This window comes from Collinsella aerofaciens (genome assembly GCF_027679495.1).
Classification (GTDB): Bacteria; Actinomycetota; Coriobacteriia; order Coriobacteriales; family Coriobacteriaceae; genus Collinsella; species Collinsella aerofaciens_AK.
This window is the reverse complement of the sequence record NZ_JAQEKC010000003.1, coordinates 1-90,520: the sequence shown is the minus strand read 5'-3', so window position 1 is coordinate 90,520 and position 90,520 is coordinate 1. Positions and strand designations below refer to the sequence as shown.

Here is a 90,520-nt window from a genome sequence, read left to right as displayed (position 1 = left end):
CCCCAAGGCCGCTGCCGTCGAGGCCCCCAAGGCCGCTGCCGTCGAGGCCCCCAAGGCCGCTGCCGTCGAGGCCCCCAAGGCCGAGGCTGCTGACTTCGTGAAGGTCGAGAACGTCTTTGTCGCCGAGGACTTCGCTTCTCGTGACGAGGCTCTGAGCTTCGTTTCCAACCAGGCTGTCAAGGCCGGTATCGCCAGCGACGCCGACGCCGTGATGAACGCCTTCCTGGCCCGCGAGGCCGAGGGCACCACGGGCATGATGGAGGGCTTCGCCATCCCGCATGCCAAGTCCGACGCCATTACCGAGGCTGCCGTCATCGTCGTCAAGGACGAGTCCGGCGTGACCGGTTGGGACACCATGGACGGCGCTCCCGTCAACGTGGCTATCGCTCTGCTCATCCCGGGTGCACAGGCCGGCACCACGCACCTCAAGATCCTGTCCAAGGTTGCCGAGGCGCTCATGGACGAGGACTTCCGTGCCACCGTCAAGGGTTCCACCGACGCCGCCGAGATCGCCAAGACGATCAACGCCCGTCTGGTCTAACCCCACGACTAGCGATTAACATCGCCCCCTGTACAAAAGGCGAGGACTCCACCAGGAGCCCCCGCCTTTTTTCATCCCACCACCCGAAGTTGCGGTGAAATAGGGACTGTTTAACCGTTTCAACCCCAAATTCAGCCCCTATTTCACCGCAACTTACAGAGATGGGCATAGACGGTCCTGCTTGCCGAGTCTTTAGTGCGGACAGACTATCAGCCAGAATTCCGTTTGGTCGATATTACTCTGGACCGACTGAGTTTCCCCGGCTTGCTCGCCCACGGAGGCCCGGACGCGGCCTGTGAGATTTATCGCGAGTTCCGCACGAGCCGAAGAGCACTTAATGTGCTCTTCGTGCGAGCAGGACTGTAGAGCAGGAAATCTCACAGGCCGCGCCCGGCCCTCTGTGGGCGAGCAAGCGGACGACAAACACATCTGTCCAATAATTCGTCTGAAACATAATGAAAAACCGTTTGATGTGAGTTAATATAAACAACGTCGTGAATCTGACTCCTGCCACATGCATGACAGGGGTTAAACACAAAAAAGGAGTCAACTATGGTTTCTGAGAAGGCTACCCTCGTTAATCCTCAGGGTCTGCACATGCGTCCGGCTGGTCTGTTCGCCTCCACCATGGGCAAGTACGCCTGTGACGTGACGGTCGTCACCCCCGAGAAGGAGGTCAACGGCAAGTCCCCGATGGCCCTCATGGCTGCTGGTATCCCCTGCGGTACCGAGGTCGAGGTCAAGTGCGACGGCGCCGACGAGGCCGAGGCTCTGGCTGCTGCCATCGAGCTCATCAAGAGCGGTCTTGGCGAGTAGAACTCAAACGGGTCGCATGTTGAACAACTAAGTTCATATTTGGGGGCGCAGTGACCTGTTGTAAGGTAACTGCGCTCTTTTGTCATGGATATGGCAAAACGCTTTATCACATGACACGGAGAGAGGAATGGGAATGTATCAGGGAGTCAACGCTTCCGAGGGCATCGGTATCGGCACCGTCATGGTCGCCGTCGATCCCGACTTGACGTTTGAGCCGCATGAGGTTGCTGATTCGGCAGCAGAGAAGGAGCGCTATCAGTCCGCTCTTTCGGTCTTCTGCGAGAAGACCCAGGCTCAGGCCGACCACATGAAGGAGACGGTGGGCGAGGCCGAGGCCGAGATCATGAGCGGACACATTGTCCTGGCTCAGGACCCGGGCATGACCGACGCCATCAACGCCGCCATTGACGGCGGTACCTGCGCCGAGCAGGCGCTCATGGACACCTCGACCATGTTCGAGAACATGTTCCTGTCCATGGACGACGAGATGTTCCGTCTGCGCGCGGCCGACATCGCCGACATCCGCACCGGTATTCTGGCCGAGCTGCTGGGCAAGGAGGTCGTCGACCTCTCCGTCCTGCCCGAGAACACCGTCGTTGTCGTGCACGACCTCACGCCGTCCATGACCGCCACGATCGATAAGGCCCACGTTGCCGGTATCGTCACCGAGACCGGTGGCCGCACGTCGCACTCCGCGATCATTGCGCGTGCCCTCGAGATCCCGGCTGTCCTTTCGGTTTCCAACAGCTGCACCGCGCTGCGCAACGGTATGACCGTCGTCGTCGACGGTGGCAAGGGTATCGTCGAGGCCGATCCCGACGAGGAGACGCTCGCTGCCTACACCGCCAAGGCCGAGGCCTTCGCTGCCGAGAAGGCAGCCCTCGAGGCCTTCCGTGGCAAGCCGTCCGTGACTGCCGATGGCATCAAGAAGATCATCGCCTGCAACATCGGTAACCCCGATGACGTGCCCAACGCGCTCGATCACGACGCCGAGGCCATCGGTCTGTTCCGCTCCGAGTTCCTGTTCATGGACTCTGCCGAGCTTCCTTCCGAGGAGGAGCAGTTCAACGCCTACCGTAAGGTCGCCAGCGCGCTCAAGGGTGCTCCGGTCATCATCCGTACGCTCGATGTGGGTGGCGACAAGGAGATTCCGTATCTGCATATGGTCAAGGAAGACAACCCCTTCATGGGCTTCCGCGCCGTGCGTTACTGCCTGGCCAATCCCGACCAGTATAAGGTCCAGCTCCGCGCTCTGCTGCGCGCTAGCGCCTTCGGTGACGTCAAGATTATGATCCCGCTCGTCACCTGCGTCGAGGAGGTCTTGGCTGTCAAGGAGCTCGTCGAGCAGTGCAAGGCCGAGCTGACCGAAGAGGGTCGCAAGTTCAACGAGAACATCGAGGTCGGCATCATGGTCGAGACGCCTGCCGCTTCGCTGCTCGCAGACCGTCTTGCCGAGGTTGCCGACTTCTTCTCCATCGGCACCAACGACCTGATCGGCTACACCATGTGCGCCGACCGTGGCAACGACACCATCTCCAACCTGTACCAGGTGTACTATCCCGCCGTGCTCCGCTCGCTCAAGAACATCATCGAGAGCGGCGTGAAGGCCGGCATCATGGTCGGTATGTGCGGCGAGGCCGCTGCCGATCCGCTGCTCGAGCCGCTGCTGATCAGCTGGGGCCTGGAGGAGTTCTCGATGAGCGCTCCGTCGATCCTGCGCGCCCGCAAGACCATCAGCCAGTGGACCAAGGCCGAGTGCGACGAGCTCGCCGAGAAGGCGCTCGCCTGCAACACCGCCGCCGAGGTCAAGGCACTGCTCGAGTCCGCAGCTCGCTAATTTGGTATCAGAGGTAACCGCGTGGTTGGAATGGGCCGGCCACGCGGCCCTCACATATACAGGGGGTACTGTAAATGTTCTACACGCTAACCGCTAACCCGGCTGTCGACATGACGGTTTCGAGCTCTCCGCTCGAGCCCGACGAGAACGTCCGCACCGGCTCGGCCAGCTACACGGCTAACGGCAAGGGCCTCGACGTGTCCTTCGCCTTTAAGAAGATGGGCGTCGACACCGTCGCGCTCGGCTTCTTCGCCGGCTTCACGGGCAAGTTCATCGTCGAGGAGGTCATGAACCTGGGTTGCCTCTGCCGCCCGGTCTGGACCGACGGTATCACGCGCATTAACACCTACGTCAACGATGGCCAGCACGAGTACGGCATCCTGAACCCGGGTGCTCCGATCACGCCGCAGCACCAGGAGGAGCTCTACAACATCCTGGACACCGCGGGCGATCTCGAGTGTCTGATCGTTTCCGGCTCCGTTCCTCCCAAAGCTACGCCCGACTTCCTGGCTCAGGTCATGGAGCACGCTCAGGCTCGTGGCGCCGACGTCGTCCTGGACCTGTCCTCCGACAAGCTCAAGGAGCTCGCTCACAAGAAGCCGCTGCTCATCAAGCCGAACCATCACGAGATGAAGGCCATCTTCGGCGTGCCGGTCGACACCGACGACGAGGTCCGCGTTGCCATGAAGATGGCTCACGACGCTGGCGTTCAGAACGTGCTGCTCACCCGTGGTAGCCGCGGCGACGCTTACTTCTCCAACGGCGAGGACATCTGGTACGCCAAGCGTGAGTTCAACATCAAGCTGGTTTCTTCCGTCTGCGCCGGCGACTGCACCCTCGCTGCGTTCCTGCACAAGTGGTACAGGGATCGCGACAACGTCGAGGAGGCCATGAAGCTCGCTATGGCCACCGGCGCCAACGTTGCTGAGTCCGTCGGCATCGGCGACTTCGGTCACGTCGACGAGTACAGCAAGCGCGTTGCTGTCCGCAAGCTCGATCGTCAGTAATCGAAACGCGACATATTCGTGCGCATGTGGCGCCCCGGTTTCGGCTGGGGCGCCTTTTTTGTTCCGTCATTGGAGAGAGGTGTTCCGCCGTACTTCATCGCTTCCACACCGTTCACCGAGTTGTCCTAGCCTTTTACCGATGCGTGGAATATACTTTCATTAACACGTTGCTTCGTGAAAGGAACATTCATGATTTACACGCTCACTGCAAATCCCGCCATTGACTACAACATCGCCTGCGACGGTCTTGCTGCCAACACCGTCACGCGTACCCGCAACGCCGTCTACACGCCCAACGGCAAGGGCCTCAACGTCTCGTTTACGCTTGACCACTACGGCGTCGACACCACGATCCTGGGCTTTTTCGCCGGTTTCTCGGGCGAGTTTATCGTTAAGGGCGCCGAGGCCCTGGGCGTGCCCGTCAAGCCCGTGTGGACCGACGGCATTACGCGCGTCAATGTGTTCCTCAACGCCGGCCCCGACACCGAGTACAACATGGTCAACGCCGGTGCCGCCATCAACGAGGCCAACGAGCAGGAGATGTTTGAGCTCATCGATTCGCTCGATGACATGACCTGCCTGGTCATCAGCGGCTCGCTGCCTCCCAACACTTCCGAGGGCTTCTTGGCCGAGGTCCTGCGCCGCGTCAAGGCCAAGGGGGCCGAGTTCGTCCTCGATATCTCGAGCCATCAGCTGGCAGACCTCATTGCCATGGAGCCGCTGCTGATTAAGCCCAACGACGACGAGCTGCTCGATATCTTTGGCATTAAGGTGAGCGGTGGCGACGACGAGTCCGTCAAGGGCGCGATGGCCGAGCTGCACGCCAAGGGCGCCAAGAATGTGCTGCTGACTCTTGGCGGCGCTGGTGCGTACTTCTCTAACGGCGAGCACATCTGGTTTGCCAACCGCACCTTCGACGTCAAGCTGCTGTCGACGGTGTGCGCCGGCGATTCCTCGCTCGCTGCCTTCCTGTCCGTGTGGCACGACGCTCCCGAGCGCGTCGAGGACGCCCTGCGCCTTTCGATGGCCACTGGCGCCAACGTGGTCGAGTGCCCCGGTCTTGGGGATTTTGCCAAGGTGGACGAATATAAGAAGCACATCGAGGTTCGCCAGGTCTGCTAGTTCCGGCACCTTGTCTGAATAGTTTGATTATTTCGCATCCGTCTTAGACTAGGACGGATGCGTTTTTGTTTATCGGACTTGCGTGTGCAGTGGAGGCTGTTTCTTGCTAGACTTCTTGCAGACGCAATCGATAGCCAATTTGATAGTCGCAGGAGGCCATAGGCATGTGCAATGTTTCGCTCAACGGTACTCAACCGTCCGATGCGTCCCTGCGCGTCCTGCGCGCGCTTGAAGCGGCTGGTCTTGAGGCTTGGTACGTGGGCGGTTGGGTGCGCGACGCCCTTATGGGGTACCCCAGCCACGATGTTGATATGTGCTGTAGCGGCCTGTGGCAGGAGTCCAAAGCGGCGCTCGAGGCCGCCGGCATCGCGGTTGTGGAATCGGGCATTAAATTTGGCGGAATCACGGCTATTTCCGATGGCGAGCGTATCGAGGTCACCACGTACCGTCTGGATGGCTTTTACACCGATGGTCGTCATCCCCAGAGTGTGGAGCGTGCCGCCTCGCTCGAGGACGATCTGGCGCGCCGCGACTTTACCGTCAATGCCATGGCCTGGCATCCCGAGCGCGGGCTTGTCGACCGCTACGACGGCCAGGGTGACTTGGAGCGCAAGCTGATTCGCGCTGTCGGCGATCCCAAGCGTCGCTTTAACGAGGACGCCCTGCGCATGCTGCGCGCGGTGCGCTTTGCCTGCCGTCTGGACTTTATGATTGAGCCCGAGACCAAGCGTGCGCTTGCCGAGTGCGCGCCGCTGCTCGATGCCGTGGCGCGTGAGCGTGTGGGTATTGAGCTCGAGGGCATTCTTTCGACCGGTCATGGGGGAGACGCGATGCTCCGCTATCCCGAGCTCATCTGCGCCGCCGTGCCCGAGTTGGCAGCGGGTCGCGGGTTTGATCAGCGCAGTGTCTATCATGCGTTTAACGTCTACGAGCATATCGCCCGTGTGCTGACGGTGGCGGGGGAGCTCGCGCTGTGTGACGGCGTCGCGCCCTCGTCGAGCCTTATGTGGGCGGCGTTTTTGCACGATGTGTCCAAGCCCGAGTGCTTCACGGTCGATCACGCCGGCAGCGGACACTTCTACGGTCATCCCGAGCTCGGCGCCAAGAAGGCGCGCGTCATTATGGATCGCCTGGCGCTCTCGCGCGACTTGGTGCGCGACGTGTGCCTGCTCATCAAATATCACGACAAGCCGCTGCGCCCCGAGCGCTCCTGCCTGCTCAATATGATGCGCGCGCTTTCGGGCGAGGGCGTCGACACGCCGCGTCTGATGGACGAGCTCATGGATCTTAAGCGTGCCGATACACTTGGCAAAGCCCCGTCGTGCTTCTATTACGTTGAGACGATTGAGGAGATGCGCGCGATGGCGCACGAGCTGCTGAAGGCGGGGGAGCCCTATACGCTCAAGATGCTCGCCATCAACGGCGGCGACCTGATCCGTGCCGGAGTCAAGCCCGGGCCGGAACTGGGTCAGCTTCTCAACTCCGCCCTCGACGTCGTGATCGAAGACAACATTCCCAACGAGCGCGAAGCTCTTTTGGTCCATCTCAACTTGAATTAGCTACCCAGTTTACCTGCGTGTTCCATAACCTGCCGACAATTTTTCGGCAATTTGGAATTTCTTCTTGCGCTGACGTTTTTTGTCTCGTAATATATTTCATTGCACAGCAGTGCAGATGTCATGTGGCCCGTTCGTCTAGCGGTTTAGGACGCCGCCCTCTCAAGGCGGAGATCACCAGTTCGAATCTGGTACGGGCTACCACTTCTTTTCTGTTGAGGCATTTGGCCCGTTCGTCTAGCGGTTTAGGACGCCGCCCTCTCAAGGCGGAGATCACCAGTTCGAATCTGGTACGGGCTACCACGCATCTGATACCCGGACTTCCCTTGGAAGCTCGGGTTTTTTATTATCAAACAACTGTCTGTCATTCCCGTTTGAACAAGAGCTTTGCGTTCTGCTTATGGCCCTTACGGGTACAATAACCAAGATATTTTGACTGTTAGAAGGAGTCTCATGACGGAGTCCTCTCAGCATACGTCCAAGCCCCAGGTCGAGGTTGAGGCCTCGGGCGGCGATGACAATAAGAGCGCACGCCGCGGCGCAATCTTTATCGGCGTTGTGCTGGTGGGTTATATCGTCTATCTGGTGGTAACCGGGCAGATGGGGCAGTTCTGGGCTGCTATGTCGAGCGTCCAGGCGCCCTGGCTCGTTGTCGCGTGTCTTTGCATGTTCATGTATCTGTTCTTTGGCATTGTGGCCTATGCGATCGCCGTCTGGCTCGACCCCAATTCACCCGTCGGCATTCGCGACCTGATCTCGGTCGAGGCGAGTGGCATCTTCTTTGGCAACCTGACGCCCATGATGATGGGCTCTACGCCTGCCCAGATCTACCGCCTGACCAAGGCGGGCCAAAATGTCGGCGAGGCCGGAGCCACGCAATTCACGCGCTTTATCGTGTATCAGTTTGGCCTCGTTGCCTGGGGCGCTATCCTACTGCTTGCTCGCATGCCGTTTTTTGCCGAGCGCTATGGCGACATGACGCTGCTGTGTGTCTTTAGCTTTGGTGGGCACTGCTGCATCTTGCTTGGCATCTTCGCCGTCGCGCTCATGCCTAAGACCGTCACGCGCGTCGCCCATTGCATCATCAATTGGCTTGAGCGCATTGGTGTCTCGGCCACTAAGATCGAGGGATGGCGCACGTTTGTCGATGGCGAGATCTACTCCTTCTCCGAGAAGTTCAAGCTTTCAGCCGGACATTTTTCTTCCATGCTGCTCACGGTGGTCATCACCATGTTGCAACTCGCGTTTTTCTACCTCGTGCCGTATTTCCTGATGCTTGCCTTTGGCCACCACGAAGTCGACTTTTTCTCGGTCATGGCCGCGAGCGCCTTTGTTCAGCTCCTGAGCTCTGCGGTCCCCTTGCCCGGTGGAACTGGTGGCGCTGAGGGCGGCTTTGCATTGTTCTTGGGTCATTTCTTTGGGTCGGCTTCGACCGCCGGCTATCTGCTGTGGCGTCTCATTACGTTTATTGCGCCAACCATTTTGGCTGCGCCCCTGCTGGGAATTAAGAGCGCCCACAACGAGAGCATCCATGCGCGCTGGGATCGCGTGATGCGCAAGCTCGGCCGCACGCCTCAGACGCCCTCTGCGCCCACTAAGCCGCACCCCACGAATGCTGTTACCGTTGATCCCAATAAGCACGCTCAGAAGGCTTCTGGGATCGCTAAGCCGGCTCATAAGGCCTATGTGCGCCAGACAGGCGATGGTATTCGCGTATCTCCGTCGGCACTCAATAAGAAGAAGCACCCTAAGTTGCAGTAGGGCAGTCGTGCGTTCTTCATGACGCGGGGCACTTTTGTGCTGTATGGGGGATAATCCTCTTACGTAGATTATCTCTCATCTGTTGATGAATGCTCGCATATCGAAGGGACACGCCCATGGCAACCAGCAAACCGCGTCTTGACCGCCGCATCGTTCGCAGCCGCAATGCCATCCTTTCCGCTTTCGAGCGCCTGCTCATGGAAAAGCCGCTGGCAGACATTACGGTGAGTGCCATCGCGCGCGAGGCCAATGTCGACCGCAAGACCTTTTACGTTCACTTTGGTACGGTTGATGGCTTGCTCGATGCCATTGCCGTCGATGTGGTGGAGATGATTGTCGACTCGGTCGAGAAAACGCTTGCCTCCATGGACGGTGACACCAACGAACGCGCCCTGGGCGCGGCGGCGACCTTCTTTAAAACCGTTAACGAGGCGCTGTGCAACAACCTCGTGCTCAATCGTCAGCTGATCGAGAACATTCCGCTCGATGATTTTATGGCTCGTCTTCGTGCACCGCTCGAGCACGAGATTGCCGAGCGCGATCTGCTGCCCCAAGGTCTCAAGGACGAGATGTTCGATTACTATCTGGCGTTTTTGCTGTCAGGCATTATCGGTATCTATCGCACGTGGGCACTGTCTGACGGATCGGTTCCTATCGAGCGTGTGTCGGAGGTCGCCAACGATCTGACTCTCAATGGTCTGTCGAGTCTGGAATCTCGCTTGGATTAGGCCTAGTTGGGCTCGTCGGCGTGGAAATTCCTGTTCACGAGGTTCTCCGGCGCCTTGGAGACCTCGCCGGCGTAGGAGCTGTAGCCTGAGGATCCTTAAAAAAAGTCCAGTTTATCCTTCCCACTCCAATTGGGAATCCTCCGATGCGCCTTCGCACGCTCGCATGACCTCGATACCATGCGAGCGTGCGAACTCGACGAGCTCTGCGTTGCGGGCGTTTATGGTGCCGAAGGCGGCGGGGCACACGATAAGGCGCGTGCAGTGGACGAGGAGCTCTTTGGCGCGGGCTATGGTTTTATCCCCGATCGGCTCGAAGGCGCGCTCGGCCACGCATTCCGTCGCCAGGTCGCGCGCGAGCTCGCAGTCGATGTCCCCTTCGTGCAGAACGCCCGCGTAGAACGCCTTGCCCTGCCGGATGAGCTGGCGAAACACAGCCGACCCCGTACCTGCGCCGGCGATGACGAACGTGTGCGCATCGCCGTGCGGGCGCCCAATTTCCACGCTGCCGAAGCGCTCGTTGAAGGTGCCATGTTGCAGGCCGTAGAGCTCGCCAATCGTCTCGCGCGTGAATATGTCCTCGGGTGCGCCGGCGCGGAAGACCCGGCCGTCCTTCACGCAAATCACCTTGTCGGCGCTTTTCTGCGCGAGCTCGAGTTCGTGGATGGACATGATGACAGCAACATTCCGCGATTTCGCAAGGTGGCGAAGTATTCGCAGCAGGTCGATCTGGTAGCGGATATCGAGATACGACGTGGGCTCGTCGAGCACGAGCACGCGCGGATCCTGCGCGATGGCGCGTGCGAGCATGACGCGCTGGCGTTGCCCGTCGCTTATCTGCATGAAGTCGCGCTCGGCAAGCTTTTCCACATGTGCGGTTTTCATGGCCTCGTCGACCCGATTATGGTCGTCGGGCGTGAGTGTGCCCATTCGCCCGGTGTAGGGATGCCTTCCCGCCTCTACGATATCGCGGCAGGTGAGGAGCTCGGTCCGGGGGCGATCTGTCAGCATAACGGCAAGGTTCCTTGCGAACTCCGCCGTCTTCCATCGGGAAATCTCCTGCCCGTCGAGCTCGACCGCGCCGGCAAGCGGTGCCAGATGGCGTGTGATGGTTTTCAAGATGGTCGACTTGCCCGAGCCGTTCGGCCCGATGAGTGCCACGACGTCGCCCGCGCGAACCTCCAGATCGACGCCTTCGACTACGACCTTCTTGTCGTAGCCCGCCGACAGGTCGCTTATGCGGAAAAGCGGCGCTCCGTCAGCCTGCGTTTCGACCGGGGTTTCGAGGTTCGACTCCGCTCGAAGGAGGCGTTCCGCGCGCAGTTCCGCACGAGCCGAAAGTGCCTTCTGGCGCTTTCGTGCGAGCTCAGGACTGGCCAAGCATGGAATGTTCCCTCCGAGTGTTTTGGTCCGCGGCACGAATTCCCCCATCTACCTCACCCGCTTCTTCAACATGAGTGCAATAACCACCGGCGCGCCGAAGATGGCGGTGACGGCGCTGATGGAAAGCTCGACGGGAGAGAACAGCGTGCGCGCGATCAAATCGCAGCCCGCGCAGAAGATGGCGCCTCCCAAGAAGCACGCAGGAATCACGCGGATGGGCTTCGACGACTTCAGCGCCGACTTCACGAGATGTGGAACCGCGATGCCTACGAACGATACCGGACCAGCGAACGCGGTCACGCAGGCGGAGAGCATGCTCGCTAGTAGGACGAGCACCACGCGGAAGCGTGCGACGTTCACTCCGACGCTTTTCGCGTAGGCTTCTCCCAGCTGGAAGGCGGAAAGGGGCTTCGATATCGCGAATACGCATGCGCTCACGGTGATCACCACGACCGCGATGACCGCGATGTCGTCCCAGCTCGAACCCGAGAAGCTACCCAAAGACCAGTTGTGCAGGTTCACGATGGACTGGTCGTCGGCGAAGGCGATGAGGAAGTTCGTCGCCGCCGAGCAGATGTATCCCACCATGACGCCCGCCACGATGAGCATGGCCATGGAACTTACGCGCCGTGCGATGAGGAGCACGAAGCCGATGGTGATAAGCGAGCCCAGAAACGCTGCGGCCACCATGGCCGGCGAGGACATGGCCTGGTTCGCGCCCAGAAGTACGATCATCGTAAGCGCGACGACGAACTTTGCGCCCGAGGAGACGCCCAAGATGAACGGGTCGGCGATGGGGTTGTTGAAAAACGTCTGCAGTAGGAACCCGGAAAGCGAAAGTGCCCCGCCGAGAAGCACGGCTGAAAGCACGCGCGGCAGGCGAATCTCCCAGATGACCTGGCTTTCCATGGAATTGGCCGCGCCGCCCGAAAGGATGTCGGGGATGTGGTCTGCGGGCACGAGCACGCTCCCGATGCACAGGTTGGCCCCGACGAGCACGATGAGGACAACGGCGAGCAGCGCCGTCACGACGCGACACCGCGCGGCGCGCCCCGATTCGTCGTATGCCATGGAAAGCCGGCTCCTCATGGCGCTAGCCAAGCTTCCTCAGATAATGGAAGTCACTCGCGTCATCGCCGGTGAACGCCCCGTGCAGCTCGTCGATAATGTCGGCGGTAGAAGTCATCTGCTGGTACATGTCGGCGCTTGTGACCCAGACGTTGCCGTTCTTCACGGCTTTGAACTGCGACAATAGCGCGTTTTTGCCTACGAAGTCGTTCAAGGTGGCAACCGATTCGTCGATGGTGCCGTTGTAGACGATGATGTCGGCATCCTTCGCCGTCGCGTAGAAGCGCTCCATTTCGAGCGTTACTGACGAACCTGACGTCGACGCCGTCTGCGCGTCATCGAGCGCGTAGCTGCCGCCTGCAAGCTCGATCATCTGCGCCACGTAGTCGCCCGCCCGCCGCGTGACGGCGGCCCCGTTCGAGTTAATGTAGAAATACGCCACGGTTTTACCTGACGACGCGAGCCCCGACGTTTGCTCGACGCGGGCCTTCTGCTCGTTGAACAGGTGCGTGGCCTCGTCTTCCTTGTCGAACAGGACGCCGAAAAGCTTAATCCACTCGACGCGCCCGAGTGCTTCGGGCTCGCTCGACGACTGTTCGGTGAGCACGACGAGCCCGAGCTTCTGCAGCTTTTCCTTCACATCGGGCGTGTGGTTGATCATGGTGTTCTCGATGGCGAGCGTGCAGCCCGAGGCCGATATTCGCTCGTAGTCGGGCGCGCTGTACTTGCCGCCGTAGGCGATCGCCCCACTTTCGAGCGCGCTTTTGAAGCCCGCGACCGAGCAATCGTCGGCCTTCGTGCCCGACATTAAGATATTGTCGTTCGCATCGAGCGCGTCGACCAGGCACATCGTTGCCGACGACACGAGGTACACCTTGTCGGCGGGGCGCCTTATGACCGCGATGTCAGAGCTCAACCCATCAGGTACCTTCGCATCTTGCGGTACCACGAGGAAGCGCTCCCCGTTCGAAACGCAGATAAGCCGCAGGCCGCCTTCGAACTCGTCGACAGTGAAGTGCTTGGCGTATTCAAGCTGAAGCGTCCCCGTCGGCTCCCAGCCGCAGCCCAAATCTGGGTTGTGGAAGTCGGCCGCGGCGCTTGAAGCCGTTCCCGCGGGGGAGTCGCCGCTTGCATCGTCGCCCGATTTCTCCTTCATGGTGGATGAGTCGAAGTGGAGCGTGTAGTCGATGGTGTGCGGCGTCGACATGGCGACGGTCTCGGCCGACACCGCGATGTCCTCGTCGAGCGTGACGGGTATCTCGAACGTGGAGTTGCCGCCGTCGTTTATGGGCGCGTAGTCCACGCCGTCGATGGTCATCTTGTCGTAGTTCGAACTCGACCAGGTGACCGTCGCGGTGTAGGTGTCGCCATCCTTCACAATTGTGGTGGGTGAGGCGATGCTTGCGCGCCCTGACCCGCCGGAAAGCGAGACGCTCACAGTGTATTCCTGAGAGCCCGTCGTGGCACCGGTCGCGTTCGGGCTCGCACTGCACCCCGCGAAGGGAAGCGCGAGCAGGGCGACGAGAACGCAGGCGATCGCGCGCGCCGCGATGCTGTGGCGCTTCCTGTTTTCCCCCTTGGGAAGAATCGACCGCATGGCGTTACTTCAGTGCGTCGGCGCGCAGATCGACGCCGGCGGATTCGAACACGAGCGTGCGGTCGTACCACTGCTCTTTTCTAATACTCCACGCGGCGCAGGCGGTGTCCTCGTCGAGCGCTTCAACGGGCACGTCGTAGGTGTACTTGCCTTCCGCGTTTTCCACATAGGGGATGAAGTCGGCCTCGCTCGCGGCGGCAGCCTCGTCACCCGTGCCCATGAAGAGCTTGCCGTAGCCCGTGCCGGAAAGTGTCATCACGCAGTGCATGGAGCCGTTTTCCACGATGAGCTGGGCGTCCACAATCCTGAACATGTTCGAGCTGGAATCTACGGTGATCGGATAGGTGCCGTCGGCCACCTTGTCGGCGGTGATGGGGGCAGCGCTTGCGCCCTCGGGCGCATCGGCCGCCTGTTCGGTCTTTTCCTGGGAATCGGCATCGCTTGCCTTTGCGCTGTCGATTGAATTTCCGCCGCAGCCGGCGAGCGAGAACGCGAAAAGCGCCGCCGACAGGGCGAAGGCGAGGGTTTTCTTCAACATGGAGGGGTTCCTTTCAATCGCTTCGACCGCCCGCGCCGTGCTGTGGGTGGGCGGGATGCGAATGCAACGGGCATGCGCCGTCAGTCGGGGAAGGCGCATGCCCGTTGCACGGGGACGCGACCGGCGCCCCCGTGCGCGGCGAGTTTACAGCTTGGCGATGGCGTCGTCCACGTGTGAGACGTAGATGTCGTCGACCGCGACGTTCTGTCCCAGACCCTGGAGCAGGCACGTCACTTCGAAGCCGGCGGCCACGAACTTCGCAGCCCAGCTGTCGGGGTCGGTCTCGTCTGCCATGTCGTTGTTCGCGTGGTCGCCCGCGACCACCATGAACGGCGCGAGCACGGCCTTCTTGTAGCCTGCGGCGCTCGCGGCGGCGATAACATCCTCGCAGGTCGGTTCAGCCTCGACGGTGCCGACGAAGAACTGCGTCAAGCCCTCGTTCTTGAACACTTCCTGCATCTTGGCATAGTCGGCGTTGGAATCGGCTTCGGTGCCGTGGCCCATGAGGCACAGCGCCGTCTTGCCGTCGTCGAAGGACGCCATGTTCTCCTTAATGGCTGCGGCCACCTTCTTGTAGTCGTCGTCGGAGGTGAGCAGCGGGTCGCCGAGCGAGATTTTGTCGAACTTGTCGGCGTACTTGTCGAGCTCGTCTTTCACGTCGGTGTATTCCAGGCCACCCATGAGATGCGTCGGCTGCACGACGATTTCCTTCACGCCGTCTTCCACGCAGCGGTCGAGCGCCTCGGTCATGTTGTCGATCGTGATGCCGTCGCGCTTCTTCAGCTTATCGATGATGATCTGCGCGGTGAAGGCGCGGCGGATGTCGTAGTCCTGCCAGTACTTCTCGCGGATAGCGTCTTCGATGGCGCCGATGGTGATGTGGCGCGAGTCGTTGTAGCTCGTGCCGAAGCTCGTGACGAGGATGACCGGCTTCACGGCCTTCTCCTTTTCACTCGATTTTTCGGAACTTGCGGAGGTGTTGGAGCAGCCCGCGAGCGCGACTCCGGCGAGCGCGACGGCTCCGGTTGCTGCGGCGCTCATGAAGCCGCGGCGTGACATCTGGTCGGACATGGTTTTTCCTTTCCTCGGTTTGCCGGTCCCCCGGCGACAGTTGCTTGTCGGCACAAGCGAAAGAAAAGCGCACCCCTCGGGGTTCACAAGGAGCTAACGCCACGGCGATGCCGTGAGGAAAAGGCGAAGCAGTCTGGCTTGGGGCGCGAGGCGGTTCGCCCGCGCGACCTATACAGTAATGTCCCTTGCCCAGGATTCCCACCTGGTTCCCTCCGCAAGCCAGCGCGGGCTGTGCGGGCGCCGCGCCGGTCATTTCCTTTTATCCGATTGTCATATGCTCGTTGCCGAAACTTTTACTATGATAGTGGGCACTTGTGAACGTGTCAAAGCCCAGGGCGGGCGGCATTGCGCCTCCTGCCTGCGTATTTGCGCCCATTGCTGCCGCAGGCGCCGTGTTTTGCCCGCTGCGCGAATGGCGGCGTAAACGGTTGCGATGAGAAACGGGAAGGAAGGCTCGGATGATTCATATCGTTGGCGCAGGCTCGGGCGCCGCCGACCTTATCACGCTGCGCGGGGCGCGCCTTCTGCGCGCGGCCGACGTGGTCGTTTGGGCGGGGAGCCTTGTGAACCCCGAGCTGCTCGCTGAGTGCAAGGAATCCTGCGTCGTCTACGACAGCGCGCACATGACCTTGGAGGAAGTGCTCGACGTGATGTGCGCGGCGGATGCACGGGGCGAGGAAGTGGTGCGCCTGCACACGGGCGACCCGTGCCTGTACGGCGCCATCCAGGAGCAGATGGACGCGCTCGACGCGCGCGGCGTGGACTACGAGGTGGTGCCCGGCGTGTCGAGCTTTTGCGGTGCCGCGGCGGCGCTTCGCCAGGAATACACGCTGCCGGGAATCAGCCAGTCGGTCGTGATCACGCGGCTTTCCGGGCGCACCCCCATGCCCGCGGGCGAGGGCATGCGCACCATGGCGGAAAGCGGCTCGACTATGGTCATCTTCCTGAGCTCGGGTATGCTCGCCGCGCTTTCCGCCGAGCTTTTGGCCGCGGGCCGCAGCTCCGATGAGCCGGCGGCGCTCGTGTACAAGGCGACCTGGCCTGAGGAGCGCGTGGTGCGCTGCACAGTGGGCACGCTCGCCGATGCGGGCGCGCGAGAGGGCATCGACCGCACGGCGCTCGTGGTGGTGGGCCGCGTGCTCGGAGCTCGCGGCGGGCTTGCTCACGACGGCGTGCAAGCGGAGTCGTACGAACGCAGCAAGCTTTACGACCCTTCGTTTGCCACGGGGTATCGGAAGGCGAGCAGCTAGCGTGGCCTTCGAGCACTACATATATACCGGGACGACCCGCCTGCGCTGCGGCTACACCACGGGGAGCTGCGCCGCGCTCGCGGCGAAGGCGGCCTGCGAGATGCTCTTGTCACGAAAGCCCGTCGGCCGCGTGTCGGTCGCCACCCCCGGCGGGCTGCCCGTCGAGACGGATGTGGTCGACGCATGCATCGGCGAGGGGAGCGCCCAGTGCGCCGTGCGAAAGGACGCAGGCGACGATGCCGATGTGACCGACGGCGTGCTCGTGTACGCGCGCGTGGAACATGCGGGGTCGGGCACGGGTGCTGCGGGCAGCAAGGACGTGCCCGCGCACGACTCGGAAGTTTCCGTCGATGGCGGCGTGGGCGTGGGGCGCGTGACGTTGCCCGGGCTCGAGCAGCCGGTGGGGGCGGCCGCCATCAACGCGACGCCGCGCGCGATGATTACTTCGGCGGTGCGTGAGGTGTGCGCCGCGCACGGCTTTTCTGGAAACATTGCTGTGACGATTTCGGTACCCGAGGGTGTTGCCCTTGCCGAAAAGACCTTCAACCCGCACCTGGGGATAGAGGACGGCATCTCCATCCTGGGTACGACGGGCATCGTCGAGCCGCGCAGCCTCGCTGCCTTGCGCGACAGCATCGAGCTCGAGATCCGGCAGCATGCGGCTATGGGGCGGCGCGGAGTCGTGCTCACGCCCGGCAACTACGGCGCGCAGTTCATCTCGGGGCATTTCCACCTAAACGGTGCGCCGGTGGTCTTCATCTCCAACTTTGTGGGCGATGCGATTGATTGCTGCGTTCGCGAGGGATTTACCAATGTCCTTCTTGTGGGACACATCGGCAAGCTGGTGAAGGTCGCGGGCGGCATCATGGACACCCATTCGCGTACCGCCGACTGCCGCGCGGAGATTCTGGCCGCCCACGCGGCCTTGGCCGGCGCGGGCGCGAAGACCGTGTGCGAGATCATGTCGTCGGTCACGACCACGGCGGCGCTCGAGGTAATCGAGGCCGCCGGCGTGGGGGACGCTGCGCGCGCCTCGCTCGCTGCGGCAATCGAGGACAGGTTGCGCCGCCGCGCGGCGGGCGCATGCGACATCGCCGCGGTCGTGTTCGACGCCGAGCGCCGCGAGCTTTTCCGCACGTCGGGCGCCGATGCGGTTATCGGGGAATTGGGGGCGACGTATGAGTAAAGGCGTGCTGTACGGGGTGCGCCGCGCAATCGGCTGGCCGGGGACGAAGGTGGTCATGAAGGCGCGCCGCTCGCTTGCGGACACGAAGCGCATCCTTCGCGAGGAGGGCGCCTTCGACGGTGCCGAGCTCGTAGAGGACTGTGGCCTTCCGGGCGAGCGCGTGTACCGCTCGCTCGACGATGTGCCCGATCGGGGCAGCTACTTCTCGACGATGGTGGTGCGCTAGATGAGGGTTTCCTGCATAGCGTTCACTGAGAGGGGGTATGTGTTGGCGGAGCGCACCGCACGCGCGCTTTCCGATTGCGCGCAGACAGGTGAAGATGACCCTGGCTGGGACGTTTCCGTTTCGCGCGGGTTCGGCGAGGGGAAGGCCGACCTGCGCGCATGGACGGCGCTCGCGTGGGAAGCGTCGGACGCGCTTCTGTTCGTGGGCGCGGCGGGCATCGCCGTGCGGGCGATCGCGCCGCATGTCGCCTCGAAGGCAACCGATTCCGCGGTTGTGGTGATTGACGAGGCGGGGCGCTTTGCCGTCCCGCTTTTGTCGGGGCATTTGGGCGGTGCGAACGAGCTTGCGCAAACTGTGGCACGCGCGGCAGGGGCCATCCCCGTCATCACCACGGCGACCGACGTCCGCGGCGTGTGGGCGGTGGATACGTGGGCGCGCTGTGCGGGGCTCGCCGTTTCGAATCCCGAGGCCATCAAGCGAGTGTCGGCGCGGCTGCTTTCGGGCGGGCGCGTGGCGCTCTATTCCGACATGCCGATTTCGGGACAGCCACCTGAGGGGGTTGACATTGCGTCCGACCGCGCTCGGGCCGATATCGTCGTGTCGCCGTTCGCTGGCGCGAATGCAGGTGCGTCCGTTCGCGCGTCGGAGGCAACGGGCGAGGTCGTGCCCGCCGGTGAGACGTGGAAGCCGGCGGGCGTGCGGGCGCAGGCGCCTGCGCCCGAGCCGCTTCGCCTTGTCGTGCCCTGCATCGTTGCGGGCATAGGGTGCCGTCGCGGTGCGTGCGCCGAAGCCATCGGGGAGGCGTTTCTTCTCGCGTGCGGGCAGGCGGGCATCTCGCCTTCGGCCGTGCGCGAGGCGGCGACGATCGACGTGAAGGCGCACGAGGAGGGTCTGCTCGCCTTCTGCCGCGCGCGCAATATCCCGCTTGCGACGTATTCCGCAGAGGAGTTGTCGCAGGTCGAAGGCAGCGTTTCGCCATCTGATTTCGTGCGTGCGACGGTGGGGGTCGACAACGTGTGCGAGCGCGCGGCGCTCGCGGACGGGGGCAAACTTATCTTCCCGAAGCTCGCTCACGGCGGCGTGACCGTCGCGTTTTCCAAGGTAACTATCGAACTTTCGTTTAAGGAGCGGTGATGGGAAAGCTCTTCGTGGTGGGGATCGGCCCGGGCGGCCCCGACGGCATGACGATTGCGGCCCGGCGCGCGCTCGAGGCGGCCGACATCGTTGTGGGGTACACGAAATACGTGGAGCTCGCGCTCGCCGCCGTGCCCGACGCGGCGCATCTCGCGACGCCGATGATGCACGAGGTCGAACGATGCCGCCTGGCGCTTTCGCGCGCGCAGAGCGGAGAAGCCGTGGCGCTCGTGTGCAGCGGTGACGCGGGCGTGTACGGCATGGCGAGCCCCGTGCTGGAGCTTGCGGAGGACTACCCCGATGTAGACGTGGAAGTTATCGCCGGGGCCACCGCGGCTCAGAGCGGGTCGGCGGTGCTCGGCGCCCCGCTTGCCCACGACTTCGCGGTCGTGTCGCTCTCCGACCTGCTCACGCCATGGGAGGTCATCGAGCGCAGGCTCGCCGCCGTGGCGAGCGCCGACTTCTGCATCTGTTTGTACAACCCGCGCAGCAGAAAGCGCGCCGACAGGCTCTCACGCGCGGCGAAGATTATGCTCGAATGGAAGGCCCCCGACACGCTCTGCGGCTGGGTACGCAACATCGGGCGCGAGGGGCAGCAGTCGGGCATGTGTAGGCTCTCTGAGCTGGGGGAGATCGACGCCGACATGTTCACCACCGTGTTCGTCGGCAACGCGAACACGAAGCTCGTAGGCGGCCGTATGGTCACGCCGCGCGGGTATCGGGAGATCCCATGCGAAAGGTAACGATCATCGGGGCGGGGCCCGGAAACCCCGACTTGCTCTCGCGCGCGGCGCTCGACGCTATCGACTTCGCCGACGTGGTCATCGGCGCTCATCGCGCGCTTGCCGGCATCGACGTGCCGCCCGACGTGGTGAGATGCGAGCTCGTGAAGACGGCGGACATCGTCGCCGCGCTCACCGATGCGGCGTCGTGGCGGCGCGCCGTGGTCGTGATGACGGGCGATGTGGGGCTGTTCAGCGGCGCGCGCCGCCTGGTGGAGGCGCTCTCCGGCGACGCGCAGGTGGACGTGCGCGTCGTTCCCGGCATAAGCTCAGCGTCTTATCTCGCCGCGCGCCTCGCGCGTCCATGGCAGGATTGGCGCTTCGCGAGCGCTCACGGCGTGGCGTGCGATATCGTGGCCGAGGCCGAGCGCGCAGGTGAGCTCTTTCTCGTCACGTCGGGCGGGGAAGACCCCTCGCGGCTTTCGGGCGAGCTTGTGCAGGCGGGCTTCGGGGACGCGCGCGTGACGGTGGCCGAGCGCCTGTCGTACCCCGACGAGCGCATCACCTGCGCGACCGCAAGTGAAATCGCAGGTCAGACGTTCGACGACTTGAACGTGATGCTTATCGAGCCCGCAGGCGGCGCCGGGTCGCCTGCGGGCTCTAGCGCAGCCTCCGAGGCGCCGGCCGGCGCGTCATCGCCCGCGGCGGCTTCTTCCGCGGCGGACCCTGCGGGCGCATCCCGCGCCGCGAGCTCCCGCTGGCCGTACGCTTCCTCGGGCATTCCCGACGAGCTCTTCATCCGCGGCGACGTTCCCATGACCAAGCAGGAGGTGCGCGCCGTCGCGCTCGCGAAGCTGCGCCTTACCGCGACCGACACCGTGTGGGACGTCGGAGCCGGCACGGGGAGCGTGTCGATCGAGGCGGCGCTCGTCGCGCGAGCGGGGTCGGTATGGGCGGTCGAGCGCAACGCGGCCGGCGTGCGGCTCATCCGAGAGAACGCGGATGCATTCGGGTGCGGCAACGTACATGCGGTCCCCGGTGTCGCCCCCGAAGCGCTCGCGAAACTGCCCGTCCCCGACGCCGTGTTCGTCGGCGGGAGCGCGGGCGAGCTTCCCTCTATCGTGGAGGCGGCGCTCGAGAAGAACTCGCAGGTTCGCCTGTGCGTGCCATGCGTCACCGTTGAGACGCTCACCGAGGCGTGCGCGCTTCTCTCGGGTTCGCGCTTTAAGGGGTTCGAGGCGTGCCAGGTGTCGGCCGCCCGCGCCGAGGCTGTAGGCTCGCACCATCTTATGAAGGCGCAAAACCCCGTGTTCCTCGTCAGCGCGCGTGGTGCGGGTGGGGAAGGCGGCGCCCGGTGAGCACGACCATCCCGCGTTTCATGGTCGCTGCGCCCTCGAGCGGGAGCGGCAAGACGGTCGTTACGTGCGCGCTCCTGCGCGCGCTTGCGCGCCGCGGCCTCGCATGCGCGGCCTTCAAATGCGGCCCCGACTACATTGACCCGCTCTTTCATCGCCGCGTCGTGGGTGCGTGCTCGGGCAACTTAGACGGTTTCTTCACCGACGCCCCGACGCTGCGCGCCCTACTCGCACGCGGCGCCGCGGGCGCGGATGTCGCGGTGCTCGAGGGGGTCATGGGCTTCTACGACGGCATGGCGCCCGGCGTGGCCGACGCGAGCAGCTACCAGGTTGCGCGTGACACGGAAACGCCGGTCGTTTTAGTGGTGAACGGGCGCGGGGCGTCTTTATCGCTCGCCGCCGTAATTCGCGGCATCGCCGAGTTCCTGCCTTGTGCGAACGTGCGCGGCGTCGTGCTGAACAAGACGAGCACCGCTGCCTGCGCCTACGCGGCGCCTGCGATCGAGAAGCACACGGGCGTCGCGGTTTTGGGTAATATTCCCGCCGACGAGGCGTTCTCGCTCGAAAGCCGTCATCTGGGACTTGTGACCGCCGACGAGGTCGAGCAGCTCTCCGCGCGCATCGACAAGATGGCCGAGCTGGTGGAAAAGAGCGTCGACGTCGACCGCTTGCTCGGAATAGCGGCGACGGCACCCGATATCCGCGAGGAACCTTACCGGTTGGAGCCGATCGCGGGAGCGCGGCCCATCGTCGCCGTCGCGCGTGACGAGGCGTTCTCGTTCTACTACGAGGAGAACCTGCGCGCGCTCGAGGACCTGGGTTGCGAGCTGGCCTTTTTCAGCCCCCTGTGTGATAGCGAGTTGCCCCGGGGGACAAGCGCCCTCTATCTGGGAGGCGGCTACCCGGAGCTCCATGCGCGACAGCTCTCCGAGAACGCGCCGATGCGCGAGGCGGTGCGGCGCGCGGTGGAATCCGGCATGCCGACGGTCGCCGAATGCGGTGGGTTTCTGTACCTGCAGCGCGAAATCGCCGATAGCGAGGGGCGGCGCTGGCCTGTTGCGGGCGCCCTTGAGGGCGCAAGCGAGAACGGGGGAAGGCTGTCCCATTTCGGGTACGTGGAGCTCACTTCTCAACGCGACGGGCTCTACGGGCCGCGCGGCACACGCATCCGCGCGCACGAGTTCCACTACTGGCAGTCCACCTGCCCGGGCGGCGACTTCTGGGCGCAGAAGCCCCGGCGCGACAAGGGCTGGCCGTGCATGACGACCACCCCGTCCCTGGTTGCGGGCTTCCCGCATGTGTACTATCCTGCGAACCCCGACGTTGCGCGCGCGTTCGCGTCTGCCGCAGCGTCGTTCGCAGAGAGGAGACGGCATGGCTGAAGCAACCGAAACCGCGCTTGCCAGCATCCGCGAGGAAGTCGAGCGCGCGTTCTCGTCGGCGCCGGGCGCCGTGCTCGAAGCCGCGCTCTCCCGCATCGCGCCCGCAGACGAGTGTGCCCGCGCCGCCGCGTACGCCGCGTGGGACTCCATCGCGCACCCTTTGGGGGGATTGGGCGACTTTGAAGACGCCGTCGCGTGTATCGCCGCAGCTCAGGGGAGCGCCGAGGTGGCCGAGTTTCCCCGTGCGCTCGCGGTATTCTTCTCCGACAACGGGGTCGTTGCCGAAGGCGTGTCGCAAAGCGGGCAAGACGTGACGCGAGCCGTCGCGCGCAACATGTGCGAGGGGGCCACGAGCGCCTGCCGCATGGCGGCGTTCGCGGGTGCCGAGGTCGTGCCCGTCGACGTGGGTATGGCCCGGGGCATAGAAGACGCGCGCATGGTGCGCGCGAACGTGCGGCGGGGGAGCGGCAACATCGCGCACGGCTCCGCCATGTCTCGCGATGGGGCCATGCGCGCGATCGAGGTCGGAATCGCCGTCGCGTGCGGGCTTGCCCGCGCCGGCGTGCGCCTTCTCGCTGCGGGCGAGATGGGCATCGGCAACACGACCACCTCGGCGGCGGTGGCCGCAGTGCTCATCCGGGCGGACGCGCGGAGCCTCGTCGGGCGCGGCGCGGGGCTCTCGGACGCCTCGCTCGCGCGCAAGCGCGACGTGGTCGAGCGCGCTATCGACGCGAACTCGCCCGATCCCGCCGACCCGATCGACGTGCTCTCGAAGGTGGGCGGCTTCGACATCGCGGCGATGTGCGGCTTCTACCTGGGGGCCGCGGCCTCGAAGGTGCCGGCGCTCCTCGACGGGGTCATATCCTGCACGGCGGCCCTGTGCGCGGTGCGCCTGTGCCCCAACGCCTTGGGCTACCTCGTGGGCACCCACGCATCTAGCGAACCCGCAAGCCAGGAGCTCCTTCGCGAGCTCGGCATAAAGGCACCCCTCGTCGCAGGCATGCACTTGGGCGAGGGCGCGGGCGCCATGGCGTATCTGCCCCTTCTGGATTCGGCGCTGCGCGTGTACCGGGATGGGAAGACGTTCACGGCGACTGGCATGGCTGCTTACGAGCATTTCGAGGCCGGGAAATGGCGGTGACGCTCGTCATCGGCGCCGCCGCGAGCGGTAAGAGCGCCTACGCCGAGTCCCTGTGCCTCGGGCACGACGGCCCCCGCGTGTACCTGGCAACGATGGAGCCCTTCGGGGAAGAGGGAGCCCGCCGCATCGCGCGCCATCGGTCGCTGCGCGAGGGCAAGGGGTTTTCCACCCTCGAGCGCACGCGTGACGTGGGCGCCGCAGTGCCCGGGCTTCCGCGCGGCTGCACGCTTCTTTTGGAGGACGTGGGCAACCTGGTTGCGAACGAGCTTTTCGCGGAAGGCGGCTTGTCCCCACGTGACCCCGACGCCGCGGCGCGCGAGGTGCTCGGAGGCATCGAACGGCTCGCTCAAGCCGCTGCGTATACGGTGGTGGTCACCGTCGACGTATTCGCCGATGGGATGCGCTACGATGAGGGGACCGAGGCATGGAGGCGCGCGCTCGCGCGCGTGAACGCGGGCGTGGCGGCGCTGGCCGACCGCGCAGTCGAAGTGGTATGCGGGATTCCCGTGTGGATGAAAGGCGAAGGACCTACAAGGTGAAGATAGCAGAGGCAATCGGCGCGGCGTTCGGAACGTTCTCGCGCATCCCCGTCCCGAAATCGGCCTGGACCGATTTCGGATCAACCCATGCGCTTGCTGCGTTTCCCCTGGTGGGCGTTGCGGAAGGCTTCCTCATGACGACGTGGGGGCACGTGGCGAACCTGCTCGGCGTGCCCGCGACCATCGTCGCGGCTGTGCTCGTGGCGCTGCCTGTGGCGGTGACGGGAGGCATCCACCTAGACGGGCTCTGCGACACCTCCGATGCGCTTGCAAGTTGGGCCCCGCGCGAACGAAAGCTCGAGATCATGCACGACCCGCGGGCGGGCGCCTTCGGGGTCATCGGTGTTGTCGTGTACCTTATTCTGCAGTTTTCCCTGTTCACCGCGCTGCCGCTTACGGCGGGGACGTTCCTCGCGCTTCTGTGCTCGCTTGTGTTCTCCCGCGCGCTTTCGGGGCTCGCCGTTGAATGCTGGCCTGCCGCGCGGGCGGACGGCATGGCCGCGGGGCTCTCGCCTTCGAAGAAGCGCGCGGCGATCGTTGTGCCGCTTTGCGCTTTCGCTGCGGCTTCGGCTGCAGAGATGGTCGCGTGCGCTCAGGCCGTCGGCGCCCTTATGGCGGTGGCGGGGCTTTTGGCGCTCGCGTGGTACCGCCATGTTGCCCTGTCCCGCTTCGGCGGGGTGACGGGGGATTTGGCCGGATGGTTTCTGCAATGGGCCGAGCTCGCGATGCTTGCCATGCTGGTGGCGGGGGGCATGCTCCTATGATGCTCGTGGTAGGTGGCGCGCATTCGGGGAAGAGGACCTTCGTGCGCGAAAAGCTCGGGTTCGCGGCGGACGATTTCGTCGACGCGGCGCAGTTTGCGGAGGGCGGCGTGCCTGCGGCTTTTGCCGGCCGTGTCGCGTACCGTGTTGAGGATCTCGTACGCGCGCTCGACGCTGACCGGGCCCTCGAGCGGCTGATCGGCTTCGACGTAGTGATTCTGCCCTTGGTCGGCTCGGGGGTCGTCCCTATGCGTGCGGAAGACGCCCAATGGCGCGAGCGCGCGGGGCGCCTGGGATGCGCGCTCGCTGCGCGCGCCGACGTCGTCGTGCGCATGACGTGCGGGATACCCCAGGTCATCAAAGGAAACCTTGCCGATGCGCCTCGAGGGACGCAGGGCGCGGGCGCGCCTTTGGAAGTCGTCTTCGTGCGCCATGGTGCCACGGCGGGCACGGAAGACCATCGCTACAGCGGGGCGGGCACCGACGAGCCCCTGTCGAGCGCGGGCGAGCGCGCTTTGCGCGACCTCGCGTGCTATCGTGACGTGTTCCGTGTTATCACGAGCGGCATGGCCCGCACCGACCAGACGGCGCGCATCCTCTTCCCGAACGCGGAGCTTATGGCGTGCCCCGGTCTGCGCGAGATGGATTTCGGCGACTTCGAGGGGCGAAGCGCCGCCGAGCTTAAAGAGGATGCGCGCTACCGCGCCTGGGTAGACTCCTGGTGCGAGTCGCGCTGCCCGCATGGCGAGGGCAAGAGCGATTTCACCCGCCGCGTCGTCGCGGCGTTTAAGGAGGCGTGCGAATCGGAGCGCGCCCAGGGGAGTGGGCGCGCCGTCTTCGTCGTTCACGCGGGTACCGTGAAAGCGCTGCTCTCCGAGCTAGCTGTCCCGAAAATGGGATACTTCGACGTGCATACCGAGCCGGGCGGCGCATGGGCCGCCACCTGGGATGGGCACTGCCTTCGCGACGTTCGCCCCGCTTCGGGGGGCGATGCCCGGTGATGACGATTCTTGCCGTCGCCGTCGGGTTCGCGGCCGACCTTGCCTTCGGCGACCCGCGCTGGCTTCCCCATCCCGTCGTTGCCATGGGGCGCGCGATCACGTGGGCCGAAGGCCGCCTGCGGGGCGCATTCCCGCAAACGTCCGCGGGCACGCGCGCCGCAGGGCTTGTGCTCGCTGTGGCGCTTCCGCTTGCGTGTGGGCTTTTGACCTGGGGAATCCTGCATCTTTGCGGCATGGTTCACTCCGGCTTGCGCTTCGTGGTCGAGGCATGGGCGAGCTATCAGATTCTCGCGGCATGCGAGCTACGCCGCCAGAGCCTGACCGTGGCCCGCGCGTTCTCGAAGGGCGGCCTTGTCGCGGCGCGCGAAGCCGTCGGGCTCATCGTGGGACGCGACACGTCTGTTCTCGACGAGCAGGGCGTCGCGCGCGCCGCCGTGGAAACGGTGGCGGAGAACGCGAGCGACGGCGTCATCGCGCCGCTTTTCTACCTTATGATCGGGGGTGCGCCCTTGGGTATGGCGTACAAGGCGGTGAACACGCTCGACAGCATGGTGGGCTACAAAAACGAGCGCTACATCGACTTCGGCTGCGCCTCGGCGCGCCTCGACGATGCGGCGAACTGGATTCCCTCGCGCTTATCGGCCTTGCTCATGATCGCCGTGTGCCCGATCGTCGGTCTCGACGCGCGCGGGGCGGCGCGCATCTGGCGCCGCGACAGGCGTCGCCATGCGAGCCCGAACGCGGCGCAGACCGAGTCAGCGTGCGCGGGCGCGCTCGGGCTGCGTCTGGCAGGACCCGCGGTGTATTTCGGCAAGCTCGTTGAGAAACCGACGATAGGCGACGCGTCCCGCGAAATCGAGTGGGGCGACATCGCCCGGGCGACAAGGCTCATGCTCGCCGCGTCCGTATGCGCGCTCGTCGTCTTCGGTGCCGCGCGTGCGGCGGTCGTGCTCGCCGTGGGGGCGATGGCATGAGGGAAGACCACGCCGCGCCCCGGGTTGCCGGGGGAATCCTGCGCGCCCGTGCGCATGGGGGTAGCACGCAATCGCTCGGCATCGCTTGCGAAGGGGGCGCCTCCGACCTCATTGACTTCTCGGTGAACGTGAATCCGGCAGGGCCCTCGCCGCGCGCCCTCGCCGCAGCTTGCAAGGCGCTTTCTCGAATCGACGCCTACCCCGATAGGGAAAGCCTCGCCCTCGTTCGCGCCCTAGCGCGCGCCCAGGGCATACCCGAAGATACTATCGTCTGCGGCGCGGGCGCGTCCGACATCATCTGGCGGCTCGCCGCGGCGGTGCGCCCGAAACGCATCGTCGTGTGCGCGCCGACGTTTTCTGAATATGCGGAGGCGGCATCGTACTACGGTGCATGCGTGCAGGAGTTCCCGCTCTCCGAAGCGGACGACTTCGACGTGCCCGCCTCCTTCGCCCGCGCGATTGGGGGGCCGGGAGACGTGGCGTACCTCTGCAATCCGAACAACCCGACGGGGCGCCTCGTCGACCCCAGCGTGATCGATGCCGCGGCTTGCCGCTGCGAGCAGGTGGGCGCGCTGCTCGTCGTGGACGAGTGCTTCCTCGGATTTGCGCCCGACGCCCGCGAAAGGAGCGTGGCTGCACGCGCCGCGTGTTCGCGCCATGTGGCCGTGCTCTCCGCGTTCACCAAGCTCTACGGAATGGCGGGGTTGCGGTTGGGATATCTGATCAGCGGAAACGCCCAACTCATCGAGGGGATTCGCCGGGCTGGGCAGGCGTGGCCCGTCTCCTCGGTCGCCGAGGCCGCGGGCATCGCCGCCCTGGAAGACGTTGAATACGTCTCGCGCACGCGCGATGTATTGGCAGGCGAGCGAGCGTGGCTTTCCCACGAGCTCTCCTCGCTCGGGCTTTCCGTCGTGCCGTCGGATGCGAACTTCCTTTTAGTCCGCACGCCGGCGAAAGACATCCCCGAGCGCCTGTATAAACAGGGGGTTTTGGTCCGCACGTGCGACTCGTTTTCGGTACTGTCCCGTTTCTGGTGCCGCGTCGCGGTGCGCACGCGCAAGGAGAATGCCCGGCTTGCGATGGCGTTCAGCCGCGTGCTTCGGGCGGAAGGCGCATCGGGCGAAGGCGAACCCGACGAACGGGGCGGTGCTTCTTGCGGCGGCGCTATGGCGGGCGCGGATGGCCGAGGCTCGGCGAAGGAGGTCGATACCCGTGGGTAGGGCGAAGCCCATCATGATCCAGGGCACCATGTCGAACGCGGGGAAGAGCCTGCTTGCGGCGGGACTGTGCCGTGTGCTTTCGCAGGACGGCCTGCGCGTGGCTCCCTTCAAGAGCCAGAACATGGCGCTCAACAGCGGTGTCACGGCCGACGGGCTAGAGATGGGGCGCGCCCAGATCATGCAGGCCGAGGCGTGCGGCATCGCGCCCGACGTGCGCATGAACCCCATTCTGCTCAAGCCCGAAAGCGACCACCGAAGCCAGCTCATCGTGGCCGGCAAGGCGCAGGGAGCCTTCGCTGCGAGGGACTACTTCGCGCGAAAGAAGGCGCTCATGCCGCAGATTTTGGAGGCGTTCGATTCGCTCGCGGAGGATAACGACGTCATCGTTATCGAGGGCGCCGGCAGCCCCGCCGAAATCAACCTTTCCGAAAACGACATCGTCAACATGGGGCTCGCGCGCGCCGTGTCCTCCCCCGTGTTGCTCGCGGGCGACATCGACCCAGGCGGGGTGTTTGCCCAGCTCTACGGTACGGTCGCGCTCTTTGCGCCCGAGGATCGCGCGCTTTTGCGGGGACTTGTGGTGAACAAGTTCCGCGGCGATGTGGAAATCCTGCGCCCGGGTTTGGCCCCGCTCGAGAAGATGTGCGGGGTTCCCGTCGTGGGTGTCGTGCCGTATCTTACGCTCGACCTGGACGACGAGGACTCGCTCGCGCCGCGCCTATCTGCCCGCGAGGCGCGCGGTGTCATCGACGTCGCCGTCGTGCGTCTTCCGCATCTGTCGAACTTCACCGACTTCGACCCGCTTTCGCGCGTGCCCGGCGTGGGCGTGCGCTATGTTTCCTCGACGACCGATCTGGGCCGACCCGACCTGGTGGTGCTTCCCGGCTCAAAGACCACGCTCGACGACGCGCGCTGGCTTGCGGCTAGCGGCATCGGAGCCTGTGTACGCGCGCTTTCGGGCGCGGGCACACCGGTGCTCGGCATATGCGGAGGCTACCAGCTCTTGGGAGACGAGCTTTCCGATCCGCACGGCAGGGAAGGCGCTGGCACCGCGCGCGGGCTCGGGCTCATCCCTGCAAGTACGGTGTTCAAGGAGGAAAAGCGCCTCGCCCAGTCGGAGCTGCGCATCACGGGCGCCCAAGGCGCGTTCTCGGTGTGGAACGGCATGACGGCGCGCGGGTACGAGATTCACGACGGCGAAACGACCGTCTCCTGCGCCCCTGCGGGCACGATTGGCGGCAAACCAGAAGGCGCGGCCTGCGGAAACGTGTTCGGAACCTATCTCCACGGCCTGTTCGACGAACCGGGGGTGGCGCTCGCCCTCGCGCGCTCGCTTGCGCGTATACGCGGCCTGCCCGAGAGCGTCGTGGGTGCTGCGGGCGCGGCGTCCGCGGCCGATCACCGTGCGCGCGAGTTCGACCGCCTGGCCGACGGCGTGCGCGGGGCGCTCGACATGGAGTATGTCTACCGCATTATCGAGGAGGGCGTATGATCCACGTGTATCATGGCGACGGCAAAGGCAAGACCACGGCGGCGATGGGCCTCGCCCTTCGCATGCTCGCCGCAGGCCGCCGCGTCGTCGTCGTGCAGTTCCTGAAAGACGGCGAAAGCGGGGAGGCGCGACTGCTCGCCGAGCATTTCGGCGTGCCCGTGTTCGCGGGGAAGGTGTCGGAAAAGTTTACCTGGTCCATGACGTCGGAAGAACTTGCCGCGACGTGCGAGCTGCACGATGGGAACCTTGCTTCCGCGCTCGCCGAGCTCAAGGGCGCGCAGGAGGGGCTGCTCGTGCTCGACGAGGCGCTCGACGCGCTTTCGAAGGGGCTTGTCGACGAGGAGCTCGTGGACCGCGCGCTCGATATGTCCGCGCGCGGCGTCGAAGTAGCGCTCACCGGGCGCGCGCCTTCCCGCAAGATCGTGGAGAAGGCCGACTACATAACCGAGATGCAGTGCGAGAAACACCCCTACGCTCAGGGGATATGTGCAAGGGAAGGAGTGGAGTACTAGATGGATTCCAAGGAGATGGCGCCTGGCGACATCGAGCGGCGCAGCTTCGAGATCATCACCGAAGAGCTCGGCGGCCGCTCGTTCCCGCCGCTCGAAGAGCCCGTCGTGAAGCGCGTCATCCATACCACTGCCGACTTCTCGTACGCCGATTCCCTCGTGTTCACCCATGACGCCGCGCACTGTGCGCTCGACGCACTGCGCGCAGGGGCCACGGTGCTCACCGACACGAACATGGCGCTCGCAGGCATAAGCAAGCCCGCACTCGCGAAGATCGGCTGCAAGGCCGTGTGCTACATGGCCGACCCTGATGTCGCCGCGGCTGCGCGCGCCGCGGGTACGACTCGCGCCGTTGCGAGCATGGACAAAGCTTGCGACATCGAGGGTCCGCTCATCGTGGCCGTCGGCAACGCTCCCACAGCACTTCTGCGCCTCGCCGAGCTCATGGACGCGGGGAAGATCGCGCCCGCGCTCGTCGTTGGGGTGCCGGTCGGGTTTGTGAACGTGGTCGAGCCGAAAGAGGAGCTACTCGCGCGACGCGTGCCGGCCATCGTCGCGAGGGGTCGCAAGGGCGGCTCTACCGTGGCGGCCGCCATTATGAACGCGCTGCTCTACCAGATCACGCGCCCAGGCGGCCCGAAGTGACGGCGCCCGCATCCGCGCCGGCGCTGCGCATCTTCGCCGGCACCACCGAGGGCCGCCTTCTGTGCGAATGGGCGAGCGGGTCGGGCATCCCCGCCCTTGCCTACGCGGCAACCGAGTACGGAGGCGAGCTTTTGGGCGAACTTCCGGGCATCGAGGTGCATGCGGGCAGGCTCGACGAGGCCGACATGGAGCGCGAGCTTTCCGGCGCGCGCATCGTCGTCGACGCCACGCACCCCTTCGCTACGCTCGCAAGCGGCAACATCCGGGCCGCTTCGCTCGCCGTGGGTGCACGATGCCTGCGCCTTGCGCGCCCGGCTGAGGCGCTACCCAAAGGCGTCGTGTCGGTCGCGTCGATCGCCTGCGCGGCGCGCTTTCTCTCCGAGAACCCGGGTCGTGCGCTTCTCACGACGGGGAGCAAGGAGCTTGCTCCCTACACGCGCGTCGCCGATTTCACGGAGCGCTTCTTCGTGCGTGTGCTCCCGCTGCCCGGTGCTATAACGAAGTGCATCGACGCGGGGTTTTCGCCGTCGCACGTCATCGGTATGCAGGGGCCCTTCACCCGCGAGCTCAACGAGGCGATGCTTCGGCAGGTGAGCGCCCAGTGGCTTGTGACCAAGGACTCGGGTACCGTAGGCGGCACGGCCGAGAAGCTCGCCGCCGCGCGCGACGCGGGGGCGAGCTGCATCGTGGTCACCCGTCCCGCCGAGGGAGGCGGGGCCCTTTCGCTTCGGGAAGTGGAAGACGCGCTTTTACGGGAGTTCGTGCGCTAGGAGCTCGTCGCGCCTGCGCGCCCTCCCGCCCGCGAGGAGGATCGCCCCGAGCAAGCTCGACCTGTACAATCCAGTCATCCGCCAATAGCTCGAGGACGACGCCCGGAACTGGCGCAAGTGGCCCTTCAATAAGTTGCGGTGAAATAGTGTCTGTTTTTGCTGCTAGATAGCATATTCGGTCCCTAATTCACCGCAACTTGTTGGTGGTGACTTACTGGTAGCGTAGGCACTCCACCGGGTTGAGCTTTGCCGCGCGGCGAGCGGGGTAGAAGCCAAAGATTACGCCGATGCCGACGGAGACGCCGAAGGCCAGCAGTACCGTGGCGATTGAAAAGCTCGGCGTGATTTGCCCGCTGGCACCGAGTTCGCTGAGAACCCCTGATCCTGCGGCAAACATCGCGAGGCCCCAGGCCAGCAGATAGCCAATCAGGACACCCAGCAGGCCACCGGTGACGCACAGTGCCGAGGACTCGGCCAAAAACTGCGCGGTGATATCGCGACGACTGGCGCCGAGGGCACGGCGAATACCGATCTCGCGGATGCGCTCAGTCACGTTGGTGAGCATCATATTCATAATGCCGATACCGCCGACAAGCAGCGAGATGCTGGCGACAGCACCCATGATGAGCGAGAACGCACCCATAAAGGAGTTGAGCGCATCGATGGCGCTTTTCATGGAGGTCGCCGATACACTGTTGTACTCATCCTCCTCGATGCCCTTCATCGCGCGCACCTTGGACTCGATGGTCTTGCAGAGCTCATCCATGTCCGTGTCCTCGGCGGCAAGTGCCGTCACGCTGGGGAATGAAGGATTCTCGTCGCCGAACAGCCCGGAGATGGTTTCGCGTGGCATATACAGCGTGAGCGAGCCCATGGAGTCGCTGCCGCCATCAATCACGCCGACAATCTGCACCTCGCCGTTGGACACCTTGATGGTTTTCCCCAGCGCATCCTGTTCGTTGCCGTAAAGCTGATCAGCGCCGCCGCGGCTGATGAGCGCCACGCGTGAGCCCGATTGGGACTCGGCCTGGGAATAGGTGCGCCCCGCAACGAGCTTGCTGGCCCCCACGGCGTCGAGCATGTTGCTATCGACACCCTGTGCCATGACGGTATAGCTTTTATCGCCGGTCTTGTACTCGGTATACGCGCTGTCGACAATGCCGATCTGCTCAATCTGCGGCACCAGTTTTTGAAGCTTCTCGATGTCCGACTCGGTGAGTTCTTGCGACGAATAGATTTGCACCATACGAGCTGCGTTGAGGCCCAGGCTGTTGACCAGGCTGTTTTGGATGCCGCCGATGAGCGAAGTCATGGCGATAACCGAGGCGATGCCGATGACAATGCCCAGGATGGTGAGCAGGCTGCGCCCCTTGTTGGCCTCGAGCGAGTGAAGGGCTTCCTGGATGAGATCGCGGGCGCTCATGCCACCACTCCTTTCGGCGGGTTGGCGGAGGCGGAAATCATGGGCAGGCTATCTACGGCGCTGCGCAGGGTCCGCGGTGCATGTGGAATATACGCGCCGTCGTGAATGCGACCGTCGCGGATGGTCACGGCACGGTCTGCCTCAGCGGCGATGCCGGGGTCGTGTGTGATAAGCACGATGGTTTTGCCGCGCTCCTGAAGTCTATGGAAGGTCTCCATCACAAGCGCTCCGGTAGCGGAGTCCAGGTTTCCCGTTGGCTCATCGGCCAGGATGATGGGCGGGTCATTAACGAGGGCGCGTGCGATTGCGACGCGCTGCATCTGGCCGCCCGAGAGCTCGGATATGCGGTGGTCCCAGTGGTCAACGGGCAGCGTGACAGCCTGCAGCGCGTGCACGGCGCGCAGTTCGCGCTGGCTACGGGGCACATTGGTGTAGGCCAGCGGCAGCATGACGTTTTCGATAACCGATAGGCGCGGCAGCAGATTGAAGCTCTGAAAGACAAAGCCAATGCTCAGGGCGCGAACTTCGGTGAGCTCGTCATCATCGAGCTCGGCCACGTTGATCCCTTGCAGGTAGTAGTCGCCCGCCGTCGGTTTATCCAGGCAGCCCAGGATGTTCATGAGCGTTGACTTACCCGAGCCCGAAGGGCCGGTAATAGCGACGAATTCGCCGGGATTTACTGCCAGGCTCACGTTGTGCAGGATGTGGGCGCACCCCGCCTCGCTCTCAAAGATGCGGTGCACGTTGCGGATGTCGATAACGGGACGCATTACATGCCCTCGTCGGCAGACATACTGCCCGAATCCGCGCCGTAGCCGCCGTCAGCCGTTGCGTCCGCTCCGGTGTCCATGACGAGGGTGTCGCCATCGCGCAGCTTGGTAACCGGCACGTTGGGGTTGATCTCGTTGCCCTGGTCGTCGCGCTTAACTTGCGTCTTGCCGACCACAGCTTCGTTGTCGTTTTGCGTCACGACAGTCACCTTCACGCGACGGGTTTGCTTGCCCTCGTCATCGGTCGCCACGTTGACGTAATAATGTTCGCCGTCTTCGGTCATGAGCGCCATCGTCGGCACCATCACCACGTCGTCGAGCTGCTCGGTCACCACCGATACCTCGGCCGTCATGCCCGGCTTCAGGCGCGCGTCGGGCGCCTCGATGAGGATGTCGACGTTAAAGGTTACGCTGCCGCCGCCACCGTTGGCGGCGTCGGAGTTTGCCACCGATGCGATAGCCGTGACGGTGCCCTGGCTCACGATATCGGGAAACGCAGGATACGTGACGTTGGCGCTCTGCCCAACGGCGATCTTGGCGATGTCCTTTTCGCCTACCTGCACGGTCACCTTCATCTTGGATAGGTCGGCGATTTGCATGCACTGCTTGCCGCCGCTCGTATCGCTTTCGCCCATGATCATGCCGCCTGTTACCGTGGCGCCCACCTTGGCGTTGAGCTCCACGATGCTACCCGAGCTCGGGGCCGTGACCGTACGGCTGGCTGCCTTGGCGTTCGCCTGATCGAGGTTTGCCTGGGCCGATGCGAGGCTGCGCTGTGCGGCCGATACGGCGTTTGTGTCCGCTGATGCGGCGGTGATGCCAGCTGCTGCGGAAGCTCCATCATCGTCCGTCGTTGGGGTGGCCTGCGCAGCGGCTGCGGCTTTCTGTGCGTTGGCGAGGTCTTCTTGAGCGGCTGCAACTGCACGCTGCGCCTCGGCAACGTTGCGATCGAGCTCGTCGTTTTTAATGGTCATAAGCACGTCGCCCTCGTTGACGGATTGGCCTGCCTGCACGTTGATTGAATCGACCGTTCCGTCGACAGAAGGGGAGACCACTGAGGACGAAATGGGTTTGAGCTGGCCTTTCGCCTCGACCGTTGTGGTAAACGTGCCCTCGGTCGCCATGTCGGTCACAGGATCGCTAGCGCCCTGTGGCTGCGCATTGATAACCAGGGTTGCGACAATGGCAATGAGCGCGATGGCACCTATGACGCCGGCGGCAATACCGCGACGAATCAGCTTTTTGCGTCGACGTTCGGCACGCTTTGCCTTGAGCTTGGCATATGCCTCTTCATCGGAAATCTCGGCCGTATCGTTCGTGCGTCCGCTCTGCTTGTCGGCATGTACGTTTGTAATCAGAGGAATCGTTTCGGTGGCACCTTCGGGCGTGTTCTCGGTATCATCTGGGCCCGGGGTGATCGTGGGGACATTCGGCATAGCGTCTCCTTTATAGAAAGAACCTTGATAAGTATATGCGCCCACCGGTTGGGGTGGGCGCATGGAACGGTTTCTTTCGGAACTGTTAGATTGGTCGCAGCGGTTCCACGTTGTAGGAATGCGCGCGTTGCGCTATGAGTGGACAACCACGCACAGGCCGACTTTTATGCAATCGTGCAGTGCCTTGGCGTCGGCCAGGCGCAGATTGATGCAACCGTGGCTGCCGCACCACTTGTACGACTCGGCATTATCGAAGCTCTTGTCGTTTTGCCAGGTGGCGTCGTGGAATCCGACCATATTGCCCTCGAACGGCATCCAATAGCTGACCGGGCTCTCGTATTTGGGCTTGCCGGTCTCGGGGTCCTTGGCACCGATAAGCTTGCTGGCGCCATTGTTGCTGTTGATCTGCCATACGCCCTCGGGGGTGGCGTCCTCTCCCGGCTTGCCAGAAATAAAGTTGGCCTCCCAAACGATATTACCGTTCTCGTCATAGTAGCGCGCGTGCTGCTCGGACAGATCGACGTCGATATACGCCTTCCAGTCGGGCTCTCCCTTTGCGGTAAAGGTGTCGGCCTTCTGGGAGTACTTGATCTCGATTTCGCCGGTCTGCTTGTTGTTAATGGCGTCCTCGACCTGCTTGGCGAGCGAGCTGCTGTCGATGGACCAACCAAAGTCACCGCCTTCGACGGCACACTGCTTGCCATCGGCGCGCGTCCACCAGCGAGTGGAGCCCACGGTATTAAAGCCGTTGGCGAGCTCGGCTGCCCAGCTGCTGATCTGCGACGTATCGAGCGTGGGGTTGGCCGGATCGGCAAAGCTGATCCACTGCAATACGGAGCCGCCATCAACCTTGCCGGCATCTTCGCCGTTAAGCTTGAGGGTCACGTTGACGCCCAAGAAGTTATTGGCGGCATCGCATGCGGCCTGAATCTGATCATCGGTCAGCGTTCCATTGAGCGGCTCATAGGCATCGTTGCCGAGCTTGGAAAGATCTACGGTCTCGGCCAGCGAGGCAAGCTCGAGCTCGGCATACTTAATGACATGCTCGCGGTTGAGTTTTTCGTTGGAGCGCGCCTTCTCGACGGTAAACTTGCCGGCCTGCTCGTCATAGGAGCTATTGGCCTCGAACGCGCCCGAACGCCCCTCGTTAAACTCGTCGATGGCGGCGCCCAGATCCTTCTCAAACTGCTTTTGGTCAAAGGTGTCGGAGAGCATGGACAGGTCGACGTCTTGATCAAGATCGACTTCGTTGGAGCTAGCGGTTGTTTTGGTCTTGCCGCTCAAGGATTCTACAAGGCGAACCGGCCATACAAAGGCTTCGTTGCAGCTGATAATCTCTTTTGCGGCAGCTTCGCCGTCGACAATGGGCTCATCGGACTCGGGCTGATAGGTCCAGCTAAAGTCATCGCCTGTCACGGTGAGCTTATAGTGCTTCCAAGCCGAGTTGACCTTGGTGGCGGCAGACGAAGCGTTGGAGAACGAGACATCGACGCCGGCGATAGTGGTGTTGGGGTAGGCTACCTGCGAAAACGCTACGACGCCTACGATATAGACAATGACGATAAGACCCAGGACGACAAAGAGCGTCGTCTTTTTGCCCGACTTATTGTTCTCGGTGGGTTTGCGCGCGGGGCCGCGATCGCCTCGACCGTGCGTGGGGGGCTGCTTGGGCGTATTGCCGTTTGCCTGGCGCTGCTGACGTTGCTGGCGCTGCTGTCGCTGTTGGTTCGGGCGTTGGGAAGCGTTTGCTGCACTACGCTGCTGACGGTGGCTCGGCGCGATAGGACGCGGTGACTGAACGCCGCCGGTGTGCCTGTTCGGCTGCTGCGGATCGGGAATCAGTTGAGTTCGATCGTTTTGCGACATCGTATGCATATCCTTCGATTTTCGCCTTGCGGTTCATCGTGTTTTTACTGGGCTTGCATTATAGCGATTGCCCTGCTGTTTGTGGTACGGAAACGGTGGCATTCGAAAGAGCTGGGACAAATGTCCCACCTTTGAGTCGTTCTTAGTCGCTATCCGCACACACCGCATTTTGCACAGGCCGAAAGTGCGGCCGGAGCCTGCGCGATGCCGCCCTTTGCCGTCTCGCGCAGCGTGGCTGGCAACGCGTGGCCCACCGAGAGCATTACATGTGCCATCTGGTCAAACGGCACCAAGCTCTTAATGCCTGCGAGGGCGAGTTGTGCCGAGCTAAAGGCCGCGGCCGCGCCTATGGCGTTGCGGTTTTGGCAGGGCACCTCCACGAGGCCACCGACGGGGTCACAAACGAGGCCCAGCAGGTTACTCAGCGCGATGGAACTGGCGTCGAGCGCCTGCTCGGGCGTGCCGCCGAGCATCTGCACCAGCGCGGCGGCTGCCATGGCGGCGGCGCTTCCCACCTCGGCCTGGCATCCGCCCTCGGCGCCGGCGACGCAGGCGCTCGTGGTGAGGTTGAGGCCGATGGCGGCTGCGCAGTAGAGCGCGTCCATGACCTGCTCGTCGTCGAGCTGCAGGCGATCGGCGAGCGCAAGCACGCAGCCGGGCACAACACCCGCTGAGCCTGCCGTGGGGGCGGCGACGATCACGCCCATGGTGGCGGAGCGTTCGAGCACGGCCATCGCGCGGGCCACGGCATCGGTCTGAACGGGGCCCATCAGGCTTGCGCTCAAATCGTTGCGGCCGGTGGCTTCGACAAGCTTGGCCTCGCCGCCGATAAGCCCGCCGAGCGAACGCTGCGGATTGGCGATGGGGGCCGTGGTCTCCTCGCGCATGACGTCGAGCACGCGGCGCATGGCAGCGACGGCGTGGGCCTCGCCGGTCAGACGCGCCTCGCGAACGGCCATGACGGCGCCGATGCTGAGCCCCAGTTCCTCGCACGCATCGAGCAGCTGCTCGCCGTCGTCGAAGATTTCCTTGGCCGAGACGCCGGGGGAGAGCGACGAGGCAGAACCGGGGAGCTCGATAAACGTTGCGTAATCGACATTGTCGAGCTTGCGCAGCATGGGGACGACGGTGTCGTCGGGCGCGCCGTCGGTCTCAAAGACGGAGTAGGCCTGGCCGCCCACTTCGGTGCGGTAGGTGCGGCAGAAGGCGATGTTCACGTGTGCGTAGGCGAGCAGGTTGGTGAGCGCAGCGAGTACACCGGGGACGTCCTTGTGCGCCACGAAGAGCGTGGAATACATGCCCGAGATGTCGACGCCGACGCCGTTAATGCGGCTGATACGCATCTTGCCGCCGCCCAGGCTCTCGCCGCGGACCTGTGCCGTGGCGCCCGTGTCGTCGACCATGTCGATGTCGACGGTGTTGGGGTGGATGGAGGCGTCGTCGCCCTTGATGTCAAAGTGATATTCGAGGCCCTGCTCGTGCGCGAGGTCGAAGGCCTGCTTGATGTTCTCGTCATCGGTATCAAGGCCCAGGATGCCCGCGACGAGCGCACGATCGGTGCCGTGGCCGCGGTAGGTGTGGGCGAAGGAGTTCCACAGGCCAAAGGTGACTTTGGCGATGCGGCCTTCTAGCAGGCTGGCGGCAACTTGGGCGCACCGCAAGGCGCCGGCGGTGTGCGATGAGCTGGGGCCGACCATGACGGGCCCCAAGATTTCGAATGCCGAGGTCGTAGCTAGTGTTTGCGGCTTGCCTGCCATATGCGCTCCTGTTCTATCCCGTCGTCCCGAGGGGCGGGGCATAAGGTCGCCTGCTCGGACAGTCCTGCTCGCACGGAGAGCACATTAAGTGCTCTCCGGCTCGTGCGGAACTCGCGATCGACCTTATGCCCCGCCCCTCGGGACTAAGGATACATGGTTGGGATTGCTAGATGGCAAAATTCATTAGCTAGGGACGCAGCGTAGGCTCATATCGAAGCATCTTCACCACCGGATTAATAAAAAAGAAGCACCGCTTGGGGGCGGTACTTCTTTTGAAAGCGCATGCGTGTTGTGACCTTAGCGGCTCTTAATTACAGGCCGCAGGATGCTTTGAGTTCTTCGACTCGGTCGGTCTTCTCCCAGGTGAAGTCGGCGTCTTCTCGGCCGAAGTGACCGTAGGCTGCCGTCTTTTCGTAGATGGGGCGACGCAGGTCTAGGTCGCGGATGATTGCGCCCGGGCGCAGGTCGAAGGTCTTCTCTACGGCCTCGACGATCTTGTCCTCGGCAACATGTGCGGTGCCGAAGGTGTCGACCATGATTGAGAGGGGCTTGGAAACGCCGATGGCGTAGGCAAGCTCGACTTCGCAGCGGTCGGCCAGACCGGCGGCGACCACGTTCTTGGCTACCCAGCGCGCGGCATACGCGGCGGAGCGGTCGACCTTGGTGCAGTCCTTGCCGCTAAAGGCACCGCCGCCGTGACGGCCATAGCCGCCGTAGGTGTCGACGATGATCTTACGGCCAGTCAGTCCCGTGTCACCCATAGGTCCGCCCACGACAAAGCGACCGGTGGGGTTCACGTAGATGTCGGCGTTGTCCCACGGCATGTTCTCGGCGGCCATGACCGGGGTGATGACGTGCTCGATGAGGTCGGCCTTGATCTTGCCCATGTCCTCGATCTCGGCGGCGTGCTGCGTGGAGATGACGATGGTCGTGACCTCGACGGGCTTGCCGTCCTCGTAGCGCACGGTGACCTGGGTCTTGCCATCGGGACGCAGGTAGGGCAGGGTGCCGTCGTGGCGCACGGCAGCCAGGCGCTCGGCCAGGCGGCTTGCCAGGTAGTGAGGCATGGGCATGAGGGTCTTGGTCTCGTTGGAGGCGTAACCGAACATCATGCCCTGGTCGCCGGCACCGATCAGGTCGATCGGGTCGGTGGTAGCGCCGGTCTGGGTCTCGAAGGACTCGTCAACGCCCTGAGCGATATCGGGTGACTGCTCATGGATGAGGCTCATAACGCCGCAGGTATCGCAGTCAAAACCGAATTTGGCACGGTTGTAGCCAATGCGGCGGATAACGCCGCGGGCGATTTCCTGAACGTCGACGTAGGCCTGGGTGCGAATCTCGCCGGCGACGATGACGGTGCCGGTGGTCACGAGGGTCTCGCAGGCGCAGCGGACGTTCTCCACGTTGGCGGGCACGCCGTTGGGGGCGATGTAGCCCTGCTCCTGCAGCTCTATTTCTTTGGCGAGGATTGCGTCGAGGACGGCATCGCTGATCTGGTCAGCGATCTTATCGGGATGACCTTCGGTCACCGACTCCGACGTAAAAACAAAGGACCCGTGTTGGGGTGGGATGGAACGAAGTTCTTCTGACATGATTGTCCTTTCAAAAACGTGTCCCGGCGACCGTTACCATTCCGCCGGGCTCTCTATGCAAGGGCACATCATAACGCGTAAATCAAACATTCACACCCTTTCCGCACCTACTCATTGGGGACAGACTTAAATGACCAGCCTTACCTAAGTGCCGACAGGTTGCCCAAAGACTGGTCATTTAAGTCTGTCCCCAATGAGTAGGTCGGTGCCCTTTGTGCGGAGGTTGCTTTGATGCTTTATACTGGTGCGGTTAGACATCCATCCTGCAATCGAGGAGATTTCCATGGCATCAGACGTTCGCGTCCGCTTTGCACCCTCACCGACGGGCAAGCTGCACATCGGCGGCGCCCGCACCGCTATCTATAACTGGGCTTTCGCCCGTGCTAACGGCGGCACGTTCATCCTGCGCATCGACGACACCGACCCCACCCGCTCCACCGACGAGAACACGCAGATCATCCTGCGCGCCATGCGTTGGCTGGGCCTGGACTGGGACGAGGGTCCCGAGGTGGGCGGCGATTTTGGCCCCTACGCCCAGACTGAGCGCTTGGACCTGTACAAGCAGGCCGCCCAGAAGCTTTGGGACGAGGGCAAGGCCTATCCCTGCTTCTGCACCAAGGAGCAGCTCGACGCCGACCGCAAGGCCGCGCAGGAGCGCAAGGACCCCTTCCAGGGCTATCAGCGCCGTTGCCGCGATCTTGATCCCGAGGAGGCCCGCCGTCGCATCGAGGCCGGCGAGTCCTACGTCCTGCGTATTAAGGTGCCCGAGGACCGCGGCGACGTCGTCATCCACGACGCCGTCCACGGCGAGGTGACCTTCGACGCCAAGGAGCTCGACGACTTTGTCATCTTCCGCTCCGATGGCACGCCCACGTATAACTTCGCGACCGTCGTCGACGACGCCATGATGAAGATCACCCATGTCATCCGCGGCGACGACCACCTGTCCAACACCCCGCGTCAGGTCATGGTCTACGAGGCCCTCGGCGCTCCCGTGCCCACGTTCGCTCACATCTCCATGATCCTGGGCGCCGACGGCAAGAAGCTCTCCAAGCGCCACGGCGCCACCTCGGTGGAGGAGTACCGCGATGCCGGTTACCTGTCCGACGCCTTCGTCAACTATCTGGCGCTGCTCGGCTGGTCGCTCGACGGCGAGACCACGATCATCCCGCGCGAAGTCCTTGCCAGCAAGTTCTCGCTCGACCGCATCTCCAAGAACCCGGCTACCTTCGACCCCAAGAAGCTCGACTGGGTCAATGCCGAGTACATCAACGGCATGTCCGATGCTCAGTTTGCCGACGAGATCATGGTCCCCGAGCTGCACGAGGCGGGTCTCATCGAGGGCAATGTCGAGTACGGCGAGGATTGGATCGACGCGCTTGCCGCCATCGTCAAGCCGCGCACCAAGATGCCGGCCGACGCCGTGACCGTCGCTGCTCCCATCTTCGCTACGGCCGAGACGCTTGAGTATGACGAGAAGTCCGTCAACAAGGGACTGGCCAAGGAGGGCATGGGTGCCATTCTGGACGCCGCCAAGGCCGCACTCGAGGGTGTTACCGAGTGGACCGCCGCCAATATTGACGCTGCGCTTGAGCCGCTGCCCGAGCAGATGGACCTCAAGAAGCGCGTGGTGTTCCAAGCCGTGCGCGTCGCCGTCTGCGGCAACATGGTGAGCCCTCCGTTGGGCGAGACCATGGCGCTCGTCGGCCGCGACGACTGCCTGGCGCGCATCGACCGCGCCCGCACGATGGCGCTGTAGCAGCTGCGTAAACGCATGCATCCGAGCCCCGTTCACTCAGAGCGGGGCTCTTGTTTCTGTAGACGTATGGGATAGGAGGTGCTGGGGCCATGGCCGAGCAACTTTCGCTGTTTGGTTCGCCGGAACCGGAGGAGACTCCGGCGGCACCGGCATCCGCTGCTGCCTCGGCCAAGTCCGAGCCTGCGCCTGAGCCCATCGCCGCCTACACGAGCGTGGTTCTCGACATCCCGACGCGCGCGCTGTCCGAGCCGTTTGCTTACGGCATTCCTCGGTCCCTTGCCGACGAGGCGCAGATCGGATCCACAGTCCTGGTCCACTTTGGTAACCGTGCTGCCGCAGGCTATATCGTCGATATCGCGCCCGAGCTGGGCGACCTGCAGGGCAACAACACCCTCGATCCTGCGCGCATCAAGCCTATCGAGGCTATCCTCAGCAAGCCGCTCTTTACCGCCGAAGCCGCCCGTATCGCACGCTGGATGAGCCGCGAGTACGTCGCAACGCTTTCCGAGTGCCTGCGCCTGTTCTTGCCTCCGGGCGGCAGCCCGCGCGTGGTCAAGGGTGACGACGGCGTGTGGACGGTTGAACGTCCCGCCGTCAAGCCAATCCAAAACCGCTGGGTCATGCTCACGCCCGAGGGTTTCGACTATACGCCGCCCAAGACTGCAGTTCGTCAGCGTCAGCTCATTGAGGCGCTCCAGTGCGGCCCGGTCACGACGCGCGACCTCAACCTTCTCTATAACAGCATGTCGGCGACCATCAAGGCGCTCGAAAAACGCGGCGTCGTGGTTGTGGAGGAGCGCCGCGCCTGGCGTGGATGCAGCGAGCAGACCACGCTGTCCTCGGCAAGCGGCAAGGCGCCGGTCGCACTTACCAACGGCCAGCAGCAGGCGCTCGCGCAGATTGAGCGCGCCCGTCTTGACGCCCACGGAGACGTGGTCCTTGTCGACGGCGTCACCGGCTCCGGCAAAACCGAGGTCTACCTCTCAGCTATCGAGCGCGTGCTCGCGGCCGGTCGCTCGGCCTGCGTGCTCGTGCCCGAGATCTCGCTGACGGCCCAAACCGTCGGCCGCTTCCGCTCGCGCTTTGGCGAGACGGTCGCCGTGTTCCATTCGCGCCTTTCGGCCGGCGAGCGTCTGGACCAGTGGGATATGGTCGCCAGCGGTGCCGCGCGCGTGGTCGTGGGCGCCCGCTCGGCGCTCTTTTGCCCGCTTGACGACTTGGGCCTTATCATCATTGACGAGGAACATGAGACCAGCTACAAGCAGGGCTCCAGCCCGCGCTACCACGCGCGCGAGGTAGCGGCCGAGATGGCGCGTCGCTATCGCTGCCCACTCGTGTTGGGCTCGGCCACGCCTTCTGCTGAGGCCCTCGACCGCTGCCGCCGCGGCACGTATAACGGTGCCACCTGGACGCGCGTCGAGATGCCCGAGCGCCCGGGACACGCCGTGCTGCCGACTGTCCGCATTGCCGACCTGCGCCGCGAGTTCGCGCACGGTAGCCGCTCCATGTTCTCTAAACCTCTGATGGAAGGCCTGGAGCGTGTGGTCGAGCGCCGCGAAAAGGCCGTGTTGCTGCACAACCGGCGTGGCTTTGCGCCCTTCCTGATGTGCCGCGAGTGCGGATGTGTCCCCACGTGCAACCACTGCTCCACCGCGCTCACGTACCACGAGCGCACGCACACGCTGCAGTGTCACACCTGCGGTTCGTCCTGGCGCGTGCAGCCGTATCCCGCGCCCACGAGCCGTTGCCCCAAATGTGGCAGTCGCTACCTGGCAAAAATGGGTATGGGCACTCAGCAGATCGAGGACGCACTGCACCAGATGCTTCCCGAGGACGTCGCCATTATTCGCATGGATGCCGATTCCACGCGCGGCAAGGATGCGCACAAAAAGCTGCTCGAGCAGTTCGATGCCGCCGATTGTGCGGTGCTGCTGGGCACCCAGATGATCGCCAAGGGCCTCGACTTTCCCGAGGTCACGCTCGTGGGCGTGGTCAATGCCGATTTTGCCCTCAAGCTGCCGGACTTCCGCGCAGGGGAGCGCGCCTACGATCTGCTGGAGCAAGTCGCCGGCCGTGCCGGTCGTGGTGATCGCCCCGGCGAGGTCATCATCCAGACCTACCTGCCCGATGACCCGGTCATTCGCGCCGTCGCTGAGCACGACCGCTCGATCTTTACCGACTACGACCTGGACCAGCGCCGCGACGCTCTGTACCCGCCGTTTGTTCGCTTGGCCAACATTTTGGTGTGGTCGGCGAATCGAGACGATGCGCAGGACTACATCGGGCGCATCGCGAAGCTCCTTAAGCGCCGCTGGCATGCCGCCGCGCCCGACTTTTTGCGAGCGGGGAGTGCCGTACCGCAGGTGCTGGGCCCTGCTTCGTGTGTAATCGAGAGAGCCAAGGACCGTTACCGCTTCCATCTGCTTGTAAAGTCGCCGGTAGGGTACCATGTCTCTGATGATATCGACGCCTGCCTCAAAGAGGTGGGCTCTGTGCGCGGCGTGAGCGTGAGCGTTGACGTCGACGCCTATGATTTGATGTAATAACCCGAAAGGATGGCCATGGAAGCCAACGGAATCGTACTGTCGCCCGACCCTCGTCTGCGCCAGGAGTGCGCCGTCATCGAGGAGATCACCCCGGCGATCGAGGCGCTTGCCGAGAAGATGAAGAAGATGATGTTCGAGAACGGCGGTTGCGGCCTGGCTGCCCCGCAGATCGGCGAGCTCATTCAGCTCGTCACTATCGACTGCGACTACAGCGACAAGAACGACTACGACCCGTACGTGCTCATCAACCCTGTCATTGTTGAGCAGAGTGACCATCTGGTGCCCTTTAGCGAGGGCTGCCTTTCCATCCCGGGCATTAGCTGCGAGATCGAGCGTCCCGACCATGTCGTCGTCGAGGCGTACGACTTGGATGCCAACCTGATTCGCTATGAGGCCTCGGGCGACCTGTTCTGTGTGTGCCTGCAGCACGAGATCGATCATCTGCATGGCAATACCATGTTCGAGCGCCTTAAGCCCATGCAGAGGCTCAAGGCCGTCAAGGAGTACCAGGACGCCCTGGCCCGCGGCGCTCGACCGGGCGAGACGGAGTAGGTTTGTCCGTCCCCGGGGTGCCCGCCTATATCATCCCGTGCTCAAACATTCTCGCTGCGCTGCGAAACTGCGCGCGGGACGATATAGGCGGGCACCCCGGGGACTACGTTGACGCTGCTTGTCTCGCCCGGGTGCCGTCGGGCCAGGGAAGGGCGTCTTTGCTGATAGGTGCTTTGCTGAAAGAGCTGCTTTTATTGCGGCTCTTTCTTTGGTTTTGGGTATATTTGTTCTTGTTGAATTGTTCTTGCGACTGGGTGCGTTTGCGACCCGGAACGCTTTTGTTTTGTAGCCGTCTCGGCTCGTTATTGAGAGGAGACTAACTTTTATGCGTATTGTGTTTATGGGTACGCCCGATTTTGCTGTGCCTTCTTTAACTTCGCTTGTTGCGGCTGGCAACGAGATTGCGCTTGTTGTTACTCGTCCTGATGCTGTTCGTGGGCGCGGTAAGAAGCTTGAGCCTTCTCCTGTTAAGGCCAAGGCGCTTGAGCTGGGGTTGCCGGTTATTGAGGCTAATCGTATGACGCCTGAGGTTGTTGAGGCGCTTCAGGCTGCCCAGACTGACATTTTCTGTGTGGCTGCCTATGGCTGCATTTTGCCCGATGAGGTGCTGCATATGGCGCCGCTCGGTATCGTGAATGTTCATGCGTCCTTGCTGCCTCGTTGGCGTGGGGCTGCTCCTATTCAGCGTGCGATTCTCGCTGGTGATGAGGTTGCTGGCGTTTCCATTATGCGTATTGGACATGGCGTGGATACTGGTGCTTATTGTGCTCAGGCTTCTACGTCGGTTGCCGGTAAGCATGCTGAGGCGCTGACCATGGAGCTTGGCGAGCTGGGCGGTAAGCTGCTGGCCGATACACTGCCTTCGCTTGCTGATGACACGGCCGTGTGGACCGAGCAGGATGAGGCGCTCGTTACCCATGCTGCTAAGATTTCCAAGCTGGAGATGCGTCTGGATCCGCAAATGGCGGCGCTTGATTGCGTGCGCCATGTGCTTGCATCTTCCGATACCGCGCCTGCTCGTTGCGTGATTGCCGGCAAGACCGTGCGCGTGCTCGATGCTGCGCCGGCTGATGAGTCGCTTGGCGAGGGCGCCGTTGCCGTTAAGAACAAGCGTGTTTTCCTTGGCCTTTCCGATGGTGCGGTTGAATTGCTTGAGGTTAAGCCCGATGGTAAGCGTGCCATGGCTGCTTCTGCCTGGGCTGCCGGCCTGCAGGGTGCCGATCTTGCGTGGGGTGTACTGTCATGAGCAAGTTGTCTCCCGCGCGCAAGCTTGCGCTCGATGTGTTGATGGAGGCCGATCGCCGCGGTATGTACGCACGCGACGTGTTGTCTTCCCGTGCTTCCGCCAAGGCCATTGACCAGCGCGATTCCGCTTTTGCCGCGCGTTTGGCGCTCGGTGTTGCCGCCACGCAGGGCATTTTGGATGAGTTGCTCAATCAGTTTTTGGATAAGCCCAAAAAGGTCGCGCCGCGCGTGCGCATGGCGCTTCGCATCTCGGCCTTCGAGATGCTCTATCTGCATACGCCGGGCCGCGTTGCCGTGAGTCAGGGTGTTGAGCTGGTGCGCAGCGGTGCTAAGTCTGCCGCGGGCCTGGCTAATGCGGTGCTGCACAAGGTTGCGGACAACGTTGAGGACTTTGCCACGGCATCCGACGTGGATGAGTCTGAGCGACGCTTGGTCCGCCTGTCGCGCCTGATGGGTCTTCCTCGCTGGCTGTGCGCTCGCATTATGGCTTCGTTCGATACGCCCGAGGGCGCGCTCAACTTTGCAGGCAATCTGGCGCCTGCGCCGCTTGCACTGCACGAGAATGCGTTTGCGACCAAGGACGACCCGTTTATCTCCCAGCTTGTGGCACCCGTGTTCCCGGGCTGCCATGCTCCGGTCGATGCGCAGGTCACGGTTGCATCGGGCGTGTTTGAGCGTGCTGCCGCGGTTGCCTCGGACCTCAACGCCCAGCTTATTGCGACTTCCGCGACCCGTCCCGGTCGTTGCCTTGAGATTGGCGCGGGCCGCGGCACCAAGACCTATGTGATGATGTGCCAGGCCAAGCGCGCCGGGTACGAGCGTCAGCATACCGCGCTCGATCTGCACGATCGTAAGTGCGATCAGAATCTCGCGCGCCTGCATAAGGCGGGCATCTCGGGCGTTCGTACGGTGTCGGGCGATGCCTGCGAGCTCAATGAGGTGCTCACGTCGTTTGATGCCATGCTCGGCGAGCCTGCCCTGTTCGACACGGTGTTTATCGATGCGCCGTGCTCTGGCACCGGCACCATGCGTCGCCACCCCGAGATTCCATGGCGCCTGACCGAGAATGACGTTACGACTGAGCTGCCCAAGCTGCAGCTGACGATGCTCAAGGAAGCAGCCGCGCGCATGGCTGCCGGCGGAGAGCTCATCTATGCCACCTGCTCGGTCTTCGACGAGGAGAACACGCAGGTCGTGGACGCGTTCCTTGCTTCTCCCGAGGGTGCCGGCTTTAGCGTGGCACCGCTTTCCGAGGCACAGATTCTGCAACTCCCCGAGTTCGATCAGGCTAAGAAGCTCGTATCCGTACGCCAGAACGATCGAGGCCTCTTCCAAAGCGTGCCTGTAAACGCCGACTCCTACGACGGCCACTTCTGCGCCCGCCTGGTCCACAAGTAGCTACTAAGTTGCGGTGAATTAGGGATTGAATATAGGCTTCTAGCCGCCAAACAGTCCTTATTTCACCGCAACTCATAAGGAAACCTGGGTAGCTAAAGAAACGGCCCCGCGATCGATGTTGATCGCGGGGCCGTGTTGTTTCTAGTGGTTATGCGGGCAGTTGGCGCAGCAGCCGCTCGTGGCGTTGGTGCTGGAGCCGCCGCTTCGCTGGTCGGTGTTGTAGAAACCGCTACCCTCAAATTTAATGCCGCTGGCCGAGAACGTCTTGGCCGCCGGGGCACCGCAGCTCGGGCACACGACCTCGGGAGTCTCGGACATGGGATGCTCAACCTCAAACACGTTGCCGCAGCTCGAGCACTTGTAATCGTAGCGCGCCATAATACTTCCTTTTCAGCACAAAGCGGGCAGATTACTCTGCCCGCAAAAATTCAAACGTCTGTAACTGTACCCTATATCGGGGGTTTTATCACGCTTCGCCCCAGAATCTATGGTTGTTGCGCAGGAGCTGTGCGGTTTTGTCCTCAGCGGCTGCAATGTCCGCCTCGTCAGCCTGCCAGGTCCAGTTGCCCGTGGCCACGCCCGGAACGTTCATGCGCGCGTCGTCGCCAAGCCCCAGGATATCCTGTAGCGGCATCATCACTAGGGGAGCGTCGCTTGCCAGCGCGTCGCCCATCAGCTTGCCCGCAAATTCCTTACCGCTCGGCTCATCGCCGCCCGTAAAGGAGCGCGTGCACCAACCGGCGAGCGTCGAGGTGTCGTGCGTCGAGGTATACAGGATCTTGCCGGGCGTGGGGGTAATCCCGTTGCGGACGTCGTAATCGCTAAACTCCAGCACGTCCATGCCGGGGAAGCCGCAGGTCGAAGCCATGGCGCGAACGCCGGGCGTCAGGTAGCCCAGGTCCTCGGCAATAAAGTTGAGCGGGCCCAGCTCGTCGTAGGCGGTCTGGAACAGGTCTTTGCCCGGGCCTGCCAGCCAACGCCCGTCGGCACAGGCCTTGCCCGCGGGAATGCTGAAGTAGCTGTGGAAGCCCAGGAAGTGGTCCAGGCGTACACGGTCGTACAGTGAGAACGCACGGCGCAGGCGATCCATCCACCAGCGGTAGCCAGTCTCCCTCATATGGTCCCAGCGGAACGTCGGGTTGCCCCACACCTGGCCCTCGGGCGCAAAGTTGTCGGGCGGCGCGCCGGAAATCTCAATCGCCTTGCCGGTATCGGACAGCCAGAAGTTCTCGGGCTCGCTCCACGCGTCGGCCGAATCGTCCGAGACATACATCGGGATGTCGCCGATAACCTCGATGCCCTTCTTGTGCGCATAGTTCATAAGCTCGCACCAGGCCAGGTCAAAGCGGTACTGCATATATGCATGCAGCTCGGCCTCGTCACAGAAGCGCTTGTCATCGATCAGATGCTCGTTGTAGCGTGCAACATCGGTCGGCCAATCGTGGCGCGACTCGCCCTCAAAGTACTTCTTGACGGCCATATAGACGCAGTACTTCTCGAGCCAATCGGCATTGCGATGTTTAAACGCGGTGTAGAGCGGATCGGCATCCTCGCCGCCGCAAGCCTTCCAGGTCTCAAAGTCGGCGGCCAGTTTCTCGTGGCTTTCGGGCAGCAGGTCGATATTGCCCGCAAAGGCCGAAGGGCCAGCGTAGGGGGAGCGGAAGAAGTCCGTCGGGTTGACGGGCAGGACCTGCCAGTAGCGCATGCCCATGGCGGCCAGGTGGTCGATAAAGCGACGCGTGGGCGCGCCGATCGTGCCGGGCTTGCCGTCGTCGGTCGGCACCGAGGTGATGTGGCACACGACGCCCGCGCCGTGGTCGAGCGGCTCCTGTAGACGCTGCTCGGCGTGGTGGTAGATGATCGACGAACCCAGCGGATACAGGTCGAGCGTGACCGTGCCGTTGTGAATCTCGCACTCGTGACCGCTAATCACATCGCTCGCGCATTCGCCGAGCGCCGGAATCGTCACGCGGTGTGAATTGCGCAGGCTGCGGTTGATGATGACGGTCGCGGACTCACCGTCTTTACCGGTACGGTTGTAGGCCAGCACCTCGTCATTGAGCGCGAAGGCTTTGATTTCACCGTCGATCATAAACGGCAGCGCGCGGCGCACAGCAGATGCGTTCTTGACGATCGCGAACGTATCGAAGTCGTGCAGGTCTTCCTTGGTCGGCATGGTGCGACGATTACCCGGATCGGTGAGACCCTCCAAGCCGTACTCGTCACCGTAATAGATTGAAGGAACGCCCGGGAACGTCATCTGCATGAGCGTCGCGAGCCAAAAACGGCTCTTGGCCAAGCCCATCGCGTTCTCGTCCAGACGCCATTTGCTCCGCTCGCACTCGGGCAGCTGCGACTCGTCGGGGCCGCCGCCGAGCACCGAGATGATGCGCGGACGGTCGTGGCTCGACAGCAGGTTGAGCGCGCAAGACAGGGCCTCACGCGGATAGTTCTCGCGCAGGGTCTCGATATCCTCGGCAGCTTGGTAGGCGTTTTTGTATCCCATCAAAAAGCCAATGACCATGTCTCGGAAGGGGTAATCCATGGCCGAGTCGAGCTCGGAGCCTTGCAGATAGCGACGCAGATGACCGTAGCTGATCTTGTTGGAGGCGTCTTCCCAGACTTCGCCGAGCAGCAGCGCGTCGGGCTTCTCGGCGAGCACGGCCTTTTTGATCTCGGCCAGGAAATCGTCCGAAAGCTCGTCGGCCACGTCTAGGCGCCAGCCATGAGCGCCGGCACGTAGCCATTTACGAATGACGCCGTCCTTGCCCAGGAGCCGCTCGCGTACCAGTTCGGAGCTCTCATTGATGGCGGGCATATTGCCCACGCCCCACCAGCAGTCGTACGAGCCGTCCTCGTGGAAATAAAACGCATCGCGCCACGGCGAATCCTCGCTCTGCCAAGCGCCCACGCCGGGGTAGTTGCCGTAGCGGTTGAAGTAGATCGAATCGTCGCCCGTGTGGTTGAACACACCGTCCAGGATGATGGAAATGCCCAGCTTTTCGGCCGCCTGGCACAGCTCGGTAAAGTCCTGCTCGGTGCCCAGGATCGGGTCGATCTTGGTGTAATCGGCCGTGTCGTAGCGGTGGTTGCTCGCGGCTTCAAAGATGGGGTTGAGGTAGATGGCCGTAAAGCCCAGCTCGGCGATGCGAGGGAGGTCTTCTTGGATGCCCTTGAGCGAACCGCCGTAGAAGTCCCAGGTCTTGATGGAGCCGTCCTCGGCGCGCTCGTATTCGGGCGGCTCGTTCCAGTCCTCGACCATCCGGCGCTGGATTCCGTTGCGCGGTTTTTCGACCTCGGCCAGCGTGCGCTCGCGCCAGTGCTCGTCGCGGGCATAGCGATCGGGGAAGATCTGGTAGACCATACCGCGCTCGTACCACTCGGGTCGAACTTCGCGGTGCTTGTAGACGGTAATCTGGAAGGATGGAACCTCGGCGTAGTCGTAGGTTACGCCTTCGCCGCCGGTGCGGCCCTGTGGTGCGCCCAGGCGAACCTCGGGCTGGCCCTCGATATTGCAGATGAAGCTGTACCAGATAAGACAGGGCTCGGTGCACTCAAGCTCTACGGTGAATATGCCGTCGCCCTCGTGCGTCATGGGATACCGAGACTCACCGATCTCATCGACCCAGGTGCGCAGCGTAAGCGTTGCCTGCGCGGGATCGGCATCCTCCAGAATCACGGAGAGCGAAAGGGTAGTTCCTGTGGTCACAGCGCCAAACGGAGTGCGAAACTGCGGCAGACGGCTGTTGTGTATCAATCTCATAGTACGGTCCAGTTCAATAGAATCATGGCATGCTGGCCATGGGCTTTACGCACAGGATGTAAGTATATCTGTTGTACACAGGCTGTATAAACAACATCCGTTTACCATCGGCGAACGGTTGTCCTAGAAAATCGTTTTACCAACTACCTACAGAGAAGGGGCGCCCGGTTGGAGCGCCCCTTACTTAGGGTTTGATGAGGTTTTGGATCGCCTGCGGGCTAGCGGCGCTTGCGGGTGGCCGTTGCCTTGCGGACGGAGGTCTTCTTGGTCGGAGCCTTTTCCTCGGCCTGAGCGGCGGGGGAGACCGGGGCCTCCTTGGCGGGCTCGGGCTTGGCCTTTACCTCGGTCTTGGGCTCAACTTTGACAGCAGCGGGCTTAGCCTCTGCCTTGGGAGCGGCAGCTTTGGTCGTGGTCTTTTTGGCCGTCGTCGTGGTGCGCTTGCGTGTAGTGGTCTTGGCGGTTGGCTTGGCCTCGACGGTTACCTCGGCCTTGGACTCGGCGGGCGTCTCCTCGACTTTGGCGGCCGGCTTTGCGGCTGCCTTGGTCGTGGCGGTCTTCGTCGTGGCGGTCTTCGTGGTCGTCGACTTCGTAGCCGTGGTCTTCTTGGCTGCCGTTACCTTCTTGGCGGTCGTGGTCTTGGACGCCGTCGACTTCTTGGCAGTGGTCTTGGCCGGAGCCTTAGCGGCCGGCTTGGTCTCAGCGACCTCAGCCATTACCTCGGGAGCAGCCTCGGCCTCGACGGCCTTCTTGGCAGCTGCGGTGGTGCGCTTGCGCGTGGTCGTTGCCTTGGCGGCCGTTGTTTTTGTCGTGGCAACCTTGGTCGTCGTAACCTTCTTAGCGGTCGTCTTGCGGGTCGTGGTCTTCTTAGCTGCGGGCTTTGCAGCGGGCTTGGCCTCGGCCTCTGCCTCAGGAGCAACCTCAGCCTTCACCTCAGGCTCGGCCTTTGCGGGCTTAGCCTCAACCGGCTTCTCCTCGGCCTTGGGCTCCTCAGCGGCCACCGGCTCAGCTGCAGCCTCAGGCTCGTCGACAACGGCCACCGGCCTCTCAATCTCCGGATGCATAAAGAAGTACAGGTCCAGATACTTGTCGGCCGAACGCGTCCAGCTAAAGTCCTGGCTCATGGCCTGCGTGACCAGCTGGTTCCAGGCGTCGCGGTTATCCCAGAACAGACGCGCCGCGCGGAATACCGCATCGCCCATCTCGTCGCCGTTAAAGTTGGTAAACGAGAAGCCCGTGCCCTCGCCGGTAAACTCGTTGTACGGCTGCACGGTGTCCTTCAAGCCACCGGTCTCGCGCACGATGGGCAGGGTGCCGTAGCGCATGGCGATGATCTGCGAAAGGCCGCAGGGCTCAAACTTCGAAGGCATTAGGAACATGTCGGCGGCAGCATACATGCGCTGTGACAGCGCCGGATCGAACTCGATGCGTGCGGCCATGGTGCCGGGGTACTTGTCTTGGAAGTAGCGCAGGCCGTCCTCGTAGTCGCGGTCGCCGGTGCCCAGCACCGCCACCTGCACGCCGCCGGACAGGATGCGGTCGAGCGCGTACATGACCAGGTCCATGCCCTTTTGGCGCGTCAGGCGCGTGACCATCACCATGAGCGGGCGGTCGTCGCGAACCTCGAGGCCCAGCTCCTCCTGCAGCTTGGCCTTGCACACGGCCTTGCCGGAACGGTCCTCCACGGTGTAGTTGGCGGCAATGCGCTTGTCGGTCGCCGGGTCAAAGCCCGCAACGTCGATGCCATTCAAAATGCCCTGCAGCGCGTACGAACGCTCGCGCAGCACGCCGTCCAGGCCCTCTCCAAATTCGGGCGTCTGGATCTCGTTGGCATAGGTAGGGCTCACCGTAGTGATGGCGTCGGCATAGCGCAGGGCGCCCAGCATGTAGTTAATGCTGCAGGCGTCGCAACGCAGCTGCGAGGCGGCCGCCGGAATATGCGCCACACCCAGGATGTCCTCCATCACGGTGTCGCTAAACTGGCCCTGGAACGCCACGTTGTGGATCGAGAACACGGTCTTGACGCGGTCATACAGCGGCAGACCCTGGTAGAACTCGCGCAAAAACACGGGCGCCAGTGCGGTCTGCCAGTCGTTGCAGTGCAGGATGTCGCACTCAAAGCCGGCCGGCAGGTGCTGCAGGCTCTCGGTGATGGCCTTGGAGAAGAACGCAAAACGCTCGCCGTCGTCAAAGAAGCCGTACGGATAGTCGCGCGCAAAGTAGCGCTCGTTGTCGATGAACATATAGGTGACGCCGTCGTGCTCGAGCTTCTCGAGTCCGCAGTACTCATTGCGCCAGCCCAGGCTCACGTAAAAGTCGGAGAAGTGCTCCATCTGCGCCTTGTACTCGTCCTTGATGGTGGCGTACTTGGGCACCATCACGATGACTTCGGCGCCGGCGCGCACAAGCGCCGCAGGCAGCGAGCCCGCTACGTCGCCCAGGCCACCGGTCTTCACAAACGGCGCGCACTCGGCCGAGGCAAACACGATCTGCATCTTTTTGCTGGAATCAGCCATATTGTCTCCCATGTTGTAATTCGAGAATAGCCGCCAGGCGCGAACCGGGCGGCTATTCTACTTGTTACGAGCGATGTTGCGGTGCCAACGTTAACGTACGATGGTGGTGTCGGAAGTTAACGGAGCCTTGCCCAGCACCAGGATGTTCTCGGGCGTGCCGCGAAGCTCGGTGTTGGTGGGAACCACGTTGTTCTTGTCCAGAATGGCATTCTCGACACGGGCGCCGCTCTTGATGATGCAGCTCTGGTTGATGATCGAGTTGGTCACCGAGGCGCCTTCCTCGACCACAACGCCGCGCGACAGGATCGAGTTGCGCACGGTGCCCTTGATGATGCAGCCGGCCGAGATGATCGAGTTGCAGGCGTGGCTGCCGGTCGCATAGCGCGAAGGCGGCACGTCGTGAGCCTTGGTCAGGATCGGACGCTCGGGGTCAAAGAGCTGGTCGGCTACGGTCTGGTCGAGCAGGTCCATGCTGCGGCGATACAGCGACTTCTCGCTAAACACGCCCACGACCTCGCCCTTGTACTCGTAGCTGCACACGTCGATGTTGCCAAAGTCGCCCTGGAGCGCCTCGAGTAGGTCCAGATAGTCGGCAGCCTGGTAGTGGTCGATGATCTCGAGCAGCGTCTCGCGGTTGACTATGCAGCAGTCCATAGAGGCATTGTCGCCGTACACGACGCCGGCGCTCACGCCCGTCAGGCGGCCGTTCTCGTTGATCTGCAGCTTGGTCTCGTCATCGACGTTACGCGTGGCCTTGCAGTACACCACGGTCATCTGGGCACCGGAATTCTCGTGCGCCTCGATGATGGTGTTGAGGTCCATGTTAAAGATGATGTTGGTGCCCATCATCACAACGTAGGGCTTGTCCGAGCGCTGGAACAGCGTCTTGTTGGAGATGATGTCGCGCAGCAGGAAGCGCATGCCGCCCTTGGTGGTGCCATACGCGTTGCCGGGCACCATGAACAGGCCGCCCTTCTTGCGGTCCAGGCCCCAGTCCTTGCCCGAGCCCACGTGGTCGATCAGCGAGCGGTAGTTGCCCGGCATGACGACTCCGACGGTCTTAATGCCGGCATTCATCATGTTGGACAGCGGGAAGTCGATCAGGCGGTAGCGGCCCAAAAACGGAACGGACGCGATGGGGCGGTCCTTGAGCAGCACGCTGCCGTAGGTCGAAGAGTAGTTAGCGGTGATATAACCGATGGCCTTGCGATTGATCATCGGATCATTCCCCCTTCCCGATAACGACGTCATTTCCAACGACGGCCGTATCCTTGGTGGTATCGACAGAGCCGAGCTTCACGCCCTCTTCGACCGTGGAGTTCTCGCCCAAAATAGCGCGGCAGATGTGCGCGCCGCTCTTAACGTGCGCACCCGGCAGCAGCACGGAGTCCTCAACCACGGCGCGCTCCTCGATGATGACATCGGTCGAAAGGATCGAGTGGCGAGCGGTACCGTAGATCTTGCATCCGTTGGAGACCAGGCAGTCGTCCAGGCGACCATCCGGACCAATGTAGTGCGGCGGTCGCGTGGTGATGTTGGACATGATGGGGAAGTGCTTGTCGAACAGATCGAACTCGGGGTTGTTGCCCAGCAGGTCCATCGAGGTCTCGTGGAAGCTGGCGATGGTGCCGACATCCTTCCAAAAGCCGTGGAACTCGTAGCTGTACAGACGCTTGTCCTCACCGAGCAGCTTGGGGATGATGTCCTTGCCAAAGTCGTGGCTCGAGCGCTGGTCCAGGGCATCCTCCTCGAGCGCGTTGATCAGCACGTCGGCCGAGAAGATGTAGATGCCCATGGACGCGAGGTTCGAATCGGGCTTATTGGGCTTCTCGGTGAACTTGGTGATGCGGCCGTCCTCGGGGTCGGTCGTCAGGATGCCAAAGCGGCTGGCCTCCTCCCACGGCACGGGCATAACGCTCACCGTAAGATCGGCGTTGTTCTCAATGTGCGTCTTGAGCATCTTGCGGTAGTCCATGCGATACAGGTGATCGCCCGAAAGAATCAGGACGTACTTGGGGTCGTTGGCCTTGATGTAGTCGAGGTTTTGCGTGATGGCATCGGCCGTGCCCGCATACCAGGCGCCGCCGGTCTGCGTTTCGTACGGCGGCAGGATCGACACGCCGCCGTCGCGGCTGTCCAGATCCCACGCTTCGCCGGAGCCCACATAGGCATGCAGCAGGTAGGGGCGATACTGCGTCAGAACGCCCACCGTGTCGATGCCCGAGTTGGAGCAGTTGGACAGCGAAAAGTCGATAATGCGGAACTTGCCACCAAAGCTAACCGCCGGCTTGGCGATCTTTTGGGTGAGTGCCCCCAATCGGCTGCCCTGTCCTCCTGCGAGGAGCATCGCGATGCATTCTTTCTTACTCATCGATTTCTCCTTCTGTCATCGATGTTCCTAAACCCATTAGCGACGGGCGTGGCGCAACGTCGCGCCCGTCGAGTAATGCCGTGCTGGCATAGGGGAGCTCGCGGCCTTTACGCGTGCCAGATCTCGTCGCGGTACTCGCGAATGGTGCGGTCGCTCGAGAACCAGCCCGAGGAGGCGGTGTTGAGCAGCGCCTTGCGGTTCCAGGTCTCCTGGTCGCCGTAGCTGTTCGTGAGCTTTTCCCATGCATCCACGTAGCTGCGGAAGTCGGCCATGACCAGGTCGGGGTCGTTGTTGTTCATGAGCTCGTTGTAGATGCTCTCGAAGTTGCCCGAAAGACCCGCAAAGGTGTTGTCCTTGAGCTCGTCCATCACGCGGCCCAGACGCTCGCGGTCGCCGTTGAGGGTATCCCACGCAAAGTAGCTGTTGGATGCCCAGAGCTGCTCGACCTCGGGAGCGGTCAGGCCAAAGATGGCCTCGTTCTCGCGGCCGGCCAGGTCGGCGATCTCGATGTTGGCGCCGTCGAGGGTGCCCAGCGTAATGGCGCCGTTCATCATGAGCTTCATGTTGGACGTGCCCGAGGCCTCCTTGCCAGCCGTTGAGATCTGCTCCGAGATCTCGGCGGCGGGGTAGATGAGCTGGGCGTTGCTCACACGGAAGTTGGGGATAAAGCAAACCTTCATGACCTCGTTCACGCGGGCGTCGTTGTTGATGACGTCGGCAACGGAGTTGATCAGGCGGATGGTCTCCTTGGCAAAGGTGTAGCTCGAGGCAGCCTTGCCGCTAAAGATGAAGGTCGTCGGCGTCACGTGGAAGTTGGGATCGGCGATGCGACGGTTGTAGATGTCCATCACCTTCATGATGTTCATGAGCTGGCGCTTGTAGGCATGGAAACGCTTTACCTGGACATCGAAGACGGTGTTGGGGTCAATGACCAGACCGGTCTCGGCCTTAACGTAGGCAGCCAGACGCTCCTTGTTGGCGCGCTTGGAGGCGCCCACGGCCTTCAGGAACTCGGTGTCGTTCTGGAGCTCCTTGAGTTTCTCCAGCTCAAAGGCGTCCTTGAGCCAGCCGTCGCCAATGGCCTCGGTCACGAGCTTGGCGTAGGTGGGGTTGGCCTCGGCAAAGAAGCGACGGTGCGAGATGCCGTTGGTCTTGTTGTTGAACTTCTCGGGCGTCAGGGCATAGAAGTCCTTGAGCACGATGTTCTTGATGATGTCGGAGTGGATCTTTGCCACGCCGTTGACGCTGTGGCTGCAGATCACGGACAGGTTGGCCATGCGAATCTCGCCGTCCCACAGGATGGCGGTTTGGCGCAGACGCTCCTGCCAGCCCTCCTGCGTGGTGTCGAACGACTCGTGCCAACGACGGCTGATCTCGTCGATGATCTGGTACACGCGGGGGAGGAGCTTGGAGAACGTGCCGATGGGCCACTTCTCCAGAGCCTCGGGCAGGATGGTGTGGTTGGTGTAGCTCACGACCTGCGTCACGATGTTCCAGGCGTCGTCCCACTCGAGCTTCTTCTCGTCGATGAGGATGCGCATGAGCTCGGGGCCGCACATGGCAGGGTGCGTGTCGTTGGTGTGGATGGCCACAAACTGCGGCAGCAGCTCCCAGTTCGCGCCGTGCTCCTTCTCAAAGGTGTCGAGCAGGCTGTAGATGCCGGCCGATACAAACAGGTACTCCTGCTTCAGGCGCAGCAGACGCCCGTGCTCGCCGGCGTCGTTGGGGTAGAGGATGGCGCTGATGGCCTCGGCCTCGGCGCGCTCGGCGTCGGCCAGGGCGTAGTCGCCGCGATTGAAGGCCTCCAGATCGAAGTGCTCCTCGACCGGCTCGGCGGCCCAGACGCGCAGCTTGTTGACGGTCTCGCCGGCATAGCCCACGACGGGGATGTCATAAGGGACGGCCAGAATGTCCTGCGTGTCCACCGTGCGGTAGAACGTTCGGCCATTCTCCTCAAAACCCTCAACATGGCCACCAAACTTGATGGTCACGGCCTTGTCCTGACGACGGACCTCCCAGGGATAGCCGTGGGTTAGCCACTCGTCGGTGGCCTCGACCTGACTGCCGTTGACGATCTCCTGCTTAAACAGGCCGTAGCGGTAGCGCATGCCGTTGCCGTAGCCTGCAATGCCCTCGGCTGCCATGGAATCCAGGAAGCATGCGGCCAGACGGCCCAGGCCACCGTTGCCCAGCGCCGGATCGGGCTCCTGGTTCTCGATGACGGACAGGTCAAAGCCCATGTCGTCGAGCGCCTCGGCGACCATGTCGCGCACGCCAAAGTTGAGTAGGTAGTTGTCGAGCAGGCGGCCGATCAAAAACTCGATCGAGAAGTAGTACACGCGCTTCTTGCCCTCGGACGCCGCGCGGGCGTCGCTCTTGGTGGCAACGGTGCGGGCCTTCTCGGCCACGAGCTTGGCCAGGGCGTTAAAGCGGTCGAGATCGCTGGCGGCCTCAACGCTCTTGCCGCTGATGCTCATGACGGCATCGCGATAGAGCTCGGTAAACTCCTGCTTGTTGTCGAAGATCTTATTCATACGTTCCTTTCCCCCGGGGATGTTTCTCCCGGAACGGTTATGACTTGTATCCTACGCCCCCGCGGGGCGGGTAATTACAGTGGTAACGCCTTTGTTACGCTTTCTTGGCATGAGCCTTAACAGCAGCTGCCTTGGCCTTGGGAGCAGTCTTTTTGGTGGCTGCCTTCTTGGCCGTGGCGGACTTGGCCGATGCCTTGGCAGAGGGCTTGGCAGCCTTCGCCTTAACCGGAGCCTTCTTAGCAGCCGCGGTCTTGGGCTTCACCGAGGACGCACGTTTGCGCGTCGCCTTTTTGGGCTCCTCGACCACGGGCGGCTTGTAGCTGCTGGGACCGCGGCGCTTAAGTACCACGCCTGCCAGACCGGGCACCTTAATCTCGATGGAGTCCATCTGCCCGTTCCAGGGATAGGGCTCGCTCGAGCAGGTGTAGGGCTCCTCACCGGCGTATCCGCTGCCACCGAACTCGGGACGGTCGGAATCAAAGATGACCTCCCAGTCACCCTCGCGCGGCACGCCCACACGGAAGCTCTCGTAACTTGCCGGATCAAAGTTGATCAGAATCACTAGGTCGTCATTGACGTCCTCGCCCTGACGCACGAAGCTCACGATGGACTGCTTGGAGTTATCCGCGTCGATCCAGGTAAAGCCGTCGTCGGTGTAGCCGCGCTCGTACAGGGCGGGCTCGGCGGTGTAAAGGTGGTTGAGCGCCTTGATAAACGCCTGATGATGACGGTGAGTCTCATACTCCTCGGTCAGGAACCACTGGATGGACTCGTAGTAGCGCCACTCAATAAACTGGCCGATCTCGTTGCCCATAAAGTTGAGCTTTGCACCGGGGTGCGTCATCTGGTAGAAGGCCAGCGTGCGCAGGCCGGCAAACTGGCGCCACCAGTCGCCCGGCATGCGGCCGATGAGCGAGCACTTGCCGTGCACGACCTCGTCATGGCTGAGCGGGCAAATGAAGTTCTCGGTAAAGGCGTACATGATGGAGAACGTGAGCAGCCCGTGGTTGCCAGGGCGCCACGGAAAATCGGTCTGCATGTAGTGCAGGGTGTCGTTCATCCAGCCCATGTCCCACTTGTAATGGAAGCCCAGGCCGCCGTCCTGCGGCGGGTAGGTTACGAGCGGCCACGCAGTAGACTCCTCGGCCATCATCATCACGTCGGGGTAGTGAGCCTCCACGGCGCAGTTGACCTGACGGATAAACGCGCTGGCGTCCAGGTCCTCCTCGGTACCGTACTTGTTGAACTTCTTTTGCCCCGGATCGTCGATGCCAAAGTTGAGGTACAGCATGCTGGACACGCCGTCCATGCGAATGCCGTCAACGTGGAAGTTCTCGAGCCAGTACAGCACGTTGGAGACCAGGAAGGAGCGGACCTCGCCGCGGGCGAAGTCAAACTTATGCGTGCCCCAGTTGGGGTGAATCTCGTGCTCAAACAGCATATGGCCGTTAAAGGTGGCAAGGCCGTGGGAGTCGGCGCAAAAACCGCCGGGCACCCAGTCCATGATCACGCCGATGCCCGCCTCGTGGCACGCATCGATAAAGTGCATGAGCTGCTGCGGGTTGCCGTAGCGCGACGTGGCGGCGTAGTAGCCGGTCGTCTGGTAGCCCCAGGAGCCGTCGAAGGGGTGTTCCATGAGCGGCATGACCTCGATATGCGTATAGCCCATGTCGCGCACATAGTCCACGAGCTCCACCGACAGGTCGTCGTAGGTGTAGAACTCGCCGCGCTGGGCGGGGAAGGGATCCATGGGGCCGGGGTAGTTGCCGTACTCGTCCGGCTCGCCCTGCGGCGCGTCGCCGTGGCGCTTCCACGAGCCAATATGCACCTCGTAGATGTTAAGCGGCTGCGACATGTGGTTGTGGCCGGCGCGGCGCTTGAGCCACGCGGCGTCATTCCACTTGTAGCCATCGAGGGTCCACAGCACGCTCGCGGTACCCGGAGGGCACTCGGCCTTAAAGGCATACGGATCGGCCTTGTAGAGCTTCTCGCCCTCGTTGGTCTCGATGAGATATTTATAGAGCTGGCCCTGCTCGGCGCCAGGAATAAAGCCTTCCCAAATAGCGCTCGTATGCACGGGCACCAGCGGGTTGGCTTGCTCATCCCAGTCGTTAAATTCGCCAATGACATGGACACTCTTTACGTCAGGCGCCCAAACGCAAAAGCGCCAGCCACGCGTACGGTTCTGCGTATCGGGATGCGCGCCCATCTTTTCCCAGCTGCGCTCCCACGTGCCAATGCCAAACAAATAGACATCGTCTTTGGTGAGCTCCGGTGCGTGCGGGGCGGCTTTACGGGTTGCGGGCTTTTTAGCCGTTGGCTTTAGCTTTGTATCGCTCACGTTTGATCCCATCATGACGCGGCAGCGTGTTGCCTTGGTGACTAGATGCGAAAGGTCCAAGGCTGCACGAATCGAAGGGACGGCGAAGTTTCTGTGATTCGTTCCACCTCGCGTGCTCGGTGGAACTTTCGGCAGAAACTACGATAACACCTGTGCGTTAGTTTTATGGACGAAAGCGGATTTGCGGGGGCGTTTAATCGGTAAGCGACATGTTTATACCACTGGCAGAATTGCCGTGGTAAAACTCTTGACAGTTTTACCAATTAGGGTTTCAAAAATGTTAGGCTGACGTTTGGTAAAACGTTTTTAGCAGGTTGTTTACCATTTGACATCGAAAGGTTCGTTTATGTCCCATACCGCCGCTCCCAAGGTTGCTTTTATTTTCGATTGCGACGGCACGCTGGTTAATAGCACCCCCGTTTGGGCTTATGCCCAGCCCGAGTTATTGCACCGCCACGGAGTTGACGTGACGGTCGATGATTTTGCTCAGTTTGAGCATTTGTCGCTCGAGGATGAGTGCCAGGCCTACCACGACATCTGGGGTATTGGCGAAAATGGCGAAGAGCTCTACCACGAGCTGAGCGACATCCTGATCGATGGCTACTCCAAGGTGCCGCCGCGTGAGGGCCTGCTTGCATTTTTGAAGCAGGCGCAGGAGGCCGGTATTGCCATGTGCGTTGCCACGTCCACGCCCGCCGAGTTGGTTAAGTCTGCACTTGCGGGCGCCGGCCTTGATCGCTATATGGAGTTTATTACCACGACGGGCGAGGCGGGCCGCTCCAAGCAGTTCCCCGATGTGTATGAGCTGGCGCTGCGCCGCCTTGAGGAGCGCCACGGCTGCAAGTTTGAGCGCGCCTGGGTGTTTGAGGACGCCGTCTTTGGCCTAAAGAGCTCTGGCACTGCAGGCTTTAAGCGCGTGGGTATCTATGACCCGCACGGCCGTATGGAGCGCGATGAGGTGCGTGCCAACTGCGACATCTTTATCGATAGCTATGAGGAACTGGATCTGGCCCGCGTTCTTACGTTTGAGGGATAGGCGAGAGCTGTGGCTTGTAAGGTGTTAGTGGTCTGCGGCTCGCCCGTGGTGGCGAGCGCGGATTTGCTGCGTCAGCTGGCGGGGGAGTGCGACCACGTTGTCGCCGTGGACCGCGGACTCGATGCGCTGCTGGGCGCGGAACTGGGCTGCGATGTATATGTAGGGGACGCCGACACGGTTAGCGATAAGGGCCGAGCGCTAGTCGAAGCCGCCAAAGACTTCGAAGTAGAGCGCCACAATCCCTACAAGGACTATACCGATCTGGCGCTAGCGCTCGATTCCGTTCGCCGTCGTTGGCCGGGTGCCGACGTGGTTGCGACCTGCACCACGGGTGGCCGTCCTGATATGGCGCTTTCCGTACTGGGGTTGCTTGCAGGCTACGATGACGCCGCAGTCTGGATTGCCGAGGACAAGGTAGTCGCCCGTATCCTTCGCGCTGGCGAATCGTGGACCATCGAAAGCGCCGAAGGCAAAACGTTCTCCATCATCGCCATTGCCCCCAACACCGAGGTAAGCGAGCGCGGCCTAGAATGGGAACTAAATCATTCCCCCCTAGGACTCTTGGCTGACACGGGCATCTCTAATGTCGTCCGGAAAACGGCCAAGATCCAAGTCCACCAAGGAACCGCAATCGCTTACCTCTACAAGTAAGGTGCCGCCGCGTGAGGGTTTTATCGGGACGGTGGGCTGAATTGACTGATTTTGCCGAAGTCATAATCAGTCAATTCAGCCCCGTCCCAGGAAAACCCGTAAGTGCGAGAATCAACCCAAAAAAACTTCTTGCACAACTAAGAATCTTCCCCTATAGTATCTCCTCGTCACGGGGGCGTAGCTCAGCTGGGAGAGCGCTTGACTGGCAGTCAAGAGGTCAGGGGTTCGATCCCCCTCGTCTCCACCATCGTGAATGCAAAGGCCTTCAGTATTACGAAGGCCTTTTTTCATGCCAAAACACCTCGCGCAGAAACCCCTTCCACATCAACAAAAAGTTGCACAATTTTTTCCCATGTCTGTACATAGTTTGTTAGACAAACGCGATTATCAGTGTAGGTCGCCGCTCCATATGGGCTTCAGGAACGTCCCTAATCACCGCCAGTACCTCAATAACCTGCATCAATGTGAACAACATCCCAAAACAACCCACTTGAACACGTTAAATGAACGATAAGTTGTCCTCCACAAGCCAAATCAGTTTCACTAACAGCTTGTGCTAGGATGCCTAACGTTACATGAGTTCATCTGTGCTCGCGGCTCCAGCAAGTTGCAAAGCGCAGGGTCGATCAGCATCCGGCCGTAACGGCGGTGCCAGAAACACCACGAGCTCCAATATCGATTGCCATGCGCGATTTTGCATTAGTTTTTGTGGCTTTTTATAAGTTCGCATTACGCTGTGCAATAAGTTGCGTTCGGCAAACCACAGCAGTCCTGCAGCTGTTTGCGTGCAGTTCAGTTTTGTACCCGCTTGACTGGGTCGCACGCAGCCAGCTGGGGTCGCGGTTATTTTTGCGATACACGTCCGCGACTCTAGCAACTGCTTCTATACATACCGTTCACGGTGGGGCAGAGCCACGTGCTTGTCTGACTGGGCTCAGGGTTTGAATATGGAGCGCCTTTGCGCACAAGCGCCCTGGCGAAGCCATACCCAAACCCCGTGAGCCACACGTAAGACAGCAAGGGGGTGGTGCTCGTGTGGTATGTGATCCAGGTCATTAACGGTCGCGAAGACGTAATGCGCGAGCGCATCGAGCGTATGGTGCCGGCTGGTGCCATGCAGGAGCTCTTTTATCCCCAATTTCAAACCGAGATTAAAGTACACGGCGAATGGGTCGATACGACCAAGCCGCTCTTTCCCGGTTACCTTATCTGCGATACGGCAGATCCCCGCACCGTGCAACAGTATCTGCTGCGTATGGACGACTTTGCCCGGGTGTTATCCCAGGACGGTCAGTTTGTGCCGCTGGCAAAAGAAGAGGTCCAGCTTATTGGCGGCTTTACGCATAGGGGAGACCGCGTAGTGCCCATGAGTGAGGCCCTAAAAGACGGTGACCGGGTCGTAGTGACGGCAGGTCCGCTGCTGGGCCACGAAGGCCTTATCAAAACCATTAACAGACGCAAGAGCACTGCTTATTTGGAGCTCGACTTGTGCGGCCGACGCGTAACCACCCGCGTTGGCCTTGCGGTGCTTTCAAAAGAGCAGCGCGTTATGCGCAATCGCAGAAGAGCGATCGCCTAGCTGCAAGCTCGCAAGCGGACGACCGAAGGCAAAAAGTATCGGGGGAGGGGCTCTTGGAGCCTACGATGATGACCATGGCACAGGGCGCGCGGGAGACGCGCACGGCCGCCACGGCGAATTCCGTCACTGCCGCAGCCGGAGCTGCGGGGGATTACCTTACAAACGAAGAAGCGTACAAGATGCTGCGCGGTGCCAACTCCGGCGTGAAGCCCGAGCTTGGGCACAGGCTCTACCGCGTTGTTAAGCGTACGGTGGACATTGTCGCCGCCGGCGGAGCCCTGGTGTTGCTCTTTATTCCCGGGGTAATTCTGAGCGTGGTCATTTGCATAAAGAGCCCGGGCGCCAGCCCCCTATATTCACAGTGGCGCGTGGGCCGCGTGCGCAAAGACGGCACGTTCTACCTGTTTAAGATCTACAAGTTCCGCAGCATGGTTCCCAACGCAGACCAAATGCTCAAGGACTTGCAGGCCCAAAACGAGGCCACTGGCCCCATGTTTAAAATGAAGCACGACCCGCGCATTATTCCCGGTGTGGGTAACTTCATTCGCAAGCACAGCATCGACGAGCTGCCCCAGCTCATCAACGTGTTCTTGGGCCAAATGAACCTCATTGGCCCGCGCCCCGGCCTGCCGCGCGAGGTTGCCCTGTACAGCGAGCACGACATGAAGCGCCTGGCGGTAAAACCCGGCTGCAGCGGTCCTTGGCAGGTAATGGGCCGCAGCTACCTGGGCTTCAACGAAATGGTTGAGCTGGATCTTGACTATATAGAGAATCGCAGCCTGCGCCAGGACCTGCGGTTGATATTCGGCACGCTGAAGACGATGTTCTCTGGGGAAGGTGCCGTGTAGCATGCGCATCGCCATGATAGGCCAAAAGAGAACGGGTTCGCGCGAGGGCGGCGTAGAAGTGGTGGTAGGCGAGCTTGCTCGCCGTATGGCAGACCTTGGTCACCAAGTAACCTGCTACGACCGTATGGGCGAAGGAGCTCCTTCCGAGCCCTACGAGAAGGATGGCTACCGCATCGTTCCCGTAAAGGCTCTGGACATCAAGGGGCTCTCTGCGCTCACGAGCAGCTTTGCCGCAACAAGGGCCGCCATCAAAGACGGGGCAGACGTAATTCACTATCACGCAGAGGGGCCGTGTGTCCCCCTTCGTTTTGCGCGTTCCGCGGACATCAGGACCGTGGCAACGATCCACGGCCTGGACTGGCAGCGTGCAAAATGGGGCGGCTTGGCTTCCAAGTACATCAAGTTCGGCGAGGCGACGGCGGCCAAGTGCGCGGATGCGCTCATCGTGCTTTCCCGGGGCAATCAGGAGTACTTCAAGGAGGCTTACGGCCGCGAGGCTACGCTCATTCCCAACGGCATCACTCCCGAGGCGGATCTTCCCGCGAAGGAGATCTCCGAGCGCTTTGGGCTCACCCAGGGCTCCTATGTCCTCTACCTCGGTCGCATTGTGCCCGAGAAGCGACCGGAACTGTTGGTGGAGGCGTACAAGCAGGTAAAGACGGATAAGCGCCTGGTTATCGCGGGCGACTCCTCCGATACGGACGACTACGCCGTGGCGCTCAAAGAGGCTGCCGCGTCCGACCCCCGCGCGCTCTTTACCGGCCACGTTGAGGGCAACCTGCTCTCCGAGCTGTACTCCAACGCGTATTGCTACGTGCTCCCCTCCGACGTTGAGGGCCTGCCCATGAGCTTGCTGGAGGCCTTGTCTCACGGTGCGGCATGCGTTACCTCGGATATTCCCGAGTGCGCGGATGTTCTGCAGGGTTGCGGGCTCACGTTCCCACACGGAGACGCGGGGGCGCTGCGCGACGTGCTTGAAGGCCTGATAGCGGATTCTGCCCAAGCGGAGAGGCTGGGCGCCATGGCACGTGACCGCGCGATTAATGGCTATGACTGGAACAGCGTCGTCCAAAGGACGCTTGCTTTGTATGAGGGTGTTGCGTAATGAAGATCCTTCTTGTAAATAAGTTTCATTGGCGCAAGGGTGGAAGCGAGACGTACTACTTTGCTCTTGCCGATGGTCTTCGCGCTCTTGGGCATGAAGTTGCCTTCTTCAGCATGGAGGATGAGCGTAATGAGCCGACTGAGTGGTCGCGTTACTTTGTAACGAATCGCGACTATAACGGACCGAGCTCTATTGTCGATAAGGCGAAGGCCGCGCAGGCACTTGTGTATTCCAAAGAGGCGCGCGAGAAGTTCGATGCGCTGTGCCGTGAATTCCAGCCCGATGTAATCCATCTCAATCTCACTCATAGGCAGATTACGTTTTCCATCTTGGACGCTCCTTGGCTAAAGCAGCATCCAACGCCGGTTGTGTATACCTCGCACGACTTGATTCTTGCTTGCCCGAGCTATCTTATGCTTGATTCCGAGGGCAACGTTTGCGATTCATGTCTCGAGGGTCATTTTGGCAATTGCCTTAAGAAGAAGTGCGTAAAGGGTTCGATCGCAAAAAGCGCGTTAGCGGTGGCTGAGGCGGAGTGGCTTAAACGGCACAAAACCTATTCACGTCTCGATCGCATCATCTGCCCGAGTGAGTTCATGCGGAACAAGTTTATTGAAGCGGGGCTTCCCGAGCGTCAGCTTGTCCTCATGCGGAATTTCCTGAATCCCGATTCGATGTCACGGGAAGTTGCCAACCAAAATAATGAAGATCCCTACATGCTGTATCTGGGACGCCTTTCTCGCGAGAAAGGCGTGTTAACGCTCGTGCATGCTTTTGAGAAGGCGGCACCGGTGATCCCTGATTGGCGTCTTGTTATTGCAGGCGATGGCCCTGAATGTGATGCTGTGAAGGTCAAAGTTTCCGCAATGCCAAACGAAATAAGCTCGAGGATTGAGCTGGTTGGATATAAAACCGGTGACGCCCTGCGCGGACTTGTGAATCGAGCCACTCTGGCGGCTGCGCCGTCAGAGTGGCTCGAGAACGCGCCATATGCGGTTCTCGAGGCACTCGCCGCGGGCAAGCCCGTTATCGGTACGAACATGGGCGGAATACCCGAGCTGGTACGTGAGGGTGAAACGGGCTTCCTGGCTGAAGCCCACGATGAGGCAGGACTCGCAGATGCAATCCGTAGGGGTGCGGCGGTGGCCGCCGATCCTGCGGCTTACGCCGCGATGAGCGCGCATTGCCGTTCATTCGTGGCAGAGAACTGTAATCAAGAGAAATACATCCGGAATCTCGTCTCCCTGTATCAAGAACTAATTGACCGGAAGGTGGTGGCCTAACCCATGGCCGAGAAGAAACTCAACGGAACCGTAATCGTAACGTACCGCTGCAACGCGCGCTGCACCATGTGCAACCGCTACAAGGCTCCCAGCCGTCCGGAGGAGGAGCTCTCCCTCGACGTGATCAAGAAGCTCCCGCGCATGTACTTCACCAACATCACCGGTGGCGAGCCCTTCATCAGGACCGACCTTGCGGATATCGTGCGCGAGCTGTACAAGAAGTCCGACCGCATCGTCATCTCCACCAACGGCTTCTTCACCGACCGCATCATCGCCCTTGCCGAGGAATTCCCCCAGGTGGGAATCCGCATCTCCATCGAGGGTCTGCAGCAGACCAACGATGAGATCCGCGGTCTCCAGAACGGCTTCAACCGCGGCTACGAGACGCTCAAGAAGCTCGTGGAAATGAAGCACCCGGACGTGGGCTTTGGCATGACGGTGCAGGATCGCAACGCTGCGGACTTGGTGCCGCTGTACAAGCTTTCCGACGAGCTCGGCATGGAGTTCGCCACCGCCAGCCTGCACAACAGCTTCTACTTTGTCGAGGCGAAGAACATCATCAAGGACCGTCCCATGGTGGCCCAGAACTTCGAGGACCTGGTAAACGAGCTCCTCAAGTCCAACGAGCCCAAGAAGTGGTTCCGCGCGTACTTCAACATGGGCCTCATCAACTACATCTATGGGCAGAAGCGCCTGCTCCCGTGCGATATGGCGTTCGACACGTTCTTCATCGACCCCTACGGCGACGTCATGCCCTGCAACGGCACCAAGGAGAAGCTCGTTATGGGCAACCTTAACGACGAGTCTTGGGATGAGTTGTGGGAGAGCGCCCAGGCCGAGAAAGTGCGCGGCTGCGTGCGCCACTGCGACCGCAACTGCTGGATGATCGGCTCCGTGTCTCCTGCCATGCACAAGTACATCTGGAAACCCGCGTCGTGGGTGCTGGCGCACAAGCTCAAGCCCGGCAAGAAGTTCGACATGCACGAGCTCCCCATCGTGCGCGACTACGAGTCGGGCAAGGTGACGAAGGAGGAGCTGGACGCTCTTTCCACCTGCGACATGCACGCCGCGATCAACGACGGCCTTTCCGACGCAAGCCGAGCCGACGCGCACGTGTACGAGACTGAGGAGGCGCTGTAGTGCAGCCGGGTGGAAAAATCGAATGCAAAAATTCAGAAATAGCGGTTGCTCGATATCAATCGGAGGAAACACGTGAAAGTATCCTGCATAACCAGGCACGCAATCTCTAATTATGGCTCCCTGCTCCAGGCATATGCGACACAACGAGCGGTAGAGAGCTTGGGGCATGAGTTCGAGATTATGGACTATGTACCTGCTTGTGAGGACGTATCCCAGCAGGTGAGGACGCTTCTTTCGACAAAGCCGTCCTGGAACGGGAACCCGTTGAAGAAGTCTGTCTACAGACTTCTGATGGAGCCTGAGACAAGGGTGGCGGGCAAGCGGTTTGCGCGTGAGCGTTCCCAGCTGCTTAAGATGAGCCCTCACTATGCATCCCTGGAGGAGCTGAAGGCTAATCCGCCCAAGGCCGATGTCTATATGACTGGAAGCGATCAGGTGTGGGGTCCCATCAGCTCGGGCGCATACGACCTGTCATACGCGCTTGAGTTTGCTCCCGAGGGCGCAAGGCGCATCTCATATGCGGCAAGCTTTGGTAAGAAGAATATCCCGGATAGCGTGCGCCCCAGGTTTCTCGAGGACCTTCGAGCATATGAGGCCGTGTTCGTACGCGAGGATGCCGCGCGCGAGCAGCTTGCCTCGTGGGGCATAGAGGCCGGACAGGTTGTCGATCCCACGCTGCTGCTTGATGGCGAGGCGTGGAGAAGGATGACGGCACCTGCCCCGAAGGGCGAATACATCCTCGTCTACCAGATTCACAGCGACCCGACGGTGGGGCAGTACGCCGTGAAGGTTGCCAAAAAGCTTGGCTTGCCCCTGATACGGATCTCCGCAAGCCTGCACCAGGCCTCACGCGAGGGCAAGTTCAAGTGGCTGCCGACGCTTGCTGAGTTTCTCTCGTATGTCGACAACGCAGCATGCCTAGTCACGGACTCGTTCCACGGTACGGCTTTTGCCATAAATCTCAATACGCCGCTGGTAGAAGTGCTGCCCAAGAACGGAACCTCGAGCAGGAACGTGAGTATTCTGCGACTCACGGACCTCACGGACAGAGTGCTTCAGAATCTAGATGATGTCGAGTTAGCATCCAAGCAGATTGACTTTGGTCGGGTCAACGACGTGATGGGTGCGGAGAGGGAGAAGTCCCTAGCGCAGCTCAAGAGCATGATTGAGGAGTAGGGCATTGTCAAACGTTGGCACTAGGACGGTATGCAAGAAGGATATGTGCGCTGGCTGTATGGCCTGCGTCGATTCATGCCGACATGGAGCGATTGCCATTGAGGATACGATTGAGGCGTATAACGCCCGTATTGATCCTACAAGGTGCGTGGGATGTGGACTGTGCGAGAAAACGTGTCCCCAGATGGTATCCCCATCTTCGTTGCGTCCTCTCGAGTGGCTACAGGGGTGGGCGAAAGATACATCGCTCAGAATGTCATCTTCGTCCGGGGGTCTGGCTACGGCCATCTCGGAGGCGTTTGTGGCGTCAAATGGATTAGTGTGTTCATGTGCACAGGAGGGCGGTGAGTTCCGGTTCCACCTCACTTCTGATGCGGATTACTTGAGGAGGGCCCAAGGCTCCAAATACGTCAAAAGCAATCCGCTTGGTGCGTACCGCGAGGTTAGGGAGGCCCTGCAAGGTGGTCAAAGGGTTCTCTTTATCGGTCTTCCTTGTCAGGTTGCTGCGATGCGTAACTTCGTTGGAAGCCGTTTAGCCGATTCCCTTTACACCATCGACCTTATCTGTCATGGTTCACCGTCCCCCAAGGTCCTGAGCCGATTCTTGGAAGAGACAGGTAACAACCTGTCTAATGAGCTGATACTGGACTTTCGAAAGAAAGTCCAGTTTCAGCTCCGCTATCGCGGAGCTGAAACTGTGGGTAGGACGGGTGTCCGCGATCGCTACTCGATTGCTTTCCTCTCGGGTTTACCGTATACGGAAGGCTGCTACTCCTGCCGCTACGCCAAGGGTGATCGTGTCTCCGATATTACGCTTGGCGATTCATGGGGTAGCGAGCTTTCTGATGAGGTCGCGAACGGGATATCCCTCGCACTTGTGCAGACAGACAAGGGTCGAGAACTGTTAGAAATGACGGACCTTGAGCTTTTGCCGGTTGATCCTGGTCTAGCTGTGGCCAACAATGAACAGCTTCAACGTCCTTCGACGAAGCCTATAGAAAGAAATACCTTTATGGACGGCTTTCGTAACGGGGTACGGGTTAACCGACTCGTTCTCAGGGCGAGGCCAAAAGACTGCGCCAAGTACTTGGTCAAGGATATACTGCTTGCACTGGGTTTGCTCAGGGGTTAACACATCGAGAGCGTTTGCTTTAGGCATTAATGATAAGGTAATCCATATGTTGAGTAATTCCAAGGTGCCAAAGTGCGTCGTATTAATGGCGTCATACAACGGCATCCCATTTATTTCAGAACAAATTGACAGCATTCTCTCGCAGGCTGAAGTTGACGTACGTCTTTTTGTCCGTGATGACGGGTCATCTGATGGTACTCGTGATCTTCTGCAGCGCTATGCAGATGAGGGCAGTCTGACTTTGTTAACAGGAGAAAACCTAGGACCTGCTTTAGGGTTTTTGACGTTGTTGCGGAATGCTCCCGAAGCTGATTACTATGCGTTTTCCGACCAAGATGATATTTGGGATAGCGATAAACTGATAACTGCGATTAAACAGCTTAAGAAGCAGGAGAATTTGGCTCTTTATCATTGCAATTCAAGACTTGTAGATTCAGCTGGTAATGAGATGGGCCGGTTAACCTATGGGCAACAAAGGTGCATATCTTATCGAGATAACGACCCTCTCAACCAGCTTTGCATTGGGTCACCTATGGGATGTACGCAAGTATTTGATAGGCGTATTTGGGAAGTTGTTTGCTTGCATGAGCTGCCCCATCCCGTCATCATGCATGATAAGCTGATAGCTAATCTATGCGTGCTGCTGGGTTATCGGATTGTTTTCGATGCTTCTCCTCATATGGGATATCGCCAGCATGGTCGTAATGTGGTCGGTGTGAGTACTGATTTACCATCTAAAGTGATTGAGAAAATCAATAGTTTTTGTCATCCGCGAGAGATTACTCTTGCAAAGCAAGTTACTGGACTTCTTTCAACTTATTCCGACTGCATTCTTCCTCCAGAGCGTGCTCTTGGAGAGTTGGTATCGAAAATGGACGCTTCTTTCATGGCTAGGTGCAGGGTTTCTTTCTCTTCGAGGCTGAATTTCGGCAGTCTACAAGAGGGCCTTTTCAATAGATCTCTCCTCTTGTTTGGGAAGCGATGATATGAGTAAAAGCATCCCCAAACCGCACAATAGTGGGTACGTCCTAGCGCTTGCCTTTTGCGACTATCTCAAGGACAAGACCGGCACCCCAAAGGCTATTATGGCGAGTCAGCAGGCCATGGCGTCGCACGGCATAAGTTACGTCTATCTCCACTCGGTTAAGAAGACCCTGTTCAGGGACGACCAGATGCTATTTTGCGAATTCGGGGTTACGGTCGACGGGGTGGAGGCTGGTGTTTTCAGTATTGCCCAGGTGTGCGAGGCCCTTTGCAGCTGGCAAAAAAGCGGCTTCAGCCTTCTTGAGCTTCATATCCACCACCTTCTGTACGTGAGCCTTGAGAAAGTCTCCGAACTGCTAAAAGTTACAGGCAAAACACCGGTCAGGGCCTTTCTCCACGACTATTACCTGTGTTGTACAAGCTATAACCTCCAAAATAGGAGCGGCTTTTGTGACAGCTCAAGGCTCGGCGACGCTCCCTGCGAGAAATGCCCCCACTTCAGTAACAGCCTTCGTGTGGAGTCGAAGATCCAAGGGCTGTTTGACTCCATCAAAAATCTCCGTTTTGTTGCACCTTCGACCTATACGAAGAATCGGTTTCTCTCATTCAGGCCCCAATACGAGGGCCTTGTTGATGTAATACCGCACCAAAAGCTGCTTGGAGAGTATCTGGGCAACAGACGTCCTCTGAACGCAGGGGAGCGCATCAGGGTTGCCTTTCTGGGGATGCCGAGGAAGACAAAGGGCTGGGAGACCTGGCTTCGCCTCGTATCTGCGGTCGATGAACAAGAGTACGAGTTCTTCGTCTTCAACAGCTCGAACGATATGTATCCAGGGATGAACAAGCGGTTTGTCGAATTTGATGAGAAGCACCCAAATGCCATGACCGACTCTCTCAGGGAGTGCGAGATTGCCATCGTTGTCATGTGGCCATCTTGTCCAGAGACCTATAGCTACACCTGTATGGAATCTTACTCCGCAAACGCTTATACGATTTCGAGTGCATGTGCAGGCAATGTCGCCGACTTTGTCGTTGAGCATGGGTCCGGTTTGGTGCTGAATAACGAGGAGGAGCTAATCGGGCTGTTTAGGGATAAGAGCCGGCTTATCAGGGAGGTCAATCGTTTCAGGAGCGGAAAGCCTGGTCCGCTCGATCTTGTCGATTCAGATGAGATCGTAGACCTGCTTCCATGCTCCTCGGTAGGTCTCAACACGGGAGTTCACATGCACACGAGGCTGATTGAACGTGTGCTGCTGGAGGTACTCAATGCAAGATCATAGGCATGCGAGGCTCGTTATAAATAAAGCGGAGGAGCGGGCTGGTCGAAGAGGTCGTTGGTATCTCCCTAATAAGCAAGGCGTTCTAACCGTTTGCATGGGTGACCTGGCGGATGCGACGATCGTTATAGGTATCTTGGCGCAGGTTTTCTTCCTTGAGTACTATGGTCTGGGGCGATACCTCAACTGGGTAATTACCGGCATGATTTGCGTGAGGGCGCTCTTCTCCGGATGGAAATATAGCGGTAGAGCGCTACTACTTGGGCTGATTACCGTTGCAGGGTGGCTGTCTGGTGCCCTCTTGGGTGGCAATATGGAAACGTTTAGGGCGAATATTTTGCTGCTCCTCTACCCGTTTGTCTATACGCTTTACTTCTTTCTTTTGGTCACTAACAAGAGGGATTTTCTTCTTGGACTCTTTGATGCAGGTTTTCCGGTCTTCAACGCCATATTGCTTCTCAATATGGCGATCATGTTTATCCAGTACTCTACCCATGGGATGATCGCTGCGACAACGAACGACATCAGTTACTTCGAGGACAATATCTCCGGCCTGTTCTCTTATGCGTCCGTCCATGCGGTGGCCCTTTACACTTCATTCGTCGTGCTCTACAACTTCGTCTGGATTAGGAGGCTTCGGGGTCCTCTCTGGCCATCCCTTGCCATCGCTTACAACGTCTGCCTTATCGTCCTGTCCTTCTATCTTGCGACACTCAACGATAATAAGGCGCTCTTCATAATCCTTCCTCTCGTTTTAGTGATGTTCTGGCTTATTTCAGTCATGAGAGGAGAAGCGGATGTTTCGGGTCCCTTCTTTTGGCTTGTCGCCTTGTATTTTATCCTGACAATTGCATACGTCTTGGTGCCTGCGTTCCAGATCCTCGTGGATACGCAAGTGTTTGGTCTGTTCGATATGGTTGGCAGTTCAGCTTCCGTCGGTACTGCTGCCGACGGCAGTAACGAGAGGATTGCTATCATCGGCTTCGCTCTCTTGAGACCGGCTACATGGAGTCTCGGAGAGGGTCTTGGAGCCTCAAGCTTCTACGCGTCCGGGTTCATGTCGTTTAACCACTTTGGTCAAGCGGATATGGGGTCTTTCTTGATTCTCATGGGGGTTTGGGAGACGGCAGCGTATGTAGCGTTTTTCCACTCCGTGGTTAGTGAGTTTATGGAGCAGGAAAAAGGATCTAATGGCCGGATTGTTCGTTTGCTCCTTTTGCTAACAATTCTTATTAACTTTCTGTATACGCAGTGCTTTACAAGGGTGAACTGCTGCTTGTGCCTACTGCTGCTCTGTGGAGCGCTGGCTTGGTCGTGGAATTCCTCGGCTGCAGACTATTTGATTATTGATAGAGACGAAGAACAGGTTTGAACATGAAAATAGGCATTTCCACATTTACGCATGGGGACAACTATGGGCAGAGGCTCCAGAACCTTGCTGTCCAAGAAACTCTCAAACTCTCGGGTGCAGATGTCCTTACGTTCAGACAGAAGGACTCGAGATCTGCCAAATACAAGCTCAAGTCTTTGGCTTCGCTCATTCCAAAGGGGCTTGCCGTTGCCCACATCCAGAGGCATCGTTCGTTTGAGGATTTCAATTCCCGTAACATTTCCTTTAGCCGGGAGGTTATATCTGATTCCAACCCTCCACGTGACATTAAATCCTATGACTTTTTCGTTGCTGGGAGCGACCAAGTTTGGTCTCCGTATTCCCCTGACGCTAACTCCACTATGTTTCTCACGTTTTCGCCAAGAGAAAAGCGCATTGCTTTTTCGCCAAGCTTGGCAGCTCCGACGATTCCCGAGGAGAAGCGTGAGCTGTTCCACGGCTATTTCGACGGGTTTGATAGGCTGTCCGTTCGTGAGCAGAAGAGCGCCGAGCTTATAAACAGTCTATACGGCTTAAAGGCCGAGGTGTTGATTGACCCAACACTGATGTTTGACGGCTCCTGGTGGGAAAGGTATGAAAAAGAGCCGCACTGCGGGCTTCCAAATGATTATGTATTGACGTACTTCCTCGGGAGTGCAGCTTACGAAGAGAGGGTTGCCGAAATCTGTGATTCACTTAGCTGCAAGAGGGTCGATTTACTAGGGGATGCGCGCTACTACGCCCTCGGGCCTTCAGAGTTCCTCTATGCCGTCCGTCACGCAAAGCTTGTAGCGACAGATTCATATCACGGATCAATTTTCTCGATCTTGTTCGGGAAGCCGCTGATTTATTGCCCTCGTGAGTCCACTGGTCCAGACATGAGCAGCCGATTCGACACGCTAGCCAGCGAGCTGGGTGTTTCTTTCGTTGAGCGGTCAATTCTTTCCGTATGTAATTCGGAACTGCTCGAGAGTGACTATTCAAAGGCGTATGACAGGTTGGCAGCTCAGAGGAAGATCGTTGTTGAATTCCTCGATAGATGTGGATTGAGCATTCCCTCGGAGGCCGCCCGTGGCTAGCCAGCGTAAGGCGGGCGCCCTCCTCGGCTACGCCAACATCCTCGCAAAGAACCTCGTCAACCTCGTCTACACGCCGATGCTACTGTCCTACGTGGGGCAGGCGGACTACGGCGTCTTCCAGAGCTCGAACTCCTTTGTCTTCTCGCTGACGCTCCTGTCCTTCGGCTTCTCCGAGGCCTACGTGCGCTTCTACACGCAGACGGTGGCGCACGGCGGCGAGCGCGACATCCGGCACCTGAACGGCATGTACCTCACGCTTTACGTCGCCGTCACAGCCGCGGCGGTCGCCCTCGGCATAGGCTTCTCCGCAAACGCCGGCGCGGTGTTCTCGGCCGGGTTCACCGAGGCGCAGGTCTCGCTCGCCCGGGAGCTGCTCGCCATCATGACGCTCAACGTCGCCTCGACGTTGTTCACCGTCGTGTTCAATTCCTACATCACGGCGCACGAGCGCTTCGTCTACCAGCAGACCAGGCAGCTCGTCACCACGCTTGCGACGCCGCTGTGCGCCTGGGCCCTGCTGGCCGCCGGTATGGGGCCCGTGGGCGTTGCCCTAGCACAGCTCGCGGTGAACCTCGTCCTGCTCGCCCTCAACGCGCGCTACGCCATCGTCGTGCTGGGCATGCGCTTCGAGCTCAGGGGTGCCGACTGGGGCGTCATGCGCGGCATCGCCGCCTTCAGTGCCTGGATCTTCGGTAACCAGGTCTGCGAGATGGTCAATCAGAGCGTGCCCAACATCATGCTGGGGGCCATCTCGGGCGCGACTGCGGTATCTCTGTTCGCGGTGGCCGTGAACATCCGCCAAGTCTTCTACTCGCTCTCCACCACGATGTCGAACGTCTTCATTCCGAAGGTCAACCGCATCGTCGCCACCTCGGACGACAACGCCGAGCTCACTCGCCTTATGACGCGCGTGGGCCGCTACCAGATGGTACTGTTTTGCTGGGTGTACGGAGGTTTCGCTATTCTCGGGAAGTTTTTCGTGACGAGGTGGGCGGGCCCGGGCTTCGCCGAGGCCTACTGGCTCGTGCTCGCCATGACGCTACCCGTCATGGTGCCCCTCTGTCAGAACGTCGGCATCGAGATCCAGAGGGCCAAGAACATGCACCACGCCAGGAGTCTCGTCTACCTTGCGATGGCGGTCGGGAACGTTGCCTTCACCGCCGCGGCCGCCCCGGCGCTGGGGCCGTGGGCCCCCGCGATCGCCTATGTCGTCAGCATCGTGCTCGGCAACGGACTGTGGATGAACTGGTACTACCAGAAGCGGGTCGGTCTCGACATGCTCTTTTTCTGGAAGCGGAACCTGCCGGTGCTGCTCGCCTGGGCTGCCGTCACCGTCGCCTGCCTCGCTGGCACGGCGGTCCTGCCCGTCAACGGATGGCCCGCGTTCCTCGAGTGGGGCGCCGTTTACAGCGCGCTTTTCGCCATAGCCCTTTGGCTCGCCGTCCTAACGAAGGACGAACGTATCGCGGTCGTCTCTCGTCTCCCGTTCCTTAGATAGGGTCCATCATGAATGATTCCGAGAAATCCCCGAGGGTCGTCTCGCTTGGCGACCGTTGCTGCGGCTGCGGCGCGTGCGCTGCCCGCTGCCCCAAGTCATGCATCTCCATGGAACCCGATGATTGTGGCTTCCTACACCCCACCGTCGACGCCTCCGGGTGCGTAGGCTGCGGGGCGTGCGACGCCGTATGCCCGGCGCTCAACGCCCCTGGGGAGGACGGGTGCGAGTTCGCCCTCTGGGCGAAGGCTCATGACGTCGGCTTGCTCGATAGATCGTCGTCGGGCGGCGTGTTCGGTCTACTCGCTGGTGACGCTCTCTCGCGCGGCGGTGTTGTGGCGGGCGCCGCGTGGACGGACGGTTGCCGCGAGCTTCGTCACGTGCTCGTGGAGGACAGGCCGGCGCTCGGCGCCGTTATGCGCTCGAAATACGTTCAGAGCGCGGTTGGCCGCGGCGTCTTCGAGGGCGTCCGCGCTGCCCTGCGTGAAGGCAGGCCGGCGCTCTTTGCCGGTACTGCATGCCAGGTGGCTGGCATGCGCTCATACCTGGGGAAACTCGCCGACTCTGACCTCTTCCTCGGCGTCGACGTCATCTGCCACGGTGTTCCGTCTCCAGAGCTCTGGTCGCGCTGGGTCGACTACCGTGGTGAGGCCTTCGGGTCGGACGTCTGCGACGTCAATATGCGGAGTAAGACAACCGGATGGTTGTCTTACTCCGCTATGTACAAGCACATAGCGGAGAAAGACAACACCGGGGACACCGAGTCCCAGATATTCGGCAAAGACTGGTACATGAAAGCGTTTCTGGCCAATGCGAGCCTTCGTTCGTCCTGTCTGGCATGTCCAGCAAAGCGCTCCAGCGGCGCCGATATCACGCTCGGTGATTTCTGGGGGTTCCAGAATACCCATCCCGAGGTCGACAACTCCAAGGGCGTATCTGCCGTCCTATGCAATACCGAGAAGGGCGTGCGGGCATTCGAGGCTATTTCTGGGCTTACTGCAAACGGTCCGGCGACGCTTGATGGGGTAATCGCGGGCAACCCTAGCCTCGTCCATTCTGTCACGCCTTATCCAAAGCGCGACGAGTTCTTGAACGACGTGTCTGCCGGGCTTTCCATCCCAGATCTCATGGACAAGTGGGATTTCCGTCCCACTCTCTGGCAGCGTGTCCGCGGCAAGCTTGGTGGTATTAAACGACGACTAAAGAGACTCGTTGGAAGGAGAGCCTAGATGGCCAAGGATCGCTACCTTCAAGCTCTTCGTGGGCTTGCGATTTCCGCAGTGGTGCTTATCCACTGTCTTCCTCAATGTGCCGCGTCGGTCGCCATTCGCCCATTCCTCAACTTTTCTGTTGCGTTGTTCTTGTTTTTATCCGGTGTTCTTACCGACGAGCGCAAATTTAATGCGGGGGGGGGTCTTCGACGCCGCATTAGCAAGGTTGCCGGACCTTATGCGTTCTGGAGCGTTATCTATCTTGCGGCGTTTCCCGCCCTTCATGGGCGTCTGGGTTTCTGGCGTTCGCCGTGGGCTCCGTATCGGCTCAGATGTACTATCTATTGGTCTATTCACAGCTTGTGCTGCTTACTCCGGTACTGTTCAGGCTCCTTTCACGGTATAGGTTCTTTGTCTATTGTGTGACACCGGCTTGCTTGCTTCTAAGGGAGCTCGCTGCCGTTGCCGGTGTCGCATTGCCTCTAATACAGGTTTTCTGCCCCATGTGGCTCATCTTTTATGTTTTCGGTCTCGACTGGAGGCGTTGGGCTGCGCTCATTGAAGGACGAACCACTCAGCTTGTTGCAGTGCTCTTTATATTTTTAATAATTCAGGAGGTCGCAGGCTTCTGGTGGTATTTGACTGGCGATTTCAATATGGCCACAACTCAGCTTAAGCTCGGTTCTGCCGCGACCTCTTTAGCTGTGATCGCGCTTCTTATGGCGGTTCCGGGATCATTCAAGTCGCGATTATCTTCTACTTTGCTTGTTGACCTTGGGAACGCCTCTTTTGGAATCTACCTCTGCCATATACTTGTTCTCAAGGCCGTTTGGAAACTGCTTGGATTATTCGTCATTCCACTTGGTGTTTCGACATTTACTGTTTGGGCGCTAACTCTTGCCGGATCTTATTCGCTTGTATCACTTTGCGGTCGTTATTTGCCCGAACGAATTCACATCATTGTGGGATTATAAATTGATTTTCGATACTGGCGCTTTTCATAGCGTTGAAGCAAAGTGAGTCCATTACCAACATTTGGCACGCGATCATCGGTGAAGATACCGGACTTCCTGTTTTCGAACGAGAAGATGACTTTTTACTCAAAATGGCTGATTGGATTAACCAACCTGAAATAACCGGAATCAATCTCCCTTGGTCGAGCATTGAAAAATGGAAGGGGCAATTCAGGTAGCCATATTCCGCAGTCATTACCTTGCCTATTTCGTTAAGAATGAGGGGGTTTAGCAAAATAGGATACCCAAGTCTTATTTATCACTCGACCTAAAGCGCATTTCGATTGTAGAGGACAGATTAAATGAAAGGCATCATCCTCGCCGGCGGGTCCGGCACCCGCCTGTACCCGCTCACGCTCGTGACCTCCAAGCAGCTGCTGCCGGTCTACGACAAGCCCATGATCTACTACCCGCTTAGCACCCTCATGCTGGCGGGCATCCGGGACATCCTGGTCATCTCCACGCCGACGGACCTCCCCAACTTCGAGCGCCTGCTCGGGGACGGCTCGCGCTACGGCGTGAACCTGTCCTACGCCGAGCAGCCCTCGCCGGACGGCCTGGCCCAGGCCTTCACCATCGGCGAGGACTTCATCGCCGGCGAGCCGTGCGCACTCGTGCTCGGCGACAACATCTTCTACGGCAACGGCCTCAGCCGCCACCTGAAGAAGGCCGTCGAGAACGCGCAGTCGGGCCGCGCTACGGTCTTCGGCTACCACGTGGACGACCCCGAGCGCTTCGGCGTCGTGGAGTTCGACGGCGAGGGCAGGGCCGTCTCCATCGAGGAGAAGCCCGAGTGCCCCAAGAGCTCCTATGCGGTCACCGGCCTGTACTTCTACCCGGGCGACGTGGCCGCCAAGGCGCATGAGGTGCAGCCCTCCGCCCGCGGCGAGCTGGAGATCACCGACCTCAACCGGATGTACCTGGAGGAGGGGACGCTGTCCGTCGTCACCTTGGGCCGCGGCTACGCGTGGCTGGACACCGGCACCATGGAGAGCCTGCACGAGGCCGCGGAGTTCGTCCGCGCCGTGGAGCACTCCCAGGACCTGCCGGTCTCGGTCCCCGAGGAGATCGCCTGGGAGAACGGCTGGATCACGACCGCCGAGCTCGAGGAGGCCGCGAAGGCCTACGGCAAGTCGGTCTACGGCCGGCACCTGAAGAAGGTCGCCGCCGGCGAGATCGTCAACAGCCCTCGCGAGTACTAATCCGATCAAATGGGAGATAGAAACATGTCTGAAGAGCTCTTCGAGCCCAGGAACATCATCGTCACGGGCGGCTGCGGATTCATCGGCAGCAACTTCGTCCACTACGTGGTGAAGAACCACCCGGACGTCCACGTCACCGTCCTGGACAAGCTGACCTACGCCGGCAACCCCGAGAACATCGCGGGGCTCCCCTCCGACCGCGTGGAGCTCGTCGTGGGCGACATCTGCGACGCCGAGCTGCTGGACAGGCTGGTACCGGGCCACGACGCCATCGTGCACTACGCCGCCGAGTCCCACAACGACAACTCCATCGCCGACCCGGAGCCCTTTCTGCGCACCAACGTGGAGGGCACCTTCCGCCTGCTGGAGGCCGTCCGCAAATACGGCATCCGCTACCACCACGTCTCTACCGACGAGGTCTACGGCGACCTTGCGCTCGACGACCCCGCCAAGTTCACCGAGGAGACGCCGTATAAGCCGAGCTCCCCGTACTCGAGCACCAAGGCTTCCTCCGACATGCTCGTGCGCGCCTGGACCCGCACCTACGGCCTGCGCACCACGATCTCCAACTGCTCCAACAACTACGGCCCCTACCAGCACGTGGAGAAGTTCATCCCCAGGCAGATCACCAACATCGTCGACGGCGTCCGCCCCAAGCTCTACGGCCGCGGCGAGAACGTCCGCGACTGGATCCACACCGAGGACCACTCCTCGGCCGTCTGGGACATCTTGACCAAGGGCCGCATGGGGGAGACGTACCTCATCGGAGCCGACGGCGAGAGGAACAACATCACCGTCCTGCGCATGATCCTGGAGGCCATGGGGCGCGACCCCGAGGACTTCGACTGGGTCGCCGACCGCCCCGGCCACGACCGCCGCTACGCCATCGACTCAACCAAGCTCCAGCGCGAGCTGGGCTGGAGGCCGGCCCATACCGACTTCGCCGAGGGGCTCAAGCAGACGATCGACTGGTACGTCGCCAACGAGTCCTGGTGGCGCCCGGCCAAGGAGGCCACCGAGGCCCGCTATAGGGCTCAGGGGCAGTAGGGGAGACTAACATGGCAGACATCGCATTCGAGAAGGACCTCTTCGTCACCGAGACCGGCATCGGGGGCCTGAAGGTCGTCGACCTCGCCGTCCACGGCGACTCTCGCGGCTGGTTCAAGGAGAACTGGCAGCGCGCCAAGATGACCGAGCTCGGCATCCCCGACCTCCGCGTCGTCCAGAACAACGTCTCCTACAACGAGAAGAGGGGCGTCACCCGCGGCATCCACGCGGAGCCCTGGGACAAGTTCATCTCCGTGGCCCGCGGCTCGGTCTTCGGCGCCTGGGTGGACCTGCGCGAGGGCAGCGCCACCTACGGCAAGGTTTTCACCTGCACGCTCGACCCGAGCAGGGCCATCTACGTCCCGCGCGGCGTGGGCAACTCCTTCCAGGCGCTCGAGGACGGCACCGCCTACACCTACCTGGTGGACGCCCACTGGTCCCTCGAGCTCAAGAAGACCTACACCTTCGTGAACCTGGCCGACCCCGAGCTCAACATTCAGTGGCCCATCCCGCTGGACCAGGCCACCGTCTCCGAGGCGGACAAAAACCACCCGATGCTGAGGGACGTCGTCCCCATGGCGCCGAAGCGCACCCTCGTCACCGGCTGCAACGGCCAGCTGGGCCGTGCGGTCCGCGCGCTCGCCGAGGAGCGCGGCCTCGCCGGCAGCTTCGACTACTGCGACATCGACACCTTCGACATGTCCGACCCCGACGCCTATTCCAAGTACGACTGGTCGCTCTACGGCACCGTGATCAACTGCGGCGCCTACACCGCGGTGGACAGGGCCGAGACCCCCGAGGGCCGCGTGTCCGCCTGGAAGGCCAACGCGACGGGGCCGGCGCAGCTCGCCCGCACCTGCGCCGAGCACGGGATCACCCTGGTCCACGTGTCCTCCGACTACGTCTTCGACGGCACCGCCGAGGTCCATACCGAGGACGAGCCCCTCAGCCCGCTGTCCGTCTACGGCCAGACCAAGGCCGCCGGCGACATCGCCGTGGCCGGCTGCCCGCGCCACTACATCATGCGCTCGAGCTGGGTCATCGGCGAGGGGCACAACTTCGTCAAGACCATGAAGGCGCTGTCCGACCGCGTCGCCGACCCGGGGGATAAGCTCACCCAGGTCACCGTCGTTGACGACCAACTGGGCCGCCTGACCTTCACGCGCGACATGGCCGCGGCCATCTTCCACGTGCTGGAGAACAAGGCCCCCTACGGCACCTACGGCTGCACCGGCTCCGGCGCCGTGAGGAGCTGGGCCGATATCGCCCGCGCCGTCTTCGAGGCCGCCAACGGCAACGGCGAGAAGGTCGTGCCGGTCAGCACCGCCGACTACTACGCGAGCGCCGCGGGCCCCATCGCCCCGCGCCCGGTCCACTCCGCGCTCGACCTTTCCAGGCTCGAGTCGGTCGGGTTCCACATGCCCGACTGGGAGGAAGAGCTGGGGGAGTACCTCAAGACGCTCTAGTCGCCGCTATTGAATTGACGAGAGTAAAAAAGCCGCCGCTTGTTAACGGCGGCTTTTCTTATGCGTGGCGTATAGCCCCGCTGCAAAAAGCGGCAAATGTCGCATGGTTTACTCTAAGCCTTACAATTACGACCAGATTCTTTGAAGAGGGCCTTGCTTAATTAGTTATTTACTACTGAGTTTAGATAAAACGCTAGAACCTAAAGCAAATGACCTAAGACCAGCTTTTTGCTTACTGATCTTATCAACGACATAGCTGATAAGATCAAATGGCACCGGAATGGTCTAGGCGTATTCTTTGTTTTCTATCCAGGTGGCGTAGAAGTCCACTCTGCCCGAGGGGGCCGTGCCCGACACCTTCCCCCCGTCGACGTAGCGGTAGAAGCTCCGCCCCTCCGGCAGCGCCCCGCCGTCCAGCTTCGCCCACCTGCCGTTGCCCGCGGCGTCGATGACGAACCACGCGTCGTCGCAGTCGCGGTGGGCCTTCCAGCCCGCGAACGCCATCGGCCCGCAGGAGAAGCCCAGCGCCGACGACGTCAGCGTGGCGGTCGGTGTGCCCACGACGACCCTCGTCGTCCTGGCGACGGCGGGCGCCGCGTCCGACCCGTGGTAGCGGATCGTGTAGGATGCGGGCTCCTTCCAGGTGGCGTAGAAGTCGAACCTTGATATCCACTTGTACCCGGATTGCATGGCAACGATAGAATTGGCAGCAAGATCGGCCTTGGCGTCGGTCGTCTTCCACTCGCGCAGGTTCATCGCAAAGGCGACGATGCCGTTCTGGATGCCACTGATGCTGGGCGGGAAAGACTGGTTGTCGGCGTCGATAGAGAACTTGTTCTCCTTTGCGTCGAGGTGCTGCTGGATGCGATCGGCGTACTTGGCGGCCCATTCGTCGGCCTTGCCATTGTGGACGAAGTAGTTGTCTTTGAGGCTCGTCGAGCGGGTGGCGTACCCGTCGGCAGTGTAGATTTTGGCGTGTCCCTTGTGCGCGATTGCCATGAGTTCATCGGTGATACAGAAGTACAGGTGGCGCTGGTCAAGGTCGCCATAGAAATTGTCGGATGTGTCGTCCCAGGTGCAGTCGACCTGGTACCATTTTCCGTCGAGCTTAACCGCATTCCAGGTGTGGCCGTCATAGGTATCGCGGGTCTCTGAATTAATGATGCCGACAGCGGTGAGCAGCTTGGAATAGGCGCTTTCATACGCCTGACAGGTGCCCACGCCGCGCGTGAGTGCGCTCTCGGCAGATGACCACTTCAGCGAGTTGTCGTACTCAAGCTGATTTAGAAGCCAGTCATGAAGATAAAGGGGCATTTCATATTCAAAGCCATTTGTGTTTTGCTTGGCCTGCGACACTGCTTTATTGACAATGCTCGCAACGCTGGGATACGCATCATCTGCAACCTGGATATACGAGTTGGTGCGCAAGTAGTAAACGCCCGACGCCTTGTCCATGAGGTAAAAGCGGAAGTTATATGATCCGGTAGCCGTCGTTGTGAACGTAAAGTCGTGGCTAGCGCACGCGTCGGTGAACTTTGTCCACTCTCCGCGGCTTGGGTCGGCGACCGACTCGTAGGCATACTCATTGGGGTTGGAGTAAGAGGGCGCATCCATGCGGAAAAGATAGCTGCCACTGCCACCTGTTGCGCTCACGTGGAAAGTCGTTGGCTGTCCAAGTACTGGATCGTTCCATTCGACGGTGAGGGTGACACTGCCGCTGGTGGCGCTATCGCTGTGCTGATATCCACTTACTGCGGCCTTTGTGGATTGTTCCGAATCAGACGACATGTCGGAAGTTAGGGAAACCTGAGGTTTCGCCTGATGTGAAATTGGATTCGCGAGATCTGAATCATTTTTGATGGACTCATTGCCGATCTCGCTTGTATCAATGTCGCCCGTCATACTGGTGCCCGAATTGTCCGCTGCGCCAGTATCAAACTGCTCCAAGGTGTTTTCTTGAAGCCGTTCTTCTTCCGCTAAAACCCTTACAGGTATTGCTGCGCTAAGCATGGATACGCAAAGAACTGCGCAGAGCGAGCGGTAAAAGACTCGTTTCATAGCGGTGCCTCTCGATAAGGCGGGCGCCAAGGCCCGGAGGCGGCGCCAGACCAACACTCCGTGTATATGTAAGTGGGGTTAATTTTACGGTAACACCAGTCAACAACTGCGAACTTTTTGGACAAAGTTGGGGAGGGGAGAGGGGTACTTGGGACAGTTTGGCACTGATTGATTTTTCGTAATCATGTCTATAAATTTTGATGAACAGTGATATGGATTCATTGTTATAGTTTGGAGCCAAACATGGAAGCACCCGCCGTTCTCCATCATTATGCAAGCCTAGATACGCTGGCCTTGATTCTGCATAATCGGACTATCAGGTTCAGCCGGTTAGATAAGGTTGATGACCCGCAAGAACAGCGTTCAGCAGACTCTCAAAATCTTGGAAAAATAAAGCTCGTCAGTTGTTGGACCTCTTCTGATGAGGAGAGTATCCCTATGTGGCGCGAGTACGCTGGAGCTGAATGTGGAGTAAGAATCCAGATGAAGAGCTATCCGTTTAAGCGGTACTCTGTGTCTACCGAAAGCCTAAGTAAGCTATCTAGTGACGCAGTTTTGAATACTCCTGGTGGCAAGTTTGATGGACTTCAATTGCCGCTTGAAGACTTTTGGGATAAAAAATATCATTTTAAAGAAATGGCCCGAAGCGTTGAGATGCTTAATGAAGTCCAATACACGAACGATAAGTCGCTTCTATTTCCAGAAGTGATACGAAGTTGCGGGAACGGTTGGATCGAGGCTGATTTAAGTGCGCTTGGGATCCACAAGGCTACCGCCTGGTCATACCAGAAAGAATGGCGCTATGTTTTGACGGGAGTTCCTGTGGGCATCGCCTCCATTATCAAGGGTGACGCTGAAGCAGTTAAGAAAGCTGCTGAAGTCATACTTGATAGATGCGATCCCGGAATTCCTTCCTTTTACGATTTGGCTATCTCAGACGAAGCATTTTCCTCGATGAAGATCGTCGCCTCCCCAAAGATGACTCCAGGCAACCGAGTGATTTTGGACGCGTTGGTGCAGAAATACGCACCCGGCCTTGAGGTTGCAGAAAGTTCGATTGAGTTGGCTTAAATAGGCAGCAATATGATGCCGGAGGTTCCCATGTGTTGTCTGCGACTTCATGGCAGGGGAAGCCGATGCTCTTCTAATCCAATGTGCAAATAATGAGATCGCACGTTCGGGCAGCCCTAGAAGTTCTTACTGATAATTGCATATCCGCAATAAGGGAAGGGCTGATAAGTGGCTGCCGATAGGCCCCTTCATATTGAAGCCAATTTGCTACTTATTAAGGGACTAAATATTTACTGCCCACCCGAACTTATCGTCCTTGACTATTAAACATAGTTATACTGCAAGGAGTATTCTTGTTTGTTCTTTTGGAGCTCGGCATATGCAATTTAATTATTCCGCGCTTGATAGCTATGAGTTTGAGTTGCTCAGTCGTGATGTCGCCGAAAAGCTTATGCATATTAAGCTGTCCTGCTATACCGAGGGCAGGGATGGCGGGATAGATGCCTCCGATTTTTATTTCTGTGGTTCTCATTCCTGTCCATCGGTTGTTGTTCAAGCCAAGCATTGGACTCAGCATGTGCGTTATTCCAAGCTTGAATCAACTTTATTAGCTTTGATTAAACAGCTGGACTCTCGCGGTAATCTTCCCTCCAGATGTTTAATACTTACTGTGGCCTCTGGCGTTACGAGAGAATTCCAACAGCGATTGTTTTCTAAGGCGAAAGCTCTCGGTGTTCAAGATTTCAAACTATTGGATTCCGTTAAGCTTGACCAGCTCCTTTCCGACGAATCTAATTCAGATATTCTGCGTAATCATTTTAAGCTATGGATTGCTGGGGCCAATGTGCTGCAGAACCTGTACAACAGATCATTCTTTGTAGGCTGCGATTTGTATCTTGCTAATATCGATGAACGCAAATCCTTGTTTGTCCAGACCGCTCTATTTAACAGGGCGGTCAATATTCTCGAATCAAACCCCTGTCTAATCATCACCGGCGATCCGGGTACGGGCAAAACCACACTTACACAAATGCTCGCCCTTCAAATGTCCGCAGCTGGTTATCGCGTTCTCTATTCTTCATGCTATGAATTGGAGGGCGTAATAAGCGCATCTTCGCCCGATTCCAACCTACCGGAACTTATTGTACTAGATGATTTCCTTGGACAGAATTTTCTTGATGTCGATTCAAAGTTGCTGCGCTTGATTAGCAGCTTACTTTTTATGGTTAAGAAATCTGACAAGCGAAAGATAATTCTCAATTCACGCATTTCCATTCTCAACGAAGCTGGTAGGAAGGACGATTCTTTTCATCGTTTGATTCGCAAGCTTGACGATCAGCTTGTTTTAATAGACACCAGTTCCATGAGCTTATTGGACAAAGCCCGAATACTTCTTTCGAACTTGCGATTCGAAAACGTACCGCAGCCGTACATAGAGGCGCTATCTAAAAAAGTCGATAAAGATAAAGCGGGCTGCGTTAAGATTTGCGAACACGCCAACTATAATCCTCGTGTAATTGAATATTGTTCTCGCCCGGAATTTATTGAGCAATGTGATTTGGACAATTACTGCTCAGCGATTGTTTCACGTCTTAATAACCCTATTGATATCTGGAAAAACGAATTCGAAGAGCGTCTTGGTGAGGAAGAGAGAGTTCTTGCTTTTCAACTATTTTCGTTTGGAAATAAATTTATAAGCCTGTCACATCTAAAAGCTGCCTTTAATTCCAGAATCAAGCTATCTTATGGGATTGATTGTTCTATAGATTGCTTTGATCGTGCAATCAAGCGCCTTAAGTCGGCTGTAATCAAAATGGTTATTATCGATGGTGAGCAGCATATTGCAATGATTAATCCTTCTGTTAATGATTACTGTGCCGCCTTTCTTGCTGAAAATGCCCTAGAGTCTACAGCGATAGTGGAATCAGCGATATATGCCGATCAGCTGGAAACCATTTTTAAGGTCAATACTGATAGGTCCGTTATCGACGCATTTAAAAACAGGGCCATTAAAGGCGAGGTTTTAACCCTTAAAGGGTCGCGCGCGCAGACGTGGTGTAAGAGTGTCCTGAGGTCCGTCGCTGCAAGTCCCGATGTTACTCCTTCTTGAGACCGCGCTTCTCGACTATCTCGTCCACTATCTCCCTGGCGCGCCGCCCGAGCGCGCGGCGCCTCCCCTCTGTCGGGGCCGGCCTGTCCGCGGGCTCGGCGAAGCCCTCGGCGGCCGAGGCCTCGGAGAACACGCGCTGCTGGGACCACTGCCCCTCGGTCTCCATGAGGCTCGCGCACGTCAGGCGCAGCATCGACTCCCTCGAGGGGAAGGACTGCACGACCCTGTAGCGGCGCTTGATCTCGCGGTTGGCGCGCTCCTGGACGTTGTTGGTGCGGAGCTTGGCCCAGTGCGCCCTGGGGAAGGCCGTGAACGCCAGCGCGGAGTCCTCGGCCTGCTCGAAGACCTCGCCGGCCCTGGCGGACACCGACGCCACCCAGGGCGCCGCCTCGGCCCACACGCAGCGCGCGAGGTCGGGGTCGTCCTGGTAGACCGCGGCGTGCACGAGGTCCCTGACGGCCGCCTTGGAGTCCTCGGGCCTGCCCGAGCAGGCGCTCTGGAGGTTGCGCTGCAGGTGCGTCACGCAGCGCTGCCAGGCGCAGCCCTGGAACAGGCGCGAGACGGCGGCCACGAGCCCGGCGTGGCTGTCGGAGACCACGAGGCGAACGCCGGCCAGCCCGCGCTCGCGCAGCCCGCCGAGGAATGCCGCCCAGGAGTCCTCGCTCTCGGTGTCGACCACGTCGCAGCCCAGGAAGTGCTTGCGCCCGTCGGCGCCCAGCCCGATCGCGGTCACGACGCCCTGCGAGACGACCGACGAGCCGACCCTGCAGCTCATGTAGGTGGCGTCGAGCCACAGGTAGCAGCACGGCGTGCCCGACAGGTCGCGGCTGCGGAACTCCGCCACCTCGGCGTCGAGGTCGGAGCAGAGGCTCGAGACCTCCGAGCTCGACAGCGAGGATATGCCCAGCTTGGACGCCACGCGCTCGACCTTGCGGGTGGACACGCCGCACACGTACATCTCCTGCACGATGGCGGCCACCGAGGTGTCGACGCGCGACCATCGCGCGAGCATGCCCTCGGGGTAGTAGGTGCCGTGCCTGAGCTTGGGTATCTCGAGCTCCACGTCGCCCACGGCGGTCTTGAGCGACCTGGGGCGGTAGCCGTTGCGGCTGTTCTCCCTGCCGTCGCTGCGCTCGTTGCGGCTCGCGCCGCACATCTGCTGGGCCTCGGAGTCCATCAGCGCGTTCATCACGCCGCCCAGCACCCTGCACGCGAACTCGCGCGCGTCGCCGCACTCCTGCCAAAGCCTCGCCGCCTCGAGGGCCTCGTCGCGGCCGAGGCGCAGTACACTCTCTTCTTGGGGCATCGCCTTTCCTTCCATTCGTCACCTTCATTACTCCAACGACGAATTCTAGGCGGTGTCCCCTCCCTTTCAAGAAAGAGAAGGGGCGGGGCATGCCCCGCCTCTTACACCACATCTCTGCGCGCTACCCCTTAAAGTTGATTGTCCTGGATCTTGGCTCGGACTCTGTCCGGAGCATTATGTTTGCTCAGTATTGCGACAGATTTTCGGCCTTCTTACCGATAGTGATTTTGAATGGATTGGATCTCTTCTGGGCGAAATGCTCGATTCAGAAAACACTAAAGCCTGGGAATCAGTTTCGCTTTTGTTGGTTGGCTCAGGTCGGGGTACTTTCTATAACAGCCCATACTATGCGGAATTGCTATGTTCCTTTTTGAGCTTGAGTCATTTAGCGATAGGCACAAGCTATTTAACGGCCTATGACTTATTGGAAGACCTTGAAAGAGCTAAAAAGATACTGAATGTCTCCGATAAAGTTTCTAGACGTCTTTTATTTGCGCTTAAGGCGGAAGCGAATCGTTGGCTTAAAGAATATGTCATAGATTCCGTTGAGAGCTTTGGTAATGGTCGTGATTGGGAATCTGAATATCAACCTTCGAAGTTCGACTGCTATATCGAGGATTGGGAAACGTTTGTAAAAAAGAAGATTCATGATGTGATGCTCAGGCATTTAAATCCATATTCGCTACTTTGTGATCGCGTCGAAAATGTTGGTGTAAGGGTGACGCCCTAGCGTCCGTTTAACGAAAA

Annotated in this window: 72 protein-coding genes, 3 tRNA genes and 1 pseudogene; 56 read left to right on the top strand and 20 right to left on the bottom strand. The window is 60.7% G+C overall.

All coding sequences use genetic code 11. From position 1 onward, the window contains the following. The 10 genes from PGW49_RS01980 to PGW49_RS01935 form a co-directional block, all read left to right on the top strand. Positions 1-541, top strand: a 541-nt coding sequence (locus tag PGW49_RS01980; protein ID WP_270225312.1) for a PTS sugar transporter subunit IIA, incomplete at its 5' end; no start/stop codon positions are given. Between the two features lie 552 nt (positions 542-1,093). Further along, positions 1,094-1,357: an HPr family phosphocarrier protein gene (locus tag PGW49_RS01975; protein ID WP_022094575.1), complete on the top strand. Its 264-nt coding sequence runs from the start codon at positions 1,094-1,096 to the stop codon at positions 1,355-1,357. Positions 1,358-1,490: 133 nt separating this feature from the next. Next, the gene (gene ptsP, locus PGW49_RS01970) at positions 1,491-3,194 is read left to right on the top strand and encodes a phosphoenolpyruvate--protein phosphotransferase (protein WP_035138206.1); all 1,704 of its coding nucleotides are present in this window, start codon (positions 1,491-1,493) and stop codon (positions 3,192-3,194) included. A 74-nt stretch (positions 3,195-3,268) separates the two neighbouring features. Beyond that, on the top strand, positions 3,269-4,201 hold the full coding sequence (locus PGW49_RS01965; protein WP_006233969.1) for a 1-phosphofructokinase family hexose kinase: 933 nt from the start codon (positions 3,269-3,271) through the stop codon (positions 4,199-4,201). A gap of 189 nt (positions 4,202-4,390) precedes the next feature. Further along, entirely contained in the window at positions 4,391-5,323 is a 933-nt protein-coding gene (locus tag PGW49_RS01960; protein ID WP_022094572.1) for a 1-phosphofructokinase family hexose kinase, read from the top strand. 164 nt (positions 5,324-5,487) lie between these two features. Beyond that, positions 5,488-6,882 carry a CCA tRNA nucleotidyltransferase gene (locus PGW49_RS01955; protein ID WP_270225309.1) on the top strand — a complete coding sequence of 465 codons (1,395 nt, stop codon included), beginning with the start codon at positions 5,488-5,490 and terminating at the stop codon, positions 6,880-6,882. A 124-nt stretch (positions 6,883-7,006) separates the two neighbouring features. Beyond that, positions 7,007-7,083 (top strand) — tRNA-Glu (locus PGW49_RS01950). A 22-nt stretch (positions 7,084-7,105) separates the two neighbouring features. Further along, positions 7,106-7,182: transfer RNA gene (locus tag PGW49_RS01945), tRNA-Glu, on the top strand. Positions 7,183-7,332: 150 nt separating this feature from the next. Then, positions 7,333-8,640 carry a lysylphosphatidylglycerol synthase transmembrane domain-containing protein gene (locus PGW49_RS01940; RefSeq protein WP_270225307.1) on the top strand — a complete coding sequence of 436 codons (1,308 nt, stop codon included), beginning with the start codon at positions 7,333-7,335 and terminating at the stop codon, positions 8,638-8,640. 116 nt (positions 8,641-8,756) lie between these two features. Next, positions 8,757-9,368 carry a TetR/AcrR family transcriptional regulator gene (locus PGW49_RS01935; RefSeq protein WP_157757975.1) on the top strand — a complete coding sequence of 204 codons (612 nt, stop codon included), beginning with the start codon at positions 8,757-8,759 and terminating at the stop codon, positions 9,366-9,368. A gap of 111 nt (positions 9,369-9,479) precedes the next feature. On the opposite strand, the gene PGW49_RS01930 is transcribed toward PGW49_RS01935, so the two are convergent. The 5 genes from PGW49_RS01930 to PGW49_RS01910 all read right to left on the bottom strand — a co-directional run bounded on the left by PGW49_RS01930 (position 9,480) and on the right by PGW49_RS01910 (position 15,022). Next, positions 9,480-10,745, bottom strand: coding sequence for an ABC transporter ATP-binding protein (locus PGW49_RS01930; protein WP_270225303.1), 1,266 nt, complete (start codon positions 10,743-10,745; stop codon positions 9,480-9,482). A 51-nt stretch (positions 10,746-10,796) separates the two neighbouring features. Continuing rightward, positions 10,797-11,819 (bottom strand): FecCD family ABC transporter permease, encoded by a 1,023-nt coding sequence (locus PGW49_RS01925; protein ID WP_270225301.1) that lies wholly within the window; start codon positions 11,817-11,819, stop codon positions 10,797-10,799. Positions 11,820-11,841: 22 nt separating this feature from the next. After that, positions 11,842-13,413, bottom strand: a complete 1,572-nt coding sequence (locus tag PGW49_RS01920; protein ID WP_270225299.1) for an ABC transporter substrate-binding protein — start codon at positions 13,411-13,413, stop codon at positions 11,842-11,844. A 4-nt stretch (positions 13,414-13,417) separates the two neighbouring features. Next, positions 13,418-13,951 (bottom strand): hypothetical protein, encoded by a 534-nt coding sequence (locus tag PGW49_RS01915; RefSeq protein ID WP_035138217.1) that lies wholly within the window; start codon positions 13,949-13,951, stop codon positions 13,418-13,420. 144 nt (positions 13,952-14,095) lie between these two features. Beyond that, the gene (locus PGW49_RS01910; RefSeq protein WP_177720835.1) at positions 14,096-15,022 is read right to left on the bottom strand and encodes a sirohydrochlorin cobaltochelatase; all 927 of its coding nucleotides are present in this window, start codon (positions 15,020-15,022) and stop codon (positions 14,096-14,098) included. A gap of 458 nt (positions 15,023-15,480) precedes the next feature. Here PGW49_RS01910 and cobM point away from each other — a divergent pair, with 458 nt between their 5' ends. The 17 genes from cobM to cobK are packed head-to-tail and all read left to right on the top strand — an operon-like array spanning position 15,481 to position 31,329. After that, positions 15,481-16,272, top strand: a complete 792-nt coding sequence (gene cobM / locus PGW49_RS01905) for a precorrin-4 C(11)-methyltransferase (protein WP_270225294.1) — start codon at positions 15,481-15,483, stop codon at positions 16,270-16,272. Between the two features lies 1 nt (position 16,273). Further along, positions 16,274-17,458, top strand: coding sequence for a cobalt-precorrin-5B (C(1))-methyltransferase CbiD (cbiD, locus tag PGW49_RS01900; RefSeq protein ID WP_270225292.1), 1,185 nt, complete (start codon positions 16,274-16,276; stop codon positions 17,456-17,458). Continuing rightward, positions 17,451-17,684, top strand: coding sequence for an SAM-dependent methyltransferase (locus PGW49_RS01895; RefSeq protein ID WP_195568111.1), 234 nt, complete (start codon positions 17,451-17,453; stop codon positions 17,682-17,684). The genes cbiD and PGW49_RS01895 overlap by 8 nt, the downstream gene beginning before the upstream one ends. Continuing rightward, the gene (locus PGW49_RS01890; protein ID WP_270225289.1) at positions 17,685-18,818 is read left to right on the top strand and encodes a cobalt-precorrin 5A hydrolase; all 1,134 of its coding nucleotides are present in this window, start codon (positions 17,685-17,687) and stop codon (positions 18,816-18,818) included. Further along, positions 18,818-19,561: a precorrin-3B C(17)-methyltransferase gene (gene cobJ, locus PGW49_RS01885; RefSeq protein ID WP_035138228.1), complete on the top strand. Its 744-nt coding sequence runs from the start codon at positions 18,818-18,820 to the stop codon at positions 19,559-19,561. The genes PGW49_RS01890 and cobJ overlap by 1 nt, the downstream gene beginning before the upstream one ends. After that, positions 19,549-20,898: a precorrin-6y C5,15-methyltransferase (decarboxylating) subunit CbiE gene (gene cbiE / locus PGW49_RS01880; protein WP_270225286.1), complete on the top strand. Its 1,350-nt coding sequence runs from the start codon at positions 19,549-19,551 to the stop codon at positions 20,896-20,898. The genes cobJ and cbiE overlap by 13 nt, the downstream gene beginning before the upstream one ends. After that, on the top strand, positions 20,895-22,277 hold the full coding sequence (locus tag PGW49_RS01875; RefSeq protein WP_270225285.1) for a cobyrinate a,c-diamide synthase: 1,383 nt from the start codon (positions 20,895-20,897) through the stop codon (positions 22,275-22,277). Before cbiE ends, PGW49_RS01875 begins: the two co-directional genes overlap by 4 nt. Beyond that, positions 22,270-23,418: a nicotinate-nucleotide--dimethylbenzimidazole phosphoribosyltransferase gene (locus PGW49_RS01870; RefSeq protein WP_270225283.1), complete on the top strand. Its 1,149-nt coding sequence runs from the start codon at positions 22,270-22,272 to the stop codon at positions 23,416-23,418. Before PGW49_RS01875 ends, PGW49_RS01870 begins: the two co-directional genes overlap by 8 nt. Further along, positions 23,409-23,957, top strand: a complete 549-nt coding sequence (locus PGW49_RS01865) for a bifunctional adenosylcobinamide kinase/adenosylcobinamide-phosphate guanylyltransferase (RefSeq protein WP_270225281.1) — start codon at positions 23,409-23,411, stop codon at positions 23,955-23,957. The genes PGW49_RS01870 and PGW49_RS01865 overlap by 10 nt, the downstream gene beginning before the upstream one ends. Next, positions 23,843-24,721 carry an adenosylcobinamide-GDP ribazoletransferase gene (gene cobS / locus PGW49_RS01860; protein ID WP_333494153.1) on the top strand — a complete coding sequence of 293 codons (879 nt, stop codon included), beginning with the start codon at positions 23,843-23,845 and terminating at the stop codon, positions 24,719-24,721. The genes PGW49_RS01865 and cobS overlap by 115 nt, the downstream gene beginning before the upstream one ends. 41 nt (positions 24,722-24,762) lie before the next feature. Beyond that, complete coding sequence (locus tag PGW49_RS01855) at positions 24,763-25,719, top strand: histidine phosphatase family protein (RefSeq protein WP_270225278.1); 957 nt, start codon at positions 24,763-24,765, stop codon at positions 25,717-25,719. Beyond that, on the top strand, positions 25,719-26,693 hold the full coding sequence (gene cbiB, locus PGW49_RS01850; RefSeq protein ID WP_270225343.1) for an adenosylcobinamide-phosphate synthase CbiB: 975 nt from the start codon (positions 25,719-25,721) through the stop codon (positions 26,691-26,693). Before PGW49_RS01855 ends, cbiB begins: the two co-directional genes overlap by 1 nt. Further along, a complete protein-coding gene (locus PGW49_RS01845; protein ID WP_270225276.1) occupies positions 26,690-27,913 on the top strand; it encodes a pyridoxal phosphate-dependent aminotransferase in 1,224 nt (407 codons plus the stop codon). Before cbiB ends, PGW49_RS01845 begins: the two co-directional genes overlap by 4 nt. Further along, entirely contained in the window at positions 27,906-29,405 is a 1,500-nt protein-coding gene (locus tag PGW49_RS01840; RefSeq protein WP_270225273.1) for a cobyric acid synthase, read from the top strand. Before PGW49_RS01845 ends, PGW49_RS01840 begins: the two co-directional genes overlap by 8 nt. Further along, on the top strand, positions 29,402-29,917 hold the full coding sequence (locus PGW49_RS01835) for a cob(I)yrinic acid a,c-diamide adenosyltransferase (protein ID WP_270225271.1): 516 nt from the start codon (positions 29,402-29,404) through the stop codon (positions 29,915-29,917). Before PGW49_RS01840 ends, PGW49_RS01835 begins: the two co-directional genes overlap by 4 nt. Beyond that, positions 29,918-30,559, top strand: a complete 642-nt coding sequence (locus tag PGW49_RS01830; protein ID WP_270225269.1) for a precorrin-8X methylmutase — start codon at positions 29,918-29,920, stop codon at positions 30,557-30,559. Next, the gene (gene cobK / locus PGW49_RS01825) at positions 30,556-31,329 is read left to right on the top strand and encodes a precorrin-6A reductase (protein ID WP_270225267.1); all 774 of its coding nucleotides are present in this window, start codon (positions 30,556-30,558) and stop codon (positions 31,327-31,329) included. The genes PGW49_RS01830 and cobK overlap by 4 nt, the downstream gene beginning before the upstream one ends. Positions 31,330-31,540: 211 nt before the next feature. On the opposite strand, the gene PGW49_RS01820 is transcribed toward cobK, so the two are convergent. The 6 genes from PGW49_RS01820 to metK all read right to left on the bottom strand — a co-directional run bounded on the left by PGW49_RS01820 (position 31,541) and on the right by metK (position 40,173). Further along, complete coding sequence (locus tag PGW49_RS01820; protein WP_270225265.1) at positions 31,541-32,752, bottom strand: ABC transporter permease; 1,212 nt, start codon at positions 32,750-32,752, stop codon at positions 31,541-31,543. Continuing rightward, entirely contained in the window at positions 32,749-33,522 is a 774-nt protein-coding gene (locus PGW49_RS01815; RefSeq protein ID WP_270225264.1) for an ABC transporter ATP-binding protein, read from the bottom strand. The genes PGW49_RS01820 and PGW49_RS01815 overlap by 4 nt, the downstream gene beginning before the upstream one ends. After that, positions 33,522-34,958 (bottom strand): efflux RND transporter periplasmic adaptor subunit, encoded by a 1,437-nt coding sequence (locus PGW49_RS01810; RefSeq protein ID WP_270225263.1) that lies wholly within the window; start codon positions 34,956-34,958, stop codon positions 33,522-33,524. Before PGW49_RS01810 ends, PGW49_RS01815 begins: the two co-directional genes overlap by 1 nt. A gap of 132 nt (positions 34,959-35,090) precedes the next feature. Further along, positions 35,091-36,824, bottom strand: a complete 1,734-nt coding sequence (locus tag PGW49_RS01805; RefSeq protein WP_270225262.1) for a L,D-transpeptidase — start codon at positions 36,822-36,824, stop codon at positions 35,091-35,093. Positions 36,825-36,973: 149 nt separating this feature from the next. Next, positions 36,974-38,581: an L-serine ammonia-lyase, iron-sulfur-dependent, subunit alpha gene (gene sdaAA / locus PGW49_RS01800; RefSeq protein WP_270225260.1), complete on the bottom strand. Its 1,608-nt coding sequence runs from the start codon at positions 38,579-38,581 to the stop codon at positions 36,974-36,976. Between the two features lie 311 nt (positions 38,582-38,892). Next, positions 38,893-40,173 carry a methionine adenosyltransferase gene (gene metK / locus PGW49_RS01795; protein ID WP_270225259.1) on the bottom strand — a complete coding sequence of 427 codons (1,281 nt, stop codon included), beginning with the start codon at positions 40,171-40,173 and terminating at the stop codon, positions 38,893-38,895. A gap of 283 nt (positions 40,174-40,456) precedes the next feature. Between metK and gltX the strand changes: the two genes are divergently transcribed. The 5 genes from gltX to PGW49_RS01770 all read left to right on the top strand — a co-directional run bounded on the left by gltX (position 40,457) and on the right by PGW49_RS01770 (position 47,673). Next, a complete protein-coding gene (gene gltX / locus PGW49_RS01790; RefSeq protein WP_270225257.1) occupies positions 40,457-41,932 on the top strand; it encodes a glutamate--tRNA ligase in 1,476 nt (491 codons plus the stop codon). An 89-nt stretch (positions 41,933-42,021) separates the two neighbouring features. Next, positions 42,022-44,475 carry a replication restart helicase PriA gene (gene priA, locus PGW49_RS01785; RefSeq protein ID WP_270225256.1) on the top strand — a complete coding sequence of 818 codons (2,454 nt, stop codon included), beginning with the start codon at positions 42,022-42,024 and terminating at the stop codon, positions 44,473-44,475. Positions 44,476-44,493: 18 nt separating this feature from the next. Then, positions 44,494-45,030 (top strand): peptide deformylase, encoded by a 537-nt coding sequence (gene def / locus PGW49_RS01780; RefSeq protein ID WP_118384748.1) that lies wholly within the window; start codon positions 44,494-44,496, stop codon positions 45,028-45,030. Positions 45,031-45,355: 325 nt separating this feature from the next. Next, entirely contained in the window at positions 45,356-46,276 is a 921-nt protein-coding gene (gene fmt / locus PGW49_RS01775; protein WP_270225254.1) for a methionyl-tRNA formyltransferase, read from the top strand. Continuing rightward, positions 46,273-47,673 carry an RsmB/NOP family class I SAM-dependent RNA methyltransferase gene (locus PGW49_RS01770; protein ID WP_270225252.1) on the top strand — a complete coding sequence of 467 codons (1,401 nt, stop codon included), beginning with the start codon at positions 46,273-46,275 and terminating at the stop codon, positions 47,671-47,673. The genes fmt and PGW49_RS01770 overlap by 4 nt, the downstream gene beginning before the upstream one ends. 141 nt (positions 47,674-47,814) lie before the next feature. Here PGW49_RS01770 and PGW49_RS01765 read toward each other — a convergent pair whose 3' ends face one another. The 7 genes from PGW49_RS01765 to glgB form a co-directional block, all read right to left on the bottom strand. Continuing rightward, a complete protein-coding gene (locus PGW49_RS01765; RefSeq protein WP_195192825.1) occupies positions 47,815-48,051 on the bottom strand; it encodes an FmdB family zinc ribbon protein in 237 nt (78 codons plus the stop codon). An 88-nt stretch (positions 48,052-48,139) separates the two neighbouring features. Then, on the bottom strand, positions 48,140-51,436 hold the full coding sequence (locus PGW49_RS01760; RefSeq protein WP_270225250.1) for a 4-alpha-glucanotransferase: 3,297 nt from the start codon (positions 51,434-51,436) through the stop codon (positions 48,140-48,142). A 218-nt stretch (positions 51,437-51,654) separates the two neighbouring features. Beyond that, positions 51,655-53,949, bottom strand: coding sequence for a glycogen synthase GlgA (glgA, locus tag PGW49_RS01755; protein WP_270225248.1), 2,295 nt, complete (start codon positions 53,947-53,949; stop codon positions 51,655-51,657). A 90-nt stretch (positions 53,950-54,039) separates the two neighbouring features. After that, complete coding sequence (gene glgD, locus PGW49_RS01750; protein WP_215673514.1) at positions 54,040-55,167, bottom strand: glucose-1-phosphate adenylyltransferase subunit GlgD; 1,128 nt, start codon at positions 55,165-55,167, stop codon at positions 54,040-54,042. A 4-nt stretch (positions 55,168-55,171) separates the two neighbouring features. Then, on the bottom strand, positions 55,172-56,320 hold the full coding sequence (locus PGW49_RS01745; RefSeq protein ID WP_270225243.1) for a glucose-1-phosphate adenylyltransferase: 1,149 nt from the start codon (positions 56,318-56,320) through the stop codon (positions 55,172-55,174). A gap of 107 nt (positions 56,321-56,427) precedes the next feature. After that, complete coding sequence (locus tag PGW49_RS01740; protein WP_270225241.1) at positions 56,428-58,854, bottom strand: glycogen/starch/alpha-glucan phosphorylase; 2,427 nt, start codon at positions 58,852-58,854, stop codon at positions 56,428-56,430. Between the two features lie 94 nt (positions 58,855-58,948). Beyond that, the gene (glgB, locus tag PGW49_RS01735) at positions 58,949-61,210 is read right to left on the bottom strand and encodes a 1,4-alpha-glucan branching protein GlgB (protein WP_270225342.1); all 2,262 of its coding nucleotides are present in this window, start codon (positions 61,208-61,210) and stop codon (positions 58,949-58,951) included. A gap of 331 nt (positions 61,211-61,541) precedes the next feature. Here glgB and PGW49_RS01730 point away from each other — a divergent pair, with 331 nt between their 5' ends. The 21 genes and pseudogenes from PGW49_RS01730 to PGW49_RS01630 all read left to right on the top strand — a co-directional run bounded on the left by PGW49_RS01730 (position 61,542) and on the right by PGW49_RS01630 (position 83,288). Then, positions 61,542-62,231 carry an HAD family hydrolase gene (locus PGW49_RS01730; RefSeq protein ID WP_270225240.1) on the top strand — a complete coding sequence of 230 codons (690 nt, stop codon included), beginning with the start codon at positions 61,542-61,544 and terminating at the stop codon, positions 62,229-62,231. A 9-nt stretch (positions 62,232-62,240) separates the two neighbouring features. Beyond that, positions 62,241-62,882, top strand: a complete 642-nt coding sequence (locus PGW49_RS01725; RefSeq protein WP_270225238.1) for a thiamine diphosphokinase — start codon at positions 62,241-62,243, stop codon at positions 62,880-62,882. A 171-nt stretch (positions 62,883-63,053) separates the two neighbouring features. Further along, positions 63,054-63,129 (top strand) — tRNA-Ala (locus tag PGW49_RS01720). Positions 63,130-63,909: 780 nt separating this feature from the next. Then, positions 63,910-64,461: an antiterminator LoaP gene (gene loaP, locus PGW49_RS01715; protein WP_270225235.1), complete on the top strand. Its 552-nt coding sequence runs from the start codon at positions 63,910-63,912 to the stop codon at positions 64,459-64,461. Positions 64,462-64,514: 53 nt separating this feature from the next. Next, complete coding sequence (locus PGW49_RS01710; protein ID WP_216595141.1) at positions 64,515-65,309, top strand: sugar transferase; 795 nt, start codon at positions 64,515-64,517, stop codon at positions 65,307-65,309. Between the two features lies 1 nt (position 65,310). After that, the gene (locus tag PGW49_RS01705; RefSeq protein ID WP_270225230.1) at positions 65,311-66,414 is read left to right on the top strand and encodes a glycosyltransferase family 4 protein; all 1,104 of its coding nucleotides are present in this window, start codon (positions 65,311-65,313) and stop codon (positions 66,412-66,414) included. Next, complete coding sequence (locus tag PGW49_RS01700) at positions 66,414-67,697, top strand: glycosyltransferase family 4 protein (protein WP_270225228.1); 1,284 nt, start codon at positions 66,414-66,416, stop codon at positions 67,695-67,697. Before PGW49_RS01705 ends, PGW49_RS01700 begins: the two co-directional genes overlap by 1 nt. A gap of 3 nt (positions 67,698-67,700) precedes the next feature. After that, the gene (locus PGW49_RS01695) at positions 67,701-68,837 is read left to right on the top strand and encodes a radical SAM protein (RefSeq protein ID WP_035138273.1); all 1,137 of its coding nucleotides are present in this window, start codon (positions 67,701-67,703) and stop codon (positions 68,835-68,837) included. A gap of 72 nt (positions 68,838-68,909) precedes the next feature. Continuing rightward, positions 68,910-70,013, top strand: a complete 1,104-nt coding sequence (locus PGW49_RS01690) for a polysaccharide pyruvyl transferase family protein (protein WP_270225341.1) — start codon at positions 68,910-68,912, stop codon at positions 70,011-70,013. A 43-nt stretch (positions 70,014-70,056) separates the two neighbouring features. Then, positions 70,057-71,145 (top strand): Coenzyme F420 hydrogenase/dehydrogenase, beta subunit C-terminal domain, encoded by a 1,089-nt coding sequence (locus tag PGW49_RS01680; RefSeq protein ID WP_035138278.1) that lies wholly within the window; start codon positions 70,057-70,059, stop codon positions 71,143-71,145. Between the two features lie 46 nt (positions 71,146-71,191). Beyond that, on the top strand, positions 71,192-72,130 hold the full coding sequence (locus tag PGW49_RS01675; protein WP_082421944.1) for a glycosyltransferase: 939 nt from the start codon (positions 71,192-71,194) through the stop codon (positions 72,128-72,130). Position 72,131: 1 nt separating this feature from the next. Further along, positions 72,132-73,409 carry a glycosyltransferase family protein gene (locus PGW49_RS01670; protein WP_055287332.1) on the top strand — a complete coding sequence of 426 codons (1,278 nt, stop codon included), beginning with the start codon at positions 72,132-72,134 and terminating at the stop codon, positions 73,407-73,409. Positions 73,410-73,503: 94 nt separating this feature from the next. Further along, positions 73,504-74,778 (top strand): hypothetical protein, encoded by a 1,275-nt coding sequence (locus PGW49_RS01665; RefSeq protein WP_270225227.1) that lies wholly within the window; start codon positions 73,504-73,506, stop codon positions 74,776-74,778. 2 nt (positions 74,779-74,780) lie between these two features. Further along, on the top strand, positions 74,781-75,854 hold the full coding sequence (locus PGW49_RS01660) for a polysaccharide pyruvyl transferase family protein (RefSeq protein ID WP_117774364.1): 1,074 nt from the start codon (positions 74,781-74,783) through the stop codon (positions 75,852-75,854). Next, entirely contained in the window at positions 75,847-77,352 is a 1,506-nt protein-coding gene (locus PGW49_RS01655) for a lipopolysaccharide biosynthesis protein (protein WP_270225226.1), read from the top strand. The genes PGW49_RS01660 and PGW49_RS01655 overlap by 8 nt, the downstream gene beginning before the upstream one ends. Positions 77,353-77,360: 8 nt before the next feature. Continuing rightward, entirely contained in the window at positions 77,361-78,578 is a 1,218-nt protein-coding gene (locus tag PGW49_RS01650) for a Coenzyme F420 hydrogenase/dehydrogenase, beta subunit C-terminal domain (protein WP_052044165.1), read from the top strand. Continuing rightward, positions 78,579-78,821 (top strand): annotated as a pseudogene (locus tag PGW49_RS10445) (acyltransferase family protein); the annotation flags it as partial. After that, the gene (locus tag PGW49_RS01645; protein WP_333494000.1) at positions 78,806-79,534 is read left to right on the top strand and encodes an acyltransferase family protein; all 729 of its coding nucleotides are present in this window, start codon (positions 78,806-78,808) and stop codon (positions 79,532-79,534) included. The pseudogene PGW49_RS10445 and the gene PGW49_RS01645, both read left to right, overlap by 16 nt. Before the next feature lie 341 nt (positions 79,535-79,875). Further along, a complete protein-coding gene (gene rfbA, locus PGW49_RS01640; RefSeq protein ID WP_270225223.1) occupies positions 79,876-80,775 on the top strand; it encodes a glucose-1-phosphate thymidylyltransferase RfbA in 900 nt (299 codons plus the stop codon). A gap of 24 nt (positions 80,776-80,799) precedes the next feature. Next, positions 80,800-81,822, top strand: coding sequence for a dTDP-glucose 4,6-dehydratase (gene rfbB, locus PGW49_RS01635; RefSeq protein ID WP_270225222.1), 1,023 nt, complete (start codon positions 80,800-80,802; stop codon positions 81,820-81,822). Between the two features lie 11 nt (positions 81,823-81,833). Beyond that, positions 81,834-83,288 carry a sugar nucleotide-binding protein gene (locus PGW49_RS01630; RefSeq protein WP_270225221.1) on the top strand — a complete coding sequence of 485 codons (1,455 nt, stop codon included), beginning with the start codon at positions 81,834-81,836 and terminating at the stop codon, positions 83,286-83,288. A gap of 285 nt (positions 83,289-83,573) precedes the next feature. Here the strand turns inward: PGW49_RS01630 and PGW49_RS01625 are convergent, their stop codons facing one another. Continuing rightward, complete coding sequence (locus PGW49_RS01625) at positions 83,574-84,941, bottom strand: transglutaminase domain-containing protein (RefSeq protein ID WP_270225219.1); 1,368 nt, start codon at positions 84,939-84,941, stop codon at positions 83,574-83,576. 648 nt (positions 84,942-85,589) lie between these two features. Between PGW49_RS01625 and PGW49_RS01620 the strand changes: the two genes are divergently transcribed. Both PGW49_RS01620 and PGW49_RS01615 read left to right on the top strand, forming a co-directional pair. Next, entirely contained in the window at positions 85,590-86,417 is an 828-nt protein-coding gene (locus tag PGW49_RS01620; protein ID WP_270225217.1) for a DUF2971 domain-containing protein, read from the top strand. 319 nt (positions 86,418-86,736) lie between these two features. Further along, complete coding sequence (locus tag PGW49_RS01615; RefSeq protein ID WP_270225215.1) at positions 86,737-88,467, top strand: ATP-binding protein; 1,731 nt, start codon at positions 86,737-86,739, stop codon at positions 88,465-88,467. Here PGW49_RS01615 and PGW49_RS01610 read toward each other — a convergent pair. Further along, entirely contained in the window at positions 88,454-89,773 is a 1,320-nt protein-coding gene (locus PGW49_RS01610) for an IS256 family transposase (protein ID WP_270225214.1), read from the bottom strand. The two genes, PGW49_RS01615 and PGW49_RS01610, sit on opposite strands and share 14 nt — an antisense overlap. A 52-nt stretch (positions 89,774-89,825) precedes the next feature. Here PGW49_RS01610 and PGW49_RS01605 point away from each other — a divergent pair, with 52 nt between their 5' ends. Then, positions 89,826-90,503, top strand: coding sequence for a hypothetical protein (locus PGW49_RS01605; RefSeq protein ID WP_270225213.1), 678 nt, complete (start codon positions 89,826-89,828; stop codon positions 90,501-90,503). Positions 90,504-90,520 lie beyond the last annotated feature (17 nt).

Excerpts from the sequence above, each read along its gene's own strand:
- PGW49_RS01865 (WP_270225281.1), top strand. The coding sequence starts at position 23,409 with ATGGCGGTGACGCTCGTCATCGGCGCCGCCGCGAGCGGTAAGAGCGCC.
- PGW49_RS01940 (WP_270225307.1), top strand. The coding sequence starts at position 7,333 with ATGACGGAGTCCTCTCAGCATACGTCCAAGCCCCAGGTCGAGGTTGAG.
- PGW49_RS01675 (WP_082421944.1), top strand. The coding sequence starts at position 71,192 with ATGTTGAGTAATTCCAAGGTGCCAAAGTGCGTCGTATTAATGGCGTCA.
- PGW49_RS01610 (WP_270225214.1), bottom strand. The coding sequence starts at position 89,773 with ATGCCCCAAGAAGAGAGTGTACTGCGCCTCGGCCGCGACGAGGCCCTC.
- PGW49_RS01815 (WP_270225264.1), bottom strand. The coding sequence starts at position 33,522 with ATGCGTCCCGTTATCGACATCCGCAACGTGCACCGCATCTTTGAGAGC.
- PGW49_RS01680 (WP_035138278.1), top strand. The coding sequence starts at position 70,057 with ATGTGCGCTGGCTGTATGGCCTGCGTCGATTCATGCCGACATGGAGCG.
- ptsP (WP_035138206.1), top strand. The coding sequence starts at position 1,491 with ATGTATCAGGGAGTCAACGCTTCCGAGGGCATCGGTATCGGCACCGTC.
- PGW49_RS01745 (WP_270225243.1), bottom strand. The coding sequence starts at position 56,320 with ATGAGTAAGAAAGAATGCATCGCGATGCTCCTCGCAGGAGGACAGGGC.
- PGW49_RS01765 (WP_195192825.1), bottom strand. The coding sequence starts at position 48,051 with ATGGCGCGCTACGATTACAAGTGCTCGAGCTGCGGCAACGTGTTTGAG.
- PGW49_RS01730 (WP_270225240.1), top strand. The coding sequence starts at position 61,542 with ATGTCCCATACCGCCGCTCCCAAGGTTGCTTTTATTTTCGATTGCGAC.
- PGW49_RS01760 (WP_270225250.1), bottom strand. The coding sequence starts at position 51,436 with ATGAGATTGATACACAACAGCCGTCTGCCGCAGTTTCGCACTCCGTTT.
- glgD (WP_215673514.1), bottom strand. The coding sequence starts at position 55,167 with ATGATCAATCGCAAGGCCATCGGTTATATCACCGCTAACTACTCTTCG.
- cobM (WP_270225294.1), top strand. The coding sequence starts at position 15,481 with ATGATTCATATCGTTGGCGCAGGCTCGGGCGCCGCCGACCTTATCACG.
- PGW49_RS01975 (WP_022094575.1), top strand. The coding sequence starts at position 1,094 with ATGGTTTCTGAGAAGGCTACCCTCGTTAATCCTCAGGGTCTGCACATG.
- PGW49_RS01630 (WP_270225221.1), top strand. The coding sequence starts at position 81,834 with ATGGCAGACATCGCATTCGAGAAGGACCTCTTCGTCACCGAGACCGGC.
- PGW49_RS01830 (WP_270225269.1), top strand. The coding sequence starts at position 29,918 with ATGGATTCCAAGGAGATGGCGCCTGGCGACATCGAGCGGCGCAGCTTC.
- cobS (WP_333494153.1), top strand. The coding sequence starts at position 23,843 with ATGGAGGCGCGCGCTCGCGCGCGTGAACGCGGGCGTGGCGGCGCTGGC.
- metK (WP_270225259.1), bottom strand. The coding sequence starts at position 40,173 with ATGTCAGAAGAACTTCGTTCCATCCCACCCCAACACGGGTCCTTTGTT.
- rfbB (WP_270225222.1), top strand. The coding sequence starts at position 80,800 with ATGTCTGAAGAGCTCTTCGAGCCCAGGAACATCATCGTCACGGGCGGC.
- glgA (WP_270225248.1), bottom strand. The coding sequence starts at position 53,949 with ATGGCTGATTCCAGCAAAAAGATGCAGATCGTGTTTGCCTCGGCCGAG.
- PGW49_RS01965 (WP_006233969.1), top strand. The coding sequence starts at position 3,269 with ATGTTCTACACGCTAACCGCTAACCCGGCTGTCGACATGACGGTTTCG.
- PGW49_RS01890 (WP_270225289.1), top strand. The coding sequence starts at position 17,685 with ATGAGGGTTTCCTGCATAGCGTTCACTGAGAGGGGGTATGTGTTGGCG.
- fmt (WP_270225254.1), top strand. The coding sequence starts at position 45,356 with ATGCGTATTGTGTTTATGGGTACGCCCGATTTTGCTGTGCCTTCTTTA.
- PGW49_RS01620 (WP_270225217.1), top strand. The coding sequence starts at position 85,590 with ATGGAAGCACCCGCCGTTCTCCATCATTATGCAAGCCTAGATACGCTG.
- cbiE (WP_270225286.1), top strand. The coding sequence starts at position 19,549 with ATGCGAAAGGTAACGATCATCGGGGCGGGGCCCGGAAACCCCGACTTG.
- PGW49_RS01660 (WP_117774364.1), top strand. The coding sequence starts at position 74,781 with ATGAAAATAGGCATTTCCACATTTACGCATGGGGACAACTATGGGCAG.
- PGW49_RS01820 (WP_270225265.1), bottom strand. The coding sequence starts at position 32,752 with ATGAGCGCCCGCGATCTCATCCAGGAAGCCCTTCACTCGCTCGAGGCC.
- PGW49_RS01960 (WP_022094572.1), top strand. The coding sequence starts at position 4,391 with ATGATTTACACGCTCACTGCAAATCCCGCCATTGACTACAACATCGCC.
- PGW49_RS01925 (WP_270225301.1), bottom strand. The coding sequence starts at position 11,819 with ATGGCATACGACGAATCGGGGCGCGCCGCGCGGTGTCGCGTCGTGACG.
- cbiB (WP_270225343.1), top strand. The coding sequence starts at position 25,719 with ATGACGATTCTTGCCGTCGCCGTCGGGTTCGCGGCCGACCTTGCCTTC.
- PGW49_RS01650 (WP_052044165.1), top strand. The coding sequence starts at position 77,361 with ATGAATGATTCCGAGAAATCCCCGAGGGTCGTCTCGCTTGGCGACCGT.
- PGW49_RS01870 (WP_270225283.1), top strand. The coding sequence starts at position 22,270 with ATGGCTGAAGCAACCGAAACCGCGCTTGCCAGCATCCGCGAGGAAGTC.
- PGW49_RS01615 (WP_270225215.1), top strand. The coding sequence starts at position 86,737 with ATGCAATTTAATTATTCCGCGCTTGATAGCTATGAGTTTGAGTTGCTC.
- priA (WP_270225256.1), top strand. The coding sequence starts at position 42,022 with ATGGCCGAGCAACTTTCGCTGTTTGGTTCGCCGGAACCGGAGGAGACT.
- PGW49_RS01805 (WP_270225262.1), bottom strand. The coding sequence starts at position 36,824 with ATGTCGCAAAACGATCGAACTCAACTGATTCCCGATCCGCAGCAGCCG.
- PGW49_RS01835 (WP_270225271.1), top strand. The coding sequence starts at position 29,402 with ATGATCCACGTGTATCATGGCGACGGCAAAGGCAAGACCACGGCGGCG.
- PGW49_RS01955 (WP_270225309.1), top strand. The coding sequence starts at position 5,488 with ATGTGCAATGTTTCGCTCAACGGTACTCAACCGTCCGATGCGTCCCTG.
- rfbA (WP_270225223.1), top strand. The coding sequence starts at position 79,876 with ATGAAAGGCATCATCCTCGCCGGCGGGTCCGGCACCCGCCTGTACCCG.
- PGW49_RS01920 (WP_270225299.1), bottom strand. The coding sequence starts at position 13,413 with ATGCGGTCGATTCTTCCCAAGGGGGAAAACAGGAAGCGCCACAGCATC.
- PGW49_RS01695 (WP_035138273.1), top strand. The coding sequence starts at position 67,701 with ATGGCCGAGAAGAAACTCAACGGAACCGTAATCGTAACGTACCGCTGC.
- PGW49_RS01910 (WP_177720835.1), bottom strand. The coding sequence starts at position 15,022 with ATGTCCGACCAGATGTCACGCCGCGGCTTCATGAGCGCCGCAGCAACC.
- PGW49_RS01810 (WP_270225263.1), bottom strand. The coding sequence starts at position 34,958 with ATGCCGAATGTCCCCACGATCACCCCGGGCCCAGATGATACCGAGAAC.
- sdaAA (WP_270225260.1), bottom strand. The coding sequence starts at position 38,581 with ATGGCAGGCAAGCCGCAAACACTAGCTACGACCTCGGCATTCGAAATC.
- PGW49_RS01705 (WP_270225230.1), top strand. The coding sequence starts at position 65,311 with ATGCGCATCGCCATGATAGGCCAAAAGAGAACGGGTTCGCGCGAGGGC.
- PGW49_RS01895 (WP_195568111.1), top strand. The coding sequence starts at position 17,451 with ATGAGTAAAGGCGTGCTGTACGGGGTGCGCCGCGCAATCGGCTGGCCG.
- PGW49_RS01915 (WP_035138217.1), bottom strand. The coding sequence starts at position 13,951 with ATGTTGAAGAAAACCCTCGCCTTCGCCCTGTCGGCGGCGCTTTTCGCG.
- PGW49_RS01740 (WP_270225241.1), bottom strand. The coding sequence starts at position 58,854 with ATGAATAAGATCTTCGACAACAAGCAGGAGTTTACCGAGCTCTATCGC.
- cobJ (WP_035138228.1), top strand. The coding sequence starts at position 18,818 with ATGGGAAAGCTCTTCGTGGTGGGGATCGGCCCGGGCGGCCCCGACGGC.
- PGW49_RS01845 (WP_270225276.1), top strand. The coding sequence starts at position 26,690 with ATGAGGGAAGACCACGCCGCGCCCCGGGTTGCCGGGGGAATCCTGCGC.
- gltX (WP_270225257.1), top strand. The coding sequence starts at position 40,457 with ATGGCATCAGACGTTCGCGTCCGCTTTGCACCCTCACCGACGGGCAAG.
- PGW49_RS01670 (WP_055287332.1), top strand. The coding sequence starts at position 72,132 with ATGAGTAAAAGCATCCCCAAACCGCACAATAGTGGGTACGTCCTAGCG.
- PGW49_RS01700 (WP_270225228.1), top strand. The coding sequence starts at position 66,414 with ATGAAGATCCTTCTTGTAAATAAGTTTCATTGGCGCAAGGGTGGAAGC.
- PGW49_RS01770 (WP_270225252.1), top strand. The coding sequence starts at position 46,273 with ATGAGCAAGTTGTCTCCCGCGCGCAAGCTTGCGCTCGATGTGTTGATG.
- PGW49_RS01935 (WP_157757975.1), top strand. The coding sequence starts at position 8,757 with ATGGCAACCAGCAAACCGCGTCTTGACCGCCGCATCGTTCGCAGCCGC.
- glgB (WP_270225342.1), bottom strand. The coding sequence starts at position 61,210 with ATGATGGGATCAAACGTGAGCGATACAAAGCTAAAGCCAACGGCTAAA.
- PGW49_RS01665 (WP_270225227.1), top strand. The coding sequence starts at position 73,504 with ATGGGTGACCTGGCGGATGCGACGATCGTTATAGGTATCTTGGCGCAG.
- def (WP_118384748.1), top strand. The coding sequence starts at position 44,494 with ATGGAAGCCAACGGAATCGTACTGTCGCCCGACCCTCGTCTGCGCCAG.